This window comes from Streptomyces sp. SD31, from assembly GCF_052068475.1.
Taxonomy (GTDB): domain Bacteria; phylum Actinomycetota; class Actinomycetes; order Streptomycetales; family Streptomycetaceae; genus Streptomyces.
Map to the genome: position 1 here is coordinate 115344 of NZ_JBQHCX010000002.1, position 112572 is coordinate 227915.

At 70.0% G+C, this 112572-nt stretch carries 109 protein-coding genes, 2 tRNA genes, 4 pseudogenes and 1 riboswitch (2 of these 116 running past the window's edge); of the genes and pseudogenes, 69 read left to right on the plus strand and 46 right to left on the minus strand.

The features are described 5' to 3' along the window. The 4 genes from ACTMVF_RS04425 to ACTMVF_RS04440 all read left to right on the plus strand — a co-directional run. A protein-coding gene (locus ACTMVF_RS04425; protein WP_441269628.1) for an anti-sigma factor family protein crosses the window boundary here: on the plus strand, positions 1-702 show its 3' portion. It extends 81 nt beyond the left edge of the window; 702 of the gene's 783 nt are visible here — the last part of the coding sequence; its start codon lies beyond the left edge, outside the window; it ends in the stop codon at positions 700-702. A gap of 69 nt (positions 703-771) precedes the next feature. After that, positions 772-3084, plus strand: coding sequence for a HelD family protein (locus tag ACTMVF_RS04430; protein WP_441269629.1), 2313 nt, complete (start codon positions 772-774; stop codon positions 3082-3084). Positions 3085-3416: 332 nt separating this feature from the next. Next, positions 3417-4838 (plus strand): NAD-dependent malic enzyme, encoded by a 1422-nt coding sequence (locus ACTMVF_RS04435; protein ID WP_441269630.1) that lies wholly within the window; start codon positions 3417-3419, stop codon positions 4836-4838. A 396-nt stretch (positions 4839-5234) separates the two neighbouring features. Then, positions 5235-5516: an HU family DNA-binding protein gene (locus ACTMVF_RS04440; RefSeq protein WP_007498188.1), complete on the plus strand. Its 282-nt coding sequence runs from the start codon at positions 5235-5237 to the stop codon at positions 5514-5516. Between the two features lie 94 nt (positions 5517-5610). Here ACTMVF_RS04440 and murA read toward each other — a convergent pair whose 3' ends face one another. Then, positions 5611-6951 carry a UDP-N-acetylglucosamine 1-carboxyvinyltransferase gene (gene murA / locus ACTMVF_RS04445; protein ID WP_441269631.1) on the minus strand — a complete coding sequence of 447 codons (1341 nt, stop codon included), beginning with the start codon at positions 6949-6951 and terminating at the stop codon, positions 5611-5613. Between the two features lie 253 nt (positions 6952-7204). Between murA and ACTMVF_RS04450 the strand changes: the two genes are divergently transcribed. From ACTMVF_RS04450 to ACTMVF_RS04505, 12 genes and pseudogenes are all read left to right on the plus strand, one after another. After that, a complete protein-coding gene (locus ACTMVF_RS04450; protein ID WP_441269632.1) occupies positions 7205-7777 on the plus strand; it encodes a YqgE/AlgH family protein in 573 nt (190 codons plus the stop codon). 29 nt (positions 7778-7806) lie between these two features. Further along, on the plus strand, positions 7807-8094 hold the full coding sequence (locus ACTMVF_RS04455) for a DUF3039 domain-containing protein (RefSeq protein ID WP_031478284.1): 288 nt from the start codon (positions 7807-7809) through the stop codon (positions 8092-8094). 186 nt (positions 8095-8280) lie between these two features. Continuing rightward, the gene (locus ACTMVF_RS04460) at positions 8281-9573 is read left to right on the plus strand and encodes an extracellular solute-binding protein (RefSeq protein WP_441269633.1); all 1293 of its coding nucleotides are present in this window, start codon (positions 8281-8283) and stop codon (positions 9571-9573) included. A gap of 50 nt (positions 9574-9623) precedes the next feature. Further along, positions 9624-10562 carry a carbohydrate ABC transporter permease gene (locus tag ACTMVF_RS04465; RefSeq protein WP_441270126.1) on the plus strand — a complete coding sequence of 313 codons (939 nt, stop codon included), beginning with the start codon at positions 9624-9626 and terminating at the stop codon, positions 10560-10562. A 32-nt stretch (positions 10563-10594) separates the two neighbouring features. After that, entirely contained in the window at positions 10595-11428 is an 834-nt protein-coding gene (locus tag ACTMVF_RS04470) for a carbohydrate ABC transporter permease (protein ID WP_441269634.1), read from the plus strand. Between the two features lie 15 nt (positions 11429-11443). After that, complete coding sequence (locus ACTMVF_RS04475) at positions 11444-13069, plus strand: beta-N-acetylhexosaminidase (protein WP_441269635.1); 1626 nt, start codon at positions 11444-11446, stop codon at positions 13067-13069. A 225-nt stretch (positions 13070-13294) separates the two neighbouring features. Continuing rightward, positions 13295-14188, plus strand: coding sequence for an FAD binding domain-containing protein (locus ACTMVF_RS04480; protein WP_441269636.1), 894 nt, complete (start codon positions 13295-13297; stop codon positions 14186-14188). After that, positions 14185-15843, plus strand: coding sequence for a 2Fe-2S iron-sulfur cluster-binding protein (locus tag ACTMVF_RS04485; RefSeq protein WP_441269637.1), 1659 nt, complete (start codon positions 14185-14187; stop codon positions 15841-15843). Before ACTMVF_RS04480 ends, ACTMVF_RS04485 begins: the two co-directional genes overlap by 4 nt. Further along, the gene (locus ACTMVF_RS04490) at positions 15840-18149 is read left to right on the plus strand and encodes a xanthine dehydrogenase family protein molybdopterin-binding subunit (RefSeq protein WP_441269638.1); all 2310 of its coding nucleotides are present in this window, start codon (positions 15840-15842) and stop codon (positions 18147-18149) included. Before ACTMVF_RS04485 ends, ACTMVF_RS04490 begins: the two co-directional genes overlap by 4 nt. Then, positions 18146-18268, plus strand: a complete 123-nt coding sequence (locus ACTMVF_RS04495) for a hypothetical protein (protein ID WP_279616769.1) — start codon at positions 18146-18148, stop codon at positions 18266-18268. Before ACTMVF_RS04490 ends, ACTMVF_RS04495 begins: the two co-directional genes overlap by 4 nt. Positions 18269-18295: 27 nt before the next feature. After that, positions 18296-18864 (plus strand): annotated as a pseudogene (locus ACTMVF_RS04500) (phosphotransferase). 192 nt (positions 18865-19056) lie between these two features. Next, positions 19057-20304 carry an SUKH-4 family immunity protein gene (locus tag ACTMVF_RS04505; protein WP_441269639.1) on the plus strand — a complete coding sequence of 416 codons (1248 nt, stop codon included), beginning with the start codon at positions 19057-19059 and terminating at the stop codon, positions 20302-20304. Between the two features lie 139 nt (positions 20305-20443). Here the strand turns inward: ACTMVF_RS04505 and ACTMVF_RS04510 are convergent, their stop codons facing one another. Together ACTMVF_RS04510 and ACTMVF_RS04515 are read right to left on the minus strand one after the other, a co-directional pair. Then, entirely contained in the window at positions 20444-21697 is a 1254-nt protein-coding gene (locus ACTMVF_RS04510; RefSeq protein ID WP_441269640.1) for an LPXTG cell wall anchor domain-containing protein, read from the minus strand. Between the two features lie 122 nt (positions 21698-21819). Beyond that, positions 21820-21894, minus strand: a tRNA-Cys gene (locus ACTMVF_RS04515). A gap of 177 nt (positions 21895-22071) precedes the next feature. On the opposite strand from ACTMVF_RS04515, the gene ACTMVF_RS04520 reads away from it, so the two are divergent. From ACTMVF_RS04520 to ACTMVF_RS04555, 8 genes and pseudogenes are all read left to right on the plus strand, one after another. Beyond that, positions 22072-23532 (plus strand): MFS transporter, encoded by a 1461-nt coding sequence (locus ACTMVF_RS04520; protein ID WP_441269641.1) that lies wholly within the window; start codon positions 22072-22074, stop codon positions 23530-23532. Between the two features lie 32 nt (positions 23533-23564). Then, complete coding sequence (locus ACTMVF_RS04525) at positions 23565-23762, plus strand: hypothetical protein (RefSeq protein WP_441269642.1); 198 nt, start codon at positions 23565-23567, stop codon at positions 23760-23762. Then, positions 23762-23975, plus strand: a pseudogene (locus ACTMVF_RS04530) (type II toxin-antitoxin system death-on-curing family toxin); the annotation flags it as partial. The gene ACTMVF_RS04525 and the pseudogene ACTMVF_RS04530, both read left to right, overlap by 1 nt. A gap of 195 nt (positions 23976-24170) precedes the next feature. After that, on the plus strand, positions 24171-25979 hold the full coding sequence (locus ACTMVF_RS04535) for a DEAD/DEAH box helicase (protein ID WP_441269643.1): 1809 nt from the start codon (positions 24171-24173) through the stop codon (positions 25977-25979). A 326-nt stretch (positions 25980-26305) separates the two neighbouring features. Then, positions 26306-26947 carry an IclR family transcriptional regulator gene (locus ACTMVF_RS04540; protein ID WP_062703418.1) on the plus strand — a complete coding sequence of 214 codons (642 nt, stop codon included), beginning with the start codon at positions 26306-26308 and terminating at the stop codon, positions 26945-26947. Between the two features lie 100 nt (positions 26948-27047). Further along, positions 27048-27848, plus strand: coding sequence for a chorismate synthase (locus ACTMVF_RS04545; RefSeq protein WP_441269644.1), 801 nt, complete (start codon positions 27048-27050; stop codon positions 27846-27848). Then, positions 27845-28954 (plus strand): o-succinylbenzoate synthase, encoded by a 1110-nt coding sequence (gene menC, locus ACTMVF_RS04550; protein WP_441269645.1) that lies wholly within the window; start codon positions 27845-27847, stop codon positions 28952-28954. The genes ACTMVF_RS04545 and menC overlap by 4 nt, the downstream gene beginning before the upstream one ends. Before the next feature lie 122 nt (positions 28955-29076). Further along, the gene (locus ACTMVF_RS04555; protein WP_441269646.1) at positions 29077-29856 is read left to right on the plus strand and encodes a S16 family serine protease; all 780 of its coding nucleotides are present in this window, start codon (positions 29077-29079) and stop codon (positions 29854-29856) included. Between the two features lie 64 nt (positions 29857-29920). On the opposite strand, the gene ACTMVF_RS04560 is transcribed toward ACTMVF_RS04555, so the two are convergent. The 5 genes from ACTMVF_RS04560 to ACTMVF_RS04580 all read right to left on the minus strand — a co-directional run bounded on the left by ACTMVF_RS04560 (position 29921) and on the right by ACTMVF_RS04580 (position 34403). Beyond that, positions 29921-30859: a glycine betaine ABC transporter substrate-binding protein gene (locus tag ACTMVF_RS04560; protein WP_441270127.1), complete on the minus strand. Its 939-nt coding sequence runs from the start codon at positions 30857-30859 to the stop codon at positions 29921-29923. A 227-nt stretch (positions 30860-31086) separates the two neighbouring features. Next, complete coding sequence (locus ACTMVF_RS04565) at positions 31087-31863, minus strand: ABC transporter permease (RefSeq protein ID WP_441270128.1); 777 nt, start codon at positions 31861-31863, stop codon at positions 31087-31089. A gap of 98 nt (positions 31864-31961) precedes the next feature. Then, entirely contained in the window at positions 31962-33209 is a 1248-nt protein-coding gene (locus ACTMVF_RS04570; protein ID WP_441269647.1) for a betaine/proline/choline family ABC transporter ATP-binding protein, read from the minus strand. Positions 33210-33250: 41 nt separating this feature from the next. Next, complete coding sequence (locus ACTMVF_RS04575) at positions 33251-33898, minus strand: ABC transporter permease (protein ID WP_441269648.1); 648 nt, start codon at positions 33896-33898, stop codon at positions 33251-33253. Between the two features lie 25 nt (positions 33899-33923). Further along, the gene (locus tag ACTMVF_RS04580; protein WP_441269649.1) at positions 33924-34403 is read right to left on the minus strand and encodes an Lrp/AsnC family transcriptional regulator; all 480 of its coding nucleotides are present in this window, start codon (positions 34401-34403) and stop codon (positions 33924-33926) included. 138 nt (positions 34404-34541) lie between these two features. On the opposite strand from ACTMVF_RS04580, the gene hppD reads away from it, so the two are divergent. Both hppD and ACTMVF_RS04590 read left to right on the plus strand, forming a co-directional pair. Further along, complete coding sequence (gene hppD, locus ACTMVF_RS04585; RefSeq protein WP_441269650.1) at positions 34542-35687, plus strand: 4-hydroxyphenylpyruvate dioxygenase; 1146 nt, start codon at positions 34542-34544, stop codon at positions 35685-35687. Positions 35688-35797: 110 nt separating this feature from the next. Continuing rightward, a complete protein-coding gene (locus tag ACTMVF_RS04590) occupies positions 35798-36667 on the plus strand; it encodes a phage baseplate protein (RefSeq protein WP_441269651.1) in 870 nt (289 codons plus the stop codon). Between the two features lie 6 nt (positions 36668-36673). Here the strand turns inward: ACTMVF_RS04590 and ACTMVF_RS04595 are convergent, their stop codons facing one another. Continuing rightward, on the minus strand, positions 36674-38194 hold the full coding sequence (locus tag ACTMVF_RS04595; RefSeq protein ID WP_441269652.1) for a tetratricopeptide repeat protein: 1521 nt from the start codon (positions 38192-38194) through the stop codon (positions 36674-36676). 103 nt (positions 38195-38297) lie between these two features. On the opposite strand from ACTMVF_RS04595, the gene ACTMVF_RS04600 reads away from it, so the two are divergent. Further along, a complete protein-coding gene (locus tag ACTMVF_RS04600) occupies positions 38298-39704 on the plus strand; it encodes an FAD-binding oxidoreductase (protein WP_441269653.1) in 1407 nt (468 codons plus the stop codon). Between the two features lie 23 nt (positions 39705-39727). Here the strand turns inward: ACTMVF_RS04600 and ACTMVF_RS04605 are convergent, their stop codons facing one another. Next, a complete protein-coding gene (locus tag ACTMVF_RS04605) occupies positions 39728-40141 on the minus strand; it encodes an SsgA family sporulation/cell division regulator (RefSeq protein ID WP_441269654.1) in 414 nt (137 codons plus the stop codon). A gap of 296 nt (positions 40142-40437) precedes the next feature. Here ACTMVF_RS04605 and ACTMVF_RS04610 point away from each other — a divergent pair, with 296 nt between their 5' ends. Continuing rightward, complete coding sequence (locus ACTMVF_RS04610; protein WP_441269655.1) at positions 40438-42012, plus strand: RDD family protein; 1575 nt, start codon at positions 40438-40440, stop codon at positions 42010-42012. A gap of 90 nt (positions 42013-42102) precedes the next feature. Then, positions 42103-42774, plus strand: a complete 672-nt coding sequence (locus ACTMVF_RS04615) for an RDD family protein (RefSeq protein ID WP_441269656.1) — start codon at positions 42103-42105, stop codon at positions 42772-42774. 27 nt (positions 42775-42801) lie between these two features. On the opposite strand, the gene ACTMVF_RS04620 is transcribed toward ACTMVF_RS04615, so the two are convergent. Beyond that, complete coding sequence (locus ACTMVF_RS04620) at positions 42802-43059, minus strand: hypothetical protein (protein WP_441269657.1); 258 nt, start codon at positions 43057-43059, stop codon at positions 42802-42804. Positions 43060-43449: 390 nt separating this feature from the next. Here ACTMVF_RS04620 and ACTMVF_RS04625 point away from each other — a divergent pair, with 390 nt between their 5' ends. Together ACTMVF_RS04625 and ACTMVF_RS04630 are read left to right on the plus strand one after the other, a co-directional pair. Next, positions 43450-45798: an immune inhibitor A domain-containing protein gene (locus ACTMVF_RS04625; protein WP_441269658.1), complete on the plus strand. Its 2349-nt coding sequence runs from the start codon at positions 43450-43452 to the stop codon at positions 45796-45798. A gap of 121 nt (positions 45799-45919) precedes the next feature. Then, positions 45920-46267 (plus strand): hypothetical protein, encoded by a 348-nt coding sequence (locus ACTMVF_RS04630; RefSeq protein ID WP_441269659.1) that lies wholly within the window; start codon positions 45920-45922, stop codon positions 46265-46267. Between the two features lie 117 nt (positions 46268-46384). Here ACTMVF_RS04630 and ACTMVF_RS04635 read toward each other — a convergent pair whose 3' ends face one another. Together ACTMVF_RS04635 and ACTMVF_RS04640 are read right to left on the minus strand one after the other, a co-directional pair. Beyond that, a complete protein-coding gene (locus ACTMVF_RS04635; RefSeq protein ID WP_441269660.1) occupies positions 46385-46975 on the minus strand; it encodes a nicotinamidase in 591 nt (196 codons plus the stop codon). A gap of 138 nt (positions 46976-47113) precedes the next feature. Continuing rightward, positions 47114-48472 (minus strand): nicotinate phosphoribosyltransferase, encoded by a 1359-nt coding sequence (locus ACTMVF_RS04640; RefSeq protein WP_441269661.1) that lies wholly within the window; start codon positions 48470-48472, stop codon positions 47114-47116. A gap of 109 nt (positions 48473-48581) precedes the next feature. Between ACTMVF_RS04640 and clpS the strand changes: the two genes are divergently transcribed. After that, positions 48582-48899, plus strand: coding sequence for an ATP-dependent Clp protease adapter ClpS (gene clpS / locus ACTMVF_RS04645; protein ID WP_024885384.1), 318 nt, complete (start codon positions 48582-48584; stop codon positions 48897-48899). A gap of 41 nt (positions 48900-48940) precedes the next feature. Next, positions 48941-49549, plus strand: a complete 609-nt coding sequence (locus tag ACTMVF_RS04650) for a DUF2017 domain-containing protein (protein WP_441269662.1) — start codon at positions 48941-48943, stop codon at positions 49547-49549. Positions 49550-49657: 108 nt separating this feature from the next. On the opposite strand, the gene ACTMVF_RS04655 is transcribed toward ACTMVF_RS04650, so the two are convergent. Next, positions 49658-50002 (minus strand): hypothetical protein, encoded by a 345-nt coding sequence (locus tag ACTMVF_RS04655; RefSeq protein WP_441269663.1) that lies wholly within the window; start codon positions 50000-50002, stop codon positions 49658-49660. A gap of 495 nt (positions 50003-50497) precedes the next feature. Between ACTMVF_RS04655 and ACTMVF_RS04660 the strand changes: the two genes are divergently transcribed. The 5 genes from ACTMVF_RS04660 (at position 50498) to ACTMVF_RS04680 (ending at position 54026) form a co-directional block, all read left to right on the plus strand. Further along, complete coding sequence (locus tag ACTMVF_RS04660; RefSeq protein ID WP_441269664.1) at positions 50498-51934, plus strand: amino acid permease; 1437 nt, start codon at positions 50498-50500, stop codon at positions 51932-51934. Positions 51935-52070: 136 nt separating this feature from the next. Further along, positions 52071-52493, plus strand: a complete 423-nt coding sequence (locus tag ACTMVF_RS04665) for a M67 family metallopeptidase (protein ID WP_302000372.1) — start codon at positions 52071-52073, stop codon at positions 52491-52493. Positions 52494-52579: 86 nt separating this feature from the next. Further along, positions 52580-52675 (plus strand): putative leader peptide, encoded by a 96-nt coding sequence (locus ACTMVF_RS04670; RefSeq protein ID WP_019759525.1) that lies wholly within the window; start codon positions 52580-52582, stop codon positions 52673-52675. A gap of 114 nt (positions 52676-52789) precedes the next feature. Further along, complete coding sequence (locus ACTMVF_RS04675; protein WP_302000373.1) at positions 52790-53068, plus strand: MoaD/ThiS family protein; 279 nt, start codon at positions 52790-52792, stop codon at positions 53066-53068. A 7-nt stretch (positions 53069-53075) separates the two neighbouring features. Continuing rightward, positions 53076-54026 (plus strand): PLP-dependent cysteine synthase family protein, encoded by a 951-nt coding sequence (locus ACTMVF_RS04680; RefSeq protein WP_441269665.1) that lies wholly within the window; start codon positions 53076-53078, stop codon positions 54024-54026. A 34-nt stretch (positions 54027-54060) separates the two neighbouring features. On the opposite strand, the gene ACTMVF_RS04685 is transcribed toward ACTMVF_RS04680, so the two are convergent. Together ACTMVF_RS04685 and ACTMVF_RS04690 are read right to left on the minus strand one after the other, a co-directional pair. Beyond that, the gene (locus ACTMVF_RS04685) at positions 54061-54621 is read right to left on the minus strand and encodes a type II toxin-antitoxin system PemK/MazF family toxin (protein ID WP_441269666.1); all 561 of its coding nucleotides are present in this window, start codon (positions 54619-54621) and stop codon (positions 54061-54063) included. A gap of 45 nt (positions 54622-54666) precedes the next feature. After that, a complete protein-coding gene (locus ACTMVF_RS04690) occupies positions 54667-54948 on the minus strand; it encodes a hypothetical protein (protein ID WP_441269667.1) in 282 nt (93 codons plus the stop codon). Between the two features lie 283 nt (positions 54949-55231). On the opposite strand from ACTMVF_RS04690, the gene ACTMVF_RS04695 reads away from it, so the two are divergent. Continuing rightward, complete coding sequence (locus ACTMVF_RS04695) at positions 55232-55984, plus strand: MBL fold metallo-hydrolase (RefSeq protein ID WP_441269668.1); 753 nt, start codon at positions 55232-55234, stop codon at positions 55982-55984. A 69-nt stretch (positions 55985-56053) separates the two neighbouring features. Here the strand turns inward: ACTMVF_RS04695 and ACTMVF_RS04700 are convergent, their stop codons facing one another. Next, a complete protein-coding gene (locus tag ACTMVF_RS04700; protein WP_441269669.1) occupies positions 56054-57307 on the minus strand; it encodes a PTS transporter subunit EIIC in 1254 nt (417 codons plus the stop codon). A 133-nt stretch (positions 57308-57440) separates the two neighbouring features. Then, a complete protein-coding gene (locus ACTMVF_RS04705) occupies positions 57441-58730 on the minus strand; it encodes a PTS transporter subunit EIIC (protein WP_441269670.1) in 1290 nt (429 codons plus the stop codon). Positions 58731-58857: 127 nt separating this feature from the next. On the opposite strand from ACTMVF_RS04705, the gene ACTMVF_RS04710 reads away from it, so the two are divergent. From ACTMVF_RS04710 to rdgB, 4 genes are all read left to right on the plus strand, one after another. Then, positions 58858-59091, plus strand: a complete 234-nt coding sequence (locus ACTMVF_RS04710) for a glucose PTS transporter subunit EIIB (protein ID WP_031478364.1) — start codon at positions 58858-58860, stop codon at positions 59089-59091. A 75-nt stretch (positions 59092-59166) separates the two neighbouring features. Beyond that, positions 59167-59922, plus strand: a complete 756-nt coding sequence (rph, locus tag ACTMVF_RS04715) for a ribonuclease PH (RefSeq protein WP_441269671.1) — start codon at positions 59167-59169, stop codon at positions 59920-59922. A 150-nt stretch (positions 59923-60072) separates the two neighbouring features. Continuing rightward, entirely contained in the window at positions 60073-60477 is a 405-nt protein-coding gene (locus ACTMVF_RS04720; RefSeq protein ID WP_441269672.1) for a hypothetical protein, read from the plus strand. Positions 60478-60655: 178 nt separating this feature from the next. After that, positions 60656-61261 (plus strand): RdgB/HAM1 family non-canonical purine NTP pyrophosphatase, encoded by a 606-nt coding sequence (gene rdgB, locus ACTMVF_RS04725; protein WP_441269673.1) that lies wholly within the window; start codon positions 60656-60658, stop codon positions 61259-61261. Positions 61262-61269: 8 nt separating this feature from the next. Here rdgB and ACTMVF_RS04730 read toward each other — a convergent pair. Together ACTMVF_RS04730 and bcp are read right to left on the minus strand one after the other, a co-directional pair. After that, positions 61270-61356: transfer RNA gene (locus tag ACTMVF_RS04730), tRNA-Leu, on the minus strand. A 39-nt stretch (positions 61357-61395) separates the two neighbouring features. Next, a complete protein-coding gene (gene bcp / locus ACTMVF_RS04735; protein WP_441269674.1) occupies positions 61396-61863 on the minus strand; it encodes a thioredoxin-dependent thiol peroxidase in 468 nt (155 codons plus the stop codon). Between the two features lie 95 nt (positions 61864-61958). Here bcp and ACTMVF_RS04740 point away from each other — a divergent pair, with 95 nt between their 5' ends. From ACTMVF_RS04740 to ACTMVF_RS04750, 3 genes are all read left to right on the plus strand, one after another. Further along, complete coding sequence (locus ACTMVF_RS04740; RefSeq protein WP_302000417.1) at positions 61959-62288, plus strand: DUF3618 domain-containing protein; 330 nt, start codon at positions 61959-61961, stop codon at positions 62286-62288. Between the two features lie 55 nt (positions 62289-62343). Then, positions 62344-62700 carry a GroES family chaperonin gene (locus ACTMVF_RS04745; protein ID WP_128428777.1) on the plus strand — a complete coding sequence of 119 codons (357 nt, stop codon included), beginning with the start codon at positions 62344-62346 and terminating at the stop codon, positions 62698-62700. Positions 62701-62747: 47 nt separating this feature from the next. Next, positions 62748-62816: riboswitch (guanidine-III (ykkC-III) riboswitch) on the plus strand. A 33-nt stretch (positions 62817-62849) separates the two neighbouring features. Continuing rightward, a complete protein-coding gene (locus ACTMVF_RS04750) occupies positions 62850-63170 on the plus strand; it encodes a DMT family transporter (protein ID WP_441269675.1) in 321 nt (106 codons plus the stop codon). 171 nt (positions 63171-63341) lie between these two features. Here ACTMVF_RS04750 and ACTMVF_RS04755 read toward each other — a convergent pair whose 3' ends face one another. Continuing rightward, positions 63342-65723: a transglycosylase domain-containing protein gene (locus tag ACTMVF_RS04755; protein ID WP_441269676.1), complete on the minus strand. Its 2382-nt coding sequence runs from the start codon at positions 65721-65723 to the stop codon at positions 63342-63344. A gap of 230 nt (positions 65724-65953) precedes the next feature. On the opposite strand from ACTMVF_RS04755, the gene ACTMVF_RS04760 reads away from it, so the two are divergent. The 4 genes from ACTMVF_RS04760 to ACTMVF_RS04775 all read left to right on the plus strand — a co-directional run bounded on the left by ACTMVF_RS04760 (position 65954) and on the right by ACTMVF_RS04775 (position 69374). Next, entirely contained in the window at positions 65954-66754 is an 801-nt protein-coding gene (locus ACTMVF_RS04760; RefSeq protein ID WP_441270129.1) for an ABC transporter permease, read from the plus strand. Between the two features lie 94 nt (positions 66755-66848). Further along, positions 66849-67613 carry an ABC transporter permease gene (locus tag ACTMVF_RS04765; RefSeq protein WP_441270130.1) on the plus strand — a complete coding sequence of 255 codons (765 nt, stop codon included), beginning with the start codon at positions 66849-66851 and terminating at the stop codon, positions 67611-67613. A 9-nt stretch (positions 67614-67622) separates the two neighbouring features. Next, positions 67623-68648: an ABC transporter ATP-binding protein gene (locus ACTMVF_RS04770; protein ID WP_441269677.1), complete on the plus strand. Its 1026-nt coding sequence runs from the start codon at positions 67623-67625 to the stop codon at positions 68646-68648. Positions 68649-68681: 33 nt separating this feature from the next. Further along, positions 68682-69374 (plus strand): DUF1707 SHOCT-like domain-containing protein, encoded by a 693-nt coding sequence (locus tag ACTMVF_RS04775; protein ID WP_441269678.1) that lies wholly within the window; start codon positions 68682-68684, stop codon positions 69372-69374. A 157-nt stretch (positions 69375-69531) separates the two neighbouring features. Here ACTMVF_RS04775 and ACTMVF_RS04780 read toward each other — a convergent pair whose 3' ends face one another. Then, complete coding sequence (locus ACTMVF_RS04780; RefSeq protein ID WP_441269679.1) at positions 69532-70869, minus strand: SGNH/GDSL hydrolase family protein; 1338 nt, start codon at positions 70867-70869, stop codon at positions 69532-69534. Between the two features lie 337 nt (positions 70870-71206). Here ACTMVF_RS04780 and ACTMVF_RS04785 point away from each other — a divergent pair, with 337 nt between their 5' ends. After that, entirely contained in the window at positions 71207-72469 is a 1263-nt protein-coding gene (locus ACTMVF_RS04785) for a DUF445 domain-containing protein (RefSeq protein ID WP_441269680.1), read from the plus strand. 89 nt (positions 72470-72558) lie between these two features. Continuing rightward, on the plus strand, positions 72559-74052 hold the full coding sequence (locus ACTMVF_RS04790; protein WP_441269681.1) for an MFS transporter: 1494 nt from the start codon (positions 72559-72561) through the stop codon (positions 74050-74052). 31 nt (positions 74053-74083) lie between these two features. Here the strand turns inward: ACTMVF_RS04790 and ACTMVF_RS04795 are convergent, their stop codons facing one another. After that, positions 74084-75553: an alginate lyase family protein gene (locus tag ACTMVF_RS04795; RefSeq protein WP_441270131.1), complete on the minus strand. Its 1470-nt coding sequence runs from the start codon at positions 75551-75553 to the stop codon at positions 74084-74086. A gap of 170 nt (positions 75554-75723) precedes the next feature. Here ACTMVF_RS04795 and ACTMVF_RS04800 point away from each other — a divergent pair, with 170 nt between their 5' ends. Next, complete coding sequence (locus ACTMVF_RS04800) at positions 75724-76104, plus strand: VOC family protein (RefSeq protein ID WP_441269682.1); 381 nt, start codon at positions 75724-75726, stop codon at positions 76102-76104. A 165-nt stretch (positions 76105-76269) separates the two neighbouring features. Here ACTMVF_RS04800 and ACTMVF_RS04805 read toward each other — a convergent pair whose 3' ends face one another. The 7 genes and pseudogenes from ACTMVF_RS04805 to ACTMVF_RS04835 all read right to left on the minus strand — a co-directional run. Then, complete coding sequence (locus tag ACTMVF_RS04805) at positions 76270-76572, minus strand: hypothetical protein (RefSeq protein ID WP_441269683.1); 303 nt, start codon at positions 76570-76572, stop codon at positions 76270-76272. 61 nt (positions 76573-76633) lie between these two features. After that, positions 76634-77131, minus strand: a complete 498-nt coding sequence (locus ACTMVF_RS04810; protein ID WP_441269684.1) for a hypothetical protein — start codon at positions 77129-77131, stop codon at positions 76634-76636. A 100-nt stretch (positions 77132-77231) separates the two neighbouring features. Further along, on the minus strand, positions 77232-78089 hold the full coding sequence (locus ACTMVF_RS04815; RefSeq protein ID WP_441269685.1) for an LLM class flavin-dependent oxidoreductase: 858 nt from the start codon (positions 78087-78089) through the stop codon (positions 77232-77234). 181 nt (positions 78090-78270) lie between these two features. Beyond that, the gene (locus ACTMVF_RS04820) at positions 78271-79422 is read right to left on the minus strand and encodes a DUF4185 domain-containing protein (protein ID WP_441269686.1); all 1152 of its coding nucleotides are present in this window, start codon (positions 79420-79422) and stop codon (positions 78271-78273) included. 166 nt (positions 79423-79588) lie between these two features. Beyond that, positions 79589-79816 (minus strand): hypothetical protein, encoded by a 228-nt coding sequence (locus tag ACTMVF_RS04825; RefSeq protein ID WP_441269687.1) that lies wholly within the window; start codon positions 79814-79816, stop codon positions 79589-79591. A 136-nt stretch (positions 79817-79952) separates the two neighbouring features. Next, a complete protein-coding gene (locus ACTMVF_RS04830; RefSeq protein WP_441269688.1) occupies positions 79953-80687 on the minus strand; it encodes a DUF6585 family protein in 735 nt (244 codons plus the stop codon). A 623-nt stretch (positions 80688-81310) separates the two neighbouring features. Next, positions 81311-82330 (minus strand): annotated as a pseudogene (locus tag ACTMVF_RS04835) (BTAD domain-containing putative transcriptional regulator); the annotation flags it as partial. A gap of 276 nt (positions 82331-82606) precedes the next feature. Here ACTMVF_RS04835 and ACTMVF_RS04840 point away from each other — a divergent pair. Beyond that, positions 82607-84958, plus strand: coding sequence for an NACHT domain-containing protein (locus tag ACTMVF_RS04840; protein ID WP_441269689.1), 2352 nt, complete (start codon positions 82607-82609; stop codon positions 84956-84958). A 166-nt stretch (positions 84959-85124) separates the two neighbouring features. After that, positions 85125-85895, plus strand: coding sequence for a PE-PPE domain-containing protein (locus tag ACTMVF_RS04845; protein ID WP_441269690.1), 771 nt, complete (start codon positions 85125-85127; stop codon positions 85893-85895). 28 nt (positions 85896-85923) lie between these two features. On the opposite strand, the gene ACTMVF_RS04850 is transcribed toward ACTMVF_RS04845, so the two are convergent. Next, positions 85924-86838, minus strand: coding sequence for a class I SAM-dependent methyltransferase (locus tag ACTMVF_RS04850; RefSeq protein ID WP_441269691.1), 915 nt, complete (start codon positions 86836-86838; stop codon positions 85924-85926). Between the two features lie 107 nt (positions 86839-86945). On the opposite strand from ACTMVF_RS04850, the gene ACTMVF_RS04855 reads away from it, so the two are divergent. Then, positions 86946-87407, plus strand: coding sequence for an Lrp/AsnC family transcriptional regulator (locus ACTMVF_RS04855; RefSeq protein WP_441269692.1), 462 nt, complete (start codon positions 86946-86948; stop codon positions 87405-87407). 2 nt (positions 87408-87409) lie between these two features. Here ACTMVF_RS04855 and ACTMVF_RS04860 read toward each other — a convergent pair whose 3' ends face one another. Continuing rightward, positions 87410-87823 carry an SsgA family sporulation/cell division regulator gene (locus tag ACTMVF_RS04860; RefSeq protein WP_441269693.1) on the minus strand — a complete coding sequence of 138 codons (414 nt, stop codon included), beginning with the start codon at positions 87821-87823 and terminating at the stop codon, positions 87410-87412. A 240-nt stretch (positions 87824-88063) separates the two neighbouring features. Here ACTMVF_RS04860 and ACTMVF_RS04865 point away from each other — a divergent pair, with 240 nt between their 5' ends. Further along, positions 88064-89842 carry a sigma-70 family RNA polymerase sigma factor gene (locus ACTMVF_RS04865; RefSeq protein ID WP_441269694.1) on the plus strand — a complete coding sequence of 593 codons (1779 nt, stop codon included), beginning with the start codon at positions 88064-88066 and terminating at the stop codon, positions 89840-89842. Between the two features lie 83 nt (positions 89843-89925). Here ACTMVF_RS04865 and ACTMVF_RS04870 read toward each other — a convergent pair whose 3' ends face one another. From ACTMVF_RS04870 to ACTMVF_RS04890, 5 genes are all read right to left on the minus strand, one after another. Then, positions 89926-90129 carry a hypothetical protein gene (locus ACTMVF_RS04870; protein WP_441269695.1) on the minus strand — a complete coding sequence of 68 codons (204 nt, stop codon included), beginning with the start codon at positions 90127-90129 and terminating at the stop codon, positions 89926-89928. Positions 90130-90234: 105 nt separating this feature from the next. Then, complete coding sequence (locus ACTMVF_RS04875) at positions 90235-90945, minus strand: YqeB family protein (protein WP_441269696.1); 711 nt, start codon at positions 90943-90945, stop codon at positions 90235-90237. A gap of 138 nt (positions 90946-91083) precedes the next feature. After that, entirely contained in the window at positions 91084-91215 is a 132-nt protein-coding gene (locus tag ACTMVF_RS04880) for a hypothetical protein (RefSeq protein ID WP_441269697.1), read from the minus strand. Positions 91216-91231: 16 nt separating this feature from the next. Further along, positions 91232-91381 (minus strand): Scr1 family TA system antitoxin-like transcriptional regulator, encoded by a 150-nt coding sequence (locus ACTMVF_RS04885; protein ID WP_441269698.1) that lies wholly within the window; start codon positions 91379-91381, stop codon positions 91232-91234. A gap of 37 nt (positions 91382-91418) precedes the next feature. Further along, positions 91419-94580: a DUF3427 domain-containing protein gene (locus ACTMVF_RS04890; protein ID WP_441269699.1), complete on the minus strand. Its 3162-nt coding sequence runs from the start codon at positions 94578-94580 to the stop codon at positions 91419-91421. A 118-nt stretch (positions 94581-94698) separates the two neighbouring features. Here ACTMVF_RS04890 and ACTMVF_RS04895 point away from each other — a divergent pair, with 118 nt between their 5' ends. After that, complete coding sequence (locus ACTMVF_RS04895; RefSeq protein ID WP_441269700.1) at positions 94699-95775, plus strand: YDG/SRA domain-containing protein; 1077 nt, start codon at positions 94699-94701, stop codon at positions 95773-95775. A 681-nt stretch (positions 95776-96456) separates the two neighbouring features. Continuing rightward, a pseudogene (locus ACTMVF_RS04900) lies at positions 96457-96537 on the plus strand (IS21-like element helper ATPase IstB); the annotation flags it as partial. A gap of 35 nt (positions 96538-96572) precedes the next feature. On the opposite strand, the gene ACTMVF_RS04905 reads toward ACTMVF_RS04900, so the two are convergent. The 5 genes from ACTMVF_RS04905 to ACTMVF_RS04925 all read right to left on the minus strand — a co-directional run bounded on the left by ACTMVF_RS04905 (position 96573) and on the right by ACTMVF_RS04925 (position 101490). Then, complete coding sequence (locus tag ACTMVF_RS04905; RefSeq protein WP_441269701.1) at positions 96573-97220, minus strand: dihydrofolate reductase family protein; 648 nt, start codon at positions 97218-97220, stop codon at positions 96573-96575. A 518-nt stretch (positions 97221-97738) separates the two neighbouring features. Next, positions 97739-98761 (minus strand): SEC-C domain-containing protein, encoded by a 1023-nt coding sequence (locus ACTMVF_RS04910; protein ID WP_441269702.1) that lies wholly within the window; start codon positions 98759-98761, stop codon positions 97739-97741. Between the two features lie 64 nt (positions 98762-98825). Next, the gene (locus ACTMVF_RS04915) at positions 98826-99608 is read right to left on the minus strand and encodes a hypothetical protein (RefSeq protein ID WP_441269703.1); all 783 of its coding nucleotides are present in this window, start codon (positions 99606-99608) and stop codon (positions 98826-98828) included. Next, the gene (locus ACTMVF_RS04920; protein ID WP_441269704.1) at positions 99605-99886 is read right to left on the minus strand and encodes a PadR family transcriptional regulator; all 282 of its coding nucleotides are present in this window, start codon (positions 99884-99886) and stop codon (positions 99605-99607) included. Before ACTMVF_RS04920 ends, ACTMVF_RS04915 begins: the two co-directional genes overlap by 4 nt. Positions 99887-100017: 131 nt before the next feature. Continuing rightward, positions 100018-101490, minus strand: coding sequence for a glycoside hydrolase (locus tag ACTMVF_RS04925; protein WP_441269705.1), 1473 nt, complete (start codon positions 101488-101490; stop codon positions 100018-100020). 251 nt (positions 101491-101741) lie between these two features. Here ACTMVF_RS04925 and ACTMVF_RS04930 point away from each other — a divergent pair, with 251 nt between their 5' ends. The 4 genes from ACTMVF_RS04930 to ACTMVF_RS04945 all read left to right on the plus strand — a co-directional run bounded on the left by ACTMVF_RS04930 (position 101742) and on the right by ACTMVF_RS04945 (position 104722). Next, positions 101742-102533 carry a class E sortase gene (locus tag ACTMVF_RS04930; protein ID WP_441269706.1) on the plus strand — a complete coding sequence of 264 codons (792 nt, stop codon included), beginning with the start codon at positions 101742-101744 and terminating at the stop codon, positions 102531-102533. 72 nt (positions 102534-102605) lie between these two features. Continuing rightward, positions 102606-102917 (plus strand): DUF6412 domain-containing protein, encoded by a 312-nt coding sequence (locus ACTMVF_RS04935; RefSeq protein ID WP_441269707.1) that lies wholly within the window; start codon positions 102606-102608, stop codon positions 102915-102917. Between the two features lie 90 nt (positions 102918-103007). Beyond that, entirely contained in the window at positions 103008-103721 is a 714-nt protein-coding gene (locus ACTMVF_RS04940) for a YidC/Oxa1 family membrane protein insertase (protein WP_441269708.1), read from the plus strand. 143 nt (positions 103722-103864) lie between these two features. Beyond that, positions 103865-104722, plus strand: a complete 858-nt coding sequence (locus ACTMVF_RS04945) for a fumarylacetoacetate hydrolase family protein (RefSeq protein ID WP_302000451.1) — start codon at positions 103865-103867, stop codon at positions 104720-104722. Between the two features lie 98 nt (positions 104723-104820). Here ACTMVF_RS04945 and ACTMVF_RS04950 read toward each other — a convergent pair whose 3' ends face one another. Then, a complete protein-coding gene (locus ACTMVF_RS04950; RefSeq protein WP_441269709.1) occupies positions 104821-105339 on the minus strand; it encodes a heme-degrading domain-containing protein in 519 nt (172 codons plus the stop codon). Further along, complete coding sequence (locus ACTMVF_RS04955; RefSeq protein WP_441269710.1) at positions 105336-106409, minus strand: Gfo/Idh/MocA family protein; 1074 nt, start codon at positions 106407-106409, stop codon at positions 105336-105338. The genes ACTMVF_RS04950 and ACTMVF_RS04955 overlap by 4 nt, the downstream gene beginning before the upstream one ends. Before the next feature lie 48 nt (positions 106410-106457). On the opposite strand from ACTMVF_RS04955, the gene ACTMVF_RS04960 reads away from it, so the two are divergent. The 5 genes from ACTMVF_RS04960 (at position 106458) to ACTMVF_RS04980 (ending at position 110941) form a co-directional block, all read left to right on the plus strand. Next, entirely contained in the window at positions 106458-107702 is a 1245-nt protein-coding gene (locus tag ACTMVF_RS04960) for an ROK family transcriptional regulator (protein ID WP_441269711.1), read from the plus strand. Between the two features lie 155 nt (positions 107703-107857). After that, positions 107858-108721, plus strand: coding sequence for a hypothetical protein (locus tag ACTMVF_RS04965; protein ID WP_441269712.1), 864 nt, complete (start codon positions 107858-107860; stop codon positions 108719-108721). Positions 108722-108833: 112 nt separating this feature from the next. Continuing rightward, the gene (locus ACTMVF_RS04970) at positions 108834-109613 is read left to right on the plus strand and encodes an HAD-IIA family hydrolase (RefSeq protein ID WP_441269713.1); all 780 of its coding nucleotides are present in this window, start codon (positions 108834-108836) and stop codon (positions 109611-109613) included. A gap of 129 nt (positions 109614-109742) precedes the next feature. Continuing rightward, positions 109743-110273, plus strand: a complete 531-nt coding sequence (locus tag ACTMVF_RS04975) for a hypothetical protein (protein ID WP_441269714.1) — start codon at positions 109743-109745, stop codon at positions 110271-110273. A gap of 2 nt (positions 110274-110275) precedes the next feature. Continuing rightward, on the plus strand, positions 110276-110941 hold the full coding sequence (locus ACTMVF_RS04980) for a class F sortase (RefSeq protein WP_441269715.1): 666 nt from the start codon (positions 110276-110278) through the stop codon (positions 110939-110941). Between the two features lie 223 nt (positions 110942-111164). Here ACTMVF_RS04980 and ACTMVF_RS04985 read toward each other — a convergent pair whose 3' ends face one another. Together ACTMVF_RS04985 and ACTMVF_RS04990 are read right to left on the minus strand one after the other, a co-directional pair. Beyond that, complete coding sequence (locus ACTMVF_RS04985) at positions 111165-111299, minus strand: hypothetical protein (protein ID WP_441269716.1); 135 nt, start codon at positions 111297-111299, stop codon at positions 111165-111167. Between the two features lie 122 nt (positions 111300-111421). Next, a complete protein-coding gene (locus ACTMVF_RS04990) occupies positions 111422-112171 on the minus strand; it encodes a transposase (protein WP_441269717.1) in 750 nt (249 codons plus the stop codon). A 366-nt stretch (positions 112172-112537) separates the two neighbouring features. Between ACTMVF_RS04990 and ACTMVF_RS04995 the strand changes: the two genes are divergently transcribed. Further along, on the plus strand, positions 112538-112572 hold the 5' end (the start) of the coding sequence (locus tag ACTMVF_RS04995; protein WP_441269718.1) for a hypothetical protein. The gene runs 475 nt beyond the window's last position; 35 of the gene's 510 nt are visible here — the first part of the coding sequence; its start codon is at positions 112538-112540; the stop codon falls past the right edge of the window.

The window sequence follows — 112572 nt, forward strand, 5'->3', positions numbered from 1 at the left end:
GAGGCAACCGCTTTCGAGGCCCACCTCGCGACCTGCGAATGGTGCGCCCAGCAGCTGGACGAACTCGCCGGAATGGAGCCGATGCTCGCGGCGCTCGCGGACCTGCCCGGTTCCGGTTCGCCCGCGATCGGCGAGTCCCTGTCGGCGAAGCCCAGCCCGCGTCTGGTGAACAAGCTCGTCGACGAGGTCGCCGAGCGCCGCGCCCAGAAGCGCCGGCGCAGCTTCTACATGGTGGCCGCGGCGGTCGCGCTGATCGTCGGCGGTCCGTTCGTGGCCGTGGCGACGAACGGCAGCGACGGCGGCGGGGACAGCGAGGGCAACCGGACCGTGCAGGCGGCCAACCCCGCCAAGGACCTGTTCGAGAGCATCGAGAAGAAGGTCACGGGAAGCGACGCGGCGACCGGGGCCACCGCGACCGTCGCCCTGCAGGAGAAGCTCTGGGGCACCGAGACGGGCCTCGAACTCAAGGGCGTCAAGGGTCCGCTCAAGTGCTCCATGATCTTCGTCAGCAAAGACGGTGAGCGCGAGACGGCGGCGTCCTGGTCGGTGGGGAAGTGGGGCTACGGCATCCCCGACGGCAAGACCGAGCAGGCCAGGAACCCGCTCTACGTCACCGGCGGCGTGTCCATGGCCCCCGAAGACGTCGATCACGTCGAGATCATGACCTTCGACGGAGAGAAGATCGTCGAGGTCGACGTGTAGTCGCCGTAGCTTTTCCGGGCCCCTTTCGCGTACGGTTGACGGCTGCCCAGCACGTCAGAAGGGGGCCCGGTGGCCGCTCAGGCTCCACAGGAAACCGCGCTCGAAGACTCCTTGAGAGACCGAGAGATCGGCGTCGAACAGGAACACCTGGACCGGGTGTACCAACGGCTCGAGGAGAAGATCCACGAGGCGGAGTTCCTCATGAACGACGCGGCCAAGCGCGGCCAGGTCGGCACGCCCGGCGCACTCGCCGAGCGGGACGCACAGGTCTTCCGGGCCGGTGTCCACCTCAACCGGCTCAACAACGAGTTCGAGGATTTCCTCTTCGGCCGTATCGACCTGCTCCTCGGCAAGGACGGCAAGAAGGGACCCGACGGCGCCTACACCGCCGTCGAGCCCGCCGAGGGCGCGGTCCGGGAGGACAACACCGCCGACATCGCGGAGACCCTGCACATCGGCCGCATCGGTGTGCTCGACCAGGACTACTCCCCGCTGGTCATCGACTGGCGGGCCCCGGCCGCGGCGCCCTTCTACCGCTCCACCCCGGTCGATCCGGGGCGGGTCGTACGGCGCCGGGTCATCCGCTCCAAGGGGCGCCGGGTGCTGAGCGTCGAGGACGACCTGATGCGCCCCGAGCTCAAGGCCTTCCTCGGCGGCGACGAGCTGCCCGTCATCGGCGACGGCGCCCTCATGGCCGCCCTCGGCCAGGCCCGCAGCCACACCATGCGGGACATCGTGGCGTCGATCCAGGCCGAGCAGGACCTCGTCATTCGCGCCCCCGCCGCATCCGTGACGTACGTCGAGGGCGGCCCCGGCACGGGCAAGACGGCCGTTGCGCTGCACCGCGCCGCCTACCTGCTCTACCAGGACCGGCGCCGGTACGCGGGCGGCATCCTGATCGTCTCGCCGACCCCGCTGCTGGTGGCGTACACCGAGGGCGTGCTCCCGTCGCTGGGTGAGGAGGGCCAGGTCGCCATCCGGGCCATCGGCTCACTCGTCGACGGCGCCGAGGCCACGCTGTACGACTCCCCGGCCACGGCCCGCGCCAAGGGCTCGTACCGCATGCTCAAGGTGCTGCGGAAGGCGGCCCGTGGCGCCTTGGAACTGAACGATTCGCCGGCCCGGCTCAGGGTCGTCGCCTTCGGCCGCCGGCTCGAACTGGAGGCCGACGAGCTGGAGCGCATCCGCCGCAACGCCCTCGGCGGTACGGCCCCCGTGAACCTGCTGCGCCCGCGCGCCCGCAAGCTGCTGCTCGACGCCCTGTGGGCGCAGTCGGGCGGCGCCACCCGCCACTCCGACCCGGAACTCGCCGCCGAGCTGCGCTCCTCCTTCGACGAGGACGTCACCTCGGAGGACAGCTTCATCGCCTTCCTCGACGCCTGGTGGCCGGAGCTGACGCCGAAGGCCGTGCTGGAGGCGATGGCCGACGAGCGGCGGCTCGGCCGCTGGGCCCGCCGGATCCTCAACCCCGGCGAGGTCCGCAAGGTGGCCCGCTCGCTCAGGCGGGCCGGCCACTCCGTGCACGACATCGCCATGCTCGACGAGCTCCAGGCGATCCTCGGCAGCCCGGCCCGCCCGAAGAGGAAGCGCGAGCTGGACCCGCTCGACCAGCTCACCGGGCTGGAGGAGCTGATGCCGGTCCGCGAGGAGTCGCAGCGCGAACGCGCCGAGCGGCTGGCGGCCGAGCGCGTCGAGTACGCCCACGTCATCGTCGACGAGGCCCAGGACGTCACGCCGATGCAGTGGCGCATGCTCGGCCGCCGCGGCCGGCACGCCACCTGGACGATCGTCGGCGACCCGGCCCAGTCCTCCTGGTCCGACGTCGACGAGGCGGCCCAGGCCCGCGACGAGGCGCTCGGCACCCGTCCGCGCCGCCGCTTCCAGCTCACCGTGAACTACCGCAACCCGGCCGAGATCGCGGAGCTGGCGGCGAAGGTGCTGGCGCTGGCCATGCCGGGCTCGACCTCACCGTCGGCCGTCCGCTCCACCGGCGTCGAGCCTCGTTTCGTGACAACGAACAAAGGACACGGCACCGTCGTACGCGACTCCCTCGCGCACACCGTCCGCGAGGAGGCCGCCCGGCTGCTCGACCGTGTCGACGGCACGGTCGGCGTCGTCGTCGCCATGCAGCGGCGCGAGGAGGCGGCCAAGTGGCTCGCCGGGCTCGGCGACCGGGTCGTGGCGCTCGGCAGCCTGGAGGCGAAGGGCCTGGAGTACGACGCCACGGTCGTCGTCTCCCCGGCGGAGATCGCGGACGAGTCGCCGGCCGGCCTGCGCGTGCTGTACGTCGCGCTGACCCGGGCCACCCAGCAGCTGACGGTGGTGTCGGGGGAGCGGGACGAGCCGGACGCGACCGGGGTGCCGGACCTGCTGAGGGACTGATCGGGTCATCGTGGGCGGCAGGAAAATGAACTCGCGGTGCGGGAATGGCCTTACGGGATCTGTTTGTTAGCCTGGGTGTGGCACCGGCTCGATCCAAGCCCCCGGGCCCAACCTTCGTCGCTACGAGCGACCACTTGCCGCGAGGCGAGCATGGCGGGTCGGTGTCATGAACGTTGAAGAGACCCACGTCACGATGTGACGTGGGTCTCTTTTCATGGGAAGACGTGGCGAACAATACGTTCGCAATTCCAGCCCGGCTAACTCCTACTCGGCGGTAGGTGCGACGATCGGACGGCATCCAGCGTCACAGGTGAAAGCAGAGGAAGTCGGCCATGGCAACGGCGCCCAGCGTCTCCTACTCGATGACGGTCCGGCTGGAGGTGCCCGCGAGCGGAACCGCGGTCTCCCAGCTCACCACGGCCGTCGAGTCCCACGGAGGCTCGGTCACCGGCCTCGACGTCACCGCCTCCGGTCACGAGAAGCTCCGGATCGACGTCACCATCGCGGCCACCTCCACCGCGCACGCCGACGAGATCGTCGAACAGCTGCGCGGCATCGAGGGCGTCACGCTGGGCAAGGTCTCGGACCGTACGTTCCTCATGCACCTCGGCGGCAAGATCGAGATGGCGTCGAAGCACCCCATCCGCAACCGTGACGACCTGTCCATGGTCTACACGCCGGGTGTGGCCCGCGTCTGCATGGCGATCGCGGAGAACCCCGAGGACGCGCGCCGCCTGACCATCAAGCGCAACTCCGTTGCGGTTGTGACGGACGGCTCGGCGGTGCTGGGCCTCGGCAACATCGGTCCGAAGGCCGCGCTGCCCGTCATGGAGGGCAAGGCGGCCCTCTTCAAGCGGTTCGCCGGCATCGACGCCTGGCCGATCTGCCTCGACACCCAGGACACCGACGCGATCGTCGAGATCGTCAAGGCGATCGCCCCCGGGTTCGCCGGCATCAACCTCGAGGACATCTCCGCCCCGCGCTGCTTCGAGATCGAGGCGCGGCTGCGTGAGGCCCTCGACATCCCCGTCTTCCACGACGACCAGCACGGCACGGCGATCGTCGTCCTCGCCGCCCTCACCAACGCACTTCGCGTGGCGAGCAAGGCAATTGAGAACATCCGCGTCGTGATGTCCGGCGCCGGAGCGGCCGGTACGGCCATCCTCAAGCTGCTGCTCGCGGCGGGCGTGAAGAACGCCGTCGTCGCCGACATCCACGGCGTCGTGCACGCCGGCCGTGAGGACCTGCGGGACGCTCCCGCGGACTCGCCGCTGCGCTGGATCGCCGACAACACCAACCCCGAGGGCCTGACCGGCACGCTGAAGGAGGCCGTGCGCGGCGCGGACGTCTTCATCGGCGTCTCCGCTCCGAACGTGCTCGACGGCGACGACGTGGCCGCCATGGCCGACGACGCGATCGTGTTCGCGCTCGCGAACCCGGACCCCGAGGTCGACCCGGCAATCGCCCGTCAGACGGCGGCAGTTGTGGCCACGGGCCGCTCCGACTTCCCGAACCAGATCAACAACGTGCTGGTCTTCCCGGGCGTCTTCCGCGGTCTGCTGGACGCGCAGTCCCGCACGGTCAACACCGAGATGATGCTCGCGGCCGCGAAGGCGCTGGCGGATGTGGTGACCGAGGACGAGCTGAACCCGAACTACATCATCCCGAGCGTCTTCAACGACAAGGTCGCGGGAGCGGTCGCCGGCGCGGTGCGGGAAGCGGCGAAGGCCGTCAGCGCCGTGGCGGCCGAGTAGTCACCCGGCGTCGCGGCGGGCGTTGCCGGGGGCTGTCGCTCCCGGCCCCCGTCGCGCCCGGAATGTGTGTGGCGGCTGTGAGGATCGCCACGGCAAGCCCTTGTAACGGCGCGTCGCGGAACCAAGGGCCTCCAGACGCCGTTTATCGTGACGCGAAAGCTCAGGCCCTCTCTTCGTGTGACTCCCAAGGGTGTTCTCACGACTCCTCCGGGTGCCGGATTGGCTTTCCCGCCGCAGGTAGGGGCAGGATGCGTCTCTGGGCGCGAGGGTCTGACGGACGGACCCGGGTCCGGGGACTGTCCGAGGACCCTGGCAGCATCGGCTTTTCGCTGTGCCCAATATGCGGCTCCGCCGCGTGGCACGCCTCAACAGCAAGAAGAACACGGGAGTAACAACATGAACCGCAGTGAGCTGGTGGCCGCGCTGGCCGACCGCGCCGAGGTGACCCGCAAGGACGCCGACGCCGTGCTGGCCGCGTTCGCCGAGACCGTCGGCGAGGTCGTCGCCAAGGGCGACGAGAAGGTCACCATCCCTGGCTTCCTGACGTTCGAGCGCACCCACCGTGCCGCTCGCACCGCGCGCAACCCGCAGACCGGCGACCCGATCCAGATCCCGGCCGGCTACAGCGTCAAGGTCTCCGCGGGCTCCAAGCTCAAGGAAGCCGCCAAGGGCAAGTAAGCGCTCCACAGCCCCGCGCCCCTCAGGGCGCTGCAGCAAACGCCGATGGGGCGGCCACCCGGACTCCGGGGGCCGCCCCATCGGCGTGCTTGTGTCAGCCGAGCGCCTTGCCCGGCAACTCCACCTTCGCGCCGAGCTCCACGAGCTTCTCCATGAAGTTCTCGTAGCCGCGGTTGATGAGGTCGATGCCGTGGACCCGGGACGTGCCCTGGGCCGCCAGGGCCGCGATGAGGTACGAGAAGCCGCCGCGCAGGTCGGGGATGACCAGGTCGGCGCCCTGGAGCTTGGTGGGGCCCGAGACGACCGCGGAGTGCAGGAAGTTGCGCTGGCCGAAGCGGCAGTTGGAGCCGCCCAGGCACTCGCGGTAGAGCTGGATGTGGGCGCCCATCTGGTTCAGGGCGGAGGTGAAGCCGAGGCGGGACTCGTAGACCGTCTCGTGGATGATGGACAGGCCCGTCGCCTGCGTGAGGGCGACCACCAGCGGCTGCTGCCAGTCCGTCTGGAAGCCGGGGTGCACGTCCGTCTCCAGCGCGATGGACTTCAACTGGCCGCCGGGGTGCCAGAAACGGATGCCCTCGTCGTCGATCTGGAAGGCACCGCCCACCTTCCGGTAGGTGTTCAGGAACGTCATCATCGAGCGCTGCTGGGCGCCACGGACGTAGATGTTGCCCTCGGTCGCCAGCGCCGCGGACGCCCAGGAGGCGGCCTCCAGGCGGTCCGGGAGGGCGCGGTGGTTGTAGCCGCCGAGGCTGTCCACACCGGTGATGCGGATCGTGCGGTCGGTGTCCATCGCGATGATGGCGCCCATCTTCTGCAGGACGCAGATGAGGTCCTCGATCTCCGGCTCCACGGCCGCGTTCGAGAGCTCGGTGACGCCTTCGGCGAGGACGGCCGTCAGCAGGACCTGCTCGGTCGCGCCCACGGACGGGTACGGCAGCCGGATCTTCGTGCCGCGCAGCCGCTGCGGGGCCTCCAGATACTGCCCGTCGGCCCGCTTCTCGATCGTCGCGCCGAACTGCCGCAGCACCTCGAAGTGGAAGTCGATGGGCCGGCCGCCGATGTCGCAGCCGCCGAGGCCGGGGATGAACGCGTGGCCGAGGCGGTGCAGCAGCGGACCGCACAGGAGGATCGGGATCCGGCTGGAACCCGCGTGGGCATCGATGTCAGCGACGTTCGCGCTCTCCACGTGCGAGGGGTCCATCACCAGCTCGCCCGGTTCCTCACCCGGGCGGACCGTCACCCCGTGCAGCTGCAGCAGTCCGCGTACGACGCGCACGTCACGGATGTCCGGCACGTTGCGCAGTCGACTTGGCGCGCTGCCCAGCAGGGCAGCCACCATGGCCTTCGGTACGAGGTTCTTCGCACCGCGGACACGGATCTCGCCCTCCAGCGGGGTTCCGCCGTGGACAAGCAGGACATCGTCGTTGACGGTCATGTATCTCGCGTTCCGATGAGTTGGGCAGGGGCCAGGAGGGAAAGGGTAATCGCCGCCGACCCCCCTTCAGTAAGCCCAAGGACGGCTCAGGAACGTCATAGCTCTGTCACAACACGAACCGTTCCGCGTCGGGCACAAGCGGTCACCATCGCGGCCGTGCGCCCGGGGGCGCTCCTTTCCGCCCTGAGCTGCATTCACTCCCGAACCGGCATTGCCTCCCCACACGAAGGGAAGATGCGGGATCATGTCTGGCATGACCGAGGTGTCCTCGCTCACAGGGCGGCTGCTCGTGGCAACGCCCGCCCTGGCGGACCCGAACTTCGACCGCGCGGTGGTGCTCCTTCTCGACCACGACGAGGAGGGCTCCCTCGGTGTCGTCCTCAACCGTCCGACCCCCGTGGACGTGGGCGACATCCTGGAGGGCTGGGCGGACCTCGCCGGCGAACCCGGCGTCGTCTTCCAGGGCGGCCCGGTGTCCCTCGACTCGGCGCTCGGCGTCGCCGTCATCCCCGGAGACGCGTCCGGCGAGAGCGCCCCGCTGGGCTGGCGCCGGGTGCACGGCGCGATCGGGCTCGTCGACCTGGAGGCGCCGCCGGAACTGCTCGCCTCGGCCGTCGGCAGTCTGAGGATCTTCGCCGGGTACGCCGGCTGGGGCCCCGGCCAGCTGGAGGACGAGCTGGAGGAGGGCGCCTGGTACGTCGTCGAGTCCGAGCCCGGGGACGTCTCCTCGCCGTCGCCGGAAAGACTCTGGCGCGAGGTCCTGCGCCGTCAGCGCAACGAGCTCGCGATGGTGGCCACGTACCCCGACGACCCTTCGCTCAACTGATGCGTGTGAGCTTCAGTACTCTTGGCGGTATGAGCACTCTCGAGCCCGAGCGCGGGACTGGTACGGGGACCCTCGTAGAGCCGACGCCACAGGTGTCCCACGGCGACGGCGACCACGAGCGCTTCGCCCACTACGTCCAGAAGGACAAGATCATGGCGAGCGCCCTCGACGGCACCCCCGTCGTGGCGCTCTGCGGCAAGGTCTGGGTGCCCGGCCGCGACCCGAAGAAGTACCCGGTGTGTCCCATGTGCAAGGAGATCTACGAGTCCATGGGCGCCGGCGGCGACGACAAGGGCAAGGGCGGCGACAAGAAGTAACCCTCCCTTCGGCCGAGTTCCGCGAGGCCCCCGAGGCGCGTTTCGGCGCGTCCCGGGGGCTTTCGCGTGTCACGAAGTGGTTGAGACCTCTTGTGGGCATGTTCGCGTAGTCCTTAGGCTCCGATGCGTTGTGCAGAGCGAAACCGTCATTGCATATGTTGCAACGCACGCTCGGAGGACCGCTCCATGAAGCTCGCCCCCAGACTCGCCGTACTGCTCACCGCCCTGGCCGTCACCGCCTGCGCCCCGCAGACCTCCACCAACTCCTCCTCCGACAAGGACGAGAAGACCGGCACCCTGCGTGTCTGGCTCTTCCAGGAAGTCGGCAACAAGCCGAAGGAGAAGGTGGTCGACTCCGTCGTCACCGCCTTCGAGAAGGCCCACGAGGGCACCGAGGTCGACGTCGAGTACATCCCCGTCGAGACCCGCGCCCAGCGTGTGAAGGCCGCCTTCAACGACCCGGACTCCGCCCCCGACGTGATGGAGTACGGCAACACCGACACCGCCGGCTATGTGAAGGACGGCGGACTCCTGGACGTCACCAAGGAGTTCGGCGACTGGGGCGAGGCCAAGGACACCGACCCCACCGCCGAGCAGTCCGTCACCGTGGACGGCAAGATCTACGGCGCGCCCTTCTACGTCGGCGTCCGCGCCCTGTACTACCGCACGGACATCTTCGAGGATCTCGGCCTCGAAGTCCCGGAGAACATGGCCGAGTTGGCGGCCACCGCCCGCAAGATCCGCGCCGCGAAGCCCGACTTGTACGGGCTCGTGGTCGGCGGGGCCTACACGTACGGCGCGATGCCGTTCGTGTGGGCCAACGGCGGTGAGATCGCCGCCGACAAGGGTGGCTCGTACACCGCGGCGATCGACAGCGCGGCCGCCCGGAAGGGCATCAAGGCCTACACCTCGCTCTTCACCAACGACAACTGTCCCGCCGCCAAGTGCGCGGGCATGGGCGGCAACGACACGGTCACCGCGTTCGCGGCCGGCAAGGCGGGCATGGCGATCGGCGGTGACTTCAGCCACACCGCCGTGGAGGCCGGGAAGGTGAAGGGCAAGTACGCGGTGGTGCCGTTGCCGGGGGTGAAGGCAGGGTCCATTGCGCCGGCGTTCGCCGGGGGCAACAACATCGGGGTGCTCAAGAGCACATCGCATCGGACGCTGGCGGTCGAGTTGATGGAGCAGCTCACATCGAAGAAGACGCAGGCGTCGATGTTCGAGGCGATGGGGTTCCTGCCGACCTTCTCCGACGTCAGGCAGCAGGTTGCGGCTGAGGAGCCGTATGTGAGGCCCTTCGCGGAGACCCTCGCTGCGGGGACAAGGTTCGTCCCTGCCTCGCCCGCGTGGGCGCAGATCGACTCGTCGCTGGTGCTGCCGACGATGTTCCAGGAGGTCATCAGCGGTAAGAAGGACGTGGCGGCGGCTTCGGCGGACGCGGCGAAGAAGATGGACGACGCGTTTGGCTCCGCCGGGTGACGCCGGGTACGCCTACTGGCTCGGGGAGTGCGGAGCGGGTCCGGCTGCCGGTGGTTCGTGGCTGGTCGCGCCCACGCGGCGGCAGCCGCAAATCCACTACAGCCTCGCGCCCCTGGGGGCGTATCAGTACCCCTTGGCTGTATCTCGCCCCTGCCCTGGTCGTCCTTGGCGGGCTGCTCGTCTACCCCCTCTATCAGCTGGGGTTGATCTCGCTCTTCCAGTACACCCAGGCGCAGGTCAGTGGCGGCGAACCGACCACCTTTGAGGGATTTGGAAACTACGCGGAGCTGTTCTCGGACTCGCAGTTCTGGCAGGTGCTGGTCGCCACCGTCGTCTTCGCGGCAGCTTGCGTTGTCTCGACCCTCGCCGTCGGCTGTGCTCTCGCCGTACTCCTCACGCGCGTGCGGGCGCTGCCCCGGCTGGCGCTCATGCTGGCGGCGCTGGGGGCGTGGGCGACCCCGGCCATCACCGGGTCGACCGTGTGGCTGTTCCTCTTCGACCCGGATTTCGGGCCGGTGAACCGCATCCTGGGCCTCGGCGACCACTCCTGGACGTACGGGCGCTTCAGTGCGTTCTTCCTGGTCCTGCTCGAAGTGGTCTGGTGCTCCTTCCCGTTCGTGATGGTGACGGTGTACGCCGGCATCCGTGCCGTACCGGCGGAGGTGCTGGAGGCCGCCGCGCTGGACGGTGCCTCGCAGTGGCGGATCTGGCGGTCGGTGCTGGCGCCGATGCTGCGGCCGATCCTGGTGGTCGTCACCATCCAGTCGGTGATCTGGGACTTCAAGGTCTTCACGCAGATCTACGTCATGACGAACGGCGGCGGCATCGCGGGCCAGAACCTCGTGCTGAACGTGTACGCCTACCAAAAGGCCTTCGCGTCCTCGCAGTACAGCCTGGGCTCGGCGATCGGTGTGGTGATGCTGCTGATCCTGCTGGCGGTGACGGTCGTGTATCTGCGGTTGCTGCGCAGGCAGGGGGAGGAGCTGTGAGGTCCGTGAGGTCGATAAGTTCCGCGAGGCCCGTGAGATTCGTACGACGACCGTGGCGGCTGCTCGCCGAGGCATCCGCGCTGCTGATCGCCGTGGTGGTGGCCTTTCCGCTGTACTGGATGGTGCTCAGCGCCTTCAAACCGGCCGGGGAGATGGAGTCGAGCGAGCCGCGGCCCTGGACGCTCGCGCCTTCCCTGGATTCCTTCCGGCGGGTCTTCGAGCAGAACGAATTCGGCCGTTACTTCCTCAACAGCCTTGTCGTCGCGTGCAGTGTCGTGATCGTCTCGGCGTTGATCGCGTTTCTCGCGGCGACCGCGGTGACACGATTCCGCTTCCGCTTCCGGACCACCTTGCTGATCATGTTTCTGGTGGCCCAGATGGTGCCGGTGGAGGCCCTGACGATCCCCCTGTTCTTCCTCATGCGGGACTTCGGCCAGCTGAACACGCTGGGCTCGCTGATCCTGCCGCACATCGCCTTCTCGCTGCCGTTCGCGATCTGGATGCTGCGGGGGTTTGTGAAGGCGGTTCCGGAGGCCCTGGAGGAGGCCGCGTACATGGACGGGGCGAGCCGGTCGCGATTCCTGTGGCAGATCCTTTTCCCGCTCGTCTTCCCGGGGCTCGTGGCGACGAGCGTGTTTTCCTTCATCTCGGCCTGGAACGACTTCCTCTTCGCCAAGTCCTTCATCATCAGCGACACTTCGCAGTCGACCCTGCCGATGGCCCTGCTCGTCTTCTACAAGCCGGACGAGCCGGACTGGGGTGGGGTGATGGCGGCGTCTACCGTGATGACGATTCCGGTGCTGATCTTCTTCGTGCTCGTGCAGCGGCGTCTGGTGTCCGGACTCGGCGGCGCGGTCAAGGACTGAAAGGCCTGATCATTCATGGATCTCATTCCGGTACCTCACCAGATGGAGCGGGCCGAGGGCTTCCTCGAACTCGGCGACGGCTTCGGGATCGAGGCCGGGCCGGGCACCGAGGACACCGCGCGATGGCTGCGCGCGACGCTCGGCGCGGCGACTGGGCTCGCGCTGCCGCCCAAGAAGGGGGACGAGTACGAGGTCCTTCATCTGTCCGTCCGGCCCGGACTCGACGCCGAGGCCTACCGCCTCGTCGTCGCCCCCCATGGCGTCCACATCCAGGGCGGCTCGCCCGCCGGTGTCTTCTGGGGCGCCCAGACGCTGCGCCAGCTTCTCGGCCCCGACGCCTTCCGGCGCGCACCCCTTCCCGGCCGTACGTGGCGGCTGCCCTGGACGGAGATCCGGGACTCCCCCCGCTTCCGCTGGCGCGGCCTCATGCTCGACGTGGCCCGGCACTTCATGTCCAAGGACGGTGTCCTGCGCTACCTGGACCTGATGGCCGCCCACAAACTCAACGTCTTCCACTTCCATCTGACGGACGACCAGGGCTGGCGCATCGAGATCCAGAAGTACCCCCGGCTCACCGAGGTCGGCTCCTGGCGGGCGCGTACGAAAATCGGCCATCGGGCCTCCCCGCTGTGGGAGGAGAAGCCACACGGTGGCTACTACACCCAGGACGACATCCGCGAGATCGTGGCGTACGCCGCCGAGCGGCATATCACCGTCGTCCCCGAAATCGACGTACCCGGCCACTCGCAGGCCGCGATCGCCGCGTACCCGGAACTCGGCAACACCGACGTCATCACTGCATCCATCGAGGGGGGCTCCGCACTCTCGGTCTGGGACAACTGGGGGATCTCTCCGAACGTACTCGCCCCCACTGACAACACCCTGCGCTTCTACGAGGGGGTGTTCGAGGAAGTCCTGGAGCTGTTCCCCTCGGAGTTCATTCATGTCGGGGGTGACGAATGCCTCAAGGACCAGTGGCGGCAGTCGGCCACCGCGCAGGAGCGCATCAGGGAACTCGGGCTGAAGGACGAGGACGAGCTCCAGGCCTGGTTCATCGGCCACTTCGACACCTGGCTCGCCGCCCGCGGGCGCCGGCTGATCGGCTGGGACGAGATCCTGGAGGGCGGGCTCGCCGCGGGCGCGGCCGTGTCGTCCTGGCGCGGGTACGCGGGCGGCATCGCGGCGGCCCGCGCCGGCCACGACGTCGTCATGTGCCCCGAGCAGCAGGTGTACCTGGACCACCGTCAGGACCCGGGCGCCGACGAGCCGGTGCCGATCGGTTACGTCCGCACTCTGGAGGACGTCTATCGGTTCGAGCCCGTTCCCGCGGAGTTGACGCCGGACGAGGCCCGGCACGTGCTCGGGACGCAGGCCAACGTCTGGACCGAGGTGATGGAGGACCACGCGCGCGTGGACTACCAGACGTTCCCGCGCCTGGCCGCCTTCGCCGAGGTCGCCTGGAGCCGCCTGCCGGCCCCGGCGGAACGGGACTTCGCCGAATTCGAGCGGCGGATGACCGCCCATTACCGGCGACTTGACGCCCTGGGAGTCGCGTACCGGCCGCCGACGGGACCGCGGCCGTGGCAGCGGCGCCCCGGTGTGCTCGGTCGTCCGATCGACGGCCCGCCCCCGAACAGGTAATGGAAAAAACCGGCACAGTGTCACCGAAGAGTGTCAATCGGTATGCACCGGTGATGCCGTGCGAAAACGGACCATCTGCCCGGTGAGGTGGGCGAATGCCTCCTAGCGGACCCCTGTCTTCGGGTCCTGCGAAGATGTGCCAGAGTTGCCACGTCCGCCCTGTCAGCACGTACCGTACGGCAGCACAGGTGGGACCAGGTGGGGCAGCGGGAAGGGGCAGCCGGTTTGACCACGCACGCACCGCAGGCGGCGCAGGCCGTCACGCTGCCCACGACGCTGGACGAGGCCGTGGCGGCACTCGCCGACATGCCCGCCGCCGTGCCCGTCGCGGGTGGCACCGACCTCATGGCCGCGGTCAACTCCGGGCAGCTCAGGCCCGCCGCCCTCGTCGGCCTCGGCCGGATCAGCGAGATCCGTGGCTGGCAGTACCAGGACGGCCACGCCCTGCTGGGCGCCGGACTCACGCACGCGCGGATGGGCCGCCCCGACTTCGCCGCCCTGATCCCGGCGCTCGCGGCCGCCGCGCGCGCCGCCGGCCCGCCGCAGATCCGCAACGCGGGCACTCTCGGCGGCAACATCGCCTCGGCGTCCCCGACCGGTGATGCGCTGCCGGTCCTCGCCGCCCTCGAAGCGACCCTGATCATCGCGGGCCCGGGCGGAGCCCGCCGGGAGATCCCGGTGTCGCACCTGCTGGCCGGCATGGAGATGCTGCGCGCCGGCGAACTCATCGGCTACGTGCGCGTGCCGCTGCTGCACGCCCCCCAGGTCTTCCTCAAGGCCACCGGCCGCACCGGCCCGGGACGCGCGATGGCGTCCGTCGCGGTCGTCCTCGACCCCGCCCGGCGCGGAGTCAGGTGCGCCGTGGGCGCCATAGCGCCGATGGCGCTCAGGCCGCTGGAGGCCGAGCAGTGGGTCGCCCAGCTGATCGACTGGGACAACAACCGGGCGATCGTCCCCGAGGCGCTGAACGCCTTCGGGGAGTACGTCGCCGCGGCCTGCATCCCCGACCCGGTCCCGGCCGAGGACGGCTCCGTGACCCAGCATCCGCCCGCCGTACTGCACCTGCGGCGCACCGTCGCCGCGCTGGCCCGACGAGCACTGGGGAGGGCACTGTCATGACCGACGACCAGCACGGAGAGGGCACGCCCCAGGGCAGGAGCCGCTGGGACCCGCTGCCCCAGGGTGACTACGACGACGGCGCCACCGCCTTCGTCAAACTCCCCGAAGGGGGCATCGACGCCCTCCTGGCCTCCTCCGACAGTCCGCTCGCCGCGCCCGGCCACGGGTACGTGCCGCCGCAGATAACGGTCGCGCCGGGATCGACCGCGGGCACCGACCCCGCGGCCCCCGGTGCCTGGCCGGTCGCGGGAGCGCCCGTCGAGGGCGCCCAGTGGCCCGATCCGAACGCCGCCCCGCAGGACGCGGGCACCGGCCAGTTCACGTACCACCCCGGGGCCACCCAGCAGTGGAACTTCTCGGAGACCGCGGCAGGCCAGGAGGCGGCTCCCGCACCTGGTCAGGACGTCACCGGGCAGTGGTCGATCCCCGTCGCCGGCGGTGATCTTCCGGACGAGTCGGGCGAGTTCACCACGTCGTCGCTCGTCGAGCAGTGGGGCGGAACGCCTCCTGCCACGCTGCCGGGCGGCGCGCCCGCACCCTGGGCGACCCAGGCGACCGGGCAGCCGTGGGGGCAGCAGGCCGAGGCCGCGGCGGCGACCGACGAGGCGTTCGGAGCCGCTCCGGCAACGGGGGAGCCGGCGGGAGCCGGGCACGCGCCCGGGCACCCGGGACAGCCCGGGGCGCACCCCGGCGACCAGCACGCCGTACGCACCACCGACCACCCCGGCCCCGACCCGCACGCGCGTGTGGAGCCCGGTTCCGCCGCGCACCCTTCCGGGGAGCCGTCCGAGCCGTCGGCCGAGACCGCCCCAGAAGCCTCACAGGGCGCTCCTGGGCCCGACGAGGCCGTCATGGACGCCCAAGGCGCCCCAGAGGCCGCCGAGGGCCCCGCGGAGGCCTCCGTCGAGCCCGCCACGGCACAGGGCGGCGACGCCGACCCGGAGGCCGCCGAGGACCCCGCGCAGGCCGCCGCCTCCGACGACGTACCGGCACCTCCCGGCGAGGAACACCCCCTCGCCTCCTACGTCCTGCGCGTCAACGGCGCCGACCGGCCCGTCTCCGACGCCTGGATCGGCGAGTCGCTGCTCTACGTGCTGCGCGAGCGGCTCGGGCTCGCGGGCGCCAAGGACGGCTGTTCGCAGGGCGAGTGCGGGGCGTGCAACGTGCAGGTCGACGGGCGGCTCGTCGCGTCCTGCCTGGTCCCCGCCGTGACCGCCGCCGGCAGCGAGGTCCGTACCGTCGAGGGCCTGGCCGTCGACGGGCAGCCCTCGGACGTGCAGCGGGCGCTCGCGCGATGCGGCGCCGTGCAGTGCGGCTTCTGCGTGCCGGGCATGGCGATGACCGTGCACGACCTGCTGGAGGGCAACCCGGCGCCGACCGAGCTGGAGGCCCGCCAGGCGCTGTGCGGCAACCTGTGCCGCTGCTCCGGCTACCGGGGCGTCCTGGAGGCCGTCAAGGAGGTCGTCGCCGAGCGCGAGGCGCACGCGGGGGCCGACGACGGCGAACAGGACGGCGACGAGCCGCGTATCCCTCACCAGGCGGGCCCGGGAGCCGGCCGGGTCAACCCGTCGGCGTTCGAGGCACCCGGAGCGATGAACCCGGGGCCTACAGGCCCGCATGACCAGGCGTACGGACAGGACGGAGGCCAGGCGTGAGCAACGAAGCCGCCACCGCGACCACAGCCGCGGAGGCAGCACCCGCCCCCGAGTCGATCCCGCACGGCATCGGCGCCTCCCTGCCGGCCGCCGACGCCCGCGCCAAGACCGAGGGCACCTTCCCGTACGCGGCCGACCTGTGGGCCGAGGGCCTGCTGTGGGCGGCCGTCCTGCGCTCGCCGCACCCGCACGCGCGCATCACGTCCATCGACACCTCCCACGCGCGCGAGATGCCCGGCGTACGGGCCGTCGTCACCCACGAGGACGTCCCCGGCAGCCCGCTGCTCGGCCGTGGCACGGCGGACCGCCCGGTCTTCGCCTCCGAGGTCGTACGCCATCACGGCGAGCCCATCGCCGCCGTCGCCGCCGACCACCCGGACACCGCGCGTCTGGCCGCCGCGGCCGTCATCGTCGAGTACGAGGTACTCGACCCCGTGACCGACCCCGAGCAGGCCTTCGAGGCCGAGCCGCTGCACCCCGCCGGCAACCTGATCCGCCACATCCCGCTGCGTCACGGCGACGCCGACGCGGTCGGCGACGTCGTCGTCGAGGGCCTGTACCGCATCGGCCGCCAGGACCCGGCCCCCATCGGGGCCGAGGCGGGCCTCGCCGTCCCGCGCCCCGACGGCGGCGTGGAGCTCTACCTGGCCTCCACCGACCCGCACACCGACCGCGACCGGGCCGCCGCCTGCTACGGCCTGGAGCCCGAGCGCGTGAAGGTCGTCGTCACCGGCGTCCCCGGCGCCACCGCCGACCGCGAGGACCAGGGCTTCCAGCTCCCGCTCGGCCTGCTGGCGCTGAAGACGGGCTGCCCGGTCAAACTCACGGCCACGCGCGAGGAGTCCTTCCTCGGCCACACCCACCGGCACCCCACCCTCCTGCGCTACCGCCACCACGCGGACGTCGAGGGCAGGCTGGTGAAGGTCGAGGCGCAGATCCTGCTGGACGCGGGCGCGTACGCCGACACCTCCTCCGAGGCCCTCGCCGCCGCGGTCGCCTTCGCCTGCGGCCCGTACGTCGTCCCGAACGCCTTCATCGAGGGCTGGGCCGTACGCACCAACAACCCGCCCTCCGGCCATGTGCGCGGCGAGGGTGCCATGCAGGTGTGCGCCGCCTACGAGGCGCAGATGGACAAGCTGGCCAAGAAGCTGGGCGTGGACCCGGCGGAGCTGCGCCTGCGCAATGTGATGGCGACGGGCGACGTACTCCCCACGGGCCAGACGGTGACCTGCCCGGCCCCGGTCGCGGAACTCCTCCAGGCCGTACGGGACTACCCGCTCCCCGCCCTCCCCAAGGACACGCCCGAGGACGAGTGGCTGCTGCCCGGCGGCCCCGAGGGCGCGGGCGAGCCGGGTGCCGTGCGGCGCGGCGTCGGCTACGGCCTGGGCATGGTGCACATGCTCGGCGCCGAGGGCGCGGACGAGGTCTCCACGGCGACCGTGAAGGTCCACGACGGCGTCGCGACCGTGCTGTGCGCGGCGGTCGAGACCGGCCAGGGCTTCACCACACTGGCCCGGCAGATCGTCCAGGAGACGCTCGGCATCGACGAGGTGCACGTGGCGCCCGTCGACACCGACCAGCCCCCGGCGGGCGCGGGCTGCCGCGGCCGCCACACCTGGGTGTCGGGCGGCGCGGTGGAGCGGGCGGCGAAGATGGTCCGTACGCAGCTGCTCCAGCCCCTGGCGCACAAGTTCGGTATGTCCACCGAGCTGCTCCAGATCACCGACGGCAAGATCACCTCGTACGACGGCGTCCTGTCGACCACCGTCACCGAGGCGCTGGACGGCAAGGAACTGTGGGCGACGGCCCAGTGCCGCCCGCATCCGACCGAGCCGCTGAACGAGTCCGGGCAGGGCGACGCCTTCGTCGGCATGTCCTTCTGCGCGATCCGCGCGGTGGTGGACGTCGACATCGAACTCGGCTCGGTACGGGTCGTCGAGCTGGCGCTCGCCCAGGACGTCGGCCATGTGCTGAACCCGGCCCAGCTGGAGGCGCGCATCGAGGCGGGCGTGACGCAGGGCGTGGGCATCGCGCTCACGGAGAACTTGCGCTCGGCACGCGGCGTGATCCGCCACCCGGACCTGACGGGCTATGCGCTGCCGACGGCCCTGGACGCACCGGACATCCGGATCGTGAAGCTGGTCGAGGAACGCGACGTGGTCGCGCCCTTCGGCGCGAAGGCGGTGAGCGCGGTGCCGGTGGTGACGTCGCCGGCGGCCATCGCGTCGGCCGTACGGGCCGCGACGGGCCGCCCGGTGAACCGCCTGCCGATCCGGCCGCAGGCGGCGGTGGTGACCGGCCAGTGACCGAGCCGGATCCGCCGCGCTACGAACCCGCCCCCGGTGTGGGCAGGCTGGCGCTGTGGATCCTGCTGTTCTTGCTCGCCGCGATCGCCGTCGTCCTGGGTGGCGTGTACCTCACGTGATGCGCGGGTTGTGCTGATCACCACGTGATGCGCGGGGTTGTGCTGATCACCGGTGTCATGGCGGGCGGGAAGTCGACGGTCGCGCAGGCGCCGGCCATGGGGGTCCCCCCACGCCTTTAAGGCAGTGGGGGAGGCTGCCGCGGGCGGCTCATGTCCGCGGGGATGACTTCCGGCGCATGATCTTCTCCGGGCGCGAGGAGTACGACCCCGGCGTCGGCGGCGAGGGCGAGGCGCGATCGGGCCTGCGGTACCGGCTGTCGGCGGCGACGGCGGACGCGTACGCGGAGGCAGGGTTCACGGCGGTCGTGCAGGACGTCCTACTGGATGCCGGTCTGGCGGCGTATGTACGGCTGGTGGGCACGCGTCCGCTGTACGTGGTCGTCCTGGCGCCGAGCGCCGCGGCCGTGGCGGCGCGGGAGGCCGGGCGGGCGAAGACGGGGTACGGGGCCTGGACGGTCGAGCGACTGGACGGGGCGCTGCGGGCGCAGACGCCGCGGGTCGGGCTGTGGGTGGACTCGTCGGAGCTGACCGTGGGGGAGACCGTCGAGACCGTCGACGCGATTCCGGCGGGGCGGGAACGCGCGAGGGTGGACTGAGCGTCTTACTGATGTGAAGCGCTGTCAGTGGTCGTGCCGGGCCGGGGTGTTGTTCAGCGGTCGTGCTGATCCGGGGCGTTGTCAGTGGTGGCGCGTAGTGTTCTGAGCAGTGGGGACGGCAGCCGGAGCCGGCGGGCCGGTCGGTCGGCCGTGCCCTGCCCGGGGCGGTGAGCAAGCGCATGCGGGGGAGCCATGAGCACGACGAGTACGAGTCACGCCAGTACGGCCTACGCCGGTACGACCTGCGTCAGCGACACGACAATCATCCTGACCGACGCCGAGCTGGCTCCGTATGTCACGCACGCGTCGACGCGGCGCTGGCTCACGGGACCCGGACTGCCGTGCGACAACGGCGTGGTGAGCTTCGCCGAGCTGTGCCGCGAGGGTCGGCAGGGCCTGCGGACGGTGGCGGACTCGACGGGCGATCCGGCCGATCCGGGCGGCCGGCTGGCGGCGGAGCTGCGGGACCAGCTGGTGATAGGCGGGCTGTTGGGCCCGGGCGGCCTGGAGACGGAGTCGGTCCTGCTGGACGGCGCGACGGGCGAGATCTCGACGACGTACTTCCTGCACGACCGCCCCGACCTGATGGACCGCCGCCCGCTGGCACCGTCCCTGCGGACGCTGGTCCGCTTCGCGGAGGCGACGGACGAACTGGCGGGGCTGCGCGGCCAGTTCGCCTCCTACGTCGGCCGTTACGGCCCGAAGGCGGTGGCGCAGGCCTCGCAACATCTGCTGGCGGTGTTCGAGGACGGCACGGACGGCGAGCCGGCGCCGTACTGGAAGATGGCGGCCCTGATCCGCCCCCTAGCGCTCGTCGCGGGCCGGGCCGGAGCGTCGGGGCTGGCCCTGGACCTGCCGCCGCGCCTGCTGGACCAGGAATTCGGCCAGGGCAAGGTGGTGCGCTTCGAGGAGGTCGACTTCCCCGGCACGCTCACGCACGAGCCGACCCGCCGCTTCCTGCGCGAGGTGGGCCTGCCGGAGGACGGCTTCCTGTTCTCGCTGGAAACGGACGTGCCGCTGCAGACGCTGGCCGAGTACTACGCCGACGAGGAACGGGCCACGGAACTGCCTGCCCGGGCCGACCACTTGATACGCCTCGGCCATCTCGTCGAGGACGACAGCCTGGTCGTCGACGGCGAGACGGGCGCGGTCCTGAACTGGAGCGAGCCCGAGGCGAGGCTGTTCCCCCTGAACACGGACGTCTCGACCCTCGCCTTCACACTCTGGCTGCTGCACCGCGAGCAGGCGATCGACGAGCAGTCGGGCCACGAGCTGACGACCGACACCTACGACCAACTGGCCATGACGATGCTCCAGGTCCTGTCGACGGTCGACCCGACCGGCACCAGAGCCGCCGGCGGGGATGGGCGGCATTACTGGACGGAGGTGTTCCGGGACGAGGCGAACGGGGTGCTGGAGTCGGTGGGTGGGGTGCGGTGAGGTGAGGGGCGGTCTGGGCCGAGGCCCACGTCGCACGGGCTGTGCCGTGTCCTTGAGGCCGTGTTCCTGAGACGGGGTCCCTGAGACCGGGTCCCTGAGACCGGGTGTCGCCGACTGCCGGCCTCAGGGACAGGTGCCGTCAGGAGGACTTGGCGGCGGCGGCGCGGCGGCGGCGGACGGTCAGGACCAGGGCGCCGCCGAGGGCCGCTGTGGTGGCCGCGGCACCGGCGATGAGCGGGGCGCCGTCGGAGCCGGTGCTCGCCAGGTTGCCGTCGACGGATCCGCTGGTGGAGCCGCCGGTGGAGGTGCCCGAGGAGGTGCCGGCCGACGTGGCGCCCGTGCTGCCCGTGCCGCCGGTGGACTGGCCGTCGGGGTCGTTGCCGTCGCCGCCCGTGGTGGAGCCGCCGTCCGTCGAGCCGCCGGTGGAGGAGCCGCCGGAGGTGGCGGGGCCGGGTTCGTAGTCGGTGGGGATGGCGATGCGGATCTGCGCCTTGTCGTTGGCAGGGTTCTTGTCGAAGGCCGGGTGGATGTCGTACACGGACGTCGCCTTCACCTCGCCCGTGGTGGTCTTCGCATCGGCCTTGATCTTCAGCATGAAGGTGAAGGAGAGCGACTCGCCGACATCGATGGTGTGGTCGGCGGGCCAGCAGACGTACTTGGACTTGCCCGGCGTCCCCGCGGGCCCGGACGGACCGTCGATCCCGAACGGCGCGCACTCCTTGGGCACTTCGGCGGCGACCGTGCCCGGCGGGATCTGCACCATGAGCGCCGTCTGGTCGTCGCTCTCCTGGTTCTGGATCCAGCCGGGGCCGTCGTTGCGCAGCGTCGCCGTGACGGACTGCTTGTCGCCCGCGAGCGCCTCGGTGTCGTCACCGACGGCGACGAGGTCGGCGGTGCTGTCGGCGGTGAGGGTCAGGCGCCGGTAGCTGTCGCCGAAGCCCTCGCCCGGGGTCTCGCCGGTGGGCCCGGTGCCGTACTCGACGGCCTCCATCAGCGCCTTGGGCAGCGCCTTGAACCGCACGGGGGTTTCGACGGAGGCACCGGGTTCGATGACCGTGTCGAGCTCGCAGAGCGCCTGGCGGACCTGGTCCTCGACGGTCGAGTAGGTGCAGCCCTTGGCGGCCTCGGGGAAGTCGAGCCCTCGGGTCAGCCGGATCCGGAAGGTGACGCCGTCCACGGCCGTGGTGCCCTTGTTGGTGATGACGACGGACTCGTCGTACACGTCACCGGGCTTGGGAGACGTACTCGGCAGACTCGAGATCACCAGGGAGGGCTCGGCCTCCTCGGCATGCGCCGCGGGAGCGACGACCGCGGGGACGGCCGCGGCGATCGCGGCAGCGGCCACGAAGGCCGCCGAGTGGCGGATGTGCGAGGGGCGGATGCGCTGGCGCACGGGTGGGTCTCCTCGTCGGGAACATGAAGCACGGCGACCGGACGTTTGCCGTCCAGTCATGTCCTGGACATCCGGAGAGGGTCCAGGGTTGTGCTGCCGTTTGAGGAGATGGAGGGGAGAGATGGAGGCCGTGGCGGGAATCGAACCCGCGTAATTCGCTTTGCAGGCGAACCCCTGAACCACTCGGGCACACGGCCTTGATCGGTGACTCGACCGTACGGGCGGTCCGCGGAAGGGCTCAAGGGAACCGGCCACCCTGCAATGGGACTGCCACACGCCGTTCATGAATACCGGCGGTCGTACGACCAAGGTCTGAGGGTGGGGCCGTCTCTCGACAGGGGTCAAGGTGGGTTGTGGCCCTTACGCTGGCGGGCATGACTGCCCTCGAGCCGCGCGACACCGGTGTCGCGAAGACATCCGATGCTTCCTTGGTTTCCGAGTCCGAAGACACCGTACTGAGTCGGACTTATCGGGCGCTCAGTGTTGGGATCGTCTCCGTCGTGCTGCTCATCGCCTTCGAGGCCACCGCAGTGGGGACGGCCATGCCGGTGGCCGCGCGGGAGCTGGACGGGGTGTCGTTGTACGCCTTCGCGTTCTCGGCGTACTTCACCACCAGCCTGTTCGGGATGGTGCTGGCGGGGCAGTGGTCGGACCGGAGGGGGCCGTTGGGGCCGCTGACGGCCGGGATCGCCTCCTTCGGGGCGGGGCTGCTGCTGGCCGGGACCGCCGGGGCCATGTGGCTGTTCATCCTCGGGCGGGCCGTGCAGGGGCTCGGGGGCGGGCTGGTGATCGTCGCGCTGTACGTCGTCGTCGGGCGGGCCTACCCCGAGCGGTTGCGGCCGGGGATCATGGCGGCGTTCGCGGCGAGCTGGGTCGTGCCGTCGATCGTGGGGCCGCTGGCTTCCGGGGCGGTGACCGAGCATCTCGGGTGGCGCTGGGTGTTCCTGGGGATTCCGGTGCTTGTCGTCTTTCCGCTCGCGCTCGCGCTGCCGCAGATACGGCGGCGGGCGGGCGGGCCGGTCGACGGCTTGGCCGGCAGCGCCTCCTTTGACCGGCGGCGTATCCGGCTCGCCCTCGGTATCTCTCTCGGCGCGGGGTTGTTGCAGTACGCCGCCCAGGACCTGCGGTGGCTCTCCCTCGTCCCCGGCGTCGTCGGCGCCGCGCTGCTCGTGCCGGCCGTGCTCGGGCTGTTGCCGCGTGGCACGTACCGGGCGGCGCGGGGGCTGCCGTCCGTGGTGCTGTTGCGCGGGGTCGCCGCGGGGTCCTTCATCGCCGCCGAGTCCTTTGTGCCGCTCATGCTGGTCACCCAGCGGGGGTTGTCGCCGACGCTCGCCGGATTCTCGCTCGCGGCGGGCGGGGTGACGTGGGCGCTGGGGTCGTGGGTGCAGTCGCGGGCGCGGGTAGAGCCGTACCGGGAACGGCTGATGACGGTGGGGATGGTGCTGGTGGCGGCTTCCATCGCCGTCACGCCGAGTGTGCTGATCGATTCCGTGCCCGCCTGGACCGTCGCCGTGGCGTGGGCGTTCGGCTGCTTCGGGATGGGGCTGGTGATCTCCTCCGCCAGCGTGCTGCTGCTCCATCTCTCCGCACCCGAGGAGGCCGGCACCAACTCCGCCGCCCTCCAGATCTCCGATGCCCTCTCCAACGTCGTCCTGCTGGCCGTCGGGGGCGCGGCCTTTGCGGCGCTGGGGGGTGGGGCGGTGAGCCATGCGGCCACGGAGGCCTCCGGCGGCGGCTCGCATCCGGCTGCGTTCGCGGCGGTGTTCCTGCCCATGGCGGGGGTGGCGTTGGTGGGGGCTTGGGTGACTACGCGGTTGCGTGCGGTTTCCGAATGACACCGAGTGGTACCGCTTAGTGCCGTCCGCGCATGGCTGGACTGAACCTGCGGTTCACGGATGAAGAGCTGGACGCATTGCGCGAGCGGGCGGCGGCAGAGGGACGCACTATGCAGGCCTTCGCTCACGACGCGGTGATCTCGGCCATGAACGAGCATTCGCGGCTGTTCAACGAGGCGGCCGAGCACGTGCTGAATGCCAGTGCCGAGCTGAACAAGAGGCTCGCCTGATGCACTTCCTCACCCTGCCCGAGCTGCTGAACCTCGCCAAGGCTCGGGGTCGAGGAGGTGCGTGACTATGGGCTCCTCGACTCCGCCCTGGCGCGTCCTCAGTCGAGCGTCTTCGGGCAGGACGCCTATCCGGACGTTTGGCAGAAGGCCGTTGCTCTGATGGAGTCCCTCGCCCGAAACCGCGCTCTCGTCGACGGGAACAAACGCCTCGCCTGCAAGATCGAAGCCCAGCTGCCGCGCTTCGCGCGCTGATATCGACGACCTCTGTGAGGTCGATCCCATCCACGCTCAACCCGGCGCAGTCCGCGCGTTGAGCCCACCGGGCCACCGATAGGGTGGCCCGGTTGTTCCATATGGCCCACACCACCACACCCAACCGAGCCGCCCGACCACATCCCCCCGGAGACCGTGACTACCACCGCCGCCAGCTCCAGCGCTGCCTCCCACTCCCACCACCTGTCACCCGCCTTCCCCGGCCGCGCCCCCTGGGGCACCGCCAGCAAGCTGCGTGCCTGGCAGCAGGGGGCGATGGAGAAGTACATCCAGGAGCAGCCGCGTGACTTCCTCGCGGTCGCCACGCCCGGCGCCGGGAAGACGACCTTCGCCCTGACGCTCGCCTCCTGGCTGCTGCACCACCATGTCGTGCAGCAGGTCACCGTGGTCGCGCCGACCGAGCATCTGAAGAAGCAGTGGGCGGAGGCGGCCGCGCGGATAGGGATCAAGCTGGATCCCGAGTACAGCGCGGGCCCCCTCGGCAAGGACTACCAGGGTGTCGCCGTGACGTACGCCGGTGTCGGTGTGCGGCCGATGCTGCACCGCAACCGGGTTGAGCAGCGCAAGACGCTCGTGATCCTCGATGAGATCCATCACGCGGGTGACAGCAAGTCGTGGGGCGAGGCCTGCCTCGAAGCATTCGAGCCCGCCACGCGCCGCCTCGCGCTCACCGGTACGCCGTTCCGGTCCGACACCAACCCCATCCCCTTCGTGACGTATGAAGAGGGCAACGACGGGATCCGGCGGTCCGCGGCCGACTACACCTACGGGTACGGCAACGCGCTCGCCGACCATGTCGTGCGGCCCGTCATCTTCCTCTCCTACAGCGGCAACATGCGCTGGCGCACCAAGGCGGGGGACGAGATCGCCGCGCGGCTCGGCGAGCCCATGACGAAGGACGCCATCAGTCAGGCCTGGCGTACGGCGCTGGATCCGCGCGGTGAGTGGATGCCCAGCGTGCTGCGCGCCGCCGACCAGCGGCTGACGGAGGTCAGGAAGGCCATCCCGGACGCCGGCGCCCTCGTCATCGCCTCCGACCAGGACTCCGCCCGCGCCTACGCCAAGCTCATCCGCGAGATCACCGGCACCAAGGCGACCCTCGTCCTCTCCGACGACGCCGGCGCGTCCAAGCGGATCGACGACTTCAGCGGCAACAACGACCGGTGGATGGTCGCGGTGCGGATGGTGTCCGAGGGCGTCGACGTACCTCGGCTGGCGGTGGGGGTGTACGCCACCACCATCTCCACCCCGCTCTTCTTCGCGCAGGCCGTCGGACGTTTCGTACGGTCACGTCGGCGCGGCGAGACCGCCTCCGTCTTCCTGCCGACCGTCCCCGACCTCCTCACCTTCGCCAACGAGATGGAGGTCGAGCGCGACCACGCCCTCGACAAGCCGAAGAAGGAGGGCGAGGAGGACCCGTACGCCGAGTCCGAGAAGGAGATGGAGGAGGCGAACAAGGAGCAGGACGAGGACACCGGCGAGCAGGAGCAGTTCTCCTTCGAGGCACTGGAGTCCGAGGCCGTCTTCGACCGGGTGCTCTACGACGGCGCCGAGTTCGGCATGCAGGCCCACCCCGGGAGCGAGGAGGAGCAGGACTACCTCGGGATTCCGGGGCTGCTGGAGCCGGATCAGGTGCAGCTGCTGCTGCAGAAGCGGCAGGCGCGGCAGATCGCGCACAGCCGTAAGAACCCGGACGCCGAGGCCGACCTGCTGGAGCTGCCCGCCGAGCGGCGGCCTGTCGTCTCGCACAAGGAGATGATGGAGCTCCGTAAGCAGCTCAACACGATGGTCAGCGCGTACGTTCACCAGAGCGGTAAGCCGCACGGGGTCATTCACACCGAGCTGCGGCGGGTGTGCGGGGGGCCGCCGAGCGCCGAGGCCACGGCGGGGCAGCTGCGGCAGCGCATTGCCAAGGTGCAGGAGTGGGCCACGCGGATGAAGTGACGGACGCTGGGCGCACATCGACACGGCCCCGCGCCCCTCACGGGGCGCTTTACGCCCGGGCCTTTCCGGGCAAACCGGCGTGGTCCGTACCCGTCGCTGCCCGGATTCTGGACGGAGCCTTCCGCTCAGCGAACCGGCTTCGCTAATGTCCCGCTACGCACACGCCCCGTGGCAGCGCCGCCGCGGAGCGCAGCCGTGAAGCGACGCGGTCCGGGACAGCCCGGGCCGCCGGCCGATCGGCGGCCTCTGAAGCGCGTCACTGACGGGACTCGGTGACGCACCCGCCGCGAGGGGGCTGCCGACCTCACCACTAAGGAGTGGGCGTCGTGACCGCGGAGACCTCTCAGACGCTCGACCGAGGACTGCGTGTCCTCAAGCTGCTGGCCGATACGGACCACGGGCTGACCGTCACCGAGCTATCCAACAAACTGGGCGTGAACCGGACCGTCGTGTACCGGCTGCTCGCCACGCTCGAACAGCACGCCCTCGTGCGCCGTGACCTGGGCGGCCGCGCCCGGGTCGGGCTGGGCGTGCTGCGACTGGGCCGGCAGGTACATCCGCTGGTGCGGGAGGCCGCGCTGCCCGCGCTGCGCTCGCTGGCCGAGGACATCGGGGCGACGGCCCATCTGACACTGGTGGACGGTACGGAGGCGCTGGCCGTCGCCGTGGTCGAGCCGACGTGGACGGACTATCACGTGGCCTACCGGGCCGGTTTCCGGCACCCCTTGGACCGGGGGGCCGCGGGCCGGGCCATACTCGCCGCCCGGCAGCAGCCGCTGGAGGAACCCGGATACACCCTCACCCACGGCGAGTTGGAGGCCGGGGCGAGCGGGGCAGCTGCGCCGTTGCTCGGGGTCACGGGCGTCGAGGGCAGCGTGGGTGTGGTGATGCTGGCCGACGCGGTGCCGGAGCGGGTGGGGCCGCGGGTCATGGACGCGGCGCGGGAGGTGGCGGAGGCGTTGCGCTGACGGGTGCCGGGCGGCGGCGGAGGCGTTGCGCCGACGTGTGCCGGGGCGGTCTGCGTCTGGCCCTCTAGGCAGGGCCGTCACCGCCTCCGACACTCGGTACATGACCCCTGTCAGCATGCGCACCGTCCACGACGTCACCGGGCTCTCCACCGTCGCCGACTACTTCAGCGACGTATGGCAGACGCCCCGCAGCACCCCGCCGTACCCGGCCGAGGTGCTGCACAGCCTTGTCCACGCGGGCGGGGCCGTGCATGCCGCGTACGACGGCGTGCGGTTGGCCGGGGCGTCCGTCGCGGTCTTCGGGCAACCTGCGTCCAGGGAGGCGTACTCGCTGGTCGCCGCCGCCGACCAGGGGCTCGGGGTGCGGGTCAAGCAGGCACAGCGGGCTTGGGCGGCGGGGCTCGGGGCGCGCACCATGCGCTGGACCTTCGACCCGCTGGTCGGGCGCAACGCCCGGTTCAACTTCGTCAAACTGGGCGCCGTGGGCACCGAGTACCTGGTCGACTTCTACGGCCCCATGGCGGACGGCGTGAACGACGGCGACGAAAGCGACCGGCTGACGGTGGTCTGGGACCTGACCGGGCCGGGGCAGCCGTACGACACCGGCGGCACCGGAGGCACTGGCCACCCCGGCGACACCGCCGATCGCGAGGCCGCACCCGGCACGCACACCGCCCCCGACGGCGGACCGCTCGCCCGCCGGGACCTGGGCGAACGGTACGTCTGGTGCCGCGTACCGGACGACATCGTGGCGCTGCGGGCCGCCGATCCGGAGCTGGCGCTGCGCTGGCGGCGGGCCGTCCGCGAGGTGTTCACGAAGGCCTTCGCCGAAGGGTTCACCGCCACGGGAATGTCCCGGGACGGCTGGTACACGCTCACCCGCCCGGAGGCCGCCGCGTGAAACTCGAGCGCGTCGAGATCGTCCATGTGGCGATCCCGCTGGTCACCCCCTTCCGTACCTCCTTCGGCACGATGACGACGAAGGACACCTTCCTGCTGCACGTCGTCACGGACACGGCCGAGGGCTGGTCGGAGTTCGCGGCCGATCCCGAGCCGCTGTACTGCTCGGAGTTCGTGGCCGGCGCGGAGATCGTGCTGCGCGACTTCCTGCTGCCGCGCGTCGCCGCCCTCCCCGTGCTCGGTACGGCCCACCTCGCACCGGCGATGGGGGAGATCAAGGGGCACGAGCTGGCGAAGGCGGCGCTGGAGACGGCGGTCCTCGACGCGGAGCTGCGGTCGTACGGCATGCCGCTGGCGACGTATCTGGGGGCGGTGCGGGAGCGGGTGCCGGCCGGGGTGTCGGTCGGGATCAAGGAGAGTGCCGGGGAACTGCTGGACGCCGTCGAGGGGTATCTCGCCGAGGGGTACGTCCGGATCAAGCTGAAGATCGAGCCCGGGTGGGACCTGGAGCCCGTACGGGCCGTGCGCGAGCGCTTCGGGGCGGAGCTGCCGCTGCAGGTCGACGCCAACACGGCGTACACGCTCGCGGACGCCGAACATCTGCGGCGCCTCGACGCGTTCGGGCTGCTGCTGATCGAGGAGCCGCTCGCGGAGAACGACCTGTACGCCCACGCCCGCCTCCAGCAGCGCCTTACGACCCCCGTCTGCCTCGACGAGTCCCTGCACAACGCCCGCGACACCGCGTCCGCGATCGCGATGGACGCCTGCCGGGTCGTGAACGTCAAGCCCGCGCGGGTCGGGGGATACCTGGAGGCGCGGCGGGTGCATGACGTGGCGTACGCGCACGGGGTGCCGGTGTGGTGCGGCGGGATGCTGGAGACGGGCATCGGCCGCGCACCGAACCTGGCGCTGGCGGCCCTTCCCGGCTGCACGCTCCCCGGCGACACCTCCGCCTCCAGCCGCTACTTCGCCGAGGACATCACGGAGCCGTTCGTGCTGGTCGACGGCCATCTGCCGGTGCCGAGGTCGCCGGGCATCGGGGTGCAGCCGTTGCAGGAGGCGCTGCGGCGCTTCACCACGCAGCGGCGGGACCTGTACCGGGCGTGAGTCGGCTGACCTGGGCGGTGGTGGGCAGCCGACCTGGGCAGTGAGGGGCGACTGACGTGGGCGGTGAGGGGCAGCTCCGACCTGCGACCGGCCCGAACGCGCCGCCACGTTAGATTGATCCCGTGTTCTCTCGTCTCACGCGCCCCCAGGCCCTCGCCGTCTGCGCCCTGCCGGTCGCGGCCCTGCTCGCCACGGCCGCCTTCGCACCGCTGCCGTTCTCGGTGGCGCAGCCCGGCCAGACCACGGACGTACTGGGCGAGGACAAGGGCGACCCGGTGATCACGATCTCCGGTGCGCCGACCCGTGACACGAGCGGCGAGCTGCGCATGACGACGATCGTGGCGACCTCGCCCGACACCGACGTGAGCCTGGGCGACGTGATCGACGCCTGGTTCCGCACGGACAGGGCGGTCATGCCGCGCGACTCGGTCTATCCGAGCGGCAAGAGCACCCGGGAGATCGAGAAGTACAACACCGCGCAGATGAAGGAGTCCCAGGACGCCGCGACCGAGGCCGCGCTGAACTACCTGGATCTGAACGACAAGAACATCAAGGTCACCCTGAAGCTCGCGGACGTGGGCGGCCCCAGCGCCGGCCTCCTCTTCACCCTGGGGATCATCGACAAGCTCAACGGCGCCGACCTCACCGGCGGCCGCACCATCGCCGGCACGGGCACCATCGACGCCGACGGCAAGGTCGGCGCGGTCGGCGGCGTGTCCCTGAAGACCCAGGCGGCCAAGCGGGACGGGGCGACGGTCTTCCTGGTACCGAAGGACGAGTGCTCCGACGCGAAGGCAGAACTCCCGAAGGGCCTGCGACTGATTCCGGTGACCACGCTGAAAGGGGCGGTGGGGGCGCTGGAGGCGTTGGAGTCGGGGAAGGGGTCGGTGCCGGGCTGCTAGTCCGGGGACTCTCTGCGTCGCGGTGCTCGCGCTACCCGTTCCCGCGGCGGCTTGGCGGGAGCCGCTACTTCACGAACCCCTCCTCCTTCATCCAGTCCAATGCCACCTGATGCGGGTCCTCCCCATCCACATCCACCTTCGCGTTCAGCTCCCGCGCCACCGCGTTGTTCAGCTTCTTGGTGATCGGGTCGAGGACCTCCGCGATCGCCGGCCACTTCTTCAGGGTCTTGGAGTTGATCATCGGGGCGGCGTTGTAGTTGGGGAAGAACTTCTTGTCGTCCTCCATGACCGCGAGGTTCATCGACTTGATGCGGCCGTCCGTGGTGAAGACCTCTCCGTAGGTGCAACTCCCCTTCGCGGCCTGGGTGTAGATGATCCCGGTGTCCATCTGCGTGATGTTCTTCGTCGGCACGCTCATCCCGTACTCCCGTTGCATGCCCGGCAGCCCGTCCGCCCGGTTGGCGAACTCGACCTCCACGCACAGCGTCACGGCGCCGGGGTCGGACTTCGACAGCGCGGCGACGTCGGAGAGTGTGTTCGTGCCGTACTTCTTGTGGTTGTCCTGGTTCATCGCCAGGGCGTAGGTGTTGTTCAGCGTGGAGGGGGCCAGCCAGCTCACCCCGTTCTCCGCGTCGGCCTCGCGCACCGCCTCCCACTGCGCCCGCGGGTCGGGAATGGGCTCGCTGCGGCCCAGGTACGTGATCCAGGCCGTGCCCGTGTACTCGTACCCGGCGTCCGCGTCCCCCTTCCTGACCGCCTCGCGGCTGCCGATGGAGCCCTGGATTCCGGTGCGGTCGAGTACCTCCGCACCGGCCGCCTCGAAGGCGATGCCCATGATCGCCCCGAGGATGAGCTGCTCGGTGAAGGACTTCGACGTCACCGTCAGATCGGCGCCCTTCAGCGGCTCACCCTGTCCGATCACGCCGGGCCGTACGTCGTCGACCAGCGGGGAGCCGCTGCTCAGTCCGCAGCCGGAGGTCGCCAGCAGCAACCCGGCCGTCAGCAACCTCGCCGTCAGCAATCTCGCTGCCGGTAGCCTCACCGCCCGAAGCCTTGCCGTCGGCGCCCCCGCCACCAGCAACGTGGCTGCCCGCGGCCCCGTCTCCGGCAGTTCCGCTGCCCGCGGCCCCGTCTCCGGCAGTTCCGCCGCCCGCAGTTCCGCTGCCCGCAGTCCCGCCTCCGGCACCCGCGCCGCTCGCACCCCCGCCCCCGACAAGCCCGTAAGCCGCCTCACGTCCCCAACCCCCGCGGCCGAAGGAACAGTTCGGCCAGAGATGCCAGCCAGTCCACCAGTAGGGCCAGCGCGACCGTGAGGATCGAGCCCAGCACCAGTACCGGCATGCGCTGGTTGGTGATGCCGGCCGTGATCAGTACGCCCAGGCCTCCGCCCCCGCCGAAGACCGCCAGGGTCGCCGTACCGACGTTCAGGACCAGGGCTGTGCGCACGCCCGCGAGGATGAGGGGGACCGCCAGCGGTAGTTCCACCCGTGTCAGTACCCCCGTCGGCGACATGCCGATGCCGCGCGCCGCCTCCAGCAGCGTCGGGTCGTTCGCCTTCAGGCCGGCGATCGTGTTGGAGAGCACCGGCAGGACGGCGTAGGCGATCATGCCGATCAGGGCCGCCCTGCGGCCGATGCCCAGCCAGATCACCAGCAGGGCGAGGAGACCGATCGCGGGGGTCGCCTGGCCCATGTTGGCGAACGCCATGGCCACCGGGGTGGCCTTTCGGAACGCCCGCCGGGTGAGCAGGATCCCCAGCGGGATCGCGATGATCAGCACGAAGAAGGTGGAGATCACCGTGAGTTCGACGTGCTGCCACAGGGCCTTGGAGACCTGTCCGCCCGAGATCGCGTTCTCGGAGACCGTGTCCAGGTCGGCCTGCTGGAACCACAGCCAGGTCGCGAGCAGCATCGCCACCAGCAGGGCGGGCAGGACGGTCAGCTTCTGCCAACTCACCTTCCGGACCGGGGATTTCGCGCCTGCGGGGGAGGCAGCCTCCTCAACCACCTCCGCCTCCTCCGCAAGCGTCCGCGCGGAAGTCCCGGCCGCATCCGGAACCCCGGCCCTCTCCTCAACCCCGGCCGTCTTGCGCGCCTCGGGAGCGGTCACGCCTTCGCCTCCCCTCCGTTGCCCTCCTGCTCGGCGTGGGTCCGGTCGGCCCGGGCTCCCTCCAGCTCGTGCTGGGCCTCCAGCGCCTCCAGCCGGTCGGCCTCCAGCAACTCGTGCACGGAGTTCATCAGCGTCTCCATGTCGACGACACCGGTGTACTCACCGCGCCGCCCGGTCACCGCGACCCGCCCCGCGTTGTCGATGAGGACCGCCTCCAGGGCGTCCCGCAACGTGGCGTCCCGGGTCACCGTGTCGTGCACCAGCGTCCCCGCCCGCGCCAGCGAACCCTTGGCCCGCATCAGATCGCCCCGCCGCAGCCACTTGTACGGCCGGCGCCGTTTGTCGAGGAGCAGGATCTCGTTGGTGCCGCTGGACCGGAGCCGGTTGAAGATCTCCTGGAGCGGGTCGTCGACGGTCACCGTCGGATAGTCGGTGACCTCCACATCCCGTACCCGGGTCAGGTTCAGCCGCTTCAGCGCCGCCCCGGCGCCCACGAACCCGGACACGAAGTCGTCCGCCGGGTTGGTGAGGATCGCCTCGGGGGTGTCGAACTGAGCGATGTGCGACCGTTCGCGCAGCACGGCGATACGGTCACCGAGCTTGATGGCCTCGTCGAAGTCGTGCGTGACGAAGACGATCGTCTTGTGCAGCTCGTGCTGGAGTCTGATCAACTCGTCCTGGAGATGATCACGGGTGATCGGGTCGACCGCGCCGAACGGTTCGTCCATCAGCAGGACGGGAGGATCGGCCGCCAACGCCCGTGCCACGCCCACGCGTTGCTGCTGCCCGCCGGAGAGCTGACGCGGATAACGGCCGTGGAACTCCCCGGGGTCCAGGCCGACCAGGTCGAGCAACTCCTCGACCCGCGAGGCGATCCGCGCCTTCGACCAGCCGATCATCCTCGGCACGAGTCCGATGTTCTGCGCGACCGTCATGTGCGGGAACAGACCGGCGGACTGGATCGCGTAGCCGACCTTGCGGCGCAGCTTCACCGGGTCGATGTCGGTGACGTCCTCGCCGTTGATGCGGATCCGGCCGCCGGTCGGTTCGATCAGCCTGTTGATCATTTTGAGCGTCGTGGACTTACCGCAACCGGACGGGCCGACGAAGATGACCGTTTCGCCCGCCTTGATCTCCATGGTGACGTTGTCGACGGCGGGGTTGGGATTGCCCGGGTATCGCTTGCTGAGGTTCTCCAGCTCGATCGTGGCACCCGTCGTAGCTGCGGCGGACGTCTCAGACACGGATCCCCCTGGGCACGTCAGACACGGATCCCCTGGGAACGTCAGACACGGATCCCCCTGGGAATGGTCAGCCGCCCGAGCAGGACGTACGCGGCGTCGAACAGCAGCGCCAGGACGATGATCCCGAGGGTGCCCGCGAGCACCTGGTTGAGTGCGTTCGCGCTGCCCAGCGAGGCGAGGCCGCGGAAGATCACATTGCCGAGGCCGGGGCCGGAGGCGTACGCCGCGATGGCCGCGATGCCCATCAGCATCTGTGTCGAGACCCGAATCCCGGTCAGGATCGGCGGCCAGGCCAGCGGCAGCTCCACCCTCAGCAGCTGGGCCGGCCGGGACATCCCGATGCCCCGGCCGGCGTCCACCAGCGACGGATCGACACCGCGCAGCCCGACGATCGCGTTGCGCACGATGGGCAGCAGCCCGTAGAGCGTCAGCGCGATCACCGTGGGCGCCACGCCCAGCCCCACGATCGGGATGAGCAGACCGATCATGGCGAGCGACGGAATGGTCAGGACGGTCGAGGTGGACGTCGTGGCGAGGTTGCCGGCCAGGTCGCTGCGGTAGGTGGCCACACCGATCAGCACCCCGAGCAGGGTCGCCACGACCATGCACTGGAAGACGGCGCTCGCATGTTGGTAGGCGTCGGTGAGCAGTTGCTGATGGCGGTTGCCCAGGTACTCCCAGAAGCTCACTCGGACTCACCCCACCAGGTCGTGGCTAGCTGCTCTCCCGGTCCTGGGCCGCCTGCTCCACCAGCGGGATGATCCGCAGCGGAACGGGGTTCTCCATCACGATCGCGGTGGAGGCCCGGACGATCCCATCGAAACCGACAACCCGGTCGATCACACGCTGGAGATCGGCGTTGGAACGCGCCACGAGACGGCACATCATGTCCCCGCTCCCGGTGGTCGTGTGCAGCTCCAGCACCTCCGGCACGGTCGTCAAGTGGGCCCGTACGTCGGCCCCTTGGCCCTGCCTGATCTGCAGCGTGGCGAAGGCGGTGACCGGATACCCGAGCGCGGCCGGATCCACCTCGGGCCCGAAACCGCGGATGACTCCGTTCGACTGAAGCCGGTCCAGCCGTGCCTGCACGGTCCCGCGGGCCACCCCCAGCCGCCGGGACATCTCCAGCACCCCGATCCGCGGCTCCCGCGCCAGCAGCACGATGATCCGCCCGTCCAGATGATCGATCGCCACAGCAGCCCGCCTCGTCTCCCTAATCGGGGTGGTCATCCTGTACAGAGAGCCCGCAGAAACGGGCACTGCACTGGTCATATTGCCCAGCAGATACGCGAACTATTGCGCACCTTGCCGCACCGGAGTGAGGCTGCGCCTATGACGCAGACCACACACCACACTCCCGACACCGCCCGGCAGGCCGACCCCTTCCCGGTCAAGGGAATGGACGCGGTCGTCTTCGCCGTGGGCAACGCCAAGCAGGCGGCGCACTACTACTCGACCGCCTTCGGCATGCGGCTGGTCGCCTACTCCGGACCGGAGAACGGCAGCCGCGAGACCGCGAGCTACGTGCTGGAGAACGGCTCCGCCCGTTTCGTCCTCACCTCCGTCATCAAGCCCGCCACCACCTGGGGCCACTTCCTCGCCCAGCACGTGGCCGAGCACGGCGACGGCGTCATCGACCTCGCCATCGAGGTCCCGGACGCCCGCCGCGCGTACGCCTACGCGCTCGAGCACGGCGCCCGCTCGGTGGCCGAGCCGTACGAGCTGAAGGACGAGCACGGCACGGTCGTCCTGGCCGCCATCGCCACGTACGGCGAGACCCGCCACACCCTCGTCCAGCGCACCGGCTACGAGGGCCCGTACCTGCCCGGTTTCGTCGCCGCCGCGCCGATGGTCGAACCGCCCGCCCAGCGCACCTTCCAGGCCATCGACCACTGCGTCGGCAACGTCGAACTCGGCCGGATGAACGAATGGGTCGGCTTCTACAACAAGGTCATGGGCTTCACGAACATGAAGGAGTTCGTGGGCGACGACATCGCGACCGAGTACAGCGCGCTGATGTCGAAGGTCGTGGCCGACGGCACGCTCAAGGTCAAGTTCCCGATCAACGAGCCCGCCATCGCCAAGAAGAAGTCCCAGATCGACGAGTACCTGGAGTTCTACGGCGGCGCGGGCGTCCAGCACATCGCCCTCAACACCAACGACATCGTCCAGACGGTGCGGACGATGCGCGCGGCCGGCGTCCAGTTCCTCGACACCCCCGACTCGTACTACGACACGCTCGGCGAGTGGGTCGGCGACACCCGCGTGCCCGTGGAGACCCTGCGCGAGCTGAAGATCCTCGCGGACCGCGACGAGGACGGCTATCTGCTGCAGATCTTCACCAAGCCGGTCCAGGACCGTCCGACCGTCTTCTTCGAGATCATCGAACGGCACGGCTCGATGGGCTTCGGCAAGGGCAACTTCAAGGCGCTGTTCGAGGCGATCGAGAGGGAGCAGGCCAAGCGCGGGAACCTCTGAGGCCTGTGGGACGCCTGTGAATTCGTAGAAGATGCAACCAATGAACGGCGGTTGACGCTCTCATGTCCTGTGGGTGCCACGGGGGCACCCACAGGACCTGGGGGAGTTCAGTGGCCACCCGCATCGACCTCGCCGTACCGTCGCACCGCTGGCTGTGGCAGAAGGGCACGCTCAAGGAGCCGACGGTGCTGCAGTCGTTCGCCTTCGACGAGGTCGGCAAGCACTTGTACGTCCTCCAGGTCACCGCCACCGGCCACGCGGCCGGCGACCTGTGTCTGAACAAGCTCGACCACAAGGGCAACCGGCTGGGCCACATGTACCTGAAGGGCTTCGGGCACGGCGTCAGCATGGGCCTGCAGCGCGACGACGCCGACGGCAGGATCTGGATCTGGACCGAGGCCGATGCCGAGAACGGCTATGGGCAGGGCGTCACCCGCTTCCACTTCGCGGCCGGGGCCGTCCGCACCGGCGCGGACGTCAAGATCCGCCACCCCATACCGGGCTCCGTCAACAACCAGCCCTCGGTCTGCATGGCCTCCAGGCGCATCGCCGTCCGCTACCGCACCGCGGCGGGCGAGCCCCGCTACCGCGTCTGGGACCTCGACGCCTTCGTCGCCCGCGACTACGACAACCCCGTCGCGGACTTCCCCCAGACCGGTGCCCACCCCGACCCGAAGATCCCCTTCCAGGGCTACGCCCTCCACCGCGACTGCGTCTACCAGCTGGCGGGCACGGCCTATGACGCGAAGAGCAACCCGGTCGCGGGGCGGGGCAACGCGTATGTGTCCAGCCTCGACGTCCATACCGGCGAACTGCTCCAGCAGGAGCGCACCGAGGCCGGGTACAGCCTCGTGCACCGCGAGCCGGAGGGCATCGCCGTGCGCGGCGGGTCGGATCCGCGGGTGTACCTCGGGTTCGCCTCCGGGAAGCTGGGGGCACGTCGCTTCTCGATCTTCGTCAAGGAGAAGCGCGAGTCGTAGCCCGGCTCACCCCCGCCGCGGCTTCGCGTCCATCTCCGGTACGTCCTCCACCGACGGCTCGCCCAACTCCTCCAACGCCGCCTCGGCCAGCGGCACCCGGGTCGGAGAGAAGTGCGGATTGATCCGCAGCGCCTCCTGCAGATGCCGCCGCGCGGGCCCCGTCAGCTCCAGTTCCCGCTCGATCATCCCCCGGTGATAGGCGTACAGCGCACTGCGCACCCCACCCCCACGCGCCTTGTCGGTCGCGATCCTGGCGAACTTCAGGGCCTGCTTGTGCTCTCCGGACCGGTGCAGCGCCCACCCCAGCGCGTCGGCCACCGCGATACCGGGCTGGCGCCGCCACTCGGTCCGCAGCCGCCGTACGGCGGACGACGCGGCGCCGTGGTCCGCCTCGAAGAGGCCCAGCACCAGTTCCTCGTCCACGCCGCCCGCCGCGGCCCGCGCCGCCCGCTCCCGCAGCAGGTCGTACTGCACCCCCGCCGCCTGCCCCAGTCCCAGCGACTCGTACAACTCGCCCAGTTCCAGGGCGTACTCGGGACGCGGCTGCTTGGCGAGCGCCACCCGGTAGGCGTTCAGCGCCTCCGTCGTGCGGCCCAGCGCCGCCAGCGTCCGCCCCTGCCCGGCGAGCGCGGCCCGCTGGTCGGGGTCGAGGCGGACCGCCTCCTGGAAGTGCCGCAGCGCCACCTCCAGGTCGCCGCGCTCCCAGGCGAGTTGACCGGTGCGTTCGAGATACGCCGCCCGCTCGGCCGGTGCCTCGGCGGCCGCCGCCGCGTCGGACAGGGCCGCCGCCGCGTCCTCACGGTGACCCCGGTCCCGGTAGACGGCCGCCGCCCGCGCCTGCACCGCCGGCCCCGAGCGCAGCTTCAGCAGCCGGTCAAGGGTCCGCTTGGCCGCCTTGTGCTCGCCCAGCCCCGTGTACGCGTCGATCAGCTGCGGATACGTCGTCCATCGCTTCCGGTCCACCTGAAGCGCCGCCTCGCCCCAGGTCAGCGCCGCCCGGAAGTCCCGCCGCGCGTTCGCCAGCGCCGCCATGCCGTCCAGCGCCTCGGCGTTCTTCGCCCGCAGCCTCAGCGACGTACGCAGCGCCTTCTCGGCCTTCGGGTAGTTCACCGGCTCCGCGGTCCGCCGCCCCTGCTCCACATAGGCCGCGCCCAGCACCGCCCACGACTTCGCGTCCTTGGGATGCGTCCGCACCCGGGCCTCGCGCTCGTCGATCAGCACCGCAAGATCGGGCAGCGCGGCCGGCACGCCCGTGGTGACCGCGGTGAGCGCCTGCGCCCCCGGCGCCGGTGGAGCGGGCTCCCGCGTCCCGGTCGTCCCCCACGGCAGCAGCGCCAGCACGCCACCGAGCACGGCACACCCCGCCACCGCGGCGATCAGCACCCGTCGCCGGACGCGCGGGCGGTCCGGCGCGGGCCGGTCCTTCCCAGCGGCGTCGTTCTCGTTCTTCGCGGCGTCGTTTTCCGAGGTGGTGCTCTCCGTGGCGGCGTTCTCCGTGGCGCTGTTCTCGGTGGCGCTGTTCTCCATGGCGATCACTGTGCGTGAAACCTTGCGTCAATACGACGACCACACCCGTCCGGCGGCAGCTGCCGCATGCGGGGTTCACACCGATGGCCCCGGGTGCCACGCTGTGATCATGAGCCGTACCGAAGCCGCACCCGACCAGGCCCGGGGTGACCTCACCGAGCGGCTGCTCGCGGGTCTGCCTGCCGAGGCCGTCCTCACCGACCCCGACATCACGGCCTCCTACGCCAACGACATGGCCAGCTTCTGCCCGGCCGGCGCCCCCGCCGTGGTCGTGCTGCCGCGCACCGTCGAAGAGGTCCAGCACGTCATGCGCACCGCCACCGAGCTGCGCGTCCCGGTCGTCCCGCAGGGCGCCCGCACGGGCCTGTCGGGCGGGGCCAACGCCTCCGACGGCTGCATCGTGCTGTCCCTGACCAAGATGGACCGCATCCTGGAGATCAACCCGGTCGACCGGATCGCCGTCGTCGAGCCCGGCGTCATCAACGCCGCCCTCTCCCGCGCGGTGGGCGAACACGGCCTGTACTACCCGCCGGACCCCTCCAGCTGGGAGATGTGCACGATCGGCGGCAACATCGGCACCGCCTCGGGCGGCCTGTGCTGCGTGAAGTACGGGGTGACGGCCGAGTACGTCCTCGGCCTGGACGTCGTCCTCGCCGACGGACGCCTGATGTCCACGGGCCGCCGTACGGCCAAGGGCGTCGCGGGATACGACCTGACCCGCCTCTTCGTCGGCTCCGAGGGCTCGCTCGGCATCGTCGTACGGGCCGTCCTGGCGCTCAAGCCGCAGCCGCCGCAGCAGCTGGTCCTCGCCGCCGAGTTCGCGTCCGCGGCCGCCGCCTGCGACGCGGTGTGCCGGATCATGGCCGGCGGGCATGTCCCGTCACTGCTGGAACTGATGGACCGTACGACGGTCAAAGCGGTCAACGACATCGCGAACATGGGACTGCCGGAGACGACCGAGGCCCTCCTCCTGGCCGCCTTCGACACCCCGGACCCCGGCCCCGACCTCGCCGCCGTCGGCGCGCTGTGCGAGGCGGCCGGCGCCACCCAGGTGGTCCCCGCGGACGACGCGGCCGAGTCCGAACTCCTCCTCCAGGCAAGGCGGTTGTCCCTCACCGCGCTGGAGGCCGTGCGGGGGGTCACGATGATCGACGACGTGTGCGTGCCCCGATCCAGGCTCGGCGACCTCATCGAGGGCGTCGAGCGGATCGCCGAGAAGCACCAGCTCACCATCGGGGTCGTGGCGCACGCCGGCGACGGCAACACCCACCCGACCGTGTGCTTCGACGCCGCCGACCCCGACGAGTCCCGCCGCGCCCGCGAGTCCTTCGACGAGATCATGGCCCTCGGCCTGGAACTCGGCGGCACCATCACCGGCGAGCATGGCGTGGGCGTCCTGAAGAAGGAGTGGCTGGCGCGCGAGATCGGCCCGGTGGGGGTGGAGATGCAGCGCGGGATCAAACAGGTCTTCGACCCGCTGGGCATCCTGAACCCGGGCAAACTGTTCTGACCCGACCTTCCTGCCCGTACGGCTCACCGGGCGAGCAGCTGATCGAGCGCGTCGTCGATCCCCAGCTGCTCGCCCTCGGTCCCCGGCGGCACCACCCTGAGCGTCCGCTCCAGCCAGGCCGACACCTGCGCCGCCGGCGCCTCCAGTAGGGCGTCCCCGTCGGGCGAGCTCAGCCCCATGAGCACGACACCGCGGCCCTCGACCTTCGTCGGCCACACCCGCACATCCCCGTGCCCGCACGGCCGGAACACCCCCTCGACCAGCAGATCGCGGGAGAACGTCCAGTACACGGGTTGCTCGGAGTTGATGTGGAAGGTGACGTGGACGGCGTACGGATCGTCGCTGTGGTAGCTCAGCCGGGCCGGGACGGGGATGCTGCGCTCGGGCGACAGGATGAGCTTGAGCTCCAGTTCGCGCTCTACGACGGCGTGATGCATGGCGTGGGTGTCCTCTCTCGTGACCCGTGCGGGTCCTGTGGGCGGGCCCGTACGAGTGGAGAGCGAGGAGAGGGCCGAATCATTACGCGGGTTCGCGGAAGTTTTTTCCGGCCTGTTCCCGGGCCGGTTCCGTACATGTGCCGCATGACCCGGGGGGCCACCCCCGGACCCCCGGCCGACGTATGCACAAGCCTTCTCAAAAGTGTGGGTCCTACGGGACTGGCGGTGCTTGTTGCGCCGGTCTGATAGATGTGGAGGCCCCCAATAGACCCTCGAGCAGATACCGGACGACGGACATGAGCGCCCCAACCCCGGCCCCCGGTGACGACAGGCCCCGCGAAGGGTATTACCCGGACCCGTCCATTCCTGGATATGTCCGGTACTGGAACGGTGCCTCCTGGGTGCCGGGCACCAGCCGTCCGGCCCCGACCGACGGCGAACCGCTCAGCCCGCCACCGGGCGCGAACCCGGCCCAGCCCACCTCGGCCGCGGCCGCCCCGGGCGCCTCGGTCGAGGAGACGGGCCCGCACTTCTTCGACGAGGACCCGGCCCAGGAGCCCGCGCAGGCCGACGCCCAGCACGGCGGTCGCCCCGAGCCGGCGTCCGCCTGGGGCGCCGACTCCGCCCACCAGTCCGGCTTCGGCGGCGAGCAGGACCGCCGCGTCTCCTGGGGTGCGGGTGCCCAGCAGGGCGCCGACCCGAGGGACCCGGGCGCGGCGGACGGCGTCGCCTCCGTCCCGCCGGGCGAGCCGGACGCGGGTTCCAGGGGTGTCGCCTCCGGTGACACGTTCATGATCCGCAGGCCCGTGGCGGAGTCCGGGGGAGCGCCGTCCTCCGGCGCCTCGGGGCAGGCCACTCCCCATATCCCGAACCCCGCCGGCTCCGCGCCCGTCGACGGCACCATGGCCATCCGCGCGCTGTCCCCGCGCACGGGGCAGCAGGCCGGGGCGGCCGGGGCGCAGTCCGGGAGCACGGGCGCGTCCGCCGGCTCGGGCGCCGCACATCCGGATGCCCACCACCCCTCGGCGCCCGGCGCCCCGCAGGGTCCCGGCTTCGGCGCCGGGAAGGCCGCCGCCGAGCGCGCCGCGGGGGCCCAGGGACAGGCCCAGGCGGGCGCTCAGGCCGCGGCTGCCGCCCAGGCGCCCGGCGCCGCCCCCACGGCCCTCTCCGGCCCGCAGCAGGCCGCCCCGAGCGTTCCCCAGCAGGCCGGTCCCCAGTCCGCGGCCGCGGCGTCCGCCCCGCCCATGAGCTCCGGTGTCGGCGGCGGCCAGTCCTCCTGGGCGCAGCAGGTGCACCGGCTCGCGGGGCCGGCCGACGACGACCAGCCGGTCGCCCCCTGGAAGCCCCCGGTCGAGGACATCTTCCAGGCGGCCGCCAGGCGCCAGGCCGCCGCCCGCCCCGCCGGCCTCGGCAAGCGGCTGGCCGCGCGGCTGCTGGACACCGTCGTACTGGCCGCCGTCACCGCGGTGGCCGCCGTACCGCTCGGCACCCAGGCGCTCGACCACGTCAACGACAAGATCGACGAGGCCAAGCTGTCCGGCGAGACGGTGACCGTCTGGCTGCTGGACGGCACGACCTCCACGTACCTCGGCATCGTCCTGGCCGTCCTGCTCCTGTTCGGCGTCGTCTACGAGGTCGTGCCCACCATGAAGTGGGGCCGCACGCTGGGCAAGAAGGTGCTCGGTCTGGAGGTGCGGGACATCGAGGCCCACGAGCCCCCGACCTTCGGTCCCGCGCTGCGCCGCTGGCTCGTCTACAGCATCCCCGGCCTGCTCGGCATCGGCGTCGTCGGCGTGCTGTGGTGCTTGTTCGACCGGCCGTGGCACCAGTGCTGGCACGACAAGGCGGCGCGTACGTTCGTCGCGGGCTGACCGCATACGGCAATCGGCCCGGACGATTTACGTACTCCGGACGGCCCCGCGCCGGATGCGAAGCCGGCAGGTTCGCGGTCGACTCGGGCCATGAGCAGTGAACCGCCTCCCGGCTCCGGTCAGCAGCCCCCGGAAGACGACCCGTTCAGGAAGCAGCCCCCGCCGTCCGGGGGCTCGGGTTCGCCGTACGGCCAACAGCCCCCGTACGGCGGCCAGCCGCCACCCCCCTCCGGCGGCGGCCCCTACGGTGGTGGTCCCTATGGCGGGGACCCGTACGGCGGCGGCGGTCACCCCACCGACCCGCTCGCCGGGATGCCGCCGCTCGCCGACAGCGGCAAGCGCACGCTCGCGCGCATCATCGACATGATCCTGGTGGGCGTCGTGGTCTGGCTGCTCACCTGGGGATTCGGCGTCACCGAGTACGACGTGGACGCCGACGACGTGGAGTACAGCAAGTCCCTCGTGCAGTCGCTGGTCGCCGCCCTGCTCTTCATCGGCTACGACACCTTCATGACCGTCAGGACGGGGCAGACACTCGGCAAGAAGCTGCTGAACATGCGGGTGGCCAACCTCGACAACGGCGCCACGCCGCTGGTGCAGACCGCGCTGATCCGGGCGGCGGTGCTGTGGATCCCGTTCGCGTTCTGCTGCGCCTGTATCTGGACCGCGATCTGCGGCGGCTGGAGCTTCTTCGACCGGCCCTACAAGCAGGGCCTGCACGACAAGGCGGCGAAGACGGTGGTGGTCAGCACCAACACCTGAGGCGCGTCAGTGAACACCTGAGGCGCGTCAGGGGCGTGTCAGTACCGGTTCTTCGGTCTGTTCCCGTTCCGCGCCGACGGGCTTGCGCACCGCCACCACGCGGGGCTTCTTCGGCATGGGCACCGTCATGGCGACCAGCAGCCCGAGCAGGAGCGCCGAGACGGCGATGACCGCGATCCCCACACCCGAACTCGTCTGGGACAGCAGCAGCATGGCGAGCGTCGAGAAGATCACGGTGCACGAGCCGTAGGAGAGCTGTGCGGCAGTCGGACGAGGCATGATCATCGTGTCCTCGGAATCAGGGGTGCACGGGGGTCTCGGCCTGGCTTTCCGCCGACGTCCGGGCGTTCCGCCATCCGACTCTAACCGCGTGCATGCCCGAGTGGAACAAACCGTAAGCGTGACCTAACCAACAGTGCCGGTGCACAGGGGGCGCACGGAGTCATGTCGTCCATCAAGTGGACGGGGGCACGCGCCCGTTGACCAAAGTCGTTGTCCGTTAAATGAACATCGGCTCCGCATAGTGCAATTGAGGTGTGCAAGTCAAGGTCTGTCTTTTCTCCTTAACCTCTAGTCAAATGTCGTCACTTGACTACACGCGTTGATCAGGTGCGCGCGGAACCTCCATGACCGGGACCCTTCCCTCCGTGCGCCCGGACGCGGGGGAGGAAGCAAGTGACCAGCAGACCCTGGACGTTCAGAGCGGCGGCAACCGCCGTCGCGCTCGCGGCGGCCGCGGCGACGGGCTCGACCTACGCGGTGGCGCAGGCCGGCGAAGACACCTCGGCGGCATCCGTGGAGCGGCACGACCCGGCGGAGCACACTCACGCCGACCACGACCTGGAAGGCCCCCTGACCAAGACCCAGGAGGCTCAGCGCGAAGAAGCCCTGAACCAGGTCATATCCGGCAAGGCCAAGGTGAAGGAGCGCGCCGGCTCGCAGGTCGTCGAGCTCAAGAGCAAGAAGGGCGACAGCAAGTACGTCGAGCTGGGCCGCGAGAAGACCGACAAGATATTCACGATCCTGGTCGAGTTCGGCGACCAGATCAGCGAGTTCGGCGGCACGCCCGGCCCGGCCCACAACCAGATAGCCGAGCCCGACCGCGCCAAGGACAACTCGACGGCCTGGCAGGCGGACTACAACCAGAAGCACTACCAGGACCTCTACTTCGGCACCGGCAAGAACGCCGAGTCGATGAAGAAGTACTACGAGAAGCAGTCCTCGGGCCGCTACTCGATCGAGGGCGAGGTGTCCGACTGGGTCAAGGTCCCCTACAACGAGGCCCGTTACGGCAACAACGCCTGCGGCCAGACCAACTGCTCCAGCGTCTGGAACGTCGTCAGCGACGGCCTGAACGCGTGGGTCGCCCAGCAGAAGGCAGCTGGGCGGACCGATGCCGAGATCAAGGCGGACGTCGCGGAGTTCGACCAGTGGGACCGCTACGACTTCGACGGCGACGGCGACTTCAACGAGGCCGACGGCTACATCGACCACTTCCAGATCGTGCACGCCGGTGAGGACGAGTCCTCGGGCGGCGGCGCGCAGGGCACCGACGCGATCTGGGCCCACCGCTGGTACGCCTTCGGCACCGACACGGGTGCCACCGGCCCCGCGGGCAACAAGCTGGGCGGCGCGCAGATCGGCTCGACCGGCATCTGGGTCGGCGACTACACCGTCCAGCCGGAGAACGGCGGCCTGGGCGTCTTCGCCCACGAGTACGGTCACGACCTCGGTCTGCCGGACCACTACGACACCTCCGGCGGCGAGAACTCCACCGGCTTCTGGACCCTGATGTCCTCCGGTTCCTGGCTCGGCACGGGCAAGGGCGAGATCGGTGACCTGCCCGGCGACATGACCGCCTGGGACAAGCTCCAGCTGGGCTGGCTGAACTACGACCGGGCCAAGGCCGCGACGGTGTCCGAGCACAAGCTGGGCGTCGCCGCGTACAACACCCGGCACAAGCAGGCCCTCGTGGTCGAGCTGCCCAAGAAGAAGGTCACCACCGAGATCGTCGCCCCGGCCGAGGGTGCGAACCAGTGGTGGAGCGGCAGCGGCGACAACCTCGCCAACACGCTGACCCGTTCCGTGGACCTCACGGGCAAGTCGGCGGCCTCGCTGACCCTCGACGGCTGGTACGACATCGAGGCCGAGTACGACTACCTCTACACCGAGGTCTCCACCGACGGCGGCGCCAACTGGACCGCCGTCGACGGCACGGTCGATGGTGCGGCTCTCCCGAAGGACGCCAGCGGCAAGCCCGCGCTCACCGGCACCGTGGACGGCTACAAGAAGCTGGTCTTCCCGCTCGACGCCTACGCCGGCAAGAAGATCGACCTGCGCTTCCGCTACCAGACCGACGGCGGCGTGGCCCAGAAGGGCTTCGCGGCCGACCGGATCACCGTGACCGCCGACGGCACGGCCCTGTTCTCCGACAACGCCGAGAGCGCGGACGGCGCTTGGGCGACGAAGGGCTTCAAGCGCATCGGCGCGTCCATCACGGACGACTACGCGCAGTACTACATCGCCGAGAACCGTCAGTACGTGTCGTACGACAAGACCCTGAAGACCGGCCCGTACAACTACGGCTTCTCGCAGACCCGTCCGGACTGGGTGGAGCACTACGCGTACCAGAACGGCCTGTTGATCTGGAAGTGGGACACCTCCCAGGCGGACAACAACACCAGCCAGCACCCCGGTGTCGGCCTGGTCCTGCCGGTCGACTCCCACCCGACCGCGCTGAAGTGGTCCGACGGCACGCTGATGCGCAACCGCATCCAGTCCTACGACTCGCCGTTCAGCCGGTTCCGCACGGACGGCATGACGCTGCACAACGCGGACGTCGCGACGAAGATCCCGTCGAGTGCGGGGGTGCCGGTCTTCAATGACCACACCCACACGTACTACGACGCCGCGACCCCGACCGCGGGCGTCAAGATCACTGACACCAACACCAAGATCAAGATCATCAAGGAGGCCAAGGACGGCTCGACGATCACGGTCGAGGTCGGCGCTGCGGTGAAGTAAACGGCATCTTCGCAGGTCAGAGCATGATCGGCGGCAGCCCCCTGGCGGGTTGCCGCCGATCGTGTTTAGGTGCACCCTGTGCTTCTCTTATTGACACCGACTCGCACGGGGGTGTGACCGCATGGCCGCAGGAGGTTTCTGCAAGCTGCCGACCGGCAGCGTGGTGGTGGCGCTGAACCTGCCCAGACCCACCGCCGACGGCACGGGCTGCGTCCGTGTCCTCGTCCACGCCCACAACCGCGCCCGAGCCCTGACCAGGCTCCGCAACCTGGGCATGCGGGCCGTCTACCTGCGCGGCAACGCCGCCCCACCGACCCCCGACGAGATCACTGCGGTCCTGCACCACCCGGACGGCCTGATATGGCGTACGGCACCTGACAACGGTGTCGGCACGGGCGGTCCCGAACTCGCCCAGGAACTGTGGCACCCGATCAGGGCGCTGCTGAGACGCCCGGCGGCAACGCCCTAAAGGGGCGCGGGGCTGTATCGATATGCGGCTACCGCCGCGTGGGCGCGACCAGCCACGACGCGCCCGCAGCCGCCCAACGACCCATCACGGCACCCCCGCGGAGCGCTTGGCGGAGCGCTAGGCCACGACCGGCTTCCCGGACAGCTCGACCCCCGCCTCGCGCATCTCCTCCAGCGCCCGCTCGGTGGTCTCCGTGGCCACCCCCGCGGTCAGATCCAACAGCACGTGGGTACGGAAGCCCTCCCTCGCGGCATCCAAAGCGGTAGCGCGTACGCAGTGGTCCGTGGCGATCCCCACCACGTCCACCTCCGAGACCTCCCTGGCCCGCAGCCAGTCAGCCAGCCTCACCCCGTTCTCGTCGGCCCCCTCGAACCCGCTGTACGCCGCCGCGTACGCCCCCTTGTCGAACACGGCGTCGACCGCGCCGGAGGCGACGGCCGGGGCGAAGTTCGGGTGGAAGCCGACGCCCTCGGTGCCGGCGACGCAGTGCGCGGGCCAGGAGTGGGCGAAGTCGGGGTTCGTGGAGAAGTGGCCGCCGGGTGCGATGTGGTGGTCGCGGGTGGCCACGACGTGCTGGTAGCCGGACCCGCCCGCCTGCCCGATCAGCTCGGTGACGGCGGCGGCCACGTCGGCACCGCCGGGCACCGCGAGGCTGCCTCCCTCGCAGAAGTCGTTCTGCACATCTACGACGATCAAGGCGCGACGCATGGGAGGTGTCCTTCGGTTATGGACGCTGAGGTCGGGACGGTGAAAATCGGTGCTGGCCCGGCCGTGAACTTCCGAGCCTAGAGACTTCGGGTGCCGCGCGGGAGGGGGCATGGAGTGAGCACGCCGGGCGCGCTCACTTCACGCCCCCGTACGGCTCCCCGCGCGCCCATTGACATACTCCGTCGGAATGACGGCTTCCCCGCGCGAGAGCTGGGTCGCGGACAGCGGCAGATTCGCGCGAGCGGCCGTGTGCCGGTCCCGTACGACGTCCAACGGCTCCCGGGCCACCACGTCACCGCCCTTGACCAGCTCGACCAGCAGCTGCCGGTCGGTGAGCCCGTCCGGCACCTGCCCCGTGCCGACGACCTCGGCCTCCGCGACGCCGTATTCGTCGAGGCGCCGCGCGGCCCACTTGCGGCCGCCGATGGAGGTCTTGCCGCCGCTCGACTTCTTCGCCACAGGGATCAGCGGGGCTCCGGGGTCGGCCGACTCGGCGCGGGCGACCAGCTTGTAGACCATCGAGCAGGTCGGATGCCCGGACCCGGTCACCAGCTGGGTGCCGACGCCGTACGCGTCCACCGGCGCCGCCGCCAGCGAGGCGATGGCGTACTCGTCCAGGTCCGAGGTCACGATGATCTTCGTGCTCGTCGCGCCCAGCTCGTCCAGCTGCTGCCGGACCCGGTGCGCGACCAGTAGCAGGTCGCCCGAGTCGATCCGGACGGCGCCCAGCTCGGGTCCGGCGACCTCCACGGCCGTCCGGACCGCCTCGGCGACGTCGTAGGTGTCCACGAGCAGCGTGGTGCCGCGGCCCATGGAGTTCACCTGGGCCTGGAAGGCGTCCCGCTCGCGGTCGTGCAGCAGGGTGAAGGCGTGGGCGCTGGTGCCGACGGTGGGGATGCCGTAACGGAAGCCGGCGGCCAGGTCCGAGGTGGAGGTGAAGCCGCCGACGTAGGCGGCGCGCGATGCGGCCACGGCGGCCAGTTCGTGCGTGCGCCGGGCGCCCATCTCGATGATCGGGCGGTCACCGGCGGCCGACGCCATGCGGGAGGCGGCCGCGGCGATCGCGGAGTCGTGGTTGAGGATGGACAGGATCACCGTCTCCAGCAGCACGCACTCGGCGAAGGTGCCCTCCACCCGCATGATCGGCGAGCCCGGGAAGTAGACCTCGCCCTCGGGGTAGCCCCAGATGTCGCCGGAGAAGCGGTAGGCCGCGAGCCACGCCAGGGTCTCCTCGTCGACTATCTTGCGCTCGCGCAGGAAGCCGAGGACGGCGGCGTCGAAGCGGAAGTTCTCGACGGCGTCCAGTACGCGGCCGGTGCCGGCCACGACGCCGTAGCGCCGCCCCTCGGGCAGCCGCCGGGTGAAGACCTCGAACACGCTCCGCCGCTCGGCGGTGCCCGCCTTCAAGGCGGCCTGCAGCATCGTGAACTCGTACTGATCCGTGAAGAGCGCCGTCGAGGGAACGTCCACCGGCAGCCCAAGGTCCGCTGTGTTCATGACGGTAGATGCTACCCCCATTTCGTCAGTCTGACGATTTATGGGGTGGAGGTCACAACGGGCGCGCCTGCGCAGCCCGTTTGTGCGACCACCCCCCTCGGGTGGCAGCATGGGCTCTGTGACGTCACCCGCTCCCCTAGAGATCGAACGAACCGAGTCGGCGGAGGAGGTCTTCGCCGTCCCCGAGCCGGACGTCCCCTGGGTCACGATCGTCCACAACGACCCGGTCAACCTCATGAGCTATGTGACCTACGTCTTCCAGTCGTACTTCGGCTACAGCAAGGACAAGGCCACCAAGCTCATGCTCGATGTCCACCACAAGGGCCGGGCGGTCGTCTCCAGCGGTACGCGCGAGGAGATGGAACGCGATGTGCAGGCCATGCACGGCTACGGTCTGTGGGCCACCCTCCAGCACGACCGCAAGTGACCCGTTCGCCCGCGCAGGACCGGAAGTAGCGAATCGCCTCCATGCCAGGAACCTTCGAACCGCTCCCCGGCGGCGGCGCGGCCGTCGCCCTCGATGACGTCGAGATCTCCATCATCCGGTCGCTGGCCGTCCAGCTCCTGGAGCTCATCGGTCCCGGCCCCGCCGAGGACGCCTCCGACGACCCGCTCGCGGAGCTGTTCGCCGAGGGCCCGAGCGAACCGCCCGCCGACCCGGTCCTCAAGCGTCTCTTCCCGGACGCCTACAGCGACCCGGAGTCGAACCCAGGCCCCGAGGAGGCCGAGGAGCAGCGGGCGTACTCCTCGGAATTCCGCCGCTACACCGAGAACGACCTGCGCGCCGGCAAGCGGGACAACGCGCTCGCGGTGGTCCGCTCCCTGGACGAGCTCAGCTCCGCCTCCGCCGGTGAGGGCGGCGCGGTGCTCAAGCTCTCCCCGGAGGGGTCCCAGCAGTGGCTCGGCGCCCTCAACGACCTGCGCCTGGCCATCGGCTCCCGCCTGGAGATCACCGCCGAGGACGACACCGACCTGCTCTACCGGCTCCCGGACGAGGACCCGCGCAAGCCGATGGTGATGGCGTATCTGTGGCTGGGCGGGCTCCAGGAGACGCTGGTGGCCACCCTTATGCCGTGAAGTCCTGATGCCCTGGACTGCCTGAGCCTCCGCGGCTGATCGTCTTGCGGCACGGACAGTGGGCCCTGCCATCCATTGGCAGGGCCCACTGACGGTCGTTCGGCTCGCTCAGTTCAGCAGCGCGGTGATGCAGCCGGTCGCCCCCGCACCCACGGCCTGCTTGGCGACCTTGCTCGCCAGGTCCTTGTTGACCCTGCCGACGACCAGCGAGATCGCGGCCGCGACCGACGCGTTGACGAGGCACTTCTTCGACTTCTTGCTCATCTTGAGCCCGCCGACCAGCAACTCGCAGGACTCCTTGTCGCCGTAGTGGCACTTGCTGGCGGCGATGTCCTGCCAGGTGTCGATCCTCGGCGTCCGCTGCGCCGGGCTGTGCTGCGGCTGGGCCACGGCCGGTGCGGCCCCCAGTGCCAGCGAGCCGAGCACGGCGACGGAGACGATCTTGAGCTTCATGGCGTTCCCCTTACGTGGTGCATGGTGCGGGCCCGCGGTGATGGTCGGTCACCGCTGGTCAGCGGCCCGCGCCCAGCACGCTAGGAGCGTTGGCATGTGCAAGGCCAGAAAATTGATCAAGATCTGAGGAATGTGCCAACCTCGGCACGGGGCAATTTTTGTTCAGCTTGCCACTGTTTGCGATATGGCTGGTGTTCGCTCAGAGGACGCTCAAGTCCGCATAACGATCCAGTTACCGCCCAGGTCCCTTGTGTGGCGATATACATCGTGTGTCCGGATCTGCTTGTGGCGTGCGCCACGCCGCTCCGGTCGATCAATGCAACGGTCGTGATAGATCTTCTCGACCGCCCGCGGACGCCACCTATGTCCACGGGGGGCGCCACCATGCCGACGGATCGTCGGCCAGGCATCGCTCCATCCACATCCGGGGGGATCGTGACCCGATCCGGGGCCGCTTCGCCGGCTCGGATCATCATGGAGAAAGGCGCAGCATTCATGACCTCAGTGCGGGTCGACAGGCATCGTGACGGCAACGGGGCCGACGGCGCCGCGGCGGAGGACGGCGGCGAGGGGTATCAGCGCGGGCTAGGGGCCCGGCAGATCCAGATGATCGCCATCGGCGGTGCCATCGGTACCGGCCTGTTCCTCGGCGCGGGCAAGGGCATCTCCAAGGCCGGCCCCAGTCTGATCCTGGCGTATGCCATCGCGGGCCTCGTGATCTTCTTCATCATGCGGGCGCTCGGCGAACTGCTGCTGTACCGCCCGGTGTCGGGCTCCTTCGCGGACTACGCCCGCGAGTTCATCGGTCCGTTCGCGGGGTTCGTCACCGGCTGGACGTACTGGCTGTTCTGGGTCGTCACCGGCATCACCGAGGTCACCGCCGCGGCCGCCTATATGACGTACTGGTTCGACATCCCGCAGTGGGTTTCGGCCCTGATCTTCACCATCATCCTCTACGGCGCCAACCTGATCTCCGTGAAGCTCTTCGGTGAGCTGGAGTTCTGGTTCTCGATGGTCAAGGTCACCGCGATCATCGGCATGATCCTCATCTGCGCGGGCATCCTGACGCTCGGCTTCTCGGACGCCGGCGACACCGCTTCCGTGACCCACCTGTGGAGCGACGGCGGATTCTTCCCGCACGGCATCGGCAGCACGCTGATGACCCTGCAGATGGTGATGTTCGCCTTCCTCGCCGTCGAGCTGGTCGGTGTCACCGCGGGCGAGTCCAAGGACCCCAAGACCGTGCTGCCCAAGGCGATCAACACCGTGCCGTGGCGTATCGCCGTCTTCTACGTCGGCGCCCTGATCATGATCCTGTCGGTGGTGCCCTGGACCCACTTCCAGCCGGGCGTCAGCCCCTTCGTGGCCGCCTTCGAGAAGATGGGCCTCGCCGCCGGCGCGGGCATCGTGAACTTCGTCGTCCTGACCGCCGCCCTGTCGTCCTGCAACTCCGGCATGTACTCCACCGGCCGCATGCTGCGCAACCTCGCGCTCAACAGCCAGGGGCCGAAGCTCTTCACCCGGCTCACGAAGAACGGCCTGCCGCTGGCGGGCACCACGTTCTCCGCCGCGCTGATGATGGTCGGCGTCTGGATCAACTACCAGTGGCCGGGCAAGGCGTTCGACTACGTGGTGTCCTTCGCGACCATCTCCGGCATGTGGGCCTGGATCGTCATCCTGATCTGCCAGCTTCGCTACCGTGCCAAGGCCGACCGCGGGGAACTGCCCCAGTCCGAGTTCCGGGCGCCCGGCGCCCCCCTCACCAGCTGGTTCGCGCTCGCCTTCATCGGCATGGTGATCGTGCTGATGGGCATCGACAAGGACGCCCGCATTTCGCTGTACTGCGCACCGCTGTGGGGCCTGATCCTCGGCGTCTCCTACCTGGTGCTCAAGCGCCGCAACCCGCAGGCCGCGGCGTTCAACAAGCGCTGACGAAGCCTTACCGAGGACGTCCAGCCGGGCGGGGCACTCGTGGCGCCCCGTCCCGCTGCCGCTCAGGACGTCCGGCATATGGGCCGTCCCGTACCACCCTTCGGTATGGGACGGCCCTCTGCTTATCCTGACGAGCATGCTGACCATCACCCAGGCCCTCGTCGACCAGATCGTCGCCCATGCGCGCAAGGACCACCCCGACGAGGCATGCGGCGTCGTGGCGGGGCCGGCGGGCTCGGACCGCCCGGAGCGCTTCATCCCGATGCTGAACGCGGCCATGTCGCCCACGTTCTACGAGTTCGACTCGGGCGATCTGCTCAAGCTCTACCGCGAGATGGACGACCGCGACGAGGAGCCGGTGGTCATCTATCACTCGCACACCGCGACCCAGGCCTACCCCTCGCGCACCGACATCTCCTACGCGAACGAGCCCGGCGCCCACTACGTCCTGGTCTCCACGGCCGACACCGACGGTCTCGGCGAGTTCCAGTTCCGCTCGTTCCGGATCGTGGACGGTGAGGTGACGGAGGAGGACGTCGAGGTCGTAGCGGCCTACTGATACGTCGTCCCACTATCTGGCCAGAATCGGTCCACCATGCGAGATCACACTCCGGGTGCCCGACCGGGAATCGATACGATGAGCCCATGGTTTCCCATGACGTGAGCGAGAAGACGCCGGGCATGCTGCTCGTGGCGCGGCTGCACGTCGACCTGTGCAGGCTCGCCAGCGCCATCTGTTGACGCTGCCCCTGCCGCCGTACGGCCGTGAGCCGCGGCGCTGCCCACACGCACCACCTGCTGTACTTGCGCTGCCGCGCGCCCCCGACTGACTACTCCCGACAGGAGCCCTGAGCCATGGCCATCGAGGTCCGCATCCCGACCATCCTCCGCCAGTACACCGACGGTCAGAAGGCGGTGGAGGGCAGCGGTGACACCCTCGCCGAGCTGTTCACCGACCTCGAGACCCGGCACACGGGCATCCAGGCCCGCATCGTGGACGACGGCCAGCTGCGCCGCTTCGTCAACGTCTACCTGAACGACGAGGACGTCCGCTTCGTCGACGGCATCAACACCAAGCTGTCCGACGGCGACACCGTGACGATCCTGCCGGCCGTCGCCGGCGGCATGGCCTGAGACCGGTATGCGCTACGACTCCCCGCTCGCCGCGGTGGGCAACACCCCTCTGGTGTGCCTGCCGCGGTTGTCGCCGTCCGCCGACGTCCGCATCTGGGCCAAGCTGGAGGACCGCAACCCCACCGGCTCGGTCAAGGACCGCCCGGCCCTGCACATGATCGAGCAGGCGGAGAAGGACGGCCGCCTCACCCCCGGCTGCACCATCCTGGAGCCGACCAGCGGCAACACCGGGATCTCGCTGGCCATGGCGGCGAAGCTCAAGGGCTACCGCATGGTCTGCGTGATGCCCGAGAACACCTCGCAGGAGCGCCGTGACCTGCTCGGCATGTGGGGCGCGGAGATCATCTCCAGCCCCGCGGCGGGCGGCTCCAACACCGCCGTACGGGTCGCCAAGGAGCTGGCGGCCGAGCACCCCGACTGGGTGATGCTCTACCAGTACGGCAACCCGGACAACGCGGGCGCGCACTACGCCACGACCGGCCCGGAGATCCTCGCCGACCTCCCGTCGGTCACCCACTTCGTGGCCGGCCTCGGCACCACGGGCACGCTGATGGGCGTCGGCCGCTACCTGCGCGAGCACAAGCCGGACGTGAAGATCGTCGCCGCCGAACCGCGCTACGACGATCTCGTCTACGGCCTGCGCAACCTCGACGAGGGCTTCGTACCCGAGCTGTACGACGCCTCCGTCCTGACCACCCGCTTCTCGGTCGGCTCGGCCGACGCGGTCACCCGCACCCGTGAACTCCTGCAGCAGGAGGGCATCTTCGCGGGCATCTCCACCGGCGCCGCGCTGCACGCCGCGATCGGTGTCGGGAACAAGGCGCTGAAGGCGGGCGAGAGCGCGGACATCGTGTTCGTCGTGGCCGACGGCGGCTGGAAGTACCTCTCGACGGGCGTCTACACGGCGGCCACGACAGAGGAAGCGATCGAGACCTTGCAGGGTCAACTCTGGGCGTGAGCGGCGCCCCGCCCCGGCCCTCCGAGCGGAGCGCCTACGTCGCGAGGTGACGGACCTGGTCCCACACGGCCGGGTCCATCACCCCCACCCGCCGCCGGAAGTCCCGCACCGGTACGTCCCGCAGCTCGCCCGTCTCCAGATAGCTCGCCCGCCCCAGGGTGTCCCCGACGGAGCCCGGCGGCAGGGGGATCACTCCGCCCCGCTCGTCGCGGTACTTGCTGGTGATCTTCGCGACGGTGACCCGCTGCCCGCGCACCGCGAGCACCAGACACGGCCGGTCCTTCGCCCGCCCGTCTCCCGCCGCCGCCCTACCCGACGCTCCCCCACTGCCGAAAGCGTGGGGGGACCCCCATCGCGCGGCCCCTCTTGATTCTGGCCCGTCCTCGTAGGGCACTTTCGCCCACCAGATCTCCGCGGGCGCCGGACGAGCGGCACCACGCCCCTGCGGACGAGCCGGAGTGCGCCGGTCCGACCGCCCCGGCGGACGCGTCCGCCGCCTCTCGGGACGCCGCCCGCGCCCCCACCCGTCCACGAGCGCGGCGACGAGCGCGAGCAGTATCACCGCCGCGAGCGCCAGCCACCATGACGTGTCCATAGGGACGACGGTACCGGCGCCCCACCACTCCCGCGCGTCACGGCCCTACGGGATCAGGGAGTTGTACAGCTCGACCACCTGACTGTCGAACGGCGGCGCTCCGAGCGCCTTCGCGGCCGGGATGACCGACTCCTCCAGGAAGCGTCGGAACTGTTCTTCCGACTCCCACACGTCGATGACCTGCCACCCACCCCCCTCGCCCGGTGCTCCGAAGTGCGCGACGAGTCCGGCGGGCGGATTCGTGCGATCCGGGATCGCCCGGTCGAAGGTGGCCTGGTAAAGCTCCTGGGTCCACTCCGCACCCTGATTGACGACCAGCACGGCCATGTCCGGGTCCCTCCACTCACTGGGGCAACAACTCTTTCCGACGCTACGTCCGGGTATAGGTGACAGCGACCGGAGATGACCCTCTCTACGCCACCCGGGGCCGACCTCGAACAACTGGACAGCCTCAGCAGCCGAACCGGTGACACCACAGGTGAGTTCGCCCACAACAGCCCTTGGCGGAGGAGCGACCGGAGGTTTTGCGCCTTACGCTCGACAAACCGCACGACCCCCGACGCCCCATCCCTCGATCTTCTCTTTTTCCGCCAGCGGAGGTTTCTGTTTCATGAAGCTCACCGTCGTCGGCTGCTCGGGGTCGTTCCCGTCCGCGGAATCGGCCTGCTCGAGCTACCTCGTCGAGGCCGACGGCTTCCGGCTGCTCCTCGACATGGGCAACGGCGCCCTTGGCGAGCTGCAGCGCCACTGCGGTCTCTACGACCTCGACGCGATCTTCCTCAGCCATCTGCACGCCGACCACTGCATCGACATGTGCGCGTACTTCGTCGCGCGTTACTACCGGCACGACGGCGGCCGCTGCGACCCGATCCCGGTCTACGGCCCCGAGGGCACCGAGCACCGCCTCACCACGGCCTACGCCGACACCCCCACCGCCTCCTCCATGAGCGAGGTCTTCGACTTCCACACGGTCAAGCCGTCCACCTTCGAGATCGGCCCGTTCCTCGTGCACACGGAACGCGTGGCCCACCCGGTGGAGGCGTACGGCATCCGGATCGAGCACGGCGGGAAGACCCTGACGTACTCCGGCGACACGGGCATCAGCGCGGCCCTGGACGAACTCGCCCGCGACGCCGACCTGTTCCTGTGCGAGGCCGCCTTCACGCACGGCAAGGAAGACATCCCCGACCTGCACCTCAACGGCCGCGAGGCAGGCCAGACCGCGGCCCGCGCGAACGCCCGCCGCCTGCTCCTCACCCACATCCCGCCGTGGACCGACCCTGCGGTCAACCTGGCCGATGCGCGGGCGGTGTATGACGGACCGGTGGAACTGGCGGTGCCGAGGCAGACGTACGAGATCTGACCTGTACGACGTGACAGAGGCCCCCGGAGCTGTTTGGCTCCGGGGGCCTCAGTGCTGTTCAGGAGGGGCTCACGCCTTGGTGAGGTCCTCGATCTCCTCCTCGGGCTCGCGGCCCGGAGTGGCGAGGTTGAACCTGATGATCGCGAACCGGAAGACGGTGTAGTAGATCGCCGCGAAGACCAGGCCGATCGGGATGATCATCCATGGCTTGGTGGCCAGGTTCCAGTTCAGGGCGTAGTCGATGAAGCCCGCGGAGAAGTTGAAGCCCGCGTGGACGCCCAGTCCCCAGGTGACCGCCATGGACACCGCGGTCAGGACCGCGTGGATGACGTACAGGAGCGGGGCGATGAACATGAACGAGAACTCGATCGGCTCGGTCACACCGGTCACGAAGGACGTCAGCGCGAGCGAGATCATCATGCCCATCACGGCCTTGCGGCGCTCGGGGCGAGCACAGTGGGCGATGGCGATCGCGGCGGCCGGCAGGCCGAACATCATGATCGGGAAGAAGCCGGACATGAACATTCCGGCGGTCGGGTCACCGGCCAGGAAGCGGCTGTAGTCGCCGTGCACGACCTCGCCGGCGGCGTCCTTGAAGTCGCCGAGCTGGAACCACGCCACCGTGTTCACGAACTGGTGCATGCCGATCGGGATGAGCGCGCGGTTGATCGCGCCGAAGAGGGCGGCGCCGAAGGAGCCGAGGCCCGTCATCCACTCGCCGAAGTCGCCGATGGCCTCGCCGATCGGCTCCCAGACCAGTCCGAAGAAGACGCCGACGGCGACACCGACGAACGCCATGATGATCGGGACGAGACGTCGGCCGTTGAAGAAGCCGAGCCAGTCCACCAGCTTCTTGCGGTGGTACCGCTGCCACAGGACCGCCGAGAGCAGACCCATGATGATGCCGCCGAGTACACCGGGGTTGTTGTAGGTCGCGGCTATGTCCGCGCCGTTCTGGATCTTGGCCTCGGTGACCGGGAAGGCCTCCAGGACCTTGCTGTAGACCAGGAAGCCCACCAGCGCGGCCAGCGCGGTCGAGCCGTCGGACTTCTTGGCGAAGCCGATGGCGACGCCTATGCAGAAGAGCAGGGGGAGACTGCCGGTGATGGCGCCGCCCGCCTTGTCGAAGACCGCGGCGACCTTGTCCCAGCCGAGGCCCTCGGCCCCGAAGACGTCCGGTTGGCCGAGCCGGACCATCAGGCCCGCCGCCGGCAACACGGCGATGGGCAGCTGCAGGCTGCGGCCGACCTTCTGCAGGCCCTGGAACAGGCCTGATCCCCACTTCTTCGTGGGGGCCGCCGTTGGCGAGGTGGCGGTGCTCATAGACTTCCTCCATCGGGTGGTGGTCTACACCACTCAGTGGTGTAGACCTGTTGTAGCACGATGAAGGTGAGATAAGGAACCCGCGATTCCCGCGGGATTTTCCGGACCCTTTCAGGCCCTGTTCAGGCCCTTCTCAGACCTTTGTGACGTCCTCGACCTCCTCCTCCGGCTCCCTACCCGGAGTCTTGAGATCGAACTTCGTGATCGCGAAACGGAAGATGACGTAATAGACGGCCGCGAAGCACAGGCCGATCGGAATGATCGCCCAGGGTCTCGTCGCCAGGTTCCAGTTGATGACGTAGTCGATCAGTCCGGCCGAGAAGCTGAAGCCGTCGTGCACGCCCAGCCCCCACGTCACCGCCATCGACACGCCCGTCAGTAGCGCGTGCACCGCGTACAGGAGCGGGGCGATGAAGAGGAACGAGTACTCGATCGGTTCCGTGATGCCGGTGACGAAGGACGTCAGGGCCACCGACAGCATCAGGCCGCCGACCTCTTTGCGGCGGCTCGGCCTCGCGCAGTGTGTGATCGCGAGGGCCGCCGCGGGGAGGGCGAACATCATGATCGGGAAGAAGCCTGAGGTGAACTGGCCGGCGTCCGGGTCGCCCGCGAGGAACATGTTGATGTCGCCGTGCACCACCTCGCCGTCGGGCGTGGTGTAGCTGCCGAACTGGAACCAGATGGGCACGTTGAGGAACTGGTGCAGGCCCACGACCAGCAGCGCGCGGTTGGCGATGCCGAACACGCCCGCACCCCAGGCGCCCAGGTCGCTCATCCAGTCGCTGAAGCTCTCCAGCCCGTCACCGATCGGCGGCCAGACCCACAGGCACAGCACCGCGACCACGATCGCCACGAACGCCATGATGATCGGGACGAGACGCCGCCCGTTGAAGAAGCCGAGCCAGTCCACCAGCTTCGTACGGTGGTAGCGCTGCCAGAAGAAGGCCGCGAGCAGGCCGATCACGATGCCGCCGAAGACACCCGGGTTCTGGTACTCGTACGCGCTCACCGCCCCTTCGGCCGCGGCGCAGCCGATGTCGGGGATCTCCTTCGTCCCCTCCGGGCAGTCCTCCGGGAACTCGCGCAGCACGCTGTAGTAGACGAGGAACCCCGTCACCGCCGCGAGCGCCGTCGAACCGTCCGCCTTCTTCGCCATGCCGATGGCCACGCCGACACAGAACAGCAACGGCAGCCCGAGCGAGCCGTCGAGCAGCGCGCCACCCGCGCCGTCCATCACCTTCGAGACGTTGTCCCAGCCCAGGCCGTCGTCGCCGAACACATCCGGCTGGCCAAGGCGGTTGAGGATGCCGGCGGCCGGCAGGACCGCGATCGGGAGCTGGAGGCTGCGGCCCATCTTCTGCAGGCCCTGGAACGCCGCCTGCCACCGCCGCCGCGCGGGGGAGATCTCGGTCTCGGCACTCATGGGTTGGCGACCGCCTGTCACGTGGTGTAGACCAGTTACCGACGATTGGGTTGCTGTGACGTCATCCTTCGGTACGCACGACACAATCGCTCGTGAAGTTGGGCCAACAGTGCGTGAGGAGACCGACATGGCCAGCAAGGCTGAGAAGATCGTCGCCGGGCTCGGCGGCATCGACAACATCGAGGAGATCGAGGGCTGCATCACCCGCCTTCGTACCGAGGTCTCCGACCCCTCGCTGGTCGACGAGTCCGCCCTGAAGGCCGCCGGCGCCCACGGCGTCGTGAAGATGGGCACCGCCATCCAGGTCGTCATCGGCACCGACGCCGACCCGATCGCGGCGGAGATCGAAGACATGATGTGAGCATCCGAGCTCGCTGAAGGGGCCGCTTCCCAGACAGGGAGCGGCCCCCTCCGTATGGGGGGCTAGGCTCGCGCCATGGCAGCTACCTCCTCAAATCCTCGAATCGACGGCCGCACCCCCGAACAGCTCCGCCCGATCACCATCGAACGCGCCTGGAGCAAGCACGCGGAGGGCTCCGTCCTCGTCTCCTTCGGCGACACGAAGGTCCTGTGCACCGCCTCCTTCACCGAAGGCGTCCCGCGCTGGCGCAAGGGCAGCGGTGAGGGCTGGGTCACCGCCGAGTACGCCATGCTGCCGCGCGCCACCAACACCCGCGGTGACCGCGAGTCCGTCCGGGGCAAGATCGGCGGCCGTACCCACGAGATCAGCCGCCTCATCGGCCGCTCCCTGCGCGCGGTCATCGACTACAAGGCGCTCGGCGAGAACACCGTCGTCCTCGACTGCGACGTCCTCCAGGCCGACGGCGGTACGCGTACGGCGGCCATCACCGGCGCCTACGTCGCGCTCGCGGACGCCGTCTCCTGGGCGCAGGGCAAGAAGCTCATCAAGCCCGGCCGCAAGCCGCTCACCGGAACGGTCAGCGCTGTCTCGGTCGGCATCGTCGGCGGCGTACCGCTCCTCGACCTCTGCTACGAGGAGGACGTGAAGGCCGACACCGACATGAACGTCGTCTGCACCGGCGACGGCCGCTTCGTCGAGGTCCAGGGCACCGCCGAGGCCGAGCCCTTCGCCCGCGAGGAGCTCAACTCCCTGCTGGACCTCGCGGTTTCCGGCTGCGGGGAGCTGGCGGAAGCGCAGCGCAAGGCACTTGATACCGTCCTCGAAAAGTAAAGGACGCACCAAGAAGAGCCGCAGCTTTGGGCAACCGCGCAGCCTTTCCTGGCGTCACTAGGGGTACGGGCGTACGGCACACCACCGTGCGCCCGGCCAGTGACCAACGGGGGCCCTGCGAGGCCTGAGAGCAGGGAGGGAACGTCAACCATGGCCACGAGCCGACGCCGCCGGAGCCGTATCGCCATAGCCGCCGCAGCCGTTGCGGCAGTCGGGCTGACGGCCGGGCTGACCACCGGCTGCGATGCCGTCAACAAGGCGCTGGACTGCGTCCAGACCGCCGACGCCATCGCCGACAGCGTCACGGAACTCCAGCAGGCCGTGGAGAACGCGTCGAACGACCCGACCCAGCTCGAGGAGTCCCTGGACTCCATCGACAAGAACCTCGACAAGATCGGCGACAAGACGGACAACGCCGACGTCAACAAGGCCGTGGACGACCTCCAGCAGGCCGTCACCAACGTCCGTGACGCCGTGAAGAACGGTGACGAGACGCCGGACGTCAGCCCGGTGACGGATGCGGCGGGCGAGCTGACCAAGGTCTGCACGTCGTAGCTCCGCCTGCTGGGCCGGGCCTCTCGTGTGCCGGGTTCTGTCGGTGGGGGGCTGCGGGTTTGGTGTGGCTGGGCGCGCCCACGCGGCGGAGCCGCACATCGACACAGCCCCGCGCCCGTTTCGGGGCGCGTCCGAGGGGGCGTCGAGAGGGAAAGGGACCCCCGGGATACTGGACCCCATGACCCGCCTCATCCTCGCCACCCGTAACGCCGGGAAGATCACCGAGCTCCGCGCGATCCTCGCCGACGCAGGTCTCGATCACGACCTCGTCGGCGCGGACGCCTACCCGGACATCCCTGACGTCAAGGAAACCGGTGTCACCTTCGCCGAGAACGCCCTGTTGAAGGCGCATGCGCTGGCCCGGGCGACCGGGCTGCCCGCCGTCGCAGACGACTCGGGGCTGTGTGTCGACGTGCTGAACGGCGCCCCCGGTATCTTCTCCGCCCGCTGGGCGGGTCGGCACGGTGACGACAAGGCCAACCTGGAGCTGCTGCTGGCCCAGTTGTCCGACATCGACGATGTCCACCGGGGCGCCCACTTCGCCTGCGCGGCGGCGCTCGCGCTGCCGGACGGCACGGAGCGGGTGGTCGAGGGGCAGTTGCGGGGCACCCTGCGGCACACGCCGGTGGGCACGAACGGCTTCGGGTACGACCCCATCCTCCAGCCGGAGGGAGAGACGCGGACCTGCGCCGAGCTGAGCCCCGAGGAGAAGAACGCGATCAGCCACCGAGGCAAGGCGTTCCGGGCGCTGGTGCCGGTCGTGCGCGAACTGCTCGCGCGGTAAGCAAGAAGTGGTGCGGCCGGAGGGACTCGAACCCTCACGGGTGTTACCCCACTGGGACCTAAACCCAGCGTGACTGCCAATTCCACCACGGCCGCGTGACCTTGCCCGGCCATGCTACTGGCCGGGCCGGGTGGTCAGATGCCCAGATCCTTGATGATCTTCGCCACGTGGCCGGTCGCCCGCACGTTGTACAGCGCCCGCTCGACCTTGCCCTCCTCGTCCACGACGATCGTGGACCGGATGACGCCCATGTACGTCTTGCCGTAGTTCTTCTTCTCGCCGTAGGCCCCGTAGGCCTCGGTGACGGACTTCTCCGGGTCGGCGAGCAGCGTGACCTTCAGGGACTCCTGGTCGCGGAACTTGGCGAGCTTCTCCGGTTTGTCGGGGGAGACGCCGACCACGTCGTACCCGGCGCCGGCCAGCAGCTCCAGGTTGTCCGTGAAGTCGCAGGCCTGCTTGGTGCAGCCGGGCGTCAGGGCCGCCGGGTAGAAGTACACGATGACCTTGCGGCCCTTGTGGTCCGACAGGGACACCTCGTTGCCGTCGGCGTCGGGCAGGGTGAAGGCGGGGGCCACGTCCCCCGGCTGGAGTCGCTCGCTCATCTGACCAGCGTAACCGGGGAGCCTGACGGTGCGGTCCGGCGTAGAGCTGACAGACTGTCCGCAAACAGCATCAGCTTCACTTCGGAGGCCGTACGGTGGCGGACACGTCGGACACCAGAACACCGGCGCAGATCGAGGCGGACATCAAAGCCCGCCGCGCAGCGCTGGCCGAGACGCTCGACGAGATCGGGGTGCGCGTGCACCCGAAGACGATCGTCGGCGACGCCAAGGCCAAGGTCGTCTCGAACATCGACCACACGCTCGGACGGGCCTACGTCGGGGTCAACCGGGCCGTGAGCGATGTGAAGGCCAAGTTCACCGACGAGGAGGGCGCGCCGCGCCTGGAGCGGATCGTGCCCGTCGCTCTCGTCGCCGTCGGCCTCGTGGGGCTGTTGGCCCTCGGCACCCGGCGTCGCAGGGACTGAGCGGCGGCGGACCCACCGGCGTACGGAAGCGGCAAAGGCAGGTAGGTTCAAAGGCGTGAGCGCCAACAGAAACGAGCACAGCACCCACCACGACAAGCTGCCCATCCGGATGCTGCACGACCGGGTACTCGTGCGGCAGGACACCAGCGAGGGCGAGCGGCGTTCCGGTGGCGGCATCCTGATCCCCGCCACTGCCGCCGTCGGCCGTCGGCTGGCCTGGGCCGAGGTCGTCGCGGTGGGGCAGAACGTACGGACCGTGGAGACCGGCGACCGGGTCCTGTACGACCCGGAGGACCGTGCCGAGGTCGAGGTGCGCGGGGTCGCGTATGTGCTCATGCGCGAGCGTGATCTGCACGCCGTGGCCGCCGACCGGTTCGAGGGGTCGGAGGACTCGACCGGGCTCTACCTCTGAATCGACGGTTGGAAGGGGCTGGTGACTCTCGTCACCAGCCCCTTCTTCGGTTCTTTGCTAGCTTTGAAGGACCCGACGAGACGCGCCGTACCGGGTGAAGGCAAAGACGACGCACCGCCAGGTTTCCGTCTTTGCGAAAGGTGCTCGTCATGGCCTGGGTCCTGCTCGTCGTCGCCGGTGTGCTGGAAGTCGGCTGGTCGGTCGGCATGAAGTACACCAACGGATTCACCCGCCCCGTCCCCAGCCTGCTCACCGGCGCCGGCATCGTCGCCAGCATGCTGCTGCTGTCGTACGCGGCGAGGTCGCTGCCCATCGGTACCGCCTACGGCGTGTGGGTGGGGATCGGGGCGGCCGGAGCGGCGGTGGTCGGCATGGTGGTGCTGGGGGAGCCGGTCACCGCCGCGCGGATCTTCTTCGTCTGCCTGCTGCTGGTCGCCGTGGTGGGGCTCAAGGCGACCAGCGGCCACTAGGGCCTGTCGTCAAATTCCCGCCTGCCCCGCGACGCCTGGCACGCACTCTCGCCGCACCGGGCGAAAGCCCACGTACGCCCAGTACGAGGACTTCCGCCCGGCACGCCGAGAGCACGCACCAGACGCCGCGGGGCCGCCCTTCGGGCGACGACGGGAATTTGACGACAGGCCCTAGTCCGGCCCGCCCGTGATTCCCGTCGTCCCGCCGCCTCCGGTGTCCATCCCGCCCGTCGTGGTGTCGCCGGCCGTACTGCCTCCGGTGTCCGTCCCGCCGGTGGTCGTGTCGCCGGTGGTGCCTCCGTCGGTGGTCGTACCCCCGTCGGTCGTGCCGCCGGTGGTCGTGTCGCCGGTGGTGCCTCCGTCGGTGGTCGTACCCCCGTCGGTCGTGCCGCCGGTCGTCGTTTCGCCCGTCGTGCCGCCGTCCGTCTGGCCCGGCGTCTCACCGCCGGTCTGGCCCTCGGTGTCCTGGCCGCCGGTGGTGCTGTCCCCGGTGGTGCCGCCGTTGTCCTGGCCGCCGTTGTCCTGGTCGCCCTGGGTCGGGTCGGTCGTCGGGTACTGGGGCACGTCGGCGCCCTGCTGGAGTTCCAGGTCGAAGTCGCTGACCGGCTTGCCCTTCAAGGCGTCCTTGGTGAACTGGGCCCAGATCTCGGTGGGCGCGCCGCCGCCGTTGATGCGGTCGAGGCCCATCGCGCCGTACAGCGACTTGTGCTTGGCCGTGACCGGGTCCTGGCCCATGACGGCGACGACGGTGGCGAGTTCGGGGGTGTAGCCGGCGAACCAGGCGGCCTGGTCCTCCTCCGCCGTACCGGTCTTGCCCGCCGCCGGGCGACCGGCGGCCTGGGCGGCGGTGGCGGTGCCGTTGTCGACGACGCTCTGCAGGACGGAGGTCGTGGTGTCGGCGGCCTCGCGGCTGACGACCTGGGAGGTCTTGCGCTTCGGCATCTCGATGACGTCGGCGCCGTCCTTGGTGATCTTCTCGATCATGGTGTACGTGCCGTGCTTGCCGTGGTTGGCGAGCGTCGCGTAGGCCTCCGCCATGTCGAGGACGCTGGCGGTGGCCACGCCGAGCGCGATGGACGGGGACGGGTACAGCTCCGGGGTGCTCGTCGGCAGGCCGAGCTCGACGGCGGTGTCCTTCACCTTTTCGGGACCCACGTCGACGGCCATCTGCGCGTACACCGAGTTGACGGACTTGTCGGTGGCCGTACGGACGTTGATGTTGCCGTAGGAGACGTCGTCCTCGTTCGCGGGGTCGTAGCTGCCGCCGCTCCAGCCCTGGACGGGGCGCTTGTTGGTGCCGTCGTAGATCGTGTTCGGGGTGATCTGGCGGCCGTCCTGTGTGGTCGACCCGTTCTCCACGGCCGAGGTGAAGACGAACGGCTTGAAGGTGGAGCCGACCTGGAAGTCCCGGCGGGTGGCGTTCGGGGTGTACTGCTTCACGTAGTCGATGCCGTTGTACATCGCGACGACCTTGCCGGTCTTCGGGTCGACGGAGGCGCCGCCCGCGCGGACGTAGGTGTCGACCTTGTTGTTCTTCTTGTCCAGCTTGGACATCAGCTGGTCGTTGACGGCGTCGACGAAGGCGTCCTGCTTGTCCTTGTGCAGGGTGGTGGTGACGCGGTAGCCGCCGGCCTCGAGCTCCTCCGCGCTGACGATCTTGTTCTTGGTCAGATAGTCCTTGACGATCCCCACGATGTAACCGCGCTGCCCGGACAGCCCGGTGGAGCCCGAGGCCTCCTTCGGCATCGGGAACTTCATGCCCGCCCGCTTGCTCTCGGACAGCCAGCCCTTGGTGACCATGCCGTCCAGGACGTAGTTCCAGCGGGCCACGGCCGCGGACTTGTTCTCCGGGTGGGCGACGACGTCGTACTCGCTGGGGGCGTTGACCAGCGCGGCCAGGTAGGCGGCACGGGCCGGGTCGAGGTCCCCCGCGTCCATGCCGTAGTAGGCCTGGGCGGCGGCCTGGATGCCGTAGGCGTTGCGGCCGAAGAAGCTGGTGTTGAGGTAGCCCTCGAGGATGTCGTCCTTGCTCTTCTCGCGGTCCAGCTTGATCGAGATGAAGAACTCCTTCACCTTTCGGGTGACGGTCTGCTCCTGACGCAGGTAGTAGTTCTTCACGTACTGCTGGGTGATCGTGGAGCCGGACTGCTTGCCCTTGCCGGTGGCCGTGTTCCAGGCCGCGCGCAGCATCGCCTTGGGGTCGATGGCGGACTCGGTGTAGAAGTCGCGGTCCTCGGCGGCCAGGATCGCGTGCTGGGCGGCCTTGGACATCTGCGCGAGGGTGACGTTCTCCCGGTTGACCTGACCGTCGCGGGCGATCACGGTGCCGTCCGCGTACATATAGACGTTGGCCTGCTTGGTGGCGAGCGCGTTGGCCGGCGGGATCTTGACCATGGAGTAGCCGAGGAAGAACAGGCCGAAGAGCAGCAGTGCGCCGATGACGAAGGTGCCGAGCACCGTGCGCCAGGTCGGGATGATCCGTCGCCAGCCCGTGCGTTTCGGCCGCCCCGGCTTCCGGGTCGGCTGCTGTGGCGGCTGCTGCTCGTCGCTCATGTCGTGCACGGACTCCTGTTTCGCGTCGTACGTTCCCGTACGCCTCGTACGCCTAGTGCGCCCCCATTGAAGACTCTCGCACCGGGCGTTCCGTTCCCGGAAACGGCGCGAGTCCCCGGAAAGTGAGCAGACTCTCGCGCCGCGCGTCCCCGAAATTGGCTCGCAGCCCCCGTCTCGCGCGCACTAGGCTCCTGCGCTTCGGTGCCGGGCGGGCGAGGAGGGCTGTGGATGTGGGATCGGGGCGGTTGTACTTAGCCGTCGCGGTGGGCGGGTTCAGAAGATACGCGACTTATCGGGCGGCGACGGCGGCCGGGGTGTTCACCAACACCGTCTTCGGCGTGATCCTCGTCTACACCTATCTGGCGCTGTGGGACGAGAAGCCTCATCTCGGCGGGTACGACCAGGCGCAGGCCGTGACCTATGTGTGGCTGGGTCAGTGCCTCTACGCGACGCTGGCCATTCAGGGCGGCGGCGCCGAGAAGGACCTGATGCAGCGCATCCGCACCGGTGAGATCGCCGTCGACCTGTACCGGCCGGCCGATCTCCAACTCTGGTGGCTGGCGGGCGACGTGGGGCGGGCGCTGTTCCAGATGCTGGGGCGGGGGGTGATCCCGTTCGCGTTCGGCGCGATCTTCTTCCCGATGGCACTGCCGACGGACGTCACCCCTTGGGCGGCCTTCGTGGTCGCCGTCCTGCTGGCGACGGTCGTCAGCTTCGCGATCCGCTACCTGGCGGCGCTGAGCGTGTTCTGGCTGATGGACGGCATGGGCGTCAACCAGGCCCTGATGATCACGGGGATCTTCTTCTCGGGCATGGTGCTGCCCCTGAACGCCTTCCCGGGCGTGCTCGGCGACATCGTGCGGGTGCTGCCGTGGGCGGCGCAGCTGCAGATGCCGGCGGACGTGCTCATGGGGGAGACCGACCCGCTGCGGGCGTACGCCTTCCAGGCGGCGTGGGCGGTGGCGTTGCTGGCGGCCGGGCGGCTGGTGCAGGCGGCGGCGACGCGGCGGGTGGTGGTGCAGGGTGGGTGAGACCGGGAGCGGGATCTCCGGGAGCAGGGTGGCCGGGATCTCCGGGGTGTCCAGGGCGGGTGAGGGGCTGCGGGCCTATCGGCTGATCGCCGGGATGTGGATCCGGTCCACCATGACCTACCGCGCCTCGTTCGTCGTCACCGTCCTCGGCAACCTGCTGGTGACCGGCCTGGACTTCGTGGCGATCCTGCTGATGTTCTCGCAGGTCGACTCGCTGGGCGGCTGGCCGCTGGCCGAAGTGGCCTTCCTGTACGGACTTTCGGCGACGGCGTTCGGGCTCGCCGACCTGACGTTCGGCTCGATGGACGTCCTCGGCGGCCGGATGCGCGACGGTTCCTTCGACACGCTGCTCGTGCGGCCCGCCCCGGTGCTCGCCCAGGTCGCCGCGGACCACTTCGCGCTGCGCCGCCTGGGCCGGATCACCCAGGGCGTGCTGGTGCTGGGCTGGGGGCTGTCGGCGGTCGACGTCGACTGGACCCCGGCGAAGGTGCTGCTGGTGCCGGTGATGGTGGTCAGCGGCGGGGTGATCTTCTGCGCCCTGTTCGTGGCGGGCGCGGCCTTCCAGTTCCTGGCGCAGGACGCCGCCGAGGTGCAGAACGCGTTCACCTATGGCGGGAACACGCTGTTGCAGTACCCGCCGACCGTGTTCGGGAAGGACTTCGTGCGCGGGGTGACGTTCATGCTGCCGCTCGCCTTCGTCAACTGGGTGCCGGCCGCCTATGTGCTGGAGCGGCCGTATCCGCTCGACCTGCCGCAGTGGGCGGCCTTCGTCTCCCCGCTGGTGGCGGCGGCGTGCTGTGCGCCGGCGGGACTGGCGTGGCGGGCCGGGCTGCGGTCGTATCGGAGTACGGGAAGTTAGGGGCAGACCATGGAGGACACGAACACGAACACGGACGCGGACGCGTTCATCGAACTCGACGGCGTCGAGAAGGTCTTCGACGTACGCAAGAAGACCGGTTTCCTGAAGCGGGAGCGGCGGCAGGTGCGGGCCGTCGACTCGATCTCCTTCCGCGTGGCGCGCGGCGAGATGGTCGGCTACATCGGGCCGAACGGCGCCGGCAAGTCGACGACGATCAAGATGCTGACCGGCATCCTGACCCCGAGCGGCGGCCGGCTCCGGGTGGCCGGCATCGACCCGTCCCGTGAGCGGATGCGGCTCGCGCACCGCATCGGCGTGGTGTTCGGGCAGCGCACCACCCTGTGGTGGGACCTGCCGCTGATCGACTCGTACAAGCTGATGCACCGCATGTACCGCATCCCGGACGCCCGTTACCGCGAGAACCTCGACCGTCTCGTCGAATTCCTCGACCTGGGCGCGCTGTTGGACGTCCCGGTGCGCCAGCTCTCCCTCGGCCAGCGGATGCGCGGCGACATCGCGGCGGCGCTGCTGCACGACCCGGAGGTGCTGTACCTGGACGAGCCGACGATCGGGCTCGACGTCATCTCCAAGGCGAAGGTCCGGGAGTTTCTGCGCGAGTTGAACGCCGAGCGCGGCACGACGGTGCTGCTGACCACGCACGACCTCCAGGACATCGAGCAGTTGTGCTCGCGGGTGATGGTCATCGACCACGGGCGGTTGATGTACGACGGCCCGCTCGCCGGCCTGCACGAGGTGGGGGAGAGCGAGCGCACCCTGGTGGTCGACCTGGAGCGCGAACTCCCGCCGATCGAGGCGCCGCCCGCGCGGGTGGTGAAGGTGGAGGGGCCGCGGCAGTGGCTGGCGTTTCCGGCGGCCGAGTCGGCGGCGGTGCTGGTGGCACGGATCGCGGCGGAGTATCCGCTGGTGGATCTGTCGGTGCGGGAGCCGGACATCGAGGCCGTGATCGCGAAGATGTACGCCGAACAGGCGGAGAAGGCGGCGAACGTGGGGAACGCGGGCAAGGCGGTCTCGTAGCCCCGGGGCGGGGTTGCTCGTAGGCTGCTGTGCATGACCGACGATGCCCCGGAGCTTCGCGCCTCCGACGCCGATCGTGAACGAGTCGCCGAGATCCTGCGGGACGCCCTCGCGGAGGGGCGGCTCGACATGGAGGAGTTCGGGGAACGTCTGGACGCCACGTACAAGGCGCGGACGTACGGGGAACTGGCGCCGATCACCCGGGATCTGCCCGTCGGCGCGGTCGCCGTTCCGAAGGTTGACATGGTGAAGAAGGCCGGGCTCTCGGAGGGGAGTTGGGCGGATCGGATCGTCGGCGGTGAGGGGTCGTCGACGTGGGGTGTCGCCGTGATGTCCGGGTTCCAGCGCAAGGGGCGGTGGACGGCGCCGAGGCGGTTCAACTGCTTCGCCTTCTGGGGTGGCGGGGAGATCGATCTGCGGGAGGCGAGCTTCGCGGACCGGGAGATCGAGATCAACTGCGTCGCGATCATGGGCGGCGTACAGGTCGTCGTGCCGCCCGGGGTCGAGGTCGTGGTGCGCGGGATCGGGATCATGGGCGGGTTCGATCACCATGAGGAGGGCGTGCCGGGGGACCCGGGTGCGCCGCGCGTGATCGTGAGCGGGTTCGCCTTCTGGGGTGGGGTCGGGGTGGAGCGGAAGCTGACGCGGGCCCAGCGGCAGGAGGTTCGGGAGGCGCGGCGGCGGGAGAAGCTGGAGCGGAAGGCCGGGCGGCGGGAGCTGGACTGAGCTGCCGTTGCCGTGTGCTGCCCGGCGTGGTGGCTGGGCGGGCGTGGGTCGCGCGGCCCGGCGCTGGCGGGGTGCCGCCTGCGCCCACCCGTGCCGCCCCAGCGGCACGACTGCCCGCGGGCTGAGCAGGCCGCGACGGCCCGCGGGCTGGCTGCCCCTACAGCTTCGCCGGTGCCGAGCCCCTGAGGTCCTTCAGGTTGAAAGCCTCCGCCATCCGCTCGTAGCCCTTGTCGCTCGGGTGGAGGTGGTCGCCCGAGTCGTAGTCGGGGCGGAACTTGCGGGGGTTGTACGGGTCGCGGACGGCCTGGTCGAAGTCGGCCACCGCGTCGAAGACGCGGCCCGCGCGGATCTCGGCGTTGATCTGCTGGCGTACGTCCTCGCGGGCGTCGGTGTAGCCGCGGTGGCCCTGGAAGGGCATCAGGGTCGCGCCGACGACCTTCAGGCCGCGGGCGTGGGCCTGGCGGACCAGGGCGCGCAGGCCGTCGAGGATGCGGTCGGGGTCGGCGAGGTTCGGGTTGCGCAGGATGTCGTTGACGCCGAGGTCGATGACGACGACCTTGACGTTCGTGCGGGAGAGGACGTCGCGCGCGAAGCGGCTGATGCCGGCCTCGTTGTTCGCGGGGCGCCCGGCGCCGCTGGCGAGGATCTGGTTGCCGCTGATGCCCTGGTTGACGACGCTGTAGCGCGGTACGTTCTGGCCGGCCGCGAGCGCCGTGCGCAGCCGGCGCGACAGGGCGTCCGTCCAGCGGAGGTTGGCGTTCTCGGTGGACGTGATGCCGTCGGTCAGCGAGTCGCCGAAGACCACGACGGTGCCGTCGGACTCGTTGCTGAGGACGTCCAGCGCGGTCAGGTAACGCCAGGCATCGACCCGCCCGGTGTACGCCACGCCGGTCGCGTCCTCGGTGAGGTCGCCCTGGGCGACGTAACTGGTCTGGCGGGCGTGCGGGTGGAAGGTGACCGGGCCGGACGGGGTGGGGGAGTAGGTGGTGACCAGGACGTCGCTGTCCGCGGCGATCGCCAGGCGCACGGCGTCGCTCAGCACCTGCTGCCCCGGCGGGATGACGACCGTGGGGTTGCCCCCGAAGGTCAGCCTGCGCATGGTGTCCGCGACGGCCGCCGCGGTCCCGGTGCCGGCGGAGACGGCGATCGACGCGTGCGTGATCGTCAGCGCCGACTGGCCGTAGAGGTTGGACAGCGTGATCCGGGCGCTCTTGCCGCCGACACTGGTGTGTACGACGTTGCGGACCGAATTGCCCGCCAGGCCCGCGACCTCGGTGCCGGGCTCGGCGCCGACCGGGGAGGCGGACCAGGCGCCGACCCAGATGCCGGTGGAGGCGGGGGCGGCGGGGTTGCGTGGGGCGCCTTCCTGGGCGGGGGCGCTCTTGCCGGTGGCGCTGCCCTCGTCGGAGGCGAATCCGATGTATATAGCGGCAGAAAGCACCACGATCAGGGCGATGATCGCAGATAGCAGGGCATAACCGTTACGCCTGGTCATGCGGTGCGTGTCTCCTCGGGCGGATGGGAGCCCGAGGCTCCGATGTGATCACCTCATGATGCGTCATGAGGCAGAGGGGAGTTGCACGGACCCCCCTTTGGGCCGCCGGAGTTCATCCGGAGTTCGCCATCGACCTCCCCCCATCCGACAGACGCCGGGAACTCCTGATTCGTTCCAGGAGTAGGTCAGGAAGGGACAATGTGTGCGGGGGATCACTGGACGGGTGGAGCGGATGGAACGTACGAATCCGGATGTAATGGGAACATCTGACATGGAGGAGCATGCCCGGCCGGATGCCGCCGATAACCGGCGCGTCCCCGTATCGGCCGTACGTGCGATGACCACGTTCACCGCCGCCGACGAGGAGAAGCAGCGCGGCGTACGGCGGATGAAGATCACCGCGACCGGGATGCTGCTGTTCGTGGCGCTGGTGTACGTCCTCGCCAAGTGGGCGTCGAACGAGGGCGCCGGAGACTGGGCGAACTACGTCGCCGCGGCCGCCGAGGCCGGCATGGTCGGCGCGCTGGCCGACTGGTTCGCGGTCACGGCCCTGTTCCGGCACCCGCTGGGCATCCCCATCCCGCACACCGCGATCATCCCCAACAAGAAGGACCAGCTGGGGGTCTCGCTCGGTGAGTTCGTCGGGGAGAACTTCCTCTCCGAGGACGTCGTACGACAGCGGCTGCGCGCCGTCGGCATCGGCAGCCGGCTGGGCGGATGGCTGGCCGATCCCGAGCACGCGGACCGGGTGACGGCGGAGCTGTCGGCGGCGCTGAGAGGTGCCCTGACGGTCATGCGCGACTCGGATGTCCAGGCGGTGGTGGGCGAGGCGATCACCCGTCGTGCCGACGCCCAGGACATCGCGCCCGGCATAGGGAAGATGCTGGAGAAGATCGTCGAGGACGGCGGCCACAAGCGGGCCGTCGACCTGATCGTCGCGCGGGCGCAGCACTGGCTGATCCTGCACGACGACGAGATCATGGACGCGGTGCAGGGCGGCGCCCCCGGCTGGACCCCGAAGTTCGTCGACAAGAGGGTCGGCGAGCGCGTCTACAAGGAGCTGCTCCGCTTCGTCACCGAGATGCGCGACATGCCCTCGCACCCGGCCCGCGGCGCCCTCGACCGCTTCCTCACCGACTTCGCCTCCGACCTGCAGTCCGACACGGACACGCGGGCGCGTGTCGAGCGGCTCAAGGGCGAGGTGCTGGGGCGCGGCGAGGTCCAGGACCTGATCGCGTCCGCGTGGACCGCCGTACGGTCGATGATCGTCTCGGCCGCCGAGGACGAGCGCAGTGAGCTGCGTCTGCGCGTGCGTGCCTCGCTGCTGTCGCTGGGATCGCGGATGGCGGTCGAGCCGCGGCTCCAGGCCAAGGTCGACAGCTGGGTGGAGGGCGCGGCGGTGTACGTCGTCACCACCTACCGCAAGGAGATCACCTCCCTGATCACGGACACCGTGGCGAGCTGGGACGCCGAGCACACGACGAGGAAGATCGAGGCGCACATCGGGCGCGACCTGCAGTTCATCCGGATCAACGGCACCGTGGTGGGGTCGCTGGCCGGGTTGGTGATCTACACGGTGTCGCGGGCGCTGGGGGCGTAGACGGGGAGGGGCAGGCGGAGGCGCAGTGGGGCGTAGGACATCCCTCTTCGGGCACCCGACCCGGGTTCCGCTCGATGAGGAGGGAGCCCATGGCCACCGCGCAGGCCGAGACCGGCCGTACCGTCACCACAAACATCCCCGCCCGTCTCGACCGCCTCCCATGGTCGCGCTGGCACTGGACGATCGTGATCGGGCTCGGCACCGTGTGGATCCTCGACGGACTGGAAGTCACGGTCGTCGGCAACATCGCCCCCCGCCTCTCCGAGCCCGGCAGCGGACTGCCGATCACCTCCGGCCAGGTCACCGGCCTGGCCGCCGCCCTGTACGTGGCCGGTGCCTGCCTGGGCGCCCTGTTCTGGGGCCGCCTGACCGACAAGTGGGGCCGCAAAAGGCTCTTCATGATCACGCTGGCGGTCTACTTGGCGGCGACGGCCCTGACCGCCCTCTCCTTCGAGACCTGGTGGTTCTTCCTGTTCCGCTTCCTGACCGGCTTCGGCATCGGCGGCGAGTACGCGGCGATCAACTCCGCGATCGACGAGCTGATCCCGGCTCAGTACCGCGGCCGCGTCGACCTGATGATCAACGGCAGCTTCTGGCTGGGCGCGGTGGGCGGCTCGCTGCTGTCCATCGTCGCGCTGAACACGGCGGTCCTGCCCGCGAACCTCGGCTGGCGGCTGACGTTCGCGCTCGGCGCCGTCCTCGCCCTGGTGATCCTCCTGGTACGGCGGCACGTTCCGGAAAGCCCGCGCTGGCTGCTGATCCACGGCCGCGACGACGAGGCGGAACGGATCGTGTCCGCCATCGAGCGGCAGGTGGAGGCCGAGCGGAACGAGCCGCTGCCGCGCCCCGAGGGTGAGATCACCATCCAGCAGCGCAGGAGCGTGACGTTCCTGGAGATCGGCCGCACGGTCTTCGCCAAGTACCGCAGGCGGGCGACCCTGGGCTTCGCCCTGTTCATCGGCCAGGCGTTCCTCTACAACGCCATCACCTTCGGCTTCGGCGCCATCCTGACGACGTTCTACGACGTGCCGTCGGACGCCACCGGCTACTACTTCGCCGTCATCGCGCTGGGCAACTTCCTGGGCCCGCTGCTGCTCGGCAAGCTGTTCGACACCGTGGGCCGCAGGGTGATGATCTCGTCGACGTACCTGCTCTCGGGCCTGCTGCTCTTCGGCACCGCCTGGCTGTTCGACCGGGGCGTGCTCAGCGCGACCACCCTGACGGCCTGCTGGTGCGCGGTCCTGTTCTTCGCCTCGGCGGGCGCGTCGAGTGCCTACCTCACGGTCTCCGAGGTCTTCCCGATGGAGACCCGTGCGATGTCCATCGCCTTCTTCTATGCCCTGGGCACGGCGGCCGGCGGCATCAGCGGGCCGCTGCTGTTCGCCGACCTCACCGAAACCGGCAGGGTCGGCGACACGGTCCTCGCCTTCCAGATCGGCGCGGCCCTGATGTGCCTGGCGGGCCTGGCCGCGGCGCTCCTCGCGGTACGCGCGGAACGCCGGTCGCTGGAGGACGTCGCCCGCCCGCTCACGGCGGTGGCGCACCGGAACAGGACCGGACCGGCCCCGGCTCTCCCCCGGTAAAGAGCCGGGACCGGAGATCTTCACCCGTCCCTTACTGCGACGCGCGCCGGGCCCGGTCGCGGCGGCGCAGCAGAAGGATGCCGCCGGCGAGGGCGGTGATGCCCGTGGCGGCGGTCCAGCCGATGACGTCGTTCGAGCCGGTGGCGGCGAGGTCACCTGTGGAGGAGGCGGACGCGGAGGGCGATGCCGTGGAGCCGCCGGTCTGCGGTCGGGGGTCCGACCCCGAACCCGCCGTCCCCGAACCGGCAGCGGCGGACGCCGACCCCGACGCCGCCGGACCGGTCGAACCGCCCGTGCCCGTCGCCGTGGCCTTGTCCCGGGTGAACGCCAGCGTGCCGAAGCCCAGTTGGTCGTAGCCGCCGCTGTTGGGGCCGTAGTCCCCGCCGCCGCCCTCCGGCGCGGACTTCGCGGCGACCTGCGTGAGGTACGACGCCGACAGGCCCCGGCGCTTGGTGTAGTGGTTGGCGATCATCGCCCAGATGGGGCGGGCCATCGCCGGGTCCACGGGCGCGGCCGAGGTCACGGTCTCCGACCCCGACCAGCCGTTGATCGCGCCCTTCCTCCGGGTGTTCGCGCTGAACGGCACCTCGCCGCCCATGGCCCATTTGGCGACGTACTGGGCGCCCTTGAGGAAGCGGCTGTCGTCGTAGCCGTACAGGTCGATGCCCTGGTTCCAGGCCATCTCGCAGAAGGTGCCCATCAGGCCGACGCCGAGCAGGGCGTGCCCCTGGTCGCGGCCGGCCTCCAGCCACTCGGCGAGTCCGTCGTCGTGTACGACGGGGATGGCGTGCTTGATCGAGCCGAGTCCCTCGCCGTTCTTGAAGTAGTCGACGGCTCGGGCGACCTGGGCCTTGTCGTCGCAGAAGATGCCGGTCGCCAGGACGCAGCACATGGCGGCGAGGTCCCAGTTGGTCCAGTAGTTGGAGACGACGGCGCCGTTGTGCCGGACCAGGAAGTCGTCGCTGAGCGGCGCGAAGACGGTGCTCAGCATCTCCTGGAACCGGTCGAGCTCGAAGTCGGGGTGGTCGCGGACGAGTTCGGCGGCGTTGGCGATCTGGTAGCCGTACAGACCGGCGGCCAGGAAGCGGTCGGCGCTGCCGTGCAGCGCGGTCAGTTCGGCCGACCACGCGTTGAGGATCGCGACGGCGGTGTCGGCGTGGGCGCTGTCGCCGCTGACGTGGTGGCGCAGGGCGTTCTGGTAGGCGGCGTGGACGTCGTTGTAGAGGGTGCGGTAGTTCTGCGGCGATCCCGCACCCCGGTACACGATCTCCTGCGGGTTGGCCGCCCAGCCGCTCTGGGAGTGCCGGTTGGCGGTCAGCTTGGCGAACCCGGCCGTGTAGGGAGCGGCGCCGGCCTTCACCCTGGCGGCCATGCGGTCGAGGTCGGCGCGGGTGTGCAGGAGGCCGGGGTGGGCGTAGGCGCCGGCCGCCGCGGCAGGGGTGGGCAGCACGGCCGTACCGATACCGACGGCTCCGGCTGCCGCGCCCGCGGCCTTGAGCATGCTCCGGCGGCTGATCTGTCGTGTCACGTCGTCAATTCCTCGCGTGCCTGCAGCTGGGACGGTGAGGAGACGGGAGAAGACTGCGGGGGATAACAAAAAAACTCCGGACGCCGATCACAGAGACCGGATGCCGATCACAGACAACCGACGCCGATCAGGAGCCGCATTCGATGACCATCCGCAGGATCGTCCCCAATGTCCACGTCGGGTCCGCGGCCGCCATGCGGACGAGCCGGGACTTCTACGGCCTGCTCGGCTTCGAGGAGGTGATGCACATGGGCTGGGTCATGACGATGGCGTCCCCGGCCAACCCCACCGCCCAGATCAGCTTCTTCACCGAGGAACGCACCGCGCCCGTCGTCCCCGACCTGAGCGTGGAGGTCGAGGACGTCGACGCCGTGTACGCGCAGGTGGTGGCGTCGGGCGCCGAGGTCGTACGGGAGCTTCGGGACGAGGAGTGGGGCGTACGGCGGTTCTTCGTGCGGGATCCGGGCGGGCGGGTGGTGAATGTGCTGACGCACCTGCCCGCCTCTCGCGGTCACGCGAGGTGAAGACGCCGCGCCCGTCGACGTGGACGCTCACGACGTCGTAGCTGTCGACGGCCTCGGAGATGCCCCCGAACTGGAGGGGGTCCCGCAGCTCGGTCGGCGTCTTCTTCGGGATGGCGGGAGGGTAGCGGGCGCCGCCCGGCCGGGCGAAGGGACAAGCCCGTTGCCTCAGCCCTTGCGGTCCGCCACCGCCCAGGACGCCAGGGCGACCGCCCCCGCCACCCCGAAGACGGCGGGCCAGGCGCCCACCTTCTTGGCCAGCGGATGCGACCCTGCGAAGGCGGCCACATACGCGGCGGTCAGCGCCCCCGCGGCCTTCCCGCCCGCCTGCTGTCGCCACTGCTGCGCGGCCGTGGCCCCCGCGACGGCCAGTACGGCACCGCCCAGCTGACGCTTCCTGGTCCAGCGGGCCACGCCGTAGCCACCGACGAGCCCGCCCGCGGCGACCACCGCGCTGGGGATCTTCGCCATGCTGCCTCCCACCACTTCTGCCGGGCTCCGACCATGTTTGCCGGCCCTTGGAGAACCGAGGCTAACCGGCCCCGCCTCTCCGCAACTCCGCCCGGGCGCGCAGCTCCGAGAAGTACCCCGAACCGATCGCGCCCCCGGCGGCGGTGAGGGCCAGGCCCAGGACGGCCGGGTTGACGTATTCAGGCACGTCACCGTTGTCGTAACTCCCGCCGTCGCTCGTCTCGCAGACGAAGCCGAGCGGGACGTACGTGACCTTGTAGTCGACGATCTCGATGCCCTGTTGATGCCGCTCCGACCAGCCCGCCGTACGGCAGGACCGGGGCGGCGACGAGTCGGTTCCGCCGTCCTCGGCCGTCATGACGGCGCCGCACAAGGCGAGCAGCCCCCACGCGTACAGGGCGCAGGCGCCCGCACCCGCGAGGGCGGCGACGCCGCGCAGTGCGGCGGGAGCGCTCGCGCGCCGCAGGCCGTGGCCGGACAGTGCGCGGCCGCCGTATCCGCACAGGCCCACGGCGACGATCACCGCGACCACGACGAACAGCAGGATCAGCAGGAACACGTGGCCTCCAGGCCCGGCGGACGACGGACGGGTGCGCCGAGTCCAACAGGGCCCGGCGCACCCGGCTGTGGTGGAGCCCACAGTTCCGGCAACAGGGGCGTTACAGCACGTCGGCGAGGCGGTCGACCTGGTCCGGGTCGAGGCCGTGGCAGTAGAGCATGACCTCGTCGACGCCCAGGTCGGCGAAGGCGGTGAGCGCGGCGCGGATCTCGGCCGGGGTGGTGAGCAGGCCGGCGACCATGCGGTCGGCCATGCCGGTGAAGGCGTAGTAGGCGTGCATGCGGGCGCGGGCGTCGTCGAGCACGTCCTGGGGACCGAGCGCGACGTTCACCTGGGCCACGAGGCGGGGCTCGCCATCGCGGCCGTACTCCTTCCAGAACCCGCGGACGGTGTCGAACAGGCCGCCCGCCCAGGAGGGTGCCGCCGCCGCGAGGAAGCCGTCGCCCCAGCGCGCGACGCGTTCGAGGGCGGCCGGCTTGAAGCCGCCGAACAGCACTTCCGGGCCGCCGGGCCGGGCGGGCGCCGGACCGATCGGGCCGACGCCGTCGCCGTACGGCTCGCCCCACCATAGGCGGCACAGCGTCGCCATCTGCTCGTCCAGGCGCCGGCCCCGGGTGCGCGGGTCGGTGCCCGTGACCCGGTGGTCGTCCTCGCGGCCGCCGATGCCGAGGCCCAGGACGAGGCGGCCGCCGGTCATCCGGTCCAGAGTGGCGGCCTGCTTGGCCAGCAGGGCGGTGTCCCGCAGCGGGGCGAGCAGTACCTCGGTCTGGACGCGGATGCGCGAGGTGGCGCCCGCGAGGACGGCCAGGGCGACCAGCGGCTCGGGGTTGTCGTAGACGAGCCGGTCGAGCAGGCCGAGCGTGCTGAAGGGACCGGCGTCGGCGCGGCGGGCCCAGGTGAGCAGGGTGGTGGGGTCGCCGATGGGCAGGCCGATGCCTACGTTCGTACCGACGTTCATGGAGGGGCCTCCGGAATGAGGGGTCGACAAAGACAGCTGCCGCCCCTCCGGCACCTCAGTGATCCTCGGTGAGGTGGGACGCTCCCGCTCTGCGGCTTGCTTCCTGGGGAACGTCTCTTCGAAGTGAACTCACTGTAGGGCGAGCCGGTTTCGCGGGACAAACCATTTGGCGGGACACCCCTTACGGGTTGATGCCGTCGAACTGCAGCACCCGGTACGGCGAGCCCACCGTGCCGTTCCACTGCGACACCATCAAGGTCAGCGAGTTCGCGCTCGCGCTGCCGGGATGGATGTAGCCGCCGTAGAGGTTGGGCACGGTCAGGGCCGTGATCTGCGGGATCGGGATGCTCCACCCGGCGTCGGGGCGGGGGGCCGTACGCGTGCAGATCGCGCCCATGTCGACGTCGAAGTAGCTCATGCAGTAGGTGCCGTTGATTCGCTTCACGGAGAACTCGCCGGTGTTGTGCCCGGTCAGGATGACCGACGGGGGTGCCGCGGTGGTCCACTGCCAGGAGCCGTCCAGATAGGCCCAGTTCTGCTGGGCGCCGAAGTCGCCGGCACGGAAGTCGTTCGGCTGGATGCGGAAGAGCTGGATGGCTCCGCCGTCGGCCGTGTTCCGGTGCGTGCCGTTCCAGCGCTTGGAGAAGATGTACAGCCAGCCGTCGGGGTCGATGCCCGCGAACGACCACATGCCGTACAGGGACTGGTTCGTGCCCTGGACGTCGCCGGCCCAGTGGTAGTCGTAGTCGTGCCAGGTCACCCCGTGATCGTCGGAGTAGGCGACACCGGACATCAGTGAGCCGTCGTAGCCGGGCGGCGGTTCCCAGGTGTGCACCGACGTGTACTGGATGTAGGTGCGGCCGCCGAACTCGATGCAGTCGTTGGGTATGCGGCTCACCTCGTGGCCGTAGCCGTTGTCCGTGTGGTGCGCGTAGTCGAAGAGCTGGCCGGCCTGGCCGCCGGTCGGCATCGCCCAGGTGAACGAGATCGGGGTCGCGCCGGAGGCGTCGAAGCCCGCCTGGTTCAGCATCACGGGGGAGCCGAGGTACCGGCCGCTCTGCTGCGTCCCCGTCCACGCGTCGCCGAAGACGTAGCCCCAACTGCCGTCGTGTTCCCGGTAGTACGGGATGGCGAGATCGCCGGAGCCCAGGCCCTGCCGGCTCGCCGAGTCACCCGGCTGGTCGCACAGGGGCGTACCGCTCTGTCCGGCGGTGACGGTGACGGCGACGGCGGGCGCGGGGGGTGCGAGGGCCGACAGTCCGGCTCCGGCGAGGGTGAGGCCCATGGTGGTTTTGAGGAGGGAGCGGCGGGTTGGGTGGGAGGGGGCGGACATGGTTGACCTCCGGATGTTGTTGGTGAGGTGGGGGGGCTGGTGAGTGCAGTCGGTCGGGCTGCGGGTAGGGGGCGCGGGTCCGGATGACCGGGGGCTCCCAAGGCCGGGGCTCCCAGGGGGCCGACTTCAGCGCCTCCGGGATCATCGGGACTGTGCAGGCGTCTCGTCAGCGTCGGGAAGCGAGGATCAGGAGCAGGACCACGATCCCCACGGCGATCAGGCATCCCGAGCCGCACCCGGAGGACCCCTTGCGGAACTCGACCATCCCGCCGGGCGCGATATGCGGATGGCGTCGGGCGTAGTGGGTCTCCATCGCCTCCTCGCCCTGGGATTCGCTGCCCCAGGCGGTGCGGTGCCCGCACTCACCGCACCGGTATCGGTAGCTGTCGGCCATGCCGGTCTCCTTCGGGTCGTCGCGAGCGGGGGTGCTCGGGGGTGGTGTGTGGCCGCCGGCACGTCGGGTCGGACGCTAGGAGCGGCTGGTGAAATCGCCGTGAAACGAGGGGTCGTACGTCCAAGGGGGCTGTACGTCAGTCGTCGTCGTCCCGGTCGGCGGCGGCCAGGTGCTCGGCGAGGGCGTGGAGGACGCAGAGGTTCGGGATCCCGGACGTGACGGTTCCCCACACCTGCCACCGGCCGGCGGCGCGTACGGCGACGGAGCCGTTGAGGATCTCGATCCGCTGGATCTGCGCCCAACGCAGGGAGGTCCCTCGGGAGCCGACCTTGTCCCTGGTGATCCACACGGGGCCGAAGACGAGCCGCGCCCCCTCGGCCAGCGCGGCCAGGGCCCGCGGTACCTGCGCTTCGGTGACGGCCCGGCGGATCCCGGGTTCCCACAGCTCCGGGTGGCCGAAGTCGCCGGAGCGCAGCACGATCCGGTCACCATCGACATCGACGAGCACATGGGCGCGGGCGAGGCCCTGCGGGGACAGCATCCTGCGTCGACGCACCACGGTGGTGTCGTAGCGCACGACACGGATCCGGCCGTCGACGGCCACCGTCAGCCCGTCCTCGTACAGGTCCAGCCGCGCGCTCACGCCCGCGCTCGCCTCCGTCCTGCCGCCGGCCCGCAGCAGGCGACACAGTCCCCCGGCGGCGGCCCACCAGAGGCCGGGTTCGGCGAGCGGCGCCCGATAGGTGGCCCGCCGCCGGCCCAGCCGTGCCCGGCCCGCGGCCTCGGAGACCCTCGCCAGCAGCAACTCGTCGGCGCGGCCGTCGACGCGGCTGCGGTCGCGGTCGCGGTCGCGGGGAGTCTGCTCGCTCATGCGGCACCGGCCTGCTTACGGGGGTGAGCCGCGCTGTCCCGGCTGGGGGGAGTGCCGGTGGGGTCGGGAGTTGAGCCGTCTCCACGGTGTGGCGCGCTGGTCCGGCCGGGAGCCGAGCTGTCCCGGCTGTGAATTGCGCTGTCTCGGCCGGTAGTTGAGCCGTTTCCGCGGTGGGACGTGCCGGTCCTGCTGGAAGCTGTGCTGTCCCGGCTGGTAGCTGTGCTGTCTCGGCTGTGGTGCGAGCTGTTCCGGCTGTGGATCGTGCCGGTGGCGCCGGGAGTTGAGTCGTTCCCGCGGGGGACTGTGCTGGCCCCGCCGGAAACCGCGCTGTCCCGGCTGAGAGCCGCGCCCTCCCGCCCGGAAGCCGAGCCGCCCCGCCCGGAGACCGAGCTGCCCCAACCGTGAGCCGAGCTGCCCCGGCCGGAAGCCGAGCCGCCCCCACGGTGAGCCAAGCCCTCCCGCCCGGAAGCCACACCCTCCCGGCCGTAAGCGACGCCCTCCCGACCAGGACCCACCCAGCTCCGCCCGGGACCCACCCCGCCCCGACCAGCGCCCGCCCCACCCCGACCAGCACCCGCCCCACCCCCACCGGCACCCGCCCCACCCCGCCCCAGCTCCGCCGCACCCCGCCCCGCCGCACCCCCACGAAGGACCGACCCCCGTGCCCGCACCAGCAATTCCCCCGGTGCCACCCCCAGGTCCTCCCTGAGCCGGCGGGTGGTGCGGTCGAAGATGGCCAGGGCCTCGGCGCGTCGGCCGCCGCGCTGCAGTGCGTGCATCAGCAGTGCCGCGACCGGTTCGTTCAGCGGCTCATCCAGGGCCAGCGCGGACAGCTCGGCGATCGCCTCGGCGTCCTGGCCGAGCCGGAGCAGCCACTCCGCCTTCCGCTGTGCCAGCGCGACCCTGCGCTCGGTGAGCCGCAGCCGCTCCAACTCGGCCAGGGGACCCGGCAGTCCGGCGAGCGGCTCGCCCCGGAACAGTTCCAGTGCCCGGGCGCACAGCCGTACCGCCTCGGACAGGTCACCGGCTCGCTCGGCCGCCCCGGCCTCGCTGACGAGTTCCTCCACGCACGCCACGTCCACCTCGGCGACACCGCGCACCAGCCCGTAGCCGTACCGATCGCTGCGGATCACCGAGTCCGGACTCTCTCCGAGACGCAGACTCTTGCGCAGCCGGTACACATAGACCGGTACGACGTTCCCGCCCGGCGACTCCATCCCCCAGACGCCGTCCAGCAGTTCCCGTCGGCTGACCGACCGGTCCGGGCTCAGCGCCAACGCCGCCAGGACCGCCTGCTGCCGCAGCGGGCCGACGTCCACGGGCTGCCCGGCGAGCCACGCCCGCAACGGACCGAGCACGGAGACCCGAAGCCAGGGTCCGGACGCGGGGCCCGTCCGCTGCCGGATCCCCGCCCCCGGCATCGCCGCCTGCCGGCGCGGACCCTGGCCGGGCAGGACCAGACCGCAGTCGAAGGCGTACACGATGGCGGCGGCCCGGTCCCGCAGCCCCAACTTCACCAGGACGCGGCGCAGTTGTCCGGCCACAACATGTTCGGCCAGCCCGAGGGCGTCGGCGATCTCCGCGTCCCCCAGGCCGCATCCGAGCGCATAGAGCACCTCGCGCTCCTGAGCGGTGAGGACCATGGGGGCCGAGGGGCTCGGGTGGCTCGGGTGGCTCAGGTTGCGAGGGTGGCTGGGGCGCCCCTGGGGTGAGGCCGTCGAAGGCATGGTGGTTCCCCGTTCTCCGGACCGGTCGATGCACTCGACCCGGTCGATCCTGTCGATCCCGTCGATGCCCTCGAAGGTCGCGGAGGTGGAGGAAGCGTGGACAGGCCATCGAACCGTTCATATGTGACCGGTAGCCGCGCTACTGTCCCCCACCTGCGGAAATCGACTTCTGAGGGGGAAGGGCCGTGAACTGTGGCCAATGAGTTCGGCGATGAGTTACGGCGACTGCGGCGCGAGAAGGGGATGACTCAGGAGCAGCTGGCGGAGCGCTCCAGGTTAAGCGTGAGCACGATCCGGGGCCTGGAAACCGGCAAGCGCTCCAACCCCCGTATGAACACGGTGGAGCATCTGGCCGACGCCATGAAGTTGGGCCCCGAGGACCGAGAGACCTTATTGATCGCCGCCGGCCTGCTCGACCGGGGCCAGCCCGCAACGCCGGAGCCGGGGCAGGGGCAGGGGCAGGGGCGTGGGCAGGGGCCGGAGCCGGGGCGAGGTCCGGAGTCCGAACACGAGCCGGCAGCACCCACCTCGCCCACCCCGCCCACCGACCCGGCCGAACAACTCGCAAGACTGGTCGCCGCCCGCTGGCAACGCGAGGAAGAACAGCGGCAGGTCCAGGACCCCTCCCCCCTCCCGGTCCGCTGGCGGACGGCCTCCGAGACCCTGACCGACCACTGGGACATCATCCTCCGGCGTCGCGCCAGGGACACGGCCCCGGCCGAACCCCTCGACCTGGACGGGCAACTGGACCAGATCACCGAGACTTTCAGGCGCATCCCGTCCGGACGGCTGGTGGTGCTGGGCCGATCCGGCTCGGGAAAGACGATCCTGGCCCTGCGCTTCGTCCTCGACTACCTGGCCGCCCGCAGCCCCTCGGACCCCGTTCCGGTGATCTTCAGCATCGGCGCCTGGAACCCCACCAAGATCACCTTGCGGGACTGGCTGACCGCTCGGCTGACGCGGGATCACCCCGGCTACGCCGCACAGGGCCCCGACGGGGAGAGCCTGGCCTCCGCGCTGGTCGAGTCCGGTCGCATCCTCCCCGTCCTGGACGGCTTCGACGAGATGGCCGACGGCCTGCGCCGCCCCGCCCTGGAGGCCCTCAACGCCACCGCCCTCCCCCTCCTGCTCACCAGCCGCCCCGCCGAATACGCCGCCGCGGTCGCCGAAACCGACGTACTGACCGCCGCCGCCGCGATCCAACTCACCGACCTGACCCTCGACGACCTGGCCGACTACCTGCCCTTCACCACCCGCAAGACCGGCCGCGCGGGCCCCGACACGAACGCCTGGAAGCAGGTCCTGACCGAGCTGGGCGAGGAGCGACAGGACGGGGCCGCGTCCCCCCTCGCCACGGTCCTGACGACCCCACTGATGGTCGCGCTCGCCCGCACCATCTACAGCGACACCCCCGATCATGATCCGGCCTCGCTGCTGGACACCGAACGGTTCCGCAGCGCCGAGGAGTTGGAGGACCACCTCCTCGAAAACTTCCTCCCCACCGTCTACCGCCACCAGCTCCCGCAACCCCCCGGCGCCAAACCGCGCCCCGCCTTCGACCCCGACCGCGCCCGCCACTGGCTCGGCTACCTCGCCCATCACCTGACCCGACTCGACACCCCCGACCTGGCCTGGTGGCGGCTCGGCAGCGGACTGCGCCCCGCCGCGCGCACACTGGTCACCGCGGTGATGACCGGGCTGGTCATCGCGCTCGTCGACTGTGCCGTCTCCTTGGCCATCGGCAACCCGTTGCCGTTCCCGATCGTGGACGCGACGGCCGTAGGACTCCTTTCCGGACTCATGTTCGGGTTCGCGTACTGGCTCATGTTCGCGGTCAAGGACAGGGCGGTGTTGCCGTCCGCCATGCGTCTGCGCATCCGCGGTAGGCCCGCGACCGTGCAGTGGAAGTCCGGGCACCGCCACCTCATCGGGGGACTGGGCGGGTTGGCCTTCGGCTTCGGCTACGGGTTCGTGGTCGGCATGCTCAACACGTTCCACTGGAAGGCCGGACTCTCGGTCGGCCTGAATCTCGCGCTGGTCGACGGGGTCGTCTACGGCCTGGTCTTCTGCGGCGGCGCCGCGATCACCTTCTGCCTCCTCGACCACCTGGAAACCCCTCTCGACCTGAAGTCCGCCGTCAACCCGCGCCGCCTCCTGCACACGAACCGCCGTACCGTCCTCACCCAACTGCTGATCGGGGCACCCCTCTTCGGCGTGGTGGTCGGAGTCGGCGCCGGATTCGTGGTCGACCTCCTCCAGGGCCACCTGGGCCAGCTCGTCTGGAGCCCCACGGCCGGCCTCGTACTCGGCACCATCAGCGGCCTCGGCGGCGCCCTCGGATTCGCCCTCACCCTGACCGCCTGGGGCCAGTGGCTGGTCCTCACCCGCATCTGGCTGCCGTTGACCGGCCGCCTGCCCTGGAACGTGGTCACGTTCCTGGAGGACGCCTACCAGCGCGGCGTACTGCGCCAGGCCGGCGCGGTCTACCAGTTCCGCCACGCCCGCCTGCAACATCACCTCGCCCAGGCCCACCAACAGCGCTAGCGCCCGGCGTTCGGCGCCCGGCGTTCGGCGCCCGGCGTTCGGCGCCCGGCGTCTCGCGCCTCCGCCGGATCGAGCTTCACGACGATTTCATCGCCCGTCCCTAACGTCTGGCGCCGTCCCACCAACCACCTGTCCGTGCACGCCATCGGAACCGGGGGAACACCCAATGCGGAAGACCAACCGACTCTCACGCCGCGCCAAGGCCGTCGCCGTCACGGCGGCGATGACGGCAGCCGCCGCCCTCACACCCACCGTCGCCCAGGCCGACGACGCCCCTCGCCACTACTACATCGAGCTCGGCGGCACCGGCGCCGCGCTGCCCGCGCCCGACTGCACGCGGACGTACGGCTTCGCCAACCAGCACTTGGAGGCGGGCGCCGAGGTCGTCCCCGTCTGCTACCCGGCCAGCGCCGGCCCCTGGCTCAACGGCCAGAACCAGGGGCCGGACCTCACCGCGCAGAGCTACGACAGCAGCGTCGCCCAGGGCTACGAGAACCTCCTGGCCGCCGCCAAGGAGACCCACCGCAAGGACCCGACCGCACACCTCACGATCGTCGGCTACTCGCAGGGCGCGCAGGCCGCGGACGCGGTCCTGGAGACGATCGCGAACGGCGCCACCGATATCCCGCGGGACCAGGTCAACGGCATGCTGTACGCCGACCCGAAGCAGCCCGACACCGGCATGTGGGCCAAGGTCCCCAAGGGCCTGGGCGCCCTCGGCTTCACCTCCACCGGCCCCGGCCCCAAGGAGTTCCCGGGCGTCCCGGTCGCCCGCTTCTGCATCCGCGGCGACCTGGCCTGCGACGCCACGACGCCCGTGGCCGCGTTCGACTTCTTCCTCACCGACAAGCACGGGCGCTACGTCCAGGACGGCAACGTCATGGCCCAGACCATCACCAAGGACGGCCTCAACGGGGTGTTCTGGTACGAGTCCTGACGTCGCCAGGAGATGAAGGAGGCCCAGGTCAGGCAGGCTCAGGCAGGCCCTGACCTGGGCTTTCCCACGCCCCGCGTCCCACGCCCCGCGTCCCACGCTCGAGTACGACCGTCCGCATGCCACCCGGCCCGCTCTCCTCGTGCCTGACGCGCAGCCCGGCCGTGCGGAGCTGTTCCACCACCCATGTGTGGGAGAGCCGCAGTTTGCGGTAACTGCGGGCGGTGAGATTCCAGTCGGCCTCGGGGGCGTCGCGGGTGTGGATCAGGTCGTGCACGATGACCGTGTAGTCGTCGTAGTCGTCCGGGTACTCCAGAAAGCAGGTCATGATCCGGTCCTCGGTGGCCCGGACCGGAAGGAAACGGTTGGTGCCGGTGAGCGGGACCGTCAGGTCGCGGTAGGCGAACACGGCCGTCCCACCCGGCGCGAGCGCGGCGGCGACGTCGGCGAAGAGGGCGGCCACGTCCCCTCGGGTCGGCAGATGGGTCAGCGTGTCACCGAGGCATACGACGGCCCCCGCCGACCCCGGCCGCACCAGTTCCCGCAACGCGGTCCGCACATCCGCCCGTACCACCCGCACCGCCGGCACCCGGGCGGCGTGGGCGGCGAGTTCGTCCAGCAACGGCCGGCTCAGATCGACCGCGAGGACGGAGTCGAAGCCCAGCCCGGCCAGCGCGAGGCTCGCCTGCCCCGGCCCGCACCCCAGATCCACGGCGAGCGACCCGGCCGCCGGACAGGCAGCCGCCTCGGGAGTCACACCCCACCCCGAGAGAGAGGCCCGCTGCACCGCCGCGAGCGCGTCGAGATCGCCGCCGAGCATCCAGGTGTAGTGCTCGGCGAGAAACCGGTCGTAGTGGTCGACGGCCTGATCGACGGGTCGGCCCTCAGGTGGGGCGACGGCTTGAGCGGCGGCGGTCGTCACTGAGGTTGGCACAGCGATCGTCATGGACGAGGGCTCCCTTCGGTCCGACAGGCGAGGGAAATCTAGGGCGTAATACGGGAGTTGGGCGGCTCGACCGAACCAAATTCGGAACCCCGGGAAGAATGACGGCCATGGACGACACTGATTCGGCGATCCTCACCCATCTCCAGCGCGATGCACGGCTCACCAACCGCGAACTCGCCCGCAGGGTCGGCATCGCCCCCTCCACCTGCCTGGAACGGGTCCGCGCCCTGCGCGCCCGGGGTGTGATCACCGGCTACCACGCGGCCGTACAGCCACGCCTGCTGGGCCGCTCGCTCCAGGCCCTGGTCTTCGCCCGGCTGCGCCCCCTGAGCCGCGAGGTGATCCATGACTTCGAGAGCTACCTCACCCAACTCCCCGAGGTCGTCTCGGTCTTCGTGGTCTCCGGCGACGACGACTTCCTCGTCCACGTGGCCGTACCGGACATCGAGCACCTGCACGCCTTCCTCATGGACCGCTTCAGCGCCCGCCGCGAGGTGGTCAGCTTCCGCAGCTCGGTGATCTACCGCCAGACCGGAACGCGCGTACTGACGCCGATCGAGACGCACTGAGCTCAGACCCCGTCGAGCAGGGACATGAGGCCGTGGTCGAGTTCCGGCCCGAGATCCTCTCTCCCCGGCTCGACGACGGCGTACGACCGCTGCAGGAACCGTCGAAGAGAAGCCGTGGCGAACCGGATCGCGGCCATGCCGTGCGGCGCGTGGAACTCCACGACCGTGCGGGACCGGCCGCACGGCTGTATCCGTACGTCCCCGACCCCGGCCGCCCCGTCGAGTCCCTCCTCCAGGAGCGAACGGGCGAACGTCCAGGTGACCCCGTCCTCGTCGGCCGAGACATGGGCCGGGAAGTCGATGTGCACGGCGAAGGGTTCGGCGGCGCGGTAGCGCAGCGTGGGGCGGATCGGAAACTCCGGGAACTCGGGGGTGACTAGGCGGGCGCGGACGGGCTGTTCGAGGGCGAGGCGCATGGTCGGTCGTCTCCGTTGCCGAGGTCTGTTGTCGATGTCCGTGATCGATGTCTGCTGTTGATGTCTGCTGTTCATATCTGTGCGCCTTCTCGACCGCGTCGCAGGTCCGTTGATTACGCGGAACCGCAACCCCGCCCCTGTGATCTAACTCACGTGAACCATTTAGTTGAGTTTTAAGTCATCTACGCTGACAAACTCGTCCGCGCCCACCAGCCCGCAGGCATCCGGAGCGTTCCAGCCATGTCCGACGGTTCCCCCAAGGTGCCCGCCCAGGCGTCACCGCCCGCGTCCGCCACCGCCTCGTACGCCCGTATCTACGAGGAACAGCAGCCGCGCCTGGTCGCCTACGCCCGCTCGCTCACCCGCAACAACCCCTGGGCCGCCGAGGACCTGGTCGCCGAGGCGCACTTCCGTGTCTGGCGACGGCTGTCGGCGGGCCACGAGATCGAGAACGTACCGGCGTACCTGATGACGACGGTCCGGCACCTGGCGGCGACGGCCGGCGTCGGCGAGACGCGCGAGACCCCGCACGACCCGCGGACCGCCGAGCGCACGGAGATCGCCGTCCACGCCGGGGACACGGCGGACCCGGCCGAACAGATCTCCTCCGTGGACCTCTTGGTGCGGGTACTGGGTCAACTGCCCGAGCGCTGGGTGCAGGCGTTGTGGCTGGCGGAGGCGGAGGGCCAGCCGCTGGAGACGGTCGGGCAGCGCATCGGCGCCAAGCAGGGCGCGACGGCCGTACTCCTGCACCGTGCCCGCGAGGGCATGCGCCAGGCCTTCCTGCGCTCCCAGACCGGCGCCCCCGACGACCCCGCCTGCGAGGTCCACTGGGTGCGCATGCCGGCGTACGTCCGCGGCAACGCGACGCCCCGCCAGTCGGAACGCCTGCTCGCCCACGTGGACGCCTGCGACGACTGCCGCGGCCGGCTCGCGGTACTCATGCGCGCCAACGACCGGCTGCCCGCCCTGGTCGGCCCGGCCCTGCTGGTCTTCGCCGTGGGCGGCGCGGGCAAGTTCCTGCTGCCGTTCATCGCCGGATCCGCCGGCGCCACGGCCGCCCTGAGCGGCCAGATCGGCACCGCACTGCACGCGGCCCGCCAGGCGGTGACCGGCGGCGCGGGCGGCGCGAAGGTGCCGACGGCGATCGCGGCGGGGGCGACGGTCGCGGGCGCGGCCCTCGCGATGATGCTCGCCCTGGGCACGAGCAACCCGTCGTCCCCGACGCCGCTCCCGGACCGGGTACCGCTCGCGGACGCGCCGGTCGTCGCCCGGCCGTCGGAGGGGCCGGTTGCCGGGGCGGAGACGCCGGGGGAGCCCGGTGGCTCGGCGGGGACGCCGGTGACGAAGCGGACGGAACAGCGCCGGACGGGCGGCGAGGCTGAGGCTTTGACTGTCGACGTCGAGGTCGCTGATGCCGCCGATTCGGATACGGCGGTGAGTGGCCTGGTGCCTGGGACTGAGCCGAACACTGCACCCGAGCCCGCGGCCGATACGCCGGACGCCGACGATCCGACACGGCCCCATGAGGAGCCGGCGCCCGAGCCCCCGGCGGACGACACGCCTCCGCAGCACGAACCGGCGCCGGTAGCCGAAGAGCCGGGCGCCCCGGCACCGGTGGACCCCGCACCGGCGGATCCGGTGGAGGAGCAGCCGGAGAGGCCGGGGCATGAGGAGCCGGGGCATGAGACGCCGGGGCATGAGGAGCCGTCTTACCCGGATGCACCGGGGACGGGGACGCAGAACCCGCAACCGGAGAGCCCGGTGAGCCCGGAGGACCCGGAGGACCCGGAGACCGAGGTCCCCGCAACGCCGTCACCGTCACCGTCACCGTCACCGTCGCCTACGCCGGAACCGACGCCCCCAACTCCCGCGGCCCCGGAGCCGATTGAGGAGTCACCGGAGGCCCCGCAGACCCCGGACACCCCCACTCCTCCGGACACGACCGCCCCCGTCCCTGCACCCGTCCCGCAGCCAACACCGGAGAACGAGGACCCAGGAACCCCTTGCGGGAACTGACCCAACCCAGCCGAGGGCCGCGCCGACACTGATGGTCGGCGCGGCCCTCGGCGGTGTCCTGGCCCGGCAACGACCGGACGACTTCAGTCGCTCGAGTCCGAGCCGGAGTTCGATCCCGACCCCCGCCGCGAGCGCCCGGACGCCCGCACCAACTCACCCGCCGCGAGGGTCACAGCAGCCACCCCGCGCACCCAGCGCGGCCCACCTCGCGACGCCCACACGACACAGACACAACCACCGACGACGAGCAAGAGAACGCCGACCAGGACGAGCACGATCACGCCCATTCCCCCTCTTCTTCCTTCAAGGCAGAACGCAATCCTCCCAGCCCGCACGGGCGCCGATACGGCCGCACGGCTGCGGAACGCGGCCCCCCGACGCCATGGGGCCCGTCAAGGCATCCGCCAGTACTGCCTCTTCTTCTCGTCCCGTACGACAACGCCGAGCCTCAGCAACTCACCACGCAACTCCCGGGCGTCGTCGGCCTCCTGCTCCCCCTTCTTCCGCGCCGCAGCACGGGCCCTCAGCAGCGGGTCCGCCCCCTCCGGCAGCCCAGGCGTCCCAGGAACCCAGAGCCGGAACTCCTCCCGGTACGGATCCTCGTCCGCCCAGCGATAACCATGTTCGGCGAAGGCGCCGGAAACCCGCTGCCAAGACAGCCCGCAATCCTCCCGCGCAAGCTCCATGCCGTCCGCCCGGAGCAGCACGAGCTGCTTGCCGTCCCGCGCCACGAGACCGATCTCATCGTCCTCGAACTCCTGCGAGGCATCCCTGATACCAAGAACCACGCGACTGCGAGAGACGCTGACCGACAGCGACTCATGCACTGCGACACCCCCGACCACCAGCCCCAGCAGCGCCCCCACCGCAACACCCCCCAAACTCAGCCACGGCTCCGGAACAGAGGTCAGCAACTCGGCCGGCCCCTTGAACGGCGCCCAGGGCAACGTCACGAGCCACCCCGCGAGAACGGTCACCAGCCACCCGATCCCGACCCCGCACCCCACACAGAACAGCGCGAGAACCCAGGCCGACTCAGCGATCACGGTGACGTCGCCATCCGCCGCCCCACCCTTCTCCGAAAGATCCCCCGTGTCCCTCATGTCCCCCGTACCTACGCGTCTGGTCTCCGACTCCACACCGCCGAGTCTGAAGGGCAGCCGTACGTGCTGTCGTCGGCCGATGGTCTACGGGGGCTGCGACTTTGGTTGGCTTCGGTGACGGCCGCCCCTACGACGCCGTCATGCGGTGCTCCAGAAGGCCAGCGCCTTGCTGATCAGCTCGTTTGCGGCTTCCCCGTAACACGCGGCGTCGCTCAGGGCGTTGAACGCCTTGTCGTGGAGGGCGAGTTCGTCCGGATCGGTGATGTCCACCCCGGTGGAGACGAGCTCATAGTGAGGACAGGTCGATATCGCGAAGAAGGCGCTCCATCTGTCCACGCATCACCACCGGCCCACCGATGTTCGTGTACAGGGCCTGTTCGCCGAGGATCACGTCGTAGTGATGCTCACCGTCGTACAGCACCTGCTGCCGCTCCATCCGCTTGGCAACGCCACGGCCGAAGCCATGTGAGACGTCACCCGGCTGTGATGGCCGAGTACGTCCAGACATCCGCTGGGATCTCGTGCTTCAGCTCCCAGGTGATCGCCATTGGCTTACTGCCCGTGTGTCCTTTGTACTCGGCTGGGCCGAGCAACATCCACGGCTGGGCTCCGCCGATGTCCGTGGATTTGTAGCGGCGTACGAACAGCAGGACGTGGCTTCCTTCGGCGGTGTGATGCTGGTAACGCAGGCCGGTGGGGGAAGTGGCTGAGGTCTGGTTCTGGGACTCCCAGTGGAAGATCGTCTCGCTCTGGGCGTAGTCGTGATAGCGGGTCTGTGGGGAGAAGTCCTTCTCGTCCTTCTCGAGCGTGATGAGGAGGGCGTCGGTTTTGATTGACTCACACCATTTCACGCCCTCGCGGAAGTCCCCCGGCATGAAGCCGCCGATGGAGGACTGGCCAAGGGCGGGGAGGATTTCTTCGCGACTGTAGGAGGCGTGCACCGTCAGGGGGAGGCCGCTGGGACCGCCGATTCCTCGCAGTGGGATTGGAACGTGCTCGGTGTGCGCGAGGTTGTACGCCAGTACCTGGCGCAGCTCGCTGCGGAAGGCGTGCTGCTTGCGGAGAGTCGCGAACCCAGCGTTATATGTCGCAAAGCCCTTGCGGGTGATGCCACCCAGGGGCCACAGCTGGAAGAAGAGCATGCGGGCGTAGGCCTGATCCTGTTCGTCGAGCTCGTTGTAGGGAGGCGCGTCGTCTTCCAGCATGCGCGTGTACGCCGCTACCCGCAGAGGGTCATCCACGTGGAGGAAGGCGGGAACTCGCTTAAGCAGAGCAGCTTCACCTTCCGGCGCCTCACCCTTCAACAGACCAGAACGGCGAAGCAGCCCAGTCCATGAGTTGCCACTGCCTTTGTAGAGCTCCTTGACGTCACGGCCACTCTCGTGGAGATAGCGGTCGAGCTGGGGCTCTGCGTAGTCGGCTACCTCGCGTGCCAGTGCCGTGACGTTAACCCCGATTTGTTCCTTGACGTTGGCGATAATGGTCTTCTTGGCCTTCTCCTCAAGGATGATCTCGCAGCCAGACGGAAGCTGCGGAAAGTCATGCTCGATGTGGTCCAGGAGCCTCTTGCGGGTCAGGTTCGTCAGAGCGCGGAATTGGTTCTCGAAGCGGAATTCCTTACGGTGTTGGCCGATGAAGTCCAGCACGGTCAGCACGGCCTTGCCCTCGGTGCGGCGGAGACCACGGCCGAGCTGCTGAAGGAACACGGTCGAGCTGGAGGTGGGCCGCAGCAGGAGCAAGGTGTCGACGTCTGGGATGTCTAGGCCCTCGTTGAAGAGGTCGACCGAGAAGATGACCTGTAGCGCACCCGACTTGAGGTCAGCGAGTGCCTGCTTACGTTGGTCCGCCGGTGTCTTGCCAGACAGGGCAATGGCGTTGAGGCCCGCCGTACAGAAGGCCTCCGCCATGAAGTGGGCGTGATCCACGGAGACGCAAAAGCCAAGCGCCCGCATGGTGGCCGGCTCGTTGATCTTTTCCTCAACTGCCTTCACCACCAACTGCGCACGCGTCGTGTTCCCGGACAACGCATCGCTGAGGGCGTTTGCATCGTACGTTCCTCGCTTCCACTCCACAGTGCTCAGGTCGGTGTTGTCGCTGGTGCCGAAGTAGTGGAAGGGGCTGAGGAGTTCGTTCTCCAGGGCCTCCCACAGTCGCATTTCAGCAGCGATCCGGCCATCGAAGAACTCGTCCTGGATGTTTTTGCCGTCCATGCGCTCGGGCGTGGCGGTCAGGCCCAGTAGTTCCAACGGCTCGAAGTGGTCGAGGATCTGCCGATACGTCGGTGAGGTGCCGTGGTGGAACTCGTCGATCACGATCACATCGAAGTGATGAGGAGCGAGCCGATCCAACGCCCGCGCGTTCAGCGACTGGACACTGGCGAAGACGTGCGTCCAGCGTTCAGGGATCTCTCCGCTGTGGAGCGATTCGCCGAAGTTCGGATCTACCAAGACGTCTTGGTACGTCCGCAGAGACTGCTGCAAGATCTCCTTACGGTGGGCCACGAACAGCAGTCGCAGGTCTCGACCATGCTTCTTACGTAACTGCTTGTAGTCGAGCGCAGCCATCACCGTCTTGCCGGTACCCGTTGCCGCCACCAGCAGATTCCGGTGCCGGTCATGAACCTCACGCTCCACTTCCAGCCGTTCCAGCATGTCGCGCTGATGCGGATACGGTCGTACCTCAAGACCGGACAGCGTGATTCGGCGCTCTGCCGCGGCGGTTGAGGAGGTGCCTCCCGCGATCGCCAGCGCTTCCTGCAGGCGGCTGCCGTCAGCGTCCGGGTCGTACAACTCGAAAGACGGGTCACTCCAGTACGCCTCGAAGGTTGCCTCGAACTTCCGCAGTACGTCGGGCGTCGCGATGGAGGACAGTCGGACGTTCCACTCCAAGCCATCGAGTAGTGCAGCCTTAGAGAGGTTGGAACTACCGACGTACGCCGTGTCGTAGCCGCTCTCACGACGGAACAGCCATGCCTTGGCGTGCAGTCGCGTTGACCGAGTCTCGTAGTTGACCTTGACCTCGGCGTTGAACTCCTGCACCAACCGATCTAGCGCGCGCCGCTCGGTTGCGCCGATATATGTAGTGGTGATGACACGTATGGGCACGTGGCGTTCACGAGCAGCTTTCAAGGACTGCTCGATGATGCGCAGCCCGTGCCACTTCACGAAGGCGCAGAGCAGGTCGACGCGGTCAGCGGTGGCGAGTTCGGCACGCAACTCGAAGCCCAGGCTGGGGTCTTCCGGTGCGTTGGTGATGAGAGCGGTGTCGGATAGCGGGATACCTGGGCGTACGGCGAAGACTCCAGGAGCCTCCTGCCGGGTCAGCGCGAGGAGTTGGCGAGGTCCGTCGGCCACCAGGTCCACCCACTCCTGTGCACCTTCGAGCGTGCTGACGGACTCCAGGATGTGGTTGGCCGCGTACACCCGCTCGTCGGACGGGAGGCCCAACAGCACGCGCCGTACTGTCCGTGCGACGTGCCTTGCCAGGACGTGAGGAACGGATTCAGCTCCAACCGAGTCACTGATGGCATGCCATCCGAGGTCTGAGAGCTCCTTAAGCTTCTGCTCACATCGCAGCGTGATGAGCTCCTCATACACGCCCGCGACAGGCTGTGACAGATCCCCTGGCTGGGTCACGCTGGGCCACCTCGATCGCTCTCTTGCCACCACGCCCAGTTGTAACAGACGTCACTGACAAGTCCACCGGGATGGAGGCGATCACAGGTGGATGAGTCGATCAACTCTCGATTCTGAAGTGACAGAAGTGATCAATAAGATCCAGTATGTCGCTATGGGAGAGCGAAGGATCGGTCACATAGAAGGCATTGCCCCAGGTGCGGAGTACCGCCGCCGGATACCCCTGCAGCGCGCCAAGCTGCATGGCGACAATCAGAGGGGGATCTCTTGGCTTGCGGACCCGGACGACGGCAGCGATGTCGCCGACGCCATCGTCCTGCACGGCGGATACGAGGACGATGAGGACCACTGGACCTGGGTTCGGTACACGGGGGCCTCGCGCGATGCGGACAAGTACAAGTCGAATGGAGTTACAAAGCTCCTGACCAGTCAATCTTGGGCATACCAAGACAACGCAGCCCTGAAGCGGAGCTACGAGCGGGGGCACCCTATTCGGATCATTCGTGGCTGGAAGGGTGACCCGCGGTACTCTCCGATCGATTGCTACAGGTACGACGGCCTGTACAAGATCACGGAGATCCGTACGGCGATATCGAAGTCGCCCGCACCAGATGGCACGCCTATCGAGATCTGCCAGTTTGACCTGGAGCGTCTCCCTGACAAGCTCCAAGATCCGACCTCGGTGGAACGTCAGATCTCTGACCTGCTGGAGCGGCAGGAAGAGGTGCAGCCAGAAGAGTTGGCGCCCCTGGAGGATGAGATTGAAGAGGGGGCGGAGGAAGAGCTCCTACAGGAGGAGAAATTCCCTGAGACGCGTTCTGCACGAGTGCAGCGTCTGGTGCGCGACGCTGCAGTGATAAGGAACGTGAAGGCGCTCTACGACGGAGAATGTCAAGTGTGTGGCCTGCGTCTGCTGGGCCCGGATGAGAAGCCCTACAGCGAGGGTGCACACATCCGTCCACTCGGTAAGCCGCATCGAGGCCCGGACGTGGAACCGAACGTCCTGTGCCTGTGCCCGAACTGCCATGTGCGGCTCGATATTGGAGCCATCGTCATTGAGGACGATTGGTCGATCGTCGTGCGCGCGGGGGCGCTTGGCGGAAACGTTCGGCCAAAACTCAAGAGGCATCGGAAGCACAAGATCCACCTGGACTACGTCCGTTATCACCGCCAGCGGTGGCAAGGGGGAGCTTGACCCCAGCATGGAGTAAGCCACAAACCTGCCCCGACCCACACCACCAGCACACCGCCCCCTGCTGCGGCGGCCCAGTCACAGCCCGCCTCCGTTCGGCGTGCCGGAGGGGGTTCACCCGTACCCTTGGGGCCGCCCGCTTCTTTGCAGTGTCGTGCTTCCGCGGCCCGCGTCAAGGGCGCTTCACTCCGCTGCGCTGCGTTCCGCGTCGGCTGCGCCGATGGCCCTGCGGGCCACCCTTGACCCGGCCCGCTCCAGCACGGGGGAGAAGCGAGCGGGCGGCCCGGAAAGGTGGGGGCTCAGGTTGGTTTGCGGTGGGGTTGGCCGCATGGCCGGCCGGGGTTGGGGGCGCGTTCGCGTCTCGCCTGCACGCCGGGTTGGCTCAGCGGCATTCCGTCGGTGGGTGGGGCGCGGTCGGTTGTGGCGGCACGCTGGGGCGGCTTGGCGGTTGGCGGTTGGCGGCCGGTGGTCGCGGGGTGGGTCCTGAGGGTGAGTTGCGCGCCGTCAGGGCGTTGGTGATCGGGAGGCGCGTGGCTGCTGGACGGAGTCGCCCAGCCTGGCCGCTCGACCCGCTCGACCCGGTGATCGACGGAATGCTGCCGTAGGGCGTGGAGGGCCCGCGCGAGGAGCGGCATGCCGCGAGGAGGAGTTTCGGACGGCTGTCGCGGAGTGCGGCGTGAACGACGTTTCCTATGTGCCATCGTCGACCGGCCGACCTTCGGCGGCACTCTCATCGAGACCGGCACCGACTCCTACCGGCTCGCGCATGCCCAGCAGATCGAGGCCGCCGCCGGCCGTGGTCACTTTCGCCAGAACAGGTGGTGCGTCACGCCGCTCGGGCTGGGTACGACCTCCAGGTGGAACCGGTCGCGCAGCTCATCGGGGGACTCCCAGAGTCGTAGTCCGGACCCGAGCTTCACCGGCGAGACCGCCACATGCATGGTGTCGACGAGGTCGGCGTCGAGGAACTGCCGGATGGTGGTGACCCCGCCGCCGAGCCGGATGTCCTTGCCCTGCGCCGCCTCCCGCGCCTGTTCGAGGACCGTGGCCGGGTCGCCGTCGACGAAGTGGAACGTGGTGTCGGAGAGCGTGAACGAAGGACGCTTGTGGTGGGTCAGGACGAACACCGGGGTGTGGAACGGGGGCTCGTCCCCCCACCAGCCGCGCCACTCATGGCCCTGCCAGGGCCCGCGCTGGGGCCCGAACTTGTTGCGGCCCATGATCTCGGCGCCGATGTTGTGGGCGAAGTCCCGTGTGAAGTAGTCGTCGAGGCCCCGGCTCCCTCCGGGGTCCGAACGCATGGGCCAGCTCGCCGTGGCGCCGGCCCAGGCGAACAGCCTCGCCGGGTCGACGGCGTGGCCGAACGGCCGCTCAAGGCTCTGGTCCTCACCGGCACCGATGCCTTCACTCGAGACGGCGAAGTTCTGGACTCTCAGTAGCTGAGTCACCTGTTCCTCCAGTGGTGTCGGACAACGGTGGTGAGACTCTCCGGGCCGGGAAAACTCATCGCTGCCTGTGTCGTGACCGGTCAGAAACCGGCTACCTGGTGTCCTGACCTGTGAGGTTTGCGGGGCTCGGGAAGTCTGCCAGTCTGCCGTCGTGAGTGGACGTCCGCCGCCCCTGCGGATAGTCCCCTTTGTTGGTAAAAGGGCATTTTGCTCCACCGCCGCGACGTGCCTCTGGGAGACACGGTCCGTCGAAGACGTCCAGCGCTTCGTCGACACGGCTCTCGGGGACTCGAGCGTGAACGTCTGCTACGAGGTCGACTCGGAGAAGGCATTCGCCGACCGTCCGTCCGGCATGAGGTCGCCGTCGGCTTCTGTCAGCTGAAGACGAACGATACGAGGGGTCAGTGGTCGTCGGCGGTCAGTGGGTGTCACGACCGATCATTGGACTCGCTCGCCGCAGGTCCTGCGCGACAGCGTGCCCCTCGCATCGTTCAGCCGGCGTCCGGGCCACGGAGACGTCAGCCCTGCGGCTCCGCCCCGTGGCAGGCGCCGTACGGCTGCCCCGAACCACACCAACACCCCACCCCCCGCTGCGGCGGCCACGCCACCGCCCGCCCCCGCGCCGCCAGCGTCGTCGCATACTGCGGCAGCAGGGTCGCGTCCTCCGGCGACGCCCCCTCCGAGGCGGCGAAGGCCTCGTACGAAGGGACCGTTCCCGTCACGATCCCCAGGTTCGGGGTGCCGGAGGAGGACAGCTCCCGCAGGGACGCCTCTATCGTCGCCAGGTGCTCCTCATGGGAGGGATAGTCCACCGCGAGGGACGGGTATGCGGCGACCAGTTCCGTCAGCTCGGCTGCAGTCCAGTGCAGCACCGCCACCGGGAAGGGGCGGGACAGGGCCTCCCGATACGCGCCCAGTTCCGCCCGCAGCCGGGAGATCTCCGCCTCCAGTTCCGCCGGGTTCTCCGAGCCGAGGGACCAGACGCGCTTCGGGTCGTGGAGTTCGTCCAGGGAGATCGGCATCGAGTGGAGGGTGTCCGCCAGGATGTCCCACTCGTCGTGGGCCATGCCCAGCATGCGGCGTACGCGATGGCGGCCGAACAGCAGCGGATGCGTGGAGTACGGGGGCTCCGGTACGTCCGTGAGGAGCAGGCGGGCTCCCTCCGTGAACGTCTCCTGCGCCTGCTCCAGCTCGTCGTGCGACTCCAGGGCCTCCGCGACGATCACCCACGGGGCCGGGTCCCGGGGGGAGGCCGCTCGGACGCCTTCGATGATCGCTCTCGCCTCCGCCTCGTGGCCGTACTCCCAGAGGTTCGATGCCTTGAGGGCGCGTACCAGGTGGGGCTTCTCCAGGCCGGTCGGCGAGGACAGCAGGCGGTCGTAGAGGGTGCTCGCGGCGGGGCGGTCGCCGGCCAGTTCGAGATGGGCCGCGGCCTGCAGCAGCAGGGCCTCGGCGTCCTCGGGATAGAGGCCGGCGGTTCGCTCCAGGCGTGCCGCTTCGGTGGTGTGGTCGACGTTCTCGGCAGGCGTGTCGGGGCGCATGAGGGACACCGTACTGCCGTGGGGTGACAAACGGAGAGGTACCCGCAGGCCAGCGCCGCCGGGGCTACCCGTCTTCGGAGCTGCCTCGTGCCGTCGCGAGTTCGATGCCTCGGACACGGCGCAGCCAGCCCATGAAGAGGCGCAGTGCGATGCCGCATCCCGCGCACCAGCCCCAGCCCTCGGTGAGGAGAGTGTGCAGACCGTCCTCGTGCTGGATGTAGACGACCTGGGTGCCGACAGCCGCCGCGATGAGCCCATTCGTTCGGGACTCCGTCGACAGCAGCCAGTCGACCGGCAGCCACAGGGGTGCGGCCAGGTCTCGGAGGCGCATGCGCAGGGCTGCCCAGAGGAAGCCGAGGGCGTAGAGCATCCTGCGGCGGGGGGAGAGGACGATGCCGTTCCCGGGATCGCCTGCGAGGATCGCGGCCCACTCCTCGCGGAGGTGGGCCCTGCGCCGTCCGGCCACGAAGGAGGCGAAGTCCAGAGTGCGGTGGACGGTCCTGCCCGGCCGACGGGCCGTCTCCCTGGCCCTGGGAGGGGCTTCCTGGGGCTGCTCCTCCATTGCCCCCGAAGGGTTGCGCAGCGCGGCGATCATGAGACCGACGGCGGCGGACAGGACCGTGACTGCCGTGGCCCCACCGAAGACCCAGCCGCCGGAGAGCATGTGCTGGGCGAACGTCGACTCGGGGACGAACACCTTCACCCCGTAGCCCACGAGCAGGAAGATCGCCGTTGCTGTACCCGTCAGCACGGGCGTCAGCACGGCGAGAACAGCCCACAGTCCAGGGCCGGGGGGCTGGTCCAGCGTCTGGCCCAGGGGCTCTTCGCGCTGCGGTTCGTCGCTCACGCCGTGCCCCCCTCGGTCCCCAGCCGCACGCCGAAGAAGCGGGGCTTCCGCTCCTTGGCCTCGCGGGCCGCCTGCTGACCCAGCGCCGTGAGTTCGTAGTAGTACCGCTTGGGCCGCCCCGGGTGCTCGCCGGTCTCCTCGTACCGGGTGACCCAGCCCGCGTCGACCAGGCGCTCGAGGATGGGGTACACGGTCCCGGAGCCGAGATCGGCCTGCTCGCAGATCTTCAGGCCCCAGGCGGGGTCGTCGGGGGTGGACGCCAGCAACACCTTGATCACCTCAAGTGTTGGGCGTGTAAGGCGAATTGATGCCATATCACGAGTGAAGCATCACGTGGAGCATATGTCGAGTACGACAGTCGGCCACGGCTGTCGTACTCGACGTCCGAGGGTGGCGTGGCGAGAGACGCCTAGATCACCACCCCGTCGATCTGCAACGTCTGCACCGCCTTCGCCGCGAACGGCACCGCCACCGACTTCCCGCTCAGGGTCGTGTTCGAGTACGCCCGGTACCGGTCCCCGCCCGTCGTCACCGTGTTCCAGCGCGGGACCAATCCGCCCGAGCCGCCAGAGACTGTCGTAAACCGGGACAGATCGAACGTCAGGGTCTGGGCTGACGTCGACGTGTTCACCGCGACGATCACCAGGCGGCGCGCCGACGCGTCGTACGCCGCCGTGGCGTAGCTCACGCCCGTGTCGAGGATCCGCATGCCCGGGCGGATGTGGCGGCTGAACTGGGCCATCACGTAGTACTTCGTCTGGACGGTCGTCGGCTGCAAGGTGTTCGCGTCGTACGCGATCATCGCCCAGCCCGTCGACGGGTCCATGACCTGCCAGTAGCACCAGGCGGTCGGGTGCAGCCAGCGGAAGTCGTAGCAGAGGTTGGAGGCCATGGTCAGGCCCGTGCCGTCGCTGTCCCCGGTCTCCGAGTTCCAGAGCTTCTTGCCGGACGTCGTGACCACGTCCGTGTAGAGGAGGTCCCTGCGGCCGCCCGAGCCCTGGTAGCCGTGCACATTGACCTGGTTGACCAGGGCCTTGGTGGAGGAGCCGAAGGAGGACCATGTCGAGCGGGCTGTGTCGTAGTTCGTTTCGTCGGACGCGGCGATCCTGATCCCCGTCAGGCCTCGCTTGTCCAACTCGCTGCGCATGTACGGGAGTACGGCCGCCTGGACCGCCGGGTCCATGTGGCAGCCCTCCTGGGTGCCGGTGGCGGTCCACCAGGTGGAGGCCGGCTCGTTGAAGGGGTCGACCGTCGCGAAGTTCACGCCCCAGTTGTTCTTGGCGTACAGCGCGGTCGCCGCCAGGTGGGAGGCGTGCTGGCGGTAGTTCCAGGTCTGGAGGTTGTTGCCGCCGCCCGCCGCGCCGGACGGGTTGTGGTTGGAACACATCCACCACATCGGCGAGTTGGCGAAGAGCTCGGTCGTCGCGCCGCGCTGCGTCGCCTTCTGCAGCATCGCGCGCTGGTTGGCGTCCGCCGTCCAGTCCCAGGCGGAGGACGTGGGGTCCTCGTTGTTCCAGTCCTGCCAGAAGCCCTCGATCTGCTTGAAGCCGGGGATGTTGGGCGACTCGACCATCGCATCGCCGTTCACGGTGTTCCAGCTGCACGCGCCGAGGTTGTAGCGGGCGATGTTCAGACCGAGGCCGGGCAGGGTCGTGCCGTTGTACGTCACCGAGTTGGTGGTGAAGAAGAGGTCGGCGAAGTCGTTCCGGCTGCCGAAGACGTTGGCCCACCAGGCCAGGGATGTGCCCCAGCCCTCCCAGGTGCCGTACGACGTGCCGGGGTTGACGGCGATCGTCGCGTCCGCGTGTGCGGTGCCCGTCGCCAGGGCGCTCCCGAGGAATGCGCCGCCTGTTGCCGCCAGCAGAGTTCTGCGTCGGATCATGACTTCTCCGCTTTCGCTCAACGGCCGGTCGTCGTCGAACCGGCGTCGTGGCCTGTCCCGCTGATGCCGACAGGAAGCATCGGGTGTGGCGCATGAGGTTGTCGAGGGTTCCGACAGCCCTTTCTCAAACCTGTGGAGGAAGTGTTCGGGGTGCCGGACACCCACCTTGCGCGAACCGGCCGCGCACGGGTCTGGAGACCTTTCGCCCCGGCCCCTATCGTGCGGGCGGCCCCGGTGGAGGAGGCTCTCGGATGGTGCGGGTTCGCGTCGTGCGGCACAGCGGTCTTCGGCGGCGTGCCGTGCGGCGGCGGGTGGTGTGGGGTGGTGGCGAGGTTCTCGTCACCGTCGGGGTGGTGCTCCTGCTGCTGGTCGTCCATCAGGTGTGGTGGACCAACCAGGAGGCCAGAGCGGGCGCCGAGCGGGAGGTCAGGGCACTGGAGCGGGCCTGGGACGGGGGAGGCGGCGACTCCGGTACGGCCGTACCGGCGGCTACGACCGCGCCCGCGCCGGCGTTCACCGGCTCGTCCGAGCAGCCCGGCGGCAGCCGACGCCGGTCCGCCGCCGCCCCCGGCCCCGCACCGGCGCCCGACTGGTCCCAGGCCTACGCCATCCTCACCATCCCGCGCCTCCACCTCCGCGTCCCCGTCGCCGAGGGCGTCAGCAAGAGCGGTGTCCTCAACAAGGGCTACGTCGGCCACTACCCCGGCACCCAACAGCCGGGCCAGGCCGGCAACTTCGCCCTCGCCGGGCACCGCAACACCCACGGCGAACCCTTCCGGTACATCAACCGGCTCGCGCCCAAGGACACCGTCCGGGTCGAGACGAGCAGCGCGACGTACACGTACGCCGTCGACAAGACGCTGCCGCGGACCGCCGCCCACGACGGAAGCGTGATCCGGCCGATCCCGCGCTCCACCGTCCGGCCCGGATACGGCTACGACGACCCCGGCTACTACCTCACCCTCACCACCTGCACGCCGGAGTACACCTCGAAGTACCGGCTGGTGGTGTGGGCCGAGCTCGTCTCCGTGCGGCCCCGGTAACATCAGGACGAGCACCGTGCGCGAGGAACCAGTCGTGCGCGAGGAACGAGCCGTACGAGGGGAGGGGCACCGATGACGCACAAGTGCGCGAATCTGCGTCCCGCCGCCGTGCTGCTGCTCCTCTTCCTGGAGATCGCGCTCCTCGACACCGGCAGCCTCTCCGCGACCGTCGCGCTCGCCGCGACCGCCGCCGCCGGTTCCGCGTTCGCCGTCTGCTCCCTCCTCGCCTCGCGCGCAGCGCCCGCCGTGCCGCCCACCCGGGTGCGTACGGCCATCCGCGACCGGGCCCGCCGTACGGCCTTCCTGCCGCAACGCGATCCCGACGCCTCGGGCCGGCCACGGCCCAGGGCACCCGGGCACGCCCTCTCGGCGACCGTCGCGTAGGGCACCCGCACCACCGGAGTTCCGCCCTCGCTCGGTTCGTCATGCCGCATGTCCTGTTCCGGCACGACGAGACCCCCGGAGGGCTCACCCATGTCCGTTTTCGCCGACCTTGTTCAGCAACTCGCCGACCTGCTCCACCCGCTGTTCGGCGCGACCGCGGCCGCCGCCGCGATCGTCCTGTTCACCGCGTTCGTACGGCTCCTCGTCCACCCCCTGTCCCGCGCGGCGGCGCGTGGGCAGAAGGCCCGTACCGAACTGCAGCCGAAGATCGCCGAGCTGCGGAAGAAGCACGCGAGGAACCCCGAGAAACTGCAGAAGGCCGTGCTCGACCTGCACGCCGAGGAAAAGGTGTCGCCGCTGTCCGGCTGTCTGCCGAGCCTGTTCCAGCTGCCCGCGTTCTTCCTGCTCTACCACCTGTTCTCGAACACGACCATCGGCGGGCAGGCGAACGAACTGCTCACGCACCAGCTGTTCGCCGCGCCCCTAGGCGGCCACTGGAAGGACGCGCTCGGCGACGGCGGTGTGTTCGGGGGAGCGGGGCTCGTGTACGTCGGGTTGTTCGTGGTCGTCGCCTGCGTCGCCGCGTTCAACTACCGCCGTACGAAGCAGATGATGGCCGCGAATCCGGCGGTGCCGGTGGTCGACGGTGAGCCGGTGCCGGGGATGGGGGCCGTGAGCAAGGTCATGCCGTTCATGTCCTTCTTCACGCTCTTCACCGTGGCGGTGGTGCCGTTGGCGGCCGCGCTGTACGTGGTGACCAGCACGACCTGGAGCGCGGTGGAGCGGGCCGTGCTCTATCGCTGACCCGGTTCACGGTCCCCGAGGGCACCTACGGTCCAGTACGTGAACCAGGTATTGCGGGATGGCCGTAGAGCTTGGAGGATCGACCAGTCCTCCGATGGCTGCACACATCGGTGGGCGCCCCGCGATCGAGGGAGATTGTGATCATGAAGCTGCTGCGAGTCGGTACGGCTGGAGCGGAGCGCCCTGCGCTGCTCGACGCCGAGGGGACCCTGCGGGACCTGTCGGGCGTCGTGCCGGACGTCGACGGACCGCTGCTCGCCGACGACGCCGCGCTCGGCCGGATCCGCGCCGCCGCGGACGCCGGTGAGCTGCCCGCACTGGACGCGACCGGGCTGCGGGTCGGACCGCCGCTGGCCCGCATCGGCAAGATCGTGTGCATCGGCCTGAACTACCACGACCACGCCCGCGAGACCGGCGCCGAGCCGCCCGCCGAGCCGGTCATCTTCTTCAAGGCCGCGGACACGGTCGTAGGCCCGAACGACACCGTGCTGGTGCCTCGCCGGTCGACGAAGACCGACTGGGAGGTCGAGCTCGCGGTCGTCATCGGGCGTACGGCCCGGTATCTGGAGTCGGCCGAGGAGGCGCTCGCGCATGTCGCCGGGTACGCGGTGGCGCACGACGTGTCCGAGCGGGAGTTCCAGATCGAGCGGGGCGGGACCTGGGACAAGGGGAAGAACTGCGAGACGTTCAACCCGCTGGGGCCGTGGCTGGTGACCTCGGACGAGGTGCCGGACCCGCAGAACCTCTCGCTGAAGCTGTGGGTCAACGGTGAGCTGAAGCAGGACGGGACGACGGCCGAACAGATCTTCCCGGTGGCGGAAGTCGTGCGGTATGTCAGCCAGTTCATGACCCTCTACCCCGGTGACGTCATCAACACGGGTACGCCGGCGGGGGTTGCCCTGGGGGAGCCCGAGCCGAAGCCGTTCCTGCGGGCCGGGGACGTTGTCGAGCTGGAGATCGAGGGGCTCGGTCGTCAGCGGCAGGAATTCAAGGATGCCTGAGGGGCGGGGAGCTGCGGTGATGCGGCGGCCGCGGCTTCGTCGTGGCTTGTCGCGCAGTTCCCCGCGCCCCTGAGAGACGCAAGACAAGGGCGTTGCCCTTACTGCTTGCTCAGGAACTCCTCCAGCGCCTCCGCCACGAACCTGTGGTCCTCCAGCTGCGGCAACCCGCTCACCGTCACCGACCCGATGACCCCGACCCCCTCGACGTTGATCGGGAACGAGCCCCCATGGGCCGCGTAGGTGTCCGGGTCCAGGCGGGAGGACTCCTCGAACGTCGTGCCCTTGGCCCGGAAGCGGGCGCCGACGACGTACGACGAGGCGCCGTAGCGCTCCACCACCCGGCGTTTGCGGGCGATCCACGCGTCGTTGTCGGGGGTGGAGCCGGGGAGGGCCGCGTGGAAGAGCTGCTGGCCGGCGCGGTGGATGTCGATGGCGACCGGGGCCTGGCGCTCGCGGGCCATCTCGACCAGGAGGGAGCCGAGGGCCCAGGCGTCGTCGTAGGTGAACTGCCGGAAGACCAGACGGCGTTCCTGGGCCTCCAGCTCCTCCAGGGGCGGGGTGAGCTCCGGGTGGAACTTCGGGGTGATCTCCGGGTTGTGCGTCTTGTGCGTCGTCACAGCGTCACCGCCAGTCCGTCACGGGCCGAACGGCGGGCCGCTTCCAGTACGTCGAGGGCGGCGGCCGCTTCCAGGGCCGTCACCGGGTTGGGGCCGCCGTCCAGCAGAGCCTTTGCCACGGCCGCATAGTAGGCGGGGTAGTCGCCGGGGAGGGTGGGTTCGACGCGGCCGCCGCCCGTCAGGGGGGAGTCGCCGGAGCCCACTCGGCCCCACATCGACTCGGGTTCCGTGCCCCACTCGGCAGCCGTGTCCGGGCGCTGCCCTTCCCGCAGTGCCGCCTCCTGCGGGTCCAGGCCGTACTTCACATAGCCCGCCTTCGAGCCCAGCACCCGGAAGCGGGGGCCCAGCTGGGCGGTCGTCGCGGAGGCGTAGAGGTGGGAGCGGACGCCGCTCGCGTGCGTGAGGGCGATGAAGGTGTCGTCGTCCGTCTCGGCGCCGGGGCGGCGGAGGTCCGACTCGGCGTAGACCTGCGTGACGGGGCCGAAGAGGACCAGCGCCTGGTCGACGACATGGCTGCCGAGGTCGTACAGCAGACCTCCGATCTCTGCCGGGTCGCCGGACTCCCGCCAGCCGCCCTTGAGTTGCGGCCGCCAGCGCTCGAAGCGGGACTCGAAGCGCCATACGTCGCCCAGCTCGCCTTCGGCCAGGAGCCGGCGCAGGGTCAGGAAGTCGTTGTCCCAGCGGCGGTTCTGGAAGACGGAGAGGAACAGGTCGTGCCCCTCGGCCAGCGCCGCCAGCTCACGCGCCTCGGCCGCCGTGCCGGCGATCGGCTTGTCCACGACGACCGGGAGGCCCGCCTGCAGAGCGGCGGTCGCGAGCGGGACGTGCGTCTTGTTCGGGGACGCGATGACGACCAGGTCGAGGTCGGCGGCGCGGGCGAGCAGCTCGTCGGGGGTGGTGACGACCCGGACGTCCGGGTGCTCGGTGCGGGCCTGCTTCTGCCGTTCGGGGTTCGACGTGACCACCGTGTCCAGGGCGAGCCCCTCGGTGGTGGCGATCAGCGGCGCGTGGAAGACGGAGCCTGCGAGGCCGTAGCCGACCAGGCCGACGCGGAGGGGAGTAGCACTCATGCCGCCCACTTTCGCAACGCTGTTGCCAAAGTGCAAGCGCCGGGGACAATGGGCGTCGTGAACAGGACGAAGGGCGGTGCCGACGGTGGGGTGGCGGGCGCCATGAAGGGCGGCACGGGCGGGGCCACGGGCGGCGGAGCTGTCGACGGCGCCGCGCGGCGGAGCCGCGATTCGATGCAGCTCGGCGCCCTGCGCAGTCACAACGCCGCGCTCGTGCTCGACCTGCTGCGCACGGCCGGCCCCGAGGGCATCAGCCGGCTCGAACTCGCCGAGCGCACCGGCCTCACCCCGCAGGCGGTCAGCAAGATCACCGCCCGGCTGCGGGAGGACGGGCTCGCGGCGGAGGCGGGGCGCCGGGCGTCCACGGGGGGCAAGCCGCGTACGGTGCTGCGGCTGGTGCCGGGGGCCGGGCATGCGGTGGGACTGCATCTGGACCGGGACGAGCTGACGGCCGTGCTCTGTGATCTGACCGGTGCCGTGGTGGCTCAGCGCCGGGCCCCGCTGGATCTGGGGGCCGGTGCGGAGACGGTCGTCGAGCGGGCGGTGCGTGAGGTGGAGGAGTTGGCGGACGGGGCCGCCGGGGCCGCCGGGCCGGAGGGGTCCGGCGGGAGCGGCCGTCGACCTGGTGCCGTGCTGGGTGTCGGCGTCGCGCTGCCCGGGCCGCTCGACCATCGGCGCGGTGTGCTGCACCGGGTCACCGGGTTCCCGGAGTGGAACGGCTTCCCGCTGCGGGACGTGCTCGCGCAGCGCCTCTCCCTGCCGGTCGTGGTCGACAAGGACACCAACGCCGCCGCCCTCGGGCTCGCGGTCGGGGGAGCGGCCGGGGCCTTCGCGTCCTTCGCCTACCTGCACTTCGGCGCGGGGCTCGGCGGCGGGCTCGTCATCGGGGGAGCGGTGCACCGGGGCACCCGTACGGGAGCCGGGGAGTTCGGACACCAGGTCCTCCAGCTGGACGGGCCGCCCTGCGGGTGCGGCAACCGTGGCTGCGTCGAGGCGCTGTGCCTGGCCGCCGTGGCGCGGGGCGAGACGGCGGAGGCGGCCCGTGTACTCGGCACCGCGGCCGGCAACCTGGTCGCCCTGCTCGACGTCGACCTCGTCCTGCTGGGCGGCCGTACCGTCGCCGCCGCGCCCGAGACCTTCGTACGCGGGGTCGCCGCCGTCCTCGACGAACGCGCCCGGCGCGCGGGCGGGGACGCCGTACCGGTGCGGGTCGCCTCCAGCGGGGGGCGGGGGGTCGCCGAGGGGGCGGCTCAGCTGCTGCTGGCGCCGTTGTTCGGGCGGGCGGAGGGGTGAGGGGGCGCCGGCCCTGATCGCCGGGTGGTGATGGCCGTGCCCTGATCGCCGGGTGCTGATGGCCGTGTACTGCTCACCGTGCGCTGATCGAGGGGACTTGCCGGGGCCGTACGGAATGGTGCCCTCCGGAAGCCGCCCCCACCCGGCATGGTCATGTGTTTATGCGACTGCACTCACCCGTTCCCTTCTGCCTCGCAGCAGCCGCCCTCCTCGCCGCAGCGCCCCCGGTGCGCGCGGAACCCCTCGCCGCGCTCCCCAGCTGCGCCACCGACGACGGGGCCTTCCCCCTCACCACCCGCCTCCACGGCGGCCCCGCCTCCTACGCCGCCGGCGGCGGATTCGGCACCTGGTACCTGGACCTCACCAACACCACCGGCCGCACCTGCACCGGCATCCACCCCGTCGTCGTCCTCGTCGACGGCAAGCGTGCCCTCAAGCCGTCCCAGCCCCGCCTGGAGTTCTACGGCACCCCGGACGGCACCCCGGACGGCAGCCAAGACAGCGGCCCGGAGGACGCCCGCCCCCACCCCGTGCGCTTCGAGACCACCGACGAGGACGAACTCGTCGGCGCCTTCGGCGGCTCGCGCGGCTTCCCCGGATTCACCGTCGGTCCGGGCAAGACCGTCTCCGTGAAGGTCCGCCTCGCCATCACCTCGGACGCCGTACCGAACCACGTCATCGCCAACGCGGCCGTCGTGCAGCGCCACGACCGCGACGGCGACTGGGTCGGCCAGTCCAACGACTACCGCTTCACCATCGAAGCCGACCAGGTCGACCCGGCCGACCCGACCGATGCGGCCGACGCGACCGACCCGGCAGGCCGGGACGCCTCCGCCGACCCCGCAGCCTCCGCCTCCCCGGGCCCCTCGGCCACCCCCGGCACCGCCCGCAACCAGCTCACCCTCGCCGACGAACTCGCCCGCACCGGCCCCGTGTCGCCCAACGGCGCCACCCTCACCGCCACCGTGGCCATGCTCCTGGCCGGCGCCGCGCTGCTGGTCGCCCGGAGGCGCCGCTGAGCCGGACTTCCCGATGAACGGTAGGAAGCCACTGGAAACTGACCGTTCCCTGAAGATCGGGCCTGTGCTTAGGGTGGGGCTCACGCAGCACGCACGGCAGGAGAGCGCGAACATGCCAGACCGCAAGCCCATCGAGTCATGGCTCACCGACATGGACGGTGTGCTCATCCACGAGGGTGTACCGATCCCCGGCGCCGACGCCTTCATCAAGAAGCTGCGTGAGTCCGGCAAGCCCTTCCTCGTCCTCACCAACAACTCGATGTACACCCCGCGCGACCTGCACGCCCGGCTGAAGCGCATGGGCCTGGAAGTGCCGATCGAGAACATCTGGACCTCAGCGCTGGCCACCGCCCAGTTCCTCGACGACCAGCGCCCCAGTGGCTCGGCGTACGTCATCGGCGAGGCGGGCCTGACCACCGCGCTGCACGACATCGGCTACATCCTCACCGACCACGAGCCGGACTACGTCGTCCTCGGTGAGACCCGCACCTACTCCTTCGAGGCCATGACCAAGGCGGTCCGCCTGATCAACGACGGCGCCCGTTTCATCTGCACCAACCCCGACGAGACCGGCCCCTCCACCGAGGGCCCGCTCCCGGCGACCGGTGCGGTGGCCGCGCTGATCACCAAGGCGACCGGCAAGAGCCCGTACTTCGCGGGCAAGCCGAACCCGCTGATGATGCGCACCGGCCTGAACGCCATCGGCGCCCACTCCGAGACCAGCGCCATGATCGGCGACCGTATGGACACCGACGTGCTGGCCGGCATGGAGGCCGGAATGCAGACGTTCCTGGTGCTCACCGGCCTGACCCGGCCCGCGCAGATCGAGAACTTCCCGTACCGGCCGTCCAAGGTCGTGGACTCGATCGCGGACCTCGTCGACCGGATCTGACTGCGGCCGATAGCGGCTCCGCCGCGTGGCGGCCGGCCCGGAACACGACCCGTACGGAGCAGTAAAGGCCCCACTGAGGATGCGGGGCAGGTGCCCCGGGGGGAGTCTCCAGGTATCTGGAGGTTCACGATGGGATCACTGCGGGTCACTCTCTGTGCGATCGCCGCCCTGGGCGCGGTCGCCGTCACTCCGGCGGCCTACGCGGCGGACGGGGGTGTCTCGGTCAGTCCGTCGTCCCCCCGCCCCGGCGGCGACATCGCGCTGCGGATGAGCGGCTGCGCGCAGAAGACGGCTACGGCCGCCTCCACCGCGTTCGTCGCCGACGCCCGCCTCACCGCCGGAGCGGACGGCACCCTCGTCGGCGACAGCCGCATCCGTTCCACGCTCACGGCGGGCACGTACGACGTGAAGGTCGCCTGCGGGGACACCTCCCGCACGGGCGCCGTCACCGTCGTACGGCAGGGGGCGCGGTCCTCGGCCCCCGCCTCTCCCGTGGCCCCCGTCCCCGGCGGCGGCGGTGGCACCGCACACGCCGCCGCCGTGGACGCCCGCGCGGCCGGCCCCGGCACGGCGCACACCGTGACCGGGCTGGTCCTCGCGGGCGTCGCCGCCATCGCCGTGGCGCTGCGCAGCGCCCGCCGCAGACGCGAGCCCCGCTGACCATGGCCGACCACGAACGCCCCGCCTACGGCGGCCGCCTCCTCATGGGCGTGGCCTGGGTCGTGCTGCTGCTCGGGCTGTGGCTGTGGGGGCGGGAGGCCGACGACGTACAGCAGGGCATCTCCGCGCCGGTGTCGGGCGACGTAGCGGCCGTCGGACGGCCACCGCAGCTGGAACTGCCGGCCGCCGCACGGCCGTTGGGGGACGCGCTGCCGCAGCGCCTCGACCTGCCGGACCTCGGTGTGCAGGCACCGGTCGTCGCCCGGGGACTCGCCCGGCAGGGCGCCATCGATCCGCCGCCCTACGACCAGGCCGACGCCGTCGGCTGGTACGCGGCCGGGGTGAAGCCGGGAGCCGCCGGGGCCGCGGTGCTGGTGGGGCATACCGGCACCGACACCCGGCCCGCCGTCTTCCACCGGATCAGCGCGCTGAAGCCGGGCGCGACGGTGCGGGTGCTCCGCGACGACGGCAAACTCGCCGAGTTCACCGTGGACGACGTCCAGGTCGTCGCTCGCGACCGCTTCGACGCCCGGCAGTCCTACGGCGCCCACCGCTCCGGGCGGGCCGAACTGCGCCTGATCACCTGCGGCGGCACCTTCGACCGGGCGACCCGCGGCTGCACGGCGAACGTGATCGTCTCGGCGTACCTCACAGGCACGGGGCTGTGAGCGACCCGGGGCGCACCCGGCCCGGTCGACGACCCGCTCCCCCGAAGTCGCCGACCGGGCCGGTCCTCGACCGCGCGCGCACGGGCTGCGGGAGTAACCCGGTGACCGGCGCGGGAGGCGTTGTGTGACCGGAGTGGGGACTGGTCCGACCGGGGGCTGGGGTGGTCCGGAGAAGACTGTAGAACGGATGACGGGCGAGGCCCAGAGGAAGGTGAAGGGCGTACTACGCGCGTCCCTCGCCGTCCGCTCCTTCCGCCTCCCGGCGCAGCGCGGCGTCGTCCGCGACCGGGTCGATGACCGCCTGCGCGACCCGGTCCAGGGGCAGCCGATGACGGCGCGCGTACTGCCGCATCACCACGAAGGCGCGGTCGGCCGGGGGTGTTCCAGCGCTCGGCGAGCATCCCCTTGGCCTGCTCGATGAGCACCCTGCTCGACAGCGCCCGCTGCAACTGGTCGGCGACGGTGCGGCATTGAGCATTTTCAACGTTGCCTCTCCAGGGTGAGTGCGGCCTTGGCGATTGACGTCATGCGGTTGGGGCTGATCCGGGGTCTTCGGAAGATTCGCCAGGACTTCAGCAGTGCCATGCCCCGTTCGACTGGTGCCCGGGATGTGGCCAGTGCCCGGTTGACCGTCTGCTGTGTTGGGGAAAACTGCCCGCCGGGCGGTCGTCTGCGCCCGGTGGTGACCCAGGGGCCGGCGCCCCGGTAGGCGCGGTCGGCCAGGGCGGGGACACCTTGGCGTTCGCAGATCCGGATGATCCGGTGAGTGCGGGCCGCGGTCAGGTCGTGGCACCGGCCCGGCAAGGCCGGCGAGATCCACAGCACCTGCCCGGTCGGGTCGGTCACGACCTGTACGTTCACGCCGTGGCGACGGTGCTTGTGCGAGTAGTCGGCCCGGCCGTCACCCACCCGGTCGCACTCGGCGAGTGTCCCGTCGAGCAGTACGTACTGCGGGTCGTGCTCGCGCAGGACCTTGAGCAGGCCCGGCGCCCGGGCGGCCAGGAGGCCGATCACCGCGGTGGTGTAGGCGTGCGCGGTGCCGACCGAGATGTCGAAGCCGGCGGCTATCTGGGCCAGGGTGTCGTGCTTTCGCAAGTACACCAGAGCGACGAGCGCGCGTTGGTGCGGCGGGAGCTTGCAGCGGCGGTCACCCTCGCGGGTGACGATGAGCATGGTGACCCACTCGACCAGCGCATGAGGCAGGTCGAGTGCGGCAGGATAGGAGACCAACGAGGCACCTGCGCTGATGAGTTGAGACTTCGAACACCTCCCTCAACGGCACGGGTGCCTCATGCGTTGCGCTCTCGCCGCCGTCACCCCATCGGTGGCCACCCTGAAAACGCTCACTGCTCGGACCGTTGCCGGGTGCGGGCCTGCCGTCAGCGGCGGGCGTCGCGGAACGGCGTTACGGAAACGCCATAGCCGAACGCCTCGCGAACACCTCTAACAAAGCGTGTCGTACAACGTGATCAGCGCTGACCTCCAGCCATGAACTTGCGCCATCAGAGTGCAACAACATCCTGCCTCGATCATGAGGAAGGAACCCGGGGGACACCCCTCCAAAGGCTAGTAAGTTGAGCGCCTCGGGAGGAAACCGTGGACAAGTCACTGTTGACCCACATCGACGCCGC

Coding starts and splice junctions, on each gene's coding strand:
- ACTMVF_RS04435 (WP_441269630.1), top strand. CDS start 3,417: ATGGCAACGGCGCCCAGCGTCTCCTACTCGATGACGGTCCGGCTGGAG.
- ACTMVF_RS04440 (WP_007498188.1), top strand. CDS start 5,235: ATGAACCGCAGTGAGCTGGTGGCCGCGCTGGCCGACCGCGCCGAGGTG.
- murA (WP_441269631.1), bottom strand. CDS start 6,951: ATGACCGTCAACGACGATGTCCTGCTTGTCCACGGCGGAACCCCGCTG.
- ACTMVF_RS04450 (WP_441269632.1), top strand. CDS start 7,205: ATGACCGAGGTGTCCTCGCTCACAGGGCGGCTGCTCGTGGCAACGCCC.
- ACTMVF_RS04455 (WP_031478284.1), top strand. CDS start 7,807: ATGAGCACTCTCGAGCCCGAGCGCGGGACTGGTACGGGGACCCTCGTA.
- ACTMVF_RS04460 (WP_441269633.1), top strand. CDS start 8,281: ATGAAGCTCGCCCCCAGACTCGCCGTACTGCTCACCGCCCTGGCCGTC.
- ACTMVF_RS04475 (WP_441269635.1), top strand. CDS start 11,444: ATGGATCTCATTCCGGTACCTCACCAGATGGAGCGGGCCGAGGGCTTC.
- ACTMVF_RS04485 (WP_441269637.1), top strand. CDS start 14,185: ATGACCGACGACCAGCACGGAGAGGGCACGCCCCAGGGCAGGAGCCGC.
- ACTMVF_RS04505 (WP_441269639.1), top strand. CDS start 19,057: ATGAGCACGACGAGTACGAGTCACGCCAGTACGGCCTACGCCGGTACG.
- ACTMVF_RS04520 (WP_441269641.1), top strand. CDS start 22,072: ATGACTGCCCTCGAGCCGCGCGACACCGGTGTCGCGAAGACATCCGAT.
- ACTMVF_RS04525 (WP_441269642.1), top strand. CDS start 23,565: ATGGCTGGACTGAACCTGCGGTTCACGGATGAAGAGCTGGACGCATTG.
- ACTMVF_RS04545 (WP_441269644.1), top strand. CDS start 27,048: ATGACCCCTGTCAGCATGCGCACCGTCCACGACGTCACCGGGCTCTCC.
- hppD (WP_441269650.1), top strand. CDS start 34,542: ATGACGCAGACCACACACCACACTCCCGACACCGCCCGGCAGGCCGAC.
- ACTMVF_RS04595 (WP_441269652.1), bottom strand. CDS start 38,194: ATGGAGAACAGCGCCACCGAGAACAGCGCCACGGAGAACGCCGCCACG.
- ACTMVF_RS04605 (WP_441269654.1), bottom strand. CDS start 40,141: ATGCATCACGCCGTCGTAGAGCGCGAACTGGAGCTCAAGCTCATCCTG.
- ACTMVF_RS04610 (WP_441269655.1), top strand. CDS start 40,438: ATGAGCGCCCCAACCCCGGCCCCCGGTGACGACAGGCCCCGCGAAGGG.
- ACTMVF_RS04615 (WP_441269656.1), top strand. CDS start 42,103: ATGAGCAGTGAACCGCCTCCCGGCTCCGGTCAGCAGCCCCCGGAAGAC.
- ACTMVF_RS04620 (WP_441269657.1), bottom strand. CDS start 43,059: ATGATCATGCCTCGTCCGACTGCCGCACAGCTCTCCTACGGCTCGTGC.
- ACTMVF_RS04630 (WP_441269659.1), top strand. CDS start 45,920: ATGGCCGCAGGAGGTTTCTGCAAGCTGCCGACCGGCAGCGTGGTGGTG.
- ACTMVF_RS04635 (WP_441269660.1), bottom strand. CDS start 46,975: ATGCGTCGCGCCTTGATCGTCGTAGATGTGCAGAACGACTTCTGCGAG.
- ACTMVF_RS04640 (WP_441269661.1), bottom strand. CDS start 48,472: ATGAACACAGCGGACCTTGGGCTGCCGGTGGACGTTCCCTCGACGGCG.
- clpS (WP_024885384.1), top strand. CDS start 48,582: ATGGGCTCTGTGACGTCACCCGCTCCCCTAGAGATCGAACGAACCGAG.
- ACTMVF_RS04650 (WP_441269662.1), top strand. CDS start 48,941: ATGCCAGGAACCTTCGAACCGCTCCCCGGCGGCGGCGCGGCCGTCGCC.
- ACTMVF_RS04655 (WP_441269663.1), bottom strand. CDS start 50,002: ATGAAGCTCAAGATCGTCTCCGTCGCCGTGCTCGGCTCGCTGGCACTG.
- ACTMVF_RS04660 (WP_441269664.1), top strand. CDS start 50,498: ATGACCTCAGTGCGGGTCGACAGGCATCGTGACGGCAACGGGGCCGAC.
- ACTMVF_RS04665 (WP_302000372.1), top strand. CDS start 52,071: ATGCTGACCATCACCCAGGCCCTCGTCGACCAGATCGTCGCCCATGCG.
- ACTMVF_RS04670 (WP_019759525.1), top strand. CDS start 52,580: ATGGTTTCCCATGACGTGAGCGAGAAGACGCCGGGCATGCTGCTCGTG.
- ACTMVF_RS04675 (WP_302000373.1), top strand. CDS start 52,790: ATGGCCATCGAGGTCCGCATCCCGACCATCCTCCGCCAGTACACCGAC.
- ACTMVF_RS04680 (WP_441269665.1), top strand. CDS start 53,076: ATGCGCTACGACTCCCCGCTCGCCGCGGTGGGCAACACCCCTCTGGTG.
- ACTMVF_RS04685 (WP_441269666.1), bottom strand. CDS start 54,621: ATGGACACGTCATGGTGGCTGGCGCTCGCGGCGGTGATACTGCTCGCG.
- ACTMVF_RS04690 (WP_441269667.1), bottom strand. CDS start 54,948: ATGGCCGTGCTGGTCGTCAATCAGGGTGCGGAGTGGACCCAGGAGCTT.
- ACTMVF_RS04695 (WP_441269668.1), top strand. CDS start 55,232: ATGAAGCTCACCGTCGTCGGCTGCTCGGGGTCGTTCCCGTCCGCGGAA.
- ACTMVF_RS04700 (WP_441269669.1), bottom strand. CDS start 57,307: ATGAGCACCGCCACCTCGCCAACGGCGGCCCCCACGAAGAAGTGGGGA.
- ACTMVF_RS04705 (WP_441269670.1), bottom strand. CDS start 58,730: ATGAGTGCCGAGACCGAGATCTCCCCCGCGCGGCGGCGGTGGCAGGCG.
- ACTMVF_RS04710 (WP_031478364.1), top strand. CDS start 58,858: ATGGCCAGCAAGGCTGAGAAGATCGTCGCCGGGCTCGGCGGCATCGAC.
- rph (WP_441269671.1), top strand. CDS start 59,167: ATGGCAGCTACCTCCTCAAATCCTCGAATCGACGGCCGCACCCCCGAA.
- ACTMVF_RS04720 (WP_441269672.1), top strand. CDS start 60,073: ATGGCCACGAGCCGACGCCGCCGGAGCCGTATCGCCATAGCCGCCGCA.
- rdgB (WP_441269673.1), top strand. CDS start 60,656: ATGACCCGCCTCATCCTCGCCACCCGTAACGCCGGGAAGATCACCGAG.
- bcp (WP_441269674.1), bottom strand. CDS start 61,863: ATGAGCGAGCGACTCCAGCCGGGGGACGTGGCCCCCGCCTTCACCCTG.
- ACTMVF_RS04750 (WP_441269675.1), top strand. CDS start 62,850: ATGGCCTGGGTCCTGCTCGTCGTCGCCGGTGTGCTGGAAGTCGGCTGG.
- ACTMVF_RS04755 (WP_441269676.1), bottom strand. CDS start 65,723: ATGAGCGACGAGCAGCAGCCGCCACAGCAGCCGACCCGGAAGCCGGGG.
- ACTMVF_RS04765 (WP_441270130.1), top strand. CDS start 66,849: ATGTGGATCCGGTCCACCATGACCTACCGCGCCTCGTTCGTCGTCACC.
- ACTMVF_RS04770 (WP_441269677.1), top strand. CDS start 67,623: ATGGAGGACACGAACACGAACACGGACGCGGACGCGTTCATCGAACTC.
- ACTMVF_RS04775 (WP_441269678.1), top strand. CDS start 68,682: ATGACCGACGATGCCCCGGAGCTTCGCGCCTCCGACGCCGATCGTGAA.
- ACTMVF_RS04780 (WP_441269679.1), bottom strand. CDS start 70,869: ATGACCAGGCGTAACGGTTATGCCCTGCTATCTGCGATCATCGCCCTG.
- ACTMVF_RS04785 (WP_441269680.1), top strand. CDS start 71,207: ATGACCACGTTCACCGCCGCCGACGAGGAGAAGCAGCGCGGCGTACGG.
- ACTMVF_RS04790 (WP_441269681.1), top strand. CDS start 72,559: ATGGCCACCGCGCAGGCCGAGACCGGCCGTACCGTCACCACAAACATC.
- ACTMVF_RS04795 (WP_441270131.1), bottom strand. CDS start 75,553: ATGCTCAAGGCCGCGGGCGCGGCAGCCGGAGCCGTCGGTATCGGTACG.
- ACTMVF_RS04800 (WP_441269682.1), top strand. CDS start 75,724: ATGACCATCCGCAGGATCGTCCCCAATGTCCACGTCGGGTCCGCGGCC.
- ACTMVF_RS04805 (WP_441269683.1), bottom strand. CDS start 76,572: ATGGCGAAGATCCCCAGCGCGGTGGTCGCCGCGGGCGGGCTCGTCGGT.
- ACTMVF_RS04815 (WP_441269685.1), bottom strand. CDS start 78,089: ATGAACGTCGGTACGAACGTAGGCATCGGCCTGCCCATCGGCGACCCC.
- ACTMVF_RS04820 (WP_441269686.1), bottom strand. CDS start 79,422: ATGTCCGCCCCCTCCCACCCAACCCGCCGCTCCCTCCTCAAAACCACC.
- ACTMVF_RS04825 (WP_441269687.1), bottom strand. CDS start 79,816: ATGGCCGACAGCTACCGATACCGGTGCGGTGAGTGCGGGCACCGCACC.
- ACTMVF_RS04830 (WP_441269688.1), bottom strand. CDS start 80,687: ATGAGCGAGCAGACTCCCCGCGACCGCGACCGCGACCGCAGCCGCGTC.
- ACTMVF_RS04845 (WP_441269690.1), top strand. CDS start 85,125: ATGCGGAAGACCAACCGACTCTCACGCCGCGCCAAGGCCGTCGCCGTC.
- ACTMVF_RS04850 (WP_441269691.1), bottom strand. CDS start 86,838: ATGACGATCGCTGTGCCAACCTCAGTGACGACCGCCGCCGCTCAAGCC.
- ACTMVF_RS04855 (WP_441269692.1), top strand. CDS start 86,946: ATGGACGACACTGATTCGGCGATCCTCACCCATCTCCAGCGCGATGCA.
- ACTMVF_RS04860 (WP_441269693.1), bottom strand. CDS start 87,823: ATGCGCCTCGCCCTCGAACAGCCCGTCCGCGCCCGCCTAGTCACCCCC.
- ACTMVF_RS04865 (WP_441269694.1), top strand. CDS start 88,064: ATGTCCGACGGTTCCCCCAAGGTGCCCGCCCAGGCGTCACCGCCCGCG.
- ACTMVF_RS04870 (WP_441269695.1), bottom strand. CDS start 90,129: ATGGGCGTGATCGTGCTCGTCCTGGTCGGCGTTCTCTTGCTCGTCGTC.
- ACTMVF_RS04875 (WP_441269696.1), bottom strand. CDS start 90,945: ATGAGGGACACGGGGGATCTTTCGGAGAAGGGTGGGGCGGCGGATGGC.
- ACTMVF_RS04885 (WP_441269698.1), bottom strand. CDS start 91,381: ATGGAGCGGCAGCAGGTGCTGTACGACGGTGAGCATCACTACGACGTG.
- ACTMVF_RS04910 (WP_441269702.1), bottom strand. CDS start 98,761: ATGCGCCCCGACACGCCTGCCGAGAACGTCGACCACACCACCGAAGCG.
- ACTMVF_RS04925 (WP_441269705.1), bottom strand. CDS start 101,490: ATGATCCGACGCAGAACTCTGCTGGCGGCAACAGGCGGCGCATTCCTC.
- ACTMVF_RS04930 (WP_441269706.1), top strand. CDS start 101,742: ATGGTGCGGGTTCGCGTCGTGCGGCACAGCGGTCTTCGGCGGCGTGCC.
- ACTMVF_RS04935 (WP_441269707.1), top strand. CDS start 102,606: ATGACGCACAAGTGCGCGAATCTGCGTCCCGCCGCCGTGCTGCTGCTC.
- ACTMVF_RS04940 (WP_441269708.1), top strand. CDS start 103,008: ATGTCCGTTTTCGCCGACCTTGTTCAGCAACTCGCCGACCTGCTCCAC.
- ACTMVF_RS04945 (WP_302000451.1), top strand. CDS start 103,865: ATGAAGCTGCTGCGAGTCGGTACGGCTGGAGCGGAGCGCCCTGCGCTG.
- ACTMVF_RS04955 (WP_441269710.1), bottom strand. CDS start 106,409: ATGAGTGCTACTCCCCTCCGCGTCGGCCTGGTCGGCTACGGCCTCGCA.
- ACTMVF_RS04960 (WP_441269711.1), top strand. CDS start 106,458: ATGGGCGTCGTGAACAGGACGAAGGGCGGTGCCGACGGTGGGGTGGCG.
- ACTMVF_RS04970 (WP_441269713.1), top strand. CDS start 108,834: ATGCCAGACCGCAAGCCCATCGAGTCATGGCTCACCGACATGGACGGT.
- ACTMVF_RS04975 (WP_441269714.1), top strand. CDS start 109,743: ATGGGATCACTGCGGGTCACTCTCTGTGCGATCGCCGCCCTGGGCGCG.
- ACTMVF_RS04980 (WP_441269715.1), top strand. CDS start 110,276: ATGGCCGACCACGAACGCCCCGCCTACGGCGGCCGCCTCCTCATGGGC.